This is a genomic window from Mycobacterium sp. NGS34 (genome assembly GCF_059812845.1).
Map to the genome: position 1 here is coordinate 1 of NZ_JCALDM010000017.1, position 115,343 is coordinate 115,343.

Below are 115,343 nucleotides of genomic sequence, written 5' to 3' on the forward strand. Positions count from 1 at the left end.
GCCCTGCGGCGGCAGCGAATGCGTTGGCCGTGGGCTGGCCGCAGCGGTGCTCCTGCTGAGTGTTTGATCTGCGACGACCCGGCGATAGGAAGCTTCGGGTGGCGGCGTGATATCGATGTCGGCATCAGCAAGGATAGTCAAATCGAGGCGCCAGTCTCTGTCCGATCTGCGCCGCCATTCGGCGTACGCCTCGCGGACATGGTCCTCGGCGTGTTGCCGCGACCAGCCATTCACTGCGATCAGTTGATTCAACGCGTGGTCACGGTGCCCGTTGATCTCGGCCAGTCCGAAGTGCGTGGCCTCATGGCACGGCGTGCATAGGCAGATCAGTCGGACCAACCGTTGGACCTGCGTAGTTGAGTCGTAATGCCACCGCTCGTGGGCTTCCAGCCACACCTCGGCAGCGAAATCTCGTCCCGTACCGCAGATTTCGCACTCCTGATTGGCGCGGCGATAGATCATTCTACGGAGGCGATCCCAGTCGCGTTTATCGACACAGCTGCGGACGTTGGTGAACCAGCATGAGTCGGGAACCAAATCGACAAACAGGTCTGTCCCGCCGAATGATCGATCCTCGCCAGGCAGGCATTCAGGCAGGGGAGGCCGCCCCGCCCAGCGCTGTAGTGATGTCATGCCGCGCCGTGGGGCATACCATGCTCGCTGCGCAGGGTCCCACCACGCGCCCTCGGCTTTGGCGGCCTCTTTTTCCTCGTATGGAACCTCCAGCCAGAGCCGATCAGGACGGATGTTCACGATCAGGCCTCGCTACCGTTGCCTGCCGCCGCACGCTGCAGGTGCGCGCGACTGTGTCGAAGTGTCGGTGCGCGCTGTGCGGCCCGTTTGATTTCGGCATTCCTTCCTCCTAGCGACAGCGAGCGAGTGGAGGGACTCAAGATCAATGCTGTTATCCAAGCACGCTTTTTGCAAGAGGACTGGGTGGAGAAAACCCTCAACGGTGCGCTTGCTGCGGGTTATGAGATTCGCCCTGTTCAGCGATAGTCCGACACAGGTATCCGCCACAACACAGGGGAGAACAAATGATCGCCACCTCTATCGGATGAATGCCAGAGCGGCCACCGGGGCCGACACAATAGCCGACCTCGGTGGCCCTGTCATGGTGGACTCGCCGTGAGTAGAAGCGTCGAGTCGCGTCGGCCACCCAATTGCCTTGCAGCAGCGATCATTCCCATCGCACCAGATCGATCGCCATGATCGACCGAAGGTTTGTCGGGCTCGAGCAGTACCGGGCCGCCTATCAACGTGTGCGAACCCGCCCGCCCGGGACGCCGGCCTGAGTGACGGCGGCGGTGCGCCGGCTGCGTCAGGCATCATGTCTGTTTCTGGGCACCCGGGTGGCGGGGCCGACACGCTGATGACAGAGCCGTTGCGAGTGAGTGATCTTTAGTGGTCACGCGACTCGCACCCCATCTCGGGGTTGTTCCCCGGCCGGATGGCCGGTTCCCTTCCGCGCTTCATCACCACCAGCCGGGCGAGGCCCGGTCTTATGGTCGGCTCCACGCTTGACGGCGGCCCTAACTGGGCCGACGACGCTAACGGGTTCCTCGTAGCGTGCGAGGTTTACAGCGGCGTTTTCGTCGCGCTGATGCGTTGCCGAACACGCTTCGCATTGCCAGTGCTCAGCCCAACCGATGTTCTGGACATGCCGACACACGTGGCAGGTTTTCGACGACGGGAACCACCGGTCGGCCACTATCAGTTGTGACCCGTACCAGCCCGTCTTGTAGGAGAGGTGTCGCCGTGGTGCGCCCAGCGCGGCATCCGAAAGCCCACGTCGCCGGGCACGAGCCCCCGGCACTCCCTTCTGCCGCAGCATGCCCGCCGCATCCAACCCTTCGACAACGATGCAGCCGTGGGTTTTGGCCAAACGTGTTGTCAGGACATGCAAATGATGCGAACGGACATCGTTGACCCGGCGATGCAGCCGGGACATCTCGGTGGTGCGCTCACGGTAGCGTCGTGAGCCTTTCCTGCAGCGCGAGCGGGCACGGGACACGTGCCGCAACTCCTTGAGCGCTGCGTCCAGCGGGCGCGGGTTGTCAACCCGTTCGATGACGGTGCCGTCCGTAGTCGCGACCGTGGCCAGGCGCCGGACCCCGACATCGACACCGACCCGCGAATCGGGCCGTGCCACGCCAGGCCGCAGGGGCCGCTGCACAAGGACGCGCACGCTCGCATCGAACCGGGTGCCATTGCGGCGCACCGAGATCGCCAAAACCCGCGCCCGCCCCTTGCTGATGAGCCGCTCAATCCGGCGGGTGTTCTCCTGCGTACGCACACAGCCGATCACCGGCAGCGTGAGATGCCGTCGATCTGGTTCGACCCGCATCGCGCCCGTGGTGAAACACACCCGGTCAGCGTCGCGGCCCTTGCGTTTGAAGCGAGGGAACCCGACCCATTTCCCTGCACGAGTGCCCGCACGGGAGGTTTGCCAATTCCAGTAGGCCTCGACCGCCCCGGCGATGCCGTCGGCATAGGCCTCCTTCGAGCACTCAGGCCACCACACTTCACCGCTCTCAGCGTTGACGCACACGGTGTCCTTGACGGTGTTCCACCGTTTGCGCAGCACGCGCAGCGATGGCTTCGCCGTCTCGACGCCGGTCGCATGCCAGGCTTCGATGTCGGCTTTCAAGGCCGCGACGGTCCAGTTGTATGCCTTACGCCGGGCACCGAAATGTCTTGCCAACGCGTGGGCCTGCTCGGCGGTCGGATCCAACGTGAACCGGAACGCTTGCACACACCAGCCGTCGGGGATCTCGAAACGCGGCATCTCAGGCCGCCTCCACGTCATCGGACGCCGCGGCCGCCAGTGCACGCTTGGCCCGGTTCTGCGCAGCTCGTTTGCCATAGAGCCGGGCGCACATCGATGTCAAGATCTCGGTCATATCCCGCACCAGGTCGTCATCGACCTCGGCCGAATCGACCACCACCAGCTCACGGCCCTGGGCGGCAAGAGCGGCTTCGACGTACTCAGAGCCGAACCGGCAGAAGCGGTCTCGGTGTTCCACCACGATCCGACTCACCGTCGGGTCACGCAGCAGCGCAAGGAACTTGCGGCGATGCCCGTTGAGTGCCGAACCGACCTCAACAACGACCTTGTCGACAGGAATCAGTTCAGCCGTGGCCCACGCAGTCACCCGCGCTACCTGCCGATCCAGATCTGCCTTCTGATCCGCCGAGGAAACCCGCGCGTACACCGCCGTCCTTGGCCGTGCCCCCGCAGCGCTGGAAGGCGCGTCGACAAGAATCAGCCGGCCCACTTTCCGGGCGGGCACCGGCAACACTCCGGCGCGGAACCAGCGATACGCAGACACCCGCGCAACACCGTTGCGCTCAGCCCACGCCGCCAGATTCATGCATCTGTTCCTACAGCACACCACCGACAACTACCGACCACTCGACCCGCAACAGTTGGCAACCCCTCTGGAGGTCGTCGACGTGTGCCGCGGTCGCGACGTCGACGCCCAATTTCACGATCAAACGACGTTCAGATTCACGATCGAAGTCACTCAGAGGTTGGCGAGATTCAGATTGAGACGGCTGATGCCGATCTCGTCGTCTCCGTTGAGTTTGATGCCGAGGTCGTTGGCGCCGGTGTTGGCCCAGCCGAGCTCCAGGCTGCCGATGTTGGACAGTCCCAGGTTGTAGCTGCCGGTGTTGTCCACGCCCAGGTTGAGGCTGCCGGCGTTGTTGAGTCCGAAGTTGGCGGTGCCGTTGTTGTGGAAGCCAATATTGAAGTCGCCGGCGTTGCCGCTGCCGATATTGAAGACGCCGCTTTGGTTGGGCCCGAAGTTCAGGATGCCGGTGTCGTTGCTGCCGAAGTTGAAGAACCCGAAGTCGTTGTTGCCCGCGTTGAACAGCCCAATCCCGCCGGTCCCGGGATCGAGGAATCCCAGCCCGAAGTCGTTGAGAAGCTGGTGTTCGGCGCCTGAAACCACGCCGACGACCGCGTGTTGCACGCCACCGACGAACCCGTGAACGATCCCGCCGACGCCGCGGACAAGGACGCCGCCGATATCGCCGAGGGCGCCTTGCACGTCGCCTTGGATCGTGCCGGCGATGCTTGGGTTGCCCGAAGGTCCAGTGCCTCCGCCAGGGCCGGGCAGGCCCAGCAGGCCCGCCGCGCCACCGACGCCACCGGGCCCTCCGGCTCCCGGGCTACCGGCGAGTGACCCGGCAGCTCCACCGGTCCCTCCGGTGCCCCCGGCGCCGCCGTTGCCGACCAGCAGGCCGCCGGCGCCGCCAGTGCCTCCTGGGCCGCCGTTGGTGCCGTTGCCGATTATCGATGCGGCTGCAGCCCCGGGGGCACCGCTACCGCCGTTGCCGCCGTTGCCGAGTAAACCTGCTGAGCCTCCGTTGCCACCTGCGCCGTTGTAGCCGTTGCCGCCGTTGCCAATGAGGAGTCCTCCTGGCTGCCCGTTGGGGCTAGCGGGCGTGCCGTTGGCGCCGTTGCCGATCAGAGGCCGTCCCAACAGCACCTCGGTGGGGGTGTTGATGACGTTCTCGATCGGCTGCAGCGCAGGAGTGTTAATGAGATTTTCGGCTGTTTGTAGCGCGGCTGCCGGCGCGGTGTTGACGAGGTTCTCGATGGTCTGTAACGGCGAGACGTTCGCGGCTTCGACAGCGCCGTAGGCTGAGCCGCCGCCGGTGAGGGTTTGGACGAACTGGTGGTGAAACGCCGCCGCCTGGTCGGTGAGGGCCTGAAATTCGTTACCGACGTCGTTGAACAGTCCCGCGATGGCCGTTGACACCTCATCGCCGCCGGCCGCCAACACCGCTGTTGTGGGGCCGGCCGCCGCAGTCCTCGCGTCACCGATGGTCGAGCCGATCGTGGCGATATCGGCCGCGGCCGAAGACAGCTCGTCGGGGACTACGCTTACAAACGACATTTGAATTCCCTTTCATGCCAAAGCAACTAGCGTGATCAGCTCCGCGCCGCGGTGGTCGGTGATACCCCGGAATGTCCCGGGCAGGCGGGAGTCGGCGCAGGATCGCCCTAACGAATACTCTACGTTATAACGACGCGTTAATTCGAGCGGGATTAACAATTTGGGAAGTGTTCAGCCAATGTCGTCTCATGGTCCAAGCAGCCCAGCGCGCGGCGCGATGAGCAGGCGTGTTCTACGCGGCTTTAACCCCACCGAGTTCGTCGCTTTGCGTCTGCGCCGCGGGCTGACCGTGTCTGAGGTGGCGCGATTAGCCGACGTGGCGCACTCGACGGTTCACGCGTGGGAGGCAGGGACACGGACTCCGCAGGTCGATTTTCTGGTGCGGGTGATGGCACTACTGGACGCCCCGATCGCCGACGTCGTGACGATTGAGCCTGAGGAGCGTTACCCCGGAGACTGGCGTGTGATCCGCGGGCTGACCCAGCCTCAGTTGGCGGCGTTGGCCGGCATTGCCACCAATACGCTGCGCGGGATCGAACGAGGCGACCAGGGCCTCACTGACACCAACGCAGCCACTTTGGCGCAGGTCCTGGATATCTCCGTCGAGCAGTACCGGGCCGCCTATCAACGTGCGCGCACCCGCCCGCCCGGGACGCCGGCCTAATCGACGGCGGCGTTGCGCCGGTTGCGTCAGGCATCATGTCTGTTTCTGGGCACCCGGGTGGCGGTGGGGCCCCCCGGTGCTGGCCTTGTCTGGTTGAGGCGAAAGTGTCAGTCCTATCGGCGATCATCGATGACATGGACGACATCGACGACGTGGATGCCCAAGATCCCGAGGGTCCGCACGACCCACCGACTATCGAGGAACTCACAACCCAACTCGAGGATCTCAAGGCGGCATTAGCGAAGGCGAAACGCTCGCTGGTCTGGGAGGCGGTCGCGTGTAGCGCAGTGATCGCGACCGTAGTGGCCCTGATCGTCGGCGCGGCCTGGACATTGTGGCCCGACCAAGGCCCAACCACGGCCGACGATAATCTCGATCAGTTATTGCGCCCCGGTCCGCACTGTTACAACAGCTCGGCGGAGATGGCCGCTGCACGGCAGCGCGCGCTGACTGCGATTGACCGCATCCGCTGGGAGAGGGACTTCACTCAACGCTTTGAGAGCGAGCACCATCAGCCGGCTCAAGAACCCGTCAGCATGATTCCTCCGAACGTCCCCGTCGAGCCGCCGCCCCCGCCACTGCCGATGATCCTCGGCCCCAAGGACCCGGGGGTGCCTGCATCCAGCGATCCGCACCTGTCGATCCGCGACGACCTGTGCTTCGGGATTCCGCGCCCAGTGGTGTGACCAGCGCATTCGACCCGGGCGGCTGGCTGCCCATCAGGCGGGCAGCGTGGCTCCGCTCGGAGGTGCTGGGTCAGCTGGATCCGGGACGATATCGGTCCTTGGCAGCCAAATGCCGGTTCCGGGCAGATATTCCTCGTACCCGTACGGGCCGAGTGCTCCGGGGGGTTTGAACTGCGCATGCGCAAAGTCGCTCGCCGGCACCCACGCGCCGCTGCCTTTGCCCAGTTCGATATAGGGAACCATGTTTCCGTGGCTGTCGGCGACCGCGGCCGGGCCTAATGCCCCTGGCTCCAGGATCTTCAAACCGGGCAACTCATCTTCGCGCACGAAATTGCCTGAGCCGGGGCCAAGTTCGACCCAGCCAGGCCCGTATCCCGGCTGCGCGGGTCCCATTCCATTGGGTCCGCGGATGATCGGGAAGTGCAGCTTATCGCCAGGCTTCCAGTCGACGGCCTTGACGTCGGACGAGTCAGTCGCCGCCCCGCCAGCGATCGGCGGCGCAAGTTTCATCGACTCGGCCAACGACGACAGACCGCCGCTGCTGACCGCAGAGTGGTAGGTGGTCGCCGCCGACGTCGCCTGGGTCTGCTTGTAGGCCAGCTCCTGTGACTTCTGCTGTACCTCAGCGGCATTGGCGCCCCTACTGGACGAAAACCGCTCCAACGCGCCCTGCAGCTCCTGGCGGGCCTGCGCAAACTCCTGCGGGCTCGGTGTGCTGTGCTTAGCGGTCTCGAAACTGGTGGCCACGCTGCGCGCCTGGCTGGCCAGCATCTCGGCGTGATCACCCATTTGGGATAACCATTCACCGTGCAGGCGGGTATTTGCCCCGGCGCGCTGCTTACCGTCATGCCAGCTTACGTCGATCGCGTGGCCGGCCTGTGTGGTCGTGTCAGCCCCCTGGCGAAGTTCAGACGCCGCCTGCTGCCAATGGTTGGCGAACACGTGCAAGCTCGACGATCCTGGCCCCCCGTACAACGCTTGGGCGTGGGCTTCCCCAGGCAGCGGCGCCAGCGCGGCCGGCATTGGCGGAATCGCCGGCACGTCCGGTGAGGGAATATCCGGCAGTGGTATGAGCCCTGTGGCCATGCCCGGATCTGCCCCGTTGGCGATGCCCGCGGCGTTGAGGTCATCCTGAGCGGTCAGAAACGTGGCCGTTCGACACTGCCAACGCGCCGACTTCCCGTACCGCTGAGCCATGGGACAGCAGCGCTGCCAAGGCGGTCGATGCGGCGTTGAGTTGGCTCACCGCGGATAGCGACGTCATGTCTGCACCCGGAGGTTCGGCGGCTGCCGGCGCGTGGGCCTGCGCCGTCCCCGACAACTGGCCAGCTGCAGCGCTCAGCCCCTCGGCGTCGACATGAATGGGCATCGGTTACCCCCTTTCGGAGCTCTGTGGCTCGCGTCTGGCTCGCCATAGACCACGTTCATGCTAGTTGCGATGGTCGCCGGTGCCGGCCGCCTGTTGTGTTATGAGACCTGTGCGAGTGGTTCTTCGCGCAGAACTTGCGCGCTCGCGTCGACAATCTTGCCGACTGTGTGGTGGTGTATGTCCAGGCGGCGCCCGATGTCTCGGTTCGGTAGATTCATCTCGTAGCTCATCTTCAGAACCGACGAAACCTGATCGGCATCAACGTCTTTGAGTGTGATGAGCTGCATAACCTTGTCGGTGAGGTCGTCGTATTGCAACGACGATCCCGAAGGGATGCGGTCGCGGGCCGGCGCAGGGGCCGCGGCAAGCGTCGAGCTGTGTTGTCCTTGCAGGGCGCTGTGCGCGGTGTTCGGCGCGGGCGCCGACGGACCCGGATTCGCCGCCGCCCGCGGCTCTTGGGCTTTCTGCTCGGTCTTGATGCGGCGCACCCGCAACAGGATCGTCAGTCCGTGGATCGACACCACCACGGCGACCGGCGCGACAGCCCCGACCACCGCCCGCAGCGTCCAGGGCAGCTCTTGTCGGGGCGGCAAGATTGCGTGCAAATCATTGCCGACGATGCTGACCAGTAAGCCGCCCAGCAAGACGGCCCAAAAGAAGCGTCGTTCACGGCGATCGTGCATGCACACCACCACACCTAATGTGGCCAGCAGTGTGGCTCCATCAACGGTGCATGGCCATAGCCAGGCTTGCCCCGCGGGCACGTGGCCCCGGGTGGCCACGTCGGCGAGAGCGGTGAAACTCAGCCTGAAGCTGGCCGCCCCGACGAAGATGGCCATCATCACAGCGGCGACGCGGATGAGCAGCACTGCCCAGGGGTGCACTCGGATGCTGTCTGCCATGGCCGATGATGTCCTTTCCCGAATCCGTACAAAATGGGGTACAAGATTTAGCTGCGGTGCCCGGCTGGGTTGGCTAGCGGCGGGTGAGAGTGCCCGCCGCGGTCCCCTTCGTCAGTTGGCCTGGTGTCTGCTGCCGTCATCGCTGCGCATACACCTCAACGCCGCCTGGCTGCGCGGAAGGGCGGTCGCGGCCCGCGGCGCGGCGGCGCGTAAAAAGCGGCGACCGTTGAGGGATGAGCAGCGCGAGACCTGCTGCGATGCTGTCGCTAGCGCCTGCGAGCTCGCGGAGGTACTCTCCTAGCCCGGGGATGTCGTCGGGCACCAACGCCGCTAGTGCGACCGCCAGCGCCTGCAGCTCGTAGCGCGGCATCTGCTGCAGTTCGCGCCAGACGGCGACCGGCGAGGATTCGCCGTGCACGTCACCGACGACCGCCATCGCCCGCTCAAACACACTCTCGCACTGCTTGATCCGGTAACCGCGGCTACAGAACGCGACAGGCAGCCCCTCAACGTCGAGCAGATACCTGATTTCTGCCGCGACCGCCGACTTCACCCCGTCGAGCAGCAGCGCCGCCCGCACGACGGCCTGATCAGTCCACAAGTCATCTCCGGATCGATTCGCCGCCACCCAGCCGTCCTCGATGAATTCGTCGCGGTGCCAGCGCAGGATGGTCACCAGCGAACCTGTGCTGATGCCGAAAAATGCTGCCACATCGGCGATTGTTGGGGCTTTGGCCAAACGTTCGGCCTGTCCGACACGAAGCTCGTCGAGCACATCAACCCTGCTGGCAAGCTTGTCGCGCCGCTGGCGCGCGCGACGCCGAGCTTGTTGCCGGGCCTCTCTCCGCAACGCCTCGCGGTCCTCGGCCTCACGGTCTTCCCGATCGCGGATGTCGACGTCGGAGTCAAAAAGCGCAGTCATTGGCAATCTCCTTTTGTTGTTGACGGTTTTTCGGCCGCGCGATCCTGTCTTAGGACATTGGTGACGGCAGATCCGGCATGTCCTCGTCGGTACGCCAGTTCCACACCGGCAGCCCGGCGAGCGACGCATCGCCATCGGCTTCACACCCGGCAGGACGGTCGATGAAAGCGGCTATCGCCGGCGTGGTGTCGGTGAAAACCAGCGAGGCCAGCGCGGTGGCGCTGCCGTTATACGACAACACTTTCCGAAACGAGCGTTCCTCGTCGATCGCGGTCATCAGCAGGGTGCGGTCGGCGTCGCCGCTGAACGGTAGCCAGTTTCGGTCGGTTGTCATCAGCGACAGTTGTTCGACGTTGGCGTATCCGGCCGCCGACACCGAGAAGGTGCAGATCGCTACCAGCCGCACGTCACCAGCGGCGGCCATCTGCCACAGCTCGAGTTCGGTGGCGAACCGCTTGGTGAGCCTTCGGTGCAAGTCTTGATCGAGGAACCAGGGGTGCCCAGGCTGATGGCGGACTTGCATTTTGAATCCATGACTGGCCGGCTCGATTGCCTTGATCTCGCCCACCCCGATCAGTAATTTGGTGGGCTTTCCCGGCTGACGTCGCGCCGGTGCCCATGCCTTAATCCGGTGCTGCTCGATTTCGGTTTTGCGGTCGGCCGAAAACGGTTCGGGCACAAATAAAGACATGGACAGGGGGTTCTTGCGGACAAGTTTACCGTCCACGGCTGCGCGCAGACGCTGGTAGACGACCCCCCACGGGCGATGTCCAGCGAAACCCGCATGCCAAGTAGTCAGTTCCGCCTCATCCCACAGGTAGTGCAGCACAGCACGCAGCGACAGCTTGTTGCCATCAGCTTCAACGCTGTGTGACGAGGAATCGGAAGGTTCAGGCGCAGCCCGATTTCCGGCCTTCGACAGTGAAAACCCCAGCCGCAGAGCCGTTGTGCCATCGGCAGGGTTGTCGACGATAGACCGCTCAGCCACGGCTCCGTAACCCGACAGCTCGCCCGGCGGCAGCCAGGAGCGACACCGATGATCATGCGCGGCCGCCGTGCCGGGCATCCGTTTGACGATAAGGTCGTGTCCGGCCGCGGCGATATACATCTGCACCCCCGGCGGCTGGCACAAGCACAGCGGCCGCAGCCGCGCAGCTTTCGCTCGACTCAGCAGCTGCTGGGCCGCCGGGGCGTGCACATCGTCAACAACGCTGCCGGCGACGTCGAACGTGCTCGGTATCGTCATGGCCATCGCTCCTGTTCCCTTAACCGATGCGTCAAGCCGGTTCCTCGAAGCCGAGAGCTGCCTGTCTGAGGCGGCTTTTCAGCGTGAGGTCCAGGTAGTCGCAGTTGAGATCGATGCCGATGTAGCGGCGGCCGGTGCGTTGCGCCGCCAGTCCCGTGGTGCCGCTGCCATTGAACGGGTCCAGCACTGTGCCGCCCGGTTTGCAACCGGCCAGGATGCACCGTTGCGCCAACGCGGGCGGAAAGACCGCGAAATGCGCGCCCGGGTAGGGCTGTGTGGGCAGCGTCCACACATCGCCGGGATTGCGTCCACCCAGATGTTGGCTGCTGTGGCGCTCACCGCCTGCATCCATGTGTGGCTGCGGGGCGTGCAGACCGTGCCATGTCCGACCGGGGCGGTGCTGCGGCCGCCGGCCAGCGATCGCGTCGAAGTCCCGGTCCCACGTCAGCGCGCTTTTGCGGGTCGTGGTTGCCGGCTCCCGGATCGGGTCGAGGTCGAACCAATACTTCGGACGTTTAGCGAACAAGAACACGGTCTCGTAGCGGCCAGATAGCCTGTCGCGCACTGATTCTGGCATCGCGTTGGGCTTGTGCCAAACGATCGCGTTGCGAAGCAGCCAGCCATCGTCTTGCAGCGCGAACGCAACCCGCCAGGGAATACCGAATAGATTCTTCGCGGGCGGTCCACCGATCTTGACCGAGCCGGTGCGCCTCGACTTTGGTAAGGCCTGCGCACCACGGTATTGGGTGTGTAGATCAGCGTGTTTGGGATCGTGGCCCTGGTTTCCCCACGATCCGGCATAGCTGTCCCCGAGGTTGAGCCACAGCGTGCCATCGTCGGCCAGCACCCGGCGCAGCTCGCAGAACACCAGTCGCAGATGCGCTACGTATGCGAGCACATTGGGCTCCAGACCCAGGCAGCACTGCATCGCAGGAACGGTCACCTCAGGCACGCCGCTCATAGGCGTAAAGGTCGCCTCGGGCCAGTCCGTCGGCGCAACGCCGTAGTCGCGTAGTGCGTAGTATGGCGGGCTCGTGACGATGCAGTTGGCCGCGCCGGTCTCCATCTGGGCGGCGATATCCAGCGCCGTACCGTGGTGCAGCGTCACCTGGTCGTCGTGGTAATACGCAGACATCGTCGTCACCAGCTCGGCCTTGTGCTGCAACGAGTCTGCGCAGATCGCGCGGTGAGTAGGCTACGCCGAACCAGTACCGACCAAGGCGTGGGCCGGATACCGACGAAGCCGCGGCCCCAGGTGCGGTCGGCAAGGCGATGCGGGTGTGCGAACACCCAGTGATAGACAGCGACGTCGTCGCGGCCTCGTGGCTGGCCCCATGGGCGGCAGCATCCGCGTGCGCGGTGGACGTCCACCAGCGCGGCGGCCCCCAGCCAGCCTTGCTGATTGGTATGCCAACGCGCGTCCAGTCCGACCCGTTGGGCGGCGGTGATGCCCGCGTTGTCGATACGGGTGCCGCCGTAGATCAGCACCGGGCCCCTGTAGTCGGTGGACCACGTCCTGTTCTCAATCGTTTTGCCGCTCAGCGTTTCTGGAACGAGAAGAAGCGACGCCCACGGGCGGCGCAAAGTCAGGCCCATGGCGCATCCTTGAGCCGCATACGGGTTTCGCGGAGGGTTGGCCAGGTCAAGCAGCACGTCTCGATGGCATCCGGGGTCGCCCAGCGCGCACGTGCAGGCCAGGTCTCGGCCGCCGATCGCGCTGATCTGGGCGAGCTTGTGCGGTTGGCCGGCCAGGGTGACCGCGTACTTGATCATCGCGCCGACGCGCTGGTCCTCACTCATGGCCGGTGTGTGGAACGGGTTGGCGAATAGGGTTCCGGCGCTGACCGATACCGCCCCGCGCGGCGGTGGCGCGCCTGCGCGCTGCATGCGGGGCTGAGGGGCGAGATCGGCGACGGTGTGCGCCCAGGGCGCGGGGTGCGCCTGGGTGTCGGTCATCGTCATGGTGGTCCTCCCTGTCGGTGGCATCGCGAGATCGTGTGTCGTTAGGGGCTGGGCGTGATGCGCCGCGGCGGCTGCTCACCGGGCACTGGTGGCGTCGAATCGCTAGGTTTTTGCGCCCGCTCGCTGCCGCCGTTCCCCTGTGCAGGGGCTTGCCGTGTGGGCGGCGTTACCGCAGCCGACCCCGAGCGCCCAGGGGCATGTCCGTTCGAGGTGTCGCGGTGGTGGCGCCTCGCGCCGGCGGCGTGGTGCGCCAGCGACGCCGCGGCCGCCGCAGGCAGCGCGACCTCTGGCGCGGCCACCTCGGCGGCGGTGCGTGCCGCCGCAGCCCGGCCTGCGCCACTAGCCGCCGGTGCTGGCGTCTTGGGGACGGGCGCGGGTGACGATGGTTTGCTTGGCTGCCCGCCGCCGCTTCCCGGGCCGCCACCGCCCGGGCGTGATGGGGTCGGCCCGGGTGCGCTGCCTGCGTGCGGACCGCCGCCGGTGCGTCCGGGCCCGGTGGTCGGTGGATGTCCCTTGCGGCCCGGGGGTTTGAGCCCGGGTCCACCGTGTTCGCCTTGGCCTTGTCCTTGGGCTTGGTTGGTCCGCCGCTTCCTGAGGTCTTTGAGGCGGCTGCCAGCCCTATGAATCGCCCGCGCACCCGAGTCGATGTCATAGGCCGTGCGGGCCGTCCCGCGCGCCAGGCGATAGCCGCCTCGCAGTACCCGCACCGGGCCCGGGATGCCGTGGTCGCCGAAGGCGCGTAGGAGAGCAAAGCGGAAGGCCAGCGCACCGACGACGGCCAGCAGCATCATTACCAGAACTTTGGCCAGCGGCGCCGTCATGCCGATCGTTCCGGGCAGTGTGCCGCGTGTGACCCCGGCCAGGATCAACACCAAGATCCCCAGCCCGACGGTCGCGGCCATCATCTCGGCGCCGTGTAGCAGCACCCGGACGGCTGCTTTCTTCGCGAATTGCCGTGCAGGGCCGGGGAATGCGGCCGCTGCGGCAGCCGGCACCACGATGAACACATTCCAGAAGGCTTTGAACCCGACCCGAAACGCTTCCACGCCCATGTAGTCCAGAGCGAACAGAATCACCAGCACACAGCAGTTACCGATGAAAAACAGCCCCGCGGTGCTGGCATCCAGATGCAGAGCGTGGTTATAGGCTTGCGGAGCGCACGCCCTGATGGCCTGCGCCGCATCGGTGCCGCGCAGCAGTGCACCAGTGTAGACGGAGCTGCAGCCGGGGATGTCGTCGATCAGTTGCCCGAAATTGACCAGCTCCACCAGGTCTCGAACCAAAACGTCGACCATCCACGACGTCAGCGTGTCTAACTGCGCGTTCGTGCCGCCGCCCGTGATCGGCCCATTGTGGTAAACACCTTGCGCCAGGGAAAATCCGAGCGAGCGGCCCATCCCCAAAATGCCGTGGTCGCTGACAAGGTCGCCGGCGGGGTCGCGAAGAAACACCCAAAACAGCACCAGAGCGACAACGCCGCCCAGGATTATGCCGACGCCCGAGCCGAAACCTGTTGTCAAGCAGACAATTCCCCCGACAACGACGGACACCAAGATGCCGCCCTCCAGCAGGTGCATCCGCTGGATCATCGCCTTCATGGTCGCCACAAGCGGCTCTGCGATCGCGCCCAGCCATGCCAGCCACAACACGCCGAGCGCGAACTTGATTAACCAGATCCCGATCGCGCACACACCGATCAGAAACGCCGTCTCCCACGCCAATAGGAAATGCAGTTGGGCATAGGTGATGGAGGTATCCAGCGACGACATGATCGCCGGCCCCCACGACTGCGGGCTGACCCCGAATTCTGGGCCGTTGGCGCCAACCATCTCCATCAACGGCGGCAGCGACACGAAATGCTGGCCGATCGGCACGCCGTCACTGTCATGTAGCCCGGTGAATGACCACGCCGCACCCAACGTATCGGCGGTGGCCACCGGCGCAGTCGCGACCGCCGTTAGCGACGCACCCCAAATCGTCTGCAGGATGAACCACAAGCGCCGTGTCCGGGGCCGCGTATAAAGCCAGCAGGCAACAAGTTCTCTCATGCCGCCCACTGCCCCTGTGCGTCCATGTCGCGGGTGTCGAACGCGGCCCTGAGTTCTGGCTGCACCCGCTGCAGCAGGTTCACCAGCCCGACTCGGCCCAAGTCGTCGAACAGGTAGGCCAATCCACGGCCGGGCTGGATTTGGGTCTGCAGAACCTCGGGGTATTCGTCGGGGTCGATGCCGAGGCGCTTGAACGACGCTTTGGCGTAGTCGCGTTCAGTGGGCTTGAACGGCGTGATGACCCGCATCGGCAAGTTCTGGATCCCGATACCGTCAAAATGCTCGACGTACTGGGAAATAGCCAGCAGCCCGTAACGCTCTTTGCGGCCCTGCAGCCCCATCCGCTCGGCGTCTTTGCGGCCAACCGGCGAGGCGAAATACTCGCGGGCTTCCTCGGTGACCAGAAAGCCGAACGCCCCAGGGCGTCGGTTTGCGCCGGTGTAGGACAGCCGGGTCAGCGAGGCGATCATGCCGTAGATCGCCAAACCCGCACGGGCACGCGGAGATTGCCGCTTGTACAGGTGCAGCTCGTCAGTCTCAGAGGTGGTCGGCAACTCTTGGCCCGCCATATGCCAAATCACTGCGTCTCGCTCGCCGATCGGCGGCGCCGGTAGTGACTCGTCGAACATCGCCCGTAGATAGTCTTTTTCGGAGAAATAGATCAAGCTGTCTGCGAGTTCCTCATACTCGGCGTACGCCTTTCGATCAAGGTCCTTGAAGTAGCGCACCAGGCCGCCGAGACTGTGAGCCACGCCGTCATCGCGTCGCAGCAGGCGACCCAACTGGCGCGCAGGCGGGGACACCGCGTCCATTCCCATCATCGGCAGCAGGTGATCCAGGGTGTGCTCGACGGCCTGTTCTCGTGGAAAGATTTTCAGGCCATCCAGCGACCATCGACTGGTGTAGGGACTGATCACTAAGACGCGGTCACCGTGATGCGCCAGGGCGCGAATCCACTCCCCGCTGGGATCAATGATCGAGGCTTGGTGACCGCGCTTCAACAGCGCATCCGTTACACCTTTGCACGACTCGGACTTTCCGCCTCCCGGGGCACCCAGCCACAGCATGCCCGGCGCGCCGCGGCGGTCTTTGAAGCCCTCGAAGTCCAGCAGCACCGGCCGCCGCCGGCGCGTCGCCAGGTTTTCAGCGAACAAGATACCGGTGTCGTGTCCCAGCGGTGAAGACGCCAGCGGGGCGTAGCGTGCCCACTGCTCGGTGGTGGTGGGCTGCTTGAATTGGCTACGCGGGGCATTGGTTTCACTGCCGGGCTGCCCGATTTGCCACAACGCCGACTGCGCACCGCACCGTGCCGACAACACGGTGCCTAACTCTTCAGCGAAGTGCGTTTTGAGTTGTTGCACAGCGTCGGTGAGGGCCGCGCCGGTCGAGGCCCCCACCGCCAGCACCGTTGTGGAATGCACGCCGCGTTCGAGCTGGCTTGCGCTCAGCGCTTCCTCGTACTCCTCGCCGCAGGCATAGCGTCGCACCAGATCGGCGTCACGCGCTCCCGATGTCTGAAACGACTGATCATCGAGGTTGCGTTGCGCGCGTTCCACCGCGGCCAGCTCCCGCTCCCGGGGCACCGCTGCGACGTGCTGATACCAGTCGACGTCGGCGTCGATGTCGACGTCGTAGGCCGATTGCAGGATCTCTGCGCCCGGGAAACTCAGCCCGCCCCTGGGTAACTCAGCGACCGCCAACATCGTTTGATAGCTCGCACCGGCCGGTCCTCGCAGCACCAGCAGCGGGGCGAACGACGGCCACCAGCGCCGCCACCACCAGCGATGCTGTTTGCGGGTCTGCTGGTCACCCTCGTCGAACTCGACGGGCATCATCGACGCGAAATCATCAGGACCCAGGCGCCGAGGTCCTCCCCGTCCGTGCGGAAAAGGCCGGTTTCGTGCGCCGAGGGTCCAGTGCCGTTCGTAGAGCCACAAAATCTGCTGGGGCGTGGCCGGTGTCGGCGCGAATTGCGCCGGGATTTTCCCTTGGACCTGGGCCGCGAGGTCACGAAGCGCCTCAAGGCTATCGGGGGCATCCTGGTCGCGGCCAATGATGGTCGAGGTCAACTTGGCCAGACCACCGGCCGCGGTGCGTCCCTGCAGCCCAGCATCGAGGGGAACACGCACGCCGAACACCGGCTCGTAGAACGGATTCTCGTTGACGTAGTCTGCCCACTGGCGAACTTCGCGCAGCCACCGCGGTTGGTCTTCACGGCCGGCCAGCATCCGCTGCAGCAACCGATTCGGGTCGACTTTGGGTGACATTCCCCAGAACACGGCCCCGGAAGGAAGTTGACGCACCAGCGGGCGGTGTTCGGCTGCCTTGACCCTTCTTAAGTCGAAAGGCTGCATGCCGCTCGCCTGTTCAGCCAGAATGAAGTCCGCGTAGACACCGCCTTTGGTGAAGACCAGATTGTCGATGACGGCCTTGGGAGGTGACTTCCACGGGTCACCCTTGCCCGCGATGTCGGCACGCGACTGCGTGCCGATGAAGCAGTTCAACAGCCACAGCAGCCGGTATCGTGGTGTTGGCCTGCTGATGGGGATTTGGCGGGCCAGGTAGGTGAGCCCTGCGGTGACCAGCACCCCATACATGCAGATCCATCGCGCATATCCGGCATCGAACCACTGGTACATCGCCCAGCCAGTGGTGCCGGCGCCGATGATGGCCGCCGCGCCATCCCAGGCACCCCACGGACCGAGCCAAATCCTGGTGTGATTATCCAGGTAGCCCAAGCGAATCGGGAAATTGAGCACGTCGGCGAACGACTTCGCCGTCAGTTGCTCCCGCTGTTCTGCCATGTCATAGACCCCCTGCAAGTGCTGCTGTGCAGCCTCGCTGCTTTACCCGCCGTATCCGCCGGACATGATGCCGTTGCCGTGCTTGTTGACGGTCTCGTGGAACGACACGGTCAACCCGACCGCTCCCAGCGCCAGCGCACCCAGCGCGATGGCGCCGATCAGCTTGCCGGCGGCGTGCGCGAATCCCTTGTGGATACCGAAGATCGCGCCGCCAATCCCGGAGATGATCAACGCGATGGCGCCCGGGAAGCGAAAGTCGTTAAAGAATGAGGGGACGGCGGTCAACAGGTCGCCGGCGGCAAGTGTGGTGGCAATCATGGTTGTGCGCTCCGTTCGTTAGTGATGTTGTTGGGGTGGTTAATTCGATGGCCGAGGTGTGGTGGGCACGACCGGGACCAGTTCATCGTCAGTGGATAAGACCGGTGCGCGGTTGATGCCCGCCACCGACCAATGCCCACCGACGCCCCGCAGCGTCAAGGGATAGCTCATCGCCACGTTGGCGTATTGCGAGGTTTGTGCGGTCACCTGTGCCAGCACCTGGACGGTTTGGCCGTCGGCGGGCTGCGCGGCCACCGGAGCGGTCGCCGTTACCGCCGTCACGATGGGCAGCGGGTTGCCATTCTCGTCCCTGCGGGCCAAATAAGGTGCACCAAGACCTGTGAGCATGGAATCCGTTGTCACATAGCGGGCGACGTCGCCAGTCCCGGTCAAGTAGGCGGACAGAAAACCGGAGGTCACCTGAAATGCCGGATCAACCGGCGCCAGCGTGGTGGGGTAGGCCTGCTTGAGATCAGCGCCAGGTCCGGGGCCTTGCACCTGGAACGGTAGGCCCGTTGCACGCGCACCGAACCGCGACCACAACACCGGCACCCGGTAGAGCGCTCGCGTCGGCGTCGCCGACTCATAGGGCCGTTCGTTGACACCGACGACCACCGAAAACACCTCAGCGGCATCGCCTTTGCCCGCGCTCCCCTCGAATGTGACCGCCACAACCGTCGGGGCTCCGATCACCACCGCCGGCGTCGACGGTAGATGCAGATCGGAGACGTTCAGTGACGCGAACTGAGTCAACGCACCCGCCGTCGCACTGGTCGCGGTCAACCACGTGGTCACGTAGTCTTCGGCCAGCGCGGACACCACAGCGGACTTGTTCACCACCACCCGGGCCGGCGCCACCACATCGGTTGGCTCACCAAACATGAACTGCCACAACGTGTGCAGCCCACTCAATGCCGCCAGCACGATCAGCGCGACGGTTGCGACCCGACGCGTGGTCAACGACGTCGACGACACCCGTCCCTGCCACGTCCTGTTCAGCTTCATCGCTGCCCCGCCGCATACTCAGCGACTGCATCGCGCATCACGACCGCGACACTGCCGCGCTGGCGCCGCTCCATGGCCGAGGCGCTCTTGACCCACTCGTACAACGTGGAATCCACCGCAGCGACAGCCTCGACGGCCGCCCGCCAGCCCCCGTCGTGATCGTCGCCGCCCAGTTGGCGCACCGTGTGCTCAAGCCACGCCAACGGCCGAGGCTGCTGCGAGGCGGCGTAGACCAGCGCCGTCAAAGGCCGCTGGGCCACCTCGCGCCACAGCATGTCGTGATCGACACTGCGGGGCACGCCCACTAAGCGGGGGACATCGCACGTCCTGGCGGCCAGGATGCTGTCCGCGAAGTCGAACGCTTCGCCGGTGGAGGTGACCGGAAGGACCGCCGCAACCCGTTGGGCCCGCTGTGGCCGGGCCGTCAGCACCGCGCGCGCCCACAGCGCGATTGCCGCGGCCGCGATCACCAGCACGGCGACCATTACGCCCCACGACATCGAGGCCGTCACAAGCTGAGCCGTACGCAAAAACGTATCTCCGAACATGGTTAAACCGCCTCGTGCCCAATAATTTTCAACGAACTAATCGCGAACGTCGCGTCTACCGGGTCGGAGCCGTCGCCACTGCCGCGGGCCGACCCCTCCAGCGGCGCCGTCGACGTCGGCGGCGGGGTTCCGGGGTCACCGAACAGGCCCGGCAAAACACCAGGTGCTGGGGATCGCGGAGTCGTCGCCGGGTCTGCCGGCGGGCGTGAGGTATAACGGATCAGCATCCGAATACGCGAGGCCAGAACTCGTTTGATCGGCTGCACCGCGTCACCGTGAACGTTCTGAGTGTTCTGCGTGACGATGGGAATGCTCGGGTCGTCGGGAAACGAATACTGAACGATCGTCACGACGCGGTGCTGCGACCATTGCGACACCCCGCTCGCGTCGAGGCCGGTCCAGCCCGGGGTCAGGGAGATCGCGGTGATCACGTAGGTGCGGCCCAGGTCGATCGAGATCACCTGCCCGTCACCGCCGCCGCGGACGCACACAAACGCGTTGTGCGGATCCATGCCCGACATCGTCTGCGCCGGAGTCGATCCCTCCGCGCAGCTACCCTGCGCATCTGCGGTGTAGGGAAGTGATCGATCCACCCCTGGCCCAGCCGACGCCGGCGCCGTCGGAGATGGCCTGGCCGCGGCGACCGCTTGCGGTTCGCTCAGCGACCCCACTGGTGGGGGCCCCGGCTGGGAATCGTGGGAGTAGAACATGATCGCCCCGACCAAAGCGGCGACGACGCCGCCCGCAACCAGACTGCCGAACCCCCACAGGATCTTGTGGTCGAAGCGCCCGGGGACGGCGACCTTGTCATCAGGGCCAGCCGGGGCTGCGTCAGCGACCGGCTCGGCAGCGACGTCGTCCTCAGACATCAACGCGGCGACATCCACCTCGCCGATGTCGTCGTCGCCGATGGGCACCTGGTCCTGGCCATAGCTGTTCAGGGCCTGGCCCCACTGCTCATCGGTGATCACGTCCTCGGTGCTCATCGCAGCACCCCGTGGGTGGTGATACGCGCGCAGATGTTCGATGGTCGGCGGCGCTGTACCAGCCGGTACTGGTCAAGGCCGCCGTGGTCCAGCACCGGCTGTGCAGCGACCGGCCCGACCCACAGCCCCGGCCAGCACGCGGCTGCCGGCGGCACCATGTGAACAGCTGGCGGCGCCATATAGGTGTTCCCGTGTTGCTTACTCTCTTGAAGGAGCGCGCCCGGCGCGCCCGCCGGGCTACCACGCCTTCCCGGTGCGGTCCGGGGACCCGCGCAATGAGCGATTACCGCGACTAAACCGCATATGAACAGCATATATAGGATGAATAGCCCCGCTGGGACCATGGTCGTCACCCCTTCCTCAACTGCCTAGAGACAATGCGGTCAACAACAGTTACTCTCACCTCTATGGGTGTTGATCATGGCACAGGAAAGCACAAACAACAACAGGTGAACACAGATGCGTCACATAACGCCTGATCGGTACGACGAACTGCGCCGCGAATGGATCGCCGAGCACGCCGGCATCTGGAACATGCAGAAGCGTCGCGCAGAGCTGCTCAACCGCCAGATCCGCAAGCGGATCCGCATGTCCGCCGCAGCGCGCCCAAATCCATACGACGACAATGTGATTCATCCGCATTGGGCGCGAAACGGGACGACGGTGGACATCATCATGGAGCGCATCGTCGTCGGGCTCTGCGCGCTGCTTGCCCCCGTCGGCTGGCTCGCCGGGCGGCTGCTCTACGAGTACCTCGTGCAGTTCATTCCAGGCCGGTTACGGGCCTACCCGATCCCGGCACTGTTCGCGGCCGCCGCCGGGATCGGTACCTTGACCGCACTGCTCTACAGCCCCGATGACAGCCTGATCGGCACCATCGCCCCGCCCTACGTGCTGGCCCAAATCCCGGCCACCTTCGCCGCGGCCGGCATCTACGGAATCCTCAACGGCTGGTTAGCCATTGACGGCTCGGCAAGCTGGTGGCCCCTCACCCCGGCGCCGCTGCCGGTCGACCTGACCATCCCCATGGGCCCTGACGACTTGACCGCGCCGCCGGTGTTCGACACCGACGACCCGCACCCGCCGGTCGACATGACCCCGCTGACACAGATCACACAGTCGCTGCAGTCACTGCACCTGGTCCGCGCCACCGCAGCGGTCTGCGCGATCGGGACCGCTTGGATGATCGGCGCCGTCGGCGTCGGGATCAAAGACGCCGTCGAACACACCGTGTCCTCACCCGCCTGGTCCTCACCATCGCAACTGCGCTAAGCGCGCTACCACGCCCATCCGGGTAAGGCTTCCAAGCGTGCGGACTGGCGGGCGCCGAGCTTGCGCCGCCGCGAAGGTTGGCGCATTTCGTGGACCCACAGCCCCAGAGCGATCCCGTCAGGGGTGCAGTAGTCCTTCGGTGGTGTGGTGTGCCCATGTTGTGCCGCATACGCCACCAGTGCAGCGAAGCTGGTCTCCCACGTCGATTTCTGGCGGTATTCCCATGACCAGCCCGGTAACTCCTCCAGTTGCCGGCGTTGCTCAACGCTGAGCCGGTTACGCCGGGCTGGCCTGCGCACACTGACCACGGATTGATTCAGCTTGACCAGTTCGGGACGTGTCGGGTCCCGCGGCGGGTAGGCGTGGTCGTGCTCGGCGGCGAAGGCGCGCAGCGCGGTGATGAAGTCCTCCCACTGCGCCTCGCTAGCGTTCCACGTCCATCCCGGCAACGCCTCGAGCTGCTTGCGCCGCGCCTCGGTCAACTTGCCCCGCCGGCGCCGCTGATCAGATACCCAACGTCCCAGTTGAAACCCGGAGTCGGTCGTGTAGGACTGCGGAGGTCGGGCACGACCCGTGCGCGCCGCGTAGTCGCGCAGGGCGGCGAAGTTGTCGTCCCAGCCGGTGTCGAGCGGATTCCACGTCCAGCCAGGCAGCGCCGCGAGGCGCCGCGCTCGCATGGCATCAAGATCGCCCCTGTGGTACAGCGACCGCTGCCTTTGCATCCAGTTCGCTAAGGCGGTACGCGGCCGAACACGAAGCTCGCCGGTGCGATCGATGTGTTCGGCGAGCTCATTGAACGCGTCTTCCCATCGGGTATCTGTGCGCGTCCACGTCCAGCCCGGAAGAGTTTCAAACCGTGCGCGGCGCTTCATCGACAACGGATCTTTGCGCAGAGTCCGGCGCTGATTGCTGATCCACGCCGCCAACCGCAACCCCTCAGCGCTGCGATAGCTGAACGGCGGGAAGGGATGCCCGTGTTTGGCGGCGAACTGTTGCAGCGCAGCGAAATTCTGTTCCCAACGGGCCTCGGTGAGGTTCCACGACCAACCCGGCAGCGCTTCGAGTCGTTCGATCCGTTCGGCCAGCAGCCGACCGCGCGCATACAGGCCACGCTGATGCTGAATCCACGTTCCCAGCGCGCTGCCGGTTTCGCTGCGATCTTTCCTCGCTATGTTGCAGTGCCCGTGCTGGTTGGCGAATCGCTTTAGGCTGGAATAGTTTTCCTCCCACTGGCGCGTCAAGGCATCGACAGTGTGGATGCTAAACGCCTGGAAAAACTGCTTGATCATTCGTCGTGAAAGCGTGGTAGGCACATGGATATCGAGAATGTCGCTTTTGACGTTCTCCTGCTCGCCAAGATCGGGGTCGGCCAGCTGTTCGCGGACCGCAGCCAGGTCTCGACTCAAACTGGGGTCATGGCTTTGCAGCGCCTTGAGGACCTGGCGTGTGCGGCGAAATTCGCTGACATCGATCACCGTTTCCGCGTCCTGGCTATCATCGACGGTCACCGCCAGCACGATCAGTGCAGGCCGATCGTGGTGAGGGTTCTTGCGGATAGCGCGCCCGACCGCCTGGGCCACGTCAACCTCCGACGCTCTGGGTTCGGCGAAGAAAACCGCATCCAGGGCGGGAATGTTGATCCCTTCGGTCAGACACCGCGCGTTGGTGACGATATTCCACTGATCGGCGCCCGGTACCGCCAGTGTTAGCGTGGCCGCAAGTCGATCGCGCAGCGTGGTGGTGCCGTCGATGTGCCTGATCGCCGCCGCTCGCCCGTCGGGGTTCAAACCTTGCGCGGTCAGTAGCGTGTGAACGCGCCCGAAGGTGGTCGCAAACTCTGCGCTGGCCGCGATCGTGTTGTGAAACGCCAGCACACTGGACAATTGGTAGTCCGCCGCGGCCTGGGTCAAAGCGATCGCAGCCGCCACATGATCGGCGCGCGCCACGCTGTCGTCGCCGGCGGCCAGGCTAACGAGCCGCAAGTCTTTGAGCGCGGCCGCGACCGCACTGTCCGACACGGCAATCACCGCGACCTTGAACGGCGACAGGATGCCCTGCTCGATCGCGTCGCGCGCCGGCAGGGTGAACACCTGCGGGCCGTAAAGGTCGGCATCGTCCATTGACGCCACCGTGCGCCGTCGCGGCTTGCCGGCCCGCGTGCGTGGTCCGCTGTGGACCTTCGGGGTTGCCGTGTAGAACAGGCGATGCTGCGACGGGATCTTCCGCGAATCCAGCGCCGCGGCAAAGGGTTTCCCCTGCAGGCCCGCGGTCCGATGCGCCTCATCGAACACCGCAACCGACCACGGCTCCATACCGTGCTCGGTGTGGGCAGCGGCGATCACCGCCAACGACTGGTAGGTGCAGAACGCGACACCCACACCCGTTAGCCCGGCCCGCCACGCAGCCACCCGTTGTGGTGATGTCGTGCTCGCGATAGACAGTTCGTCGCTGTGGATGTCTTCGGTGTCCCGCAGGTGCGCTGAACACACACCCAGCGCGGCGAAGTCAAACCGGGCTTGCTGTTGCCAAGTCCGATAGGTTTGTTCGAGCAACCCCAGCGTCGGGAACGTCACCAGCACTGCGCCGGGCCGGCCATCGAGCAGCTTGGCCACGGCGTGCACGGCCATCAACGTCTTGCCGGTGCCGCAGGCCGCCACGATCAGCGCCCGTTCCTGGCGTGCGTCCACGACATCAACCGCGGCCCGCTGATAACGGCGCAGACGTAGGCGCCGCGGACGGCGTCCACCCTGGTCAGGCATCACCCAACCACCGGCTCACCGCCGCGCCGGCGGCCGTAATGTCCCGCACTGAGCTCCACGATGCACATCTGAGCATTCTGCTCTCCGCACCGTCACGGGCCACCAGTCGGCGCCGATCCTGCGGCGAAATCCGCGTCGAACTGCGCCCGCACCGCAGCGACCACGTTCGGCGCGCCGGCCGCATCGACTTGCAGCGACAGCTCTCGGTTCTCAGTAAGGCTCATCGTCGACAGGTTGTGGCTGCCGATCAGCACCGAAAACCCATCGGTGACAAGGGCTTTCTCATGCACGTACAACCCGCCCGGCTTTGTCGCAAAAGTATGCACGACGCAGCCCGCGTGTTCGACGTCGCCGACCGCCGCCGTGGCTGCGGCATCAGCGTTGAGGACGATCCGGCACGCGACACCACGCCGCGCGGCCTGGCTAACCGCCGCCGCGACCGCCCGATCATGGAGTTCCCCGGGATGTCGGCGTGTTGGGGCGGTGTTTTCTGGTCGGATAGGTAACTTCACGGTGCAGTGACCGAGCCGAGCGATATGCCCCGTGAGTGGTTGTTGGCGTGGGCACGCACTGACAGTAGACCGCCGGAGATGTTCCATCCGCTGGCCGACGAATATGCGGACATAGACCAGCTGGAAATCGCTCATGACATTCCATTGGGCACGCCAGTATTGGTGGATCCTGACGGTGGTTGTGATATTCGGCTATGCAAGTTCTTTTTATCTCCGCATTTTGCTCGGCTGCGGTTTTCGACCAAGCATTCTTACGCGCTGGATCTGCGGTTGTGGATCGAGTATCTGGATTCGCGGGGCAGGGATTGGTCACAGGCCACGCCGGATGATGTGAGTACTTTTTGGCTGTGGCGATCGCGCCGCGACCTGAATGCACGTGCTGTGAGCGGGTCCAAGGCAAATCGTGAACTCGCTGCGATATCGCTTCTTTACCGGTGGGCCTCGCATGAGAGCCGGGGTCATGTTGAGTTCAACCCGGTCGAACGTGAGTCACTTCGGTTTGACGGCGGCCGTGGTGCCCAGGCGCGATATGTGCGCTCTAAGAACGTTGTTCGAGAGCGCGTGAAGTGGGTAACCCCTCGCACTTTCCGGTTGTGGCGCGACATCGGTATCGAGGGCTACACCATCGAGGGGCTGCGTGATGAGGCTTTTCGCGGGCGCACTGCATTGCGTAACAGGGCCATGGTTGAGTCGCTGTACGGGTCGGGACTGCGCATCACGGAGGCCAGTTCCCTGCTGCTTCCCGAACTGCCGGCGCGGGGAATGCCGGGAGCATTCAATGAAGCACACCTGTCCGCAGCGATCGCCAAGGGCGGGAAAGCCCGTATGTGGTATCTGCTGGACGACGCATCACTCCTCGTCGATAGCTACGTTGCGACCAGTCGGCGTGCCGCAGTCGAACGCGCGCGCCGGCAAGGCCGCTACGACAAGCTTCTCGCGATCGAAGTCTCGGAGATGAGACTCACCACCCACGCGATCAAGTACAAGTTCAACGGTCAGTGGCATGACCACCACAACATTGACATCGAGCGACGCACAAAGATGTTCGTAGACAATGGGGATGGCCCAGAGCCGCTGTGGCTGTGGCTCAACGAAGCCGGGATACCAATGACGAAGGATTCCTGGACTGACGTGCTGGCCGCTGCGAACGAACGCGTTGAGAAGGTGCTAGCCCAGGCGCGTCGAACCGGCCGCATCGACCGAAATACCAGGGCGCCCAGACTAAGTCCGCATAGTCTTCGTCATTCGTTCGCATTGTTCATGCTCGTCGCGTTGCATCGATCGATCGACGAACGTCACGGTACCGATCAGGTGAGTCACTATGACGAGGAACGATACCGCGCGGCGTGGGATATGGTGCGCGACCTCCTTGGCCACGCGAGTATCACGACGACGCAGGAAACGTACCTGGCGCCGCTCAATGGGGTGCGTTTGCGGGCGCTGATCGAAGGGCCCGACCTTCAGCGGGCGCTGCGCGGGTTGTCGCAGATCGACCCAAGGGTGGCCGACGTTGAGATCGTGCCATGACACGTACGCCTCGTCGCGAACTGTTGCCGCCGCCGGCCTTCACGGGACCCCCAGCAACGGCAGTCGGTGGCTTGTCGTTCACTGCTGTCAACGAGGACGGTATGGAATCGGTCTATATCACGCTGGAAATGCAGCCTGGTGCAACGCAACTCAGGTCCGAGCTGATTTCGGCGTTAGCAGACTTGAATGGCCCGCGCGGGCGCTGGCGGTCAGTCGAGACCGTGGCACAAGGCCGCACAACGATCAGACGGTTCCTGCGGTGGCTCGATCACGCCGGACACTGCCCACAGTCGGTCGCGGACCTCGATGTTGCGATCTGGAACGCATGGGTGCTGCACAACGGGGGCGAGGTCACCGCGACCGGCGTGAACGCCATCCGGTTTCTTCGCGCAATCCTGGGTTGTGCACCCGGACGGTCGCCGGCTCTTGTTGAGGCAATGGCACGCAGAGGTTGGACCGCTCCACCGCCCGTCCAGGAGTCATATAGCGAGGACGACCATCGACGGATTCGCCGGCAGGCCCGCAAAGTCATGCATGGCGCTGCACGACGAATCTCGGCTAACTACGCGTTGCTTGGGCAGCGCCGGGCAGGGATGACACTGAGTCCCGGTGAGCAGGCCAAGGCCGATGCGCTGATCGAAGTGTTGGAGACCGGCGAGGCCAGCACGACGAGGGTGTACAAAGCCGTGGGCGCGTATAGCCGTGAGCACCGGTCACCGAGCCGACGGCTACTTCACCAGACACTGTTTCTCGCACCGCACGAGGGGTGGGCGGCGGCGGTGTTGCTGGCAGCCGAAGCCGGGTGGAACCGCTCTGTGATTGACCGACTTGTTGTGCCGGATAACAGTATCGGGGCAGGCGAGGACGTGGGCGTGTACAGCGTGATGCTGAATAAGCCACGTCGCGGTTACCGCCAGCACTCGACGACGACGGTACTTGCGAATAGTGATGTGGGCCGGGCCCTGACATGGATCATCAACGCCACTGAACCCGCCCGTGCTGCCCTGGCACATTGCGGACATCCCACCGATCGACTACTGATCACCGACAGGTGGATGCGCTACTCACCGCAATCGCGTTTCCGCATGGGCATCCCCATCTTGGCCGAAGCCCCCGAATCGTGGCCAACAGACTTGTATCCGGTGTCGTTGCAGAAGCTGCGGCGTACATGCCAGGCACTGCTCGACCGGACACCAGCACAGAACTCCAGACGAACGCATGAGGACGTCTACCTGCGTAACGACAAAGCAACCCAAGACCGGGCCCGCGAGGTAGTCGAAACGGGGCTGCACGACGCGCTCTCTCAGGCCGAAACCATCGTGAAAATACAGGTTTTGGCTGAGGACCAAGTTAGTGACGAAGTCCGTTCCGGAAAGGCCGATACCGTTATTGCGGCCTGCCGCGACTATGAGCACAACCCCACCACGGGTACGACCTGTGTCGAGTCGTTCCTGGCGTGCCTGGGTTGTTCTAATGCCATCGCCACCCCACGCCACCTCACACGCCTCGTCGTGATGCACGACGCTCTCGAGGAACTCAGCAGCGCAATCGACACTGACGAATGGTGTGAGCGTTGGGACACACACTTTGTGCGCCTGTGCACTCTGCTGGAGCGGCACACGACCGCGGCCGAGCGCAGTGTCGCGCGATCTGCAGCGACCGACGCTGATCGGCTCATCACAACCAGGCTGCTATCGGGAGGCTATTCCGCCATATGACAACATCCCAACCTCGCGCGCACCCTGCCGCGTGGACTGTGCTTCCCAACGACCCATCCATCAACCCCGACCGCGTCCATGATCCGGATTGTGCAGTGTCGCAGTACGGAGATGACCGATGGGATCTCTCCGCGCTCGGAGCCCCGGTAAGCGTCAGGACGCCCCGGATCTCCTGGAATCGTTTTCCCGAGCAGTTCAGAGAATCTTTTCGCCGAGCTGTGTGGCTGGCCATCAACACGCCGACGCCGGTCGTACTGCTGGAGAAGCCAGGCGCGAATTCCGTCGAGTGGGCCAGCAGGACCAGTGTCCTCAAATACGTCCACTTTTGGGTGTGGTTCGCAAAATGGCTGCAGGAAAACGGAATTGACCGGCTGAGTGAAGTGACCAGAGCCGACCTTGAGAGGTTTGCCAGATGTGTTCAGGACGCCGACTTCACCCGGTCCACGAAAGCAGGGCTGCTGCGTGCGGTGACGCGGCTGTGGGCATACGCAACAAGTCTGCCTCCCGCCGACGCTCTGGTCATACCACCGTGGGAAGACGAACCGATCAGCGACTTCCTGCCGGTGAGTGCACGTGCCCCCGAAAACGCCACACCGATCATTCATCCCTCAACCATGGCGCCCCTGCTGTTGTGGGCGCAGCGGATGTTGGAGCTGGCGGTCGACATCGAAGCAGCAGCGCGGCGGTGGCAATCACTCATCGCAGCGGTGCCCAGGTCTCATTCCCGAGAAAGTCGTTCTGCCGCAGCAAACCTCGTCAACGGCTGGGTCAACAAAGGAATCACTAACCTGCCGGCGGCAATCAACAATCCCCGCCTGATCGACACCAAGTACCTCGCCGCCGTACACGGAGGCATACATCCCGCGCAACTGGGTGTGGCTGTGCGGGACAGCGGCGTCGTGTTCACCCGCAATCACGACACCCCGACACCGATCGACAGTCCAATCACTGCCATGATCGACGGAAAGCCTTGGTGCGACGCGATCAACAAGAACGACTTGTCGGCGTTACGGCGCGCGGTCCTTGGGGCAGCGCTCGTAACGGTCGGGTATCTGACCGGCATGCGCCCACATGAAGTGTTGGCGCTGCGACCCGGCTGCTGTTCTCGTGAACGTGTCAGCGCGACAACGATCCGTTACACGATCAATGGCCGCACGTACAAACGGGTACGCAAGGACGGTCGTGCCGATCCCGAGGGCGCTGAACGCTCGTGGACAACGATCGCACCCGTTGCCCGGGCCGTGGAAACAATCGAGCGCTTCTTCCCCGACAGCACCGTCCTTTTCCCTTCTGGATACGACGAAATACTGCCGGTCTCGACCGACAGGGCAGCAGAACTCATCAGAGTCCTTATCGACACCGCAAATTCGATCTGCGCACGACTGAACTTGCCGAAAGAGCAGTGGATACCAGTAGATCCAGCGGGCCAGGTGACACTGACGCGCTTTCGCCGGACCCTGGCCTGGCACATCCGGCGGCTACCGCATGGCCCTGTCGCACTGGCTATCCAGTACGGACATTTGAGCGTTGCGCAAGGAGAGGGCTACGCCGGCCTCACGGCCGCAGGATTCGCGGCCCTTCTGGATCGCGAAGAAGTCACCGCGCTGATTGAGAACATCGAGCAGGCCCGCCGTGACCTGACCGATGGGGCACAGGTATCCGGACCGGCCGCAAAACGACTCATCGAACTCGTTTCTCGAGGAGTCAGTTTCGAAGGCACATACCTCAGAGCCGCCGAAGTCCGCAGGATCAAGGTGGACGGCCGGTTGAAGTTCTACGACAATCCGCAAAGCTATCTTGCCTGCATGTTCGACCCAAACAAGGCGCTTTGCGGATCTAACCGGGCCCTCGGAGCCGCGCGCGAGCCGAAACTGGACAAGTGCCAGCCGAACTGCCCAAACATCGCCCGCACCGATCGACACATCGCCGGACTGGCGATCGAAGTCAGTCGTCTATTCAACGAGGCCGACAGCCCTCTGACCCCAACCCCGCTTGCACTCAGGCTCCGTACTCGCGCCGACACGCTCGGGACGGTCATCGAAAACCACCATGCCACCGCGATCAGACCGACAATGCCCAGCGATTCATCCTCGGAGGCGACGACATGATCGACACGGAGCCACACGAAACCGAGGACAAAGACAATGTGATAAAGCTGCTCGCAGCCATGGTCAAAGTGCTGTCGGGCCGGCCGATCCTCGCTACACCCGGCGACCTCACCATCACCGCAGTAGCCGTCGAAGCCCAGCTCAAACGACACCACCTGACACACAAGCACACTGACCTCAAAGACCTCTTCTACCAACTGCGTGACCACCACGCCAACCCGATGACCCAGCAGGCCGCAGCCGCCACCGCCGAAATAAAACAGCTGAAAAAGAAGCTCGCCGAAGCACACGACGACACCCGCAAGTGGAAAACCACCGCGCACACCTTCGCGCGAGCAATCAACGTCCTCACACTGGAGAACCACCGCCTCACGGAGCAGCCCACCAACGTGCGACCACTGCAGTCAGCTCGCTAACGACGCCGACGACGGACTGCGGACGGGCCATGTCGCATTATTGGCCCCCGTGGTGACCCTGAGAGCCGCACAGGCGTGGGCAACGGAACGGCATCTGTGGCGTCGCTGCCGTTAGCCCGGCAAGCGTTCCTTGAGGCGCCAAAACGCGGTCGCGCCCAAAAGATTTCGGTCACTTGGTCAGGTCCCGGGGCTTTTCCATTCGCGCTATCTCGTCGTTCCAGACCGATTGTCCGCCGGCATCAGCCACGCGGTAGATCTGGATCATTGACGAGATCCCCACTGCCGTTATCTGGGGTTGGATTGAGGTGTTTAGAACTGTTTCCTCTTAAGGGTTTTGCTTGCATCTGAGCTGATCGGGAACATCGAGATTTAGCGGTGTTCCCGATTATGGAAGCGCCGCGATGGTGATCTTGTGTCGCCAGTTAGGAGTCCCCAACGGCCAGCAGCAGTTTTGCCAATTCGGTTGTGCTGGTTGGCTAGCATTCGCAGTTCTCTCCGCGCCAGGATTGGATGCCTTCCCAGACTGCGGCCGAAGCGACACCCAGGCCGATGACTGGGTCCAGCCACCAGCCGCGGGGCCAGCTGGCGGTGATCGCCAGGCCGGCCAGCACGGCGGCAGCCTGCGTGGCGCAGAGGTAGTTCTGGGTTCCCTCGCCTGCGGTGGCCGCTGAATCCAGCTGGATGGCGAGTCTGTGTTTGGCGCGGCCGAGGATGGGCATGGCCAGCAGCGCGACGGCGGTAACCACGATACCTACCACGGAGGTTTCTGCCCGGTGCCCGCCGTGAAGGTGGTGGAGGGATTCGGCGGCAATGTAGGGGGCTAGGAGCCAAAACGATACGGCAACACCGCGTTGGGCGTGCCGCTCGGCGGTCTCGGAGAGGGTGCGCGCGCCAGTGAACCGCCAGATCACAATGGCACTGGCCAGGCCTTCGAGAGTGCTGCCCAGCGCCCATCCGGTCAGGGCTATCGAACCGACGGTCAACCCCTGCCAGAGCCCGAGGCCACCTTCGGTGAGCATCCAGGCCAAGCTGATCCAGGACAGCCACCGCGCCGACCGGGCCGCACGGCGCCACTGCGCGTGACGGACGGGCGATCCCGTCGGGGCGGCCCGGCCAGCATCGCAGCACGGGTGGCCGTCGATCATGGCAGGGGCTGTGAGGACGCCGGGGTCGGCGCCGGTCATCGGGTCGTCTCCAACGCGGCGCTGTCAACGCCATAGGTCGGGCATAGCGCCACGGCTTGACCGGTGGCCTCCAACACTGTTTCAGCCGACATGAGAACTTCGATCAGCGCGGGCTGAGTTAGTCGGAACAGCGAGGAGCGTCCCACCGGTTCGGAGGCTACCAGGCCGCAGTCGCGAAGGCAGGCAAGGTGTTTGGACACAGTGGACTGCGCCAACCCGACCGCCTCGACAAGGTCGACCACGCGCGCCGGGCCAGACCCCAGCTGGCGCACGATGGCCAACCGCGTCGGATCACCCAGCGAACGAAACAACGCCGCGGCCGACGCCAGCCCTACCCGCACCGCTTCACCGGAGGTATCAATCATCGCCATACAACGATGTTATCGCCACCTGTCCCTATTGGTAAACGAGGAGCAACCGCGGTGGCTCGACACCTGGGCCCAGAGAGGTGGGCGACCCTGGAACGGTTCCACGCTCGGCACCACCGCGCAGTCCGACCAAGGATGAACGTCCTTAGCGCCGTGATGATTTGGGCTGCGAAGGTTTGTCTAATTGCCGAAGCGGGCGATCGGCATGACGTAAGCGGGAGATTGTGGTGAGCAGTTCGATAGTCCCAGTGTGGAGCGGCCAAGGGCGAGCCACACCGGCTGTGACTATGGTCGTCCGCGGGGTCCCATCATGCCACCAGGTCCCATCATTCCGCCCATCATGGGTTGCATCATTGCGGGCATGCCGTCGCGTACGAAACCGCTGACTTCACGGGCATGGTTGCGGATGGCGTCGGTCAGGGCGGGATCCTCAGAGGTTTCCTCGGCGATGACGCCGGTGGGTGTGAGCGTCAATTGGCGGCGGTAGCCGCGGGCGTTGCGGAATAGCGTTGGCAGGCTTTGGCTCATGCACATGACCTCAGAACCCTGGTCGAGGTGGGAGTACATGCTGGAGACGTGTGCGTGCAGTTGCGCGGTGAGATCGGCAGCGGTTGATTGGGTGGTGGTGCGTACGCCGCCGGGAATGTCCTCGACCGTGCGCGTGATTTCGTTGTGTCGGTTGAACATCTCCATGTAGAGGCTCATGTCGGCCGGACTCGCGCCCATCATTCCGCCGTCGATGAGGCGGATGCGCAGGCCGGGTGAACCATGGATTCCGCGCAGCGCGTATCCGATACCCATGGCTGCGCTCGCGCCGAGCGCAGCAAGGACTGTCCGCCGGGTGAACCTAGCCATGTGGTCGCCTCCTGCGCAGCTCTGTGAGGTCTCTGCGATCAATGGGCTTGGTGCTCAGAACTTCCCGGGCAGCTACATCAATCGGCGGTAAAAGTCGTCGTCGCTTCCGCTTTCCACAATGCGAGTTGAGACCGTGACGTCGGGCCGGTGGCGGGTGGCGCGCGTCGGGGCCGGTGGATCGTGTGGCTGCCTGGCGGCCATGCGGACCGCCAGGACTATGGCGGCAACGAGGGCGCCCCATAACGCCACCATCACCGGGATGTTGACGAGCACGCTGCACCAGCCCCAGCCATGTCCGCCGTACCGCGTCATCATCGCAGTGCCTCCCATCGTTGGCGGCCGGTTGTTGTGTGAGGTATCGGTGTGCACCGTCGCGACACCGATGGCTGGTCCGGCGGAATGTGCAGGACTGAAATTGTCTCTGCTGCCGTTAAATTCGTGGCCGGTGTCATCGCTGTCTCCCGTTCGTGATCGCTACTGGGCGGTCAAAATCACCGAATCAACGCCAGTTCGGGCGCGCGGTGTGGGACCTGTACTCGTTGCTGTTGGGTGGCGCGGCCGAAGCGGCGCAGCCGCAGCGAGTTGGTCACCACGCTGACCGACGAGAACCCCATCGCCGCACCCGCGATGACGGGGTTGAGCAAGCCGAATGCGGCCAGGGGGATCGCGGCGGTGTTGTAACCGAAGGCCCAGCCAAGGTTCTGATAGATGGTGCGCAGGGTCTGCCGGGACAGCTCGATGGCCTGCACGACACCGTCGAGTCGCCCGGACATCAGGGTGATGTCGGAAGCCTCGATGGCCACGTCGGTACCGGTGCCGATCGCGATGCCCAAATCGGCCTGCACCAGCGCGGGCGCGTCGTTGACGCCATCGCCCACCATGGCGACCACCCGACCCTCGTCCTGCAGGGCCCGAATCGCGGTGACCTTGTCCTCGGGTAGCACCTCGGCGAGCACTCTCTCGATACCGACCTGCGCGGCGATCGCGGCCGCCGTGCGCGCGTTGTCGCCGGTGATCATGGCGACGTGTAGCCCCATGGCGTGCAGGTGGCCGACCACGTCGGCGGCGTCGTCTTTGACCGTGTCGGCCACCGCGAGCACACCCACCACCTGGCCGTCGCGGCCGACGAACACCGCGGTGCGGCCCTGTTCTTCGAGCTCTGCGGCCGCCGCCCCAAGGTGCTCGGGCAGCTCCAGATCGTTTTCGACGATGAGTTTGCGCCGCCCGACCAACACGGTGTGGCCGTCGATATCGGCCCGCACGCCGTGCCCGGCCAGGTTGGCAAACGCGGTGGCGGCCGGGATCTTCAGCCCGTGCTCGCGCGCACCGGCCACAATCGCCGCACCGATGGGGTGTTCGGAGCCCGATTCGACCGCGGCGGCCCACCGCAGCACCAGATTAGGCTGGCGGCGCTTGCCGGCAATGACATCGGTGAGCCGCATCTGGGCGCGGGTGAGGGTGCCGGTCTTATCGAACACCACGGTGTCGATCTTCTTGGAGGCTTCCAGCACCTCACCGCCTTTGACCAGGATCCCCATATCGGCACCACGGCCGGTGCCGACGGTGATCGCGGTGGGGGTGGCCAGGCCCAGCGCGCACGGGCAGGCAATGATCAGCACCGCCACCGCCGCGGTCATGCCGGCAATCGGGTTGGCCGCCAGCAGTGTCCAGCCGGCAAACGTCGCGGCGGCAACCCCGACGACGGCCGGCACGAACACCGCCGAGACCCGGTCGGCCAACCGCTGGACCGGGGCCTTGCCGCCCTGTGCTTGCTCGACCAGACGCACGATCTGGGCGAGCGCGGTGTCGGCGCCGACGGCAGTGGCCCGCACGGTCAGCACTCCGTCGGTGTTGACGGTGGCCCCGGCGACATGGTCACCCACTGTCTTTTCGACCGGAACGGATTCGCCGGTCAGCATCGACTCGTCGATGGCGGCGCGCCCGTCGGTGACCTGACCGTCGACCGGGATCTTCTCTCCCGGTCGCACCCGCACCAGGTCTCCGACGCCCACCTGATCCACCGGAACGAGCAGCTCCTGGCCGTCGACGAGCAGGCAGGCTTCCTTGGCGCCCATCTCGAGCAGCTTGCTGATCGCCTCGGACGCCCTGCCCGTGGCCCTAGCCTCGAAATAACGGCCCAGCACCACGAACGCGATGATCAACGCCGCGGTGTCGAAAAACAGTGGCCCACCGGCGAACAACTCATAGGTGGAGTAGCCGAACGCGGTCAGCGTGCCCAGCGCGATCAGCGTGTCCATGTTCGCGGACCCTGCCCGCGCCTGCTGTACCGCCCCCTTGAGGAACGGCCACCCGGCCACGAACTGCACCGGGACCGCCGCGGCAAACGCCACCCACCCCGCCCACGGATAAGCGCCGAACAACATTGGCGCAGCCATCGCCAGCAGCCCGAGCGGCATTGCCAGCCACAGCCGCCGCAGCCACGTCCGGCGCTGACGCTGGTTGTCCTCGCGCGGCGACACCCGACCGCAGCTGGCCGGCCCCGACCCGCAGCCGCCGCCACTGTCGACCTCCGGCGCGCGGGCTTGCACGCCACGGCGCAGGCCAAACACCGCCAGCCCGATCCCACTGGCAATCCTGCGCACCACACCAATCTCGCGGATGTCAGCCGAGTGCGGGGCACGCGCAGGCACCAACTCCGCCGGGACGTGCTGGGCCTCGGCGATCGCCGCCACAACGGGGGCGGTATCGCAGCTTTCGGGTGAATACCAGACCACCACCGAAGCCGTACGCGGATAGGCACACACCGCGCGCACACCGGCCACCGTGGCAACCGTCTCCTCGATCGCCACAGCCCGCACCGCATCGACACGAAACCCTGTGACGTGCACCCGCATTCGGCCGCACGCGTCGGAGACGACTTTCAGCGTGAGATCGCCGTCGGCGAGCGTGTCAGTGGTCATGGTCGTTGCCCGAGTCCACCACCGCCACCGGTGTGACGTCGTCCCCGAGGCGTTCTTTGGCCTCGGCGATCACGTCGGCCGCGGTCAGTCGAGCCCGCTCGGCGCTTTCGCCGGCCTTGCGCTCGGCCTCGCGGCCAACGCGGATCCCCCATGCGGTCACGGTGACGGTGGCCCCGCGCAGCGGAATTTTGGCCACGCCTTTGCGCAGCACCTCATAGGCGGCAACCCCGACCGCGCCGGTGACCACGGTGGGCACCGCCTTAGCCATCAATCCATGTAACGCCAACATCTTCCACGCTCCCTTGTCATCTCATCGCCGCGCCGCATCGCGGCGTGTCGTACTACTGGCCGACACGAAAATATGGTCGCCGTTACTTCGGGCTCCCTGCCGTTGCCGGTTCTTGCCCGTTAGGTTCGCCGACCGCAGCACCACCGAGCTGGGCCTGCGGGCCGGTCAGCGCCGGGGTGAACTTGACGGCATCAACCAGCTCGTCGATGGCGGCCTGCCCACGGCCATCGAGCACCGCCGAGGAAAAACACGTCTCCAAGTGGTTGTGCAACATCACCCGGTTGGCCCGCTCCAGCGAGGACTGCACCGCGGAGATCTGCTTCATCACATCCACGCAATACGCGTCGGATTCCAGCATCCGGATGATCCCGTCGAGATGGCCCCGCGCCGTCTTGAGCCGATTCAGCGCCGCATGCTTTTTCGCCGTCAATTCCTCACCCATCGCTGCCTCACCACTCCCGTTGAGAACCGGACTTCGACCCAGTGTAGCCCACCCCACCCCGGGTGGGTAGTGCTCAGGCAGTTATCGTATCGTGGGCATCAAACGAAGGGAGTCGCGTAAGTGGACACCAGGCAAGGACGCGGGCGATTGTGGGCCGATATCTGGTTGCCGGCAGTGCTGCTGGGTGTGGCAGGCCTGGGCTGGTGGTGGTCAGTGGTCAGCGCCGCGAGCATGCGCGGCGACGCGATGCCGATGGACACCGGGTCCACGATGTCGTTGGCCGCGTTCCTCGTTGCGTGGGTCGCCATGATGGCGGCGATGATGCTTCCCGCGGCCCTACCCATGGTCGGCCGGTACGCCCGCGCCGCGGCGGACAACGCCGCAGCAGCGATCGTCTTCGTGGCCGGCTACCTGGCCGTGTGGACCGCGGTGGGCCTCCCGGCCTTTGTGGCCTCGACTCACCTCAACCCGGTGCTCCACAGTTGTCCGTGGGTCGGCCGGGTGGCCGGCGCGGTGGCAGTGGTTGCGGGGCTCCATCAGCTCACGCCGTTCAAGGCGACGTGTCTGCGCCACTGCCGCCGGTCCATGTCGTTGACTGCCAGCCCAGGCGACCACCTCAACAGTCCCGCCCGGGCGTTGCTTGCCGGAGGCCGCTACGGCATCTACTGCCTGGGTTCTTGTTGGATGCTGATGGTAGTCCTGATCGCTTTTGGGACAATGCAATTGGCGTGGATGCTGGCGCTCTCGGTTGTCATTTGGCTGGAAAAAGTCGCGCCGTTCGGCGATCAGCTCAGGCGCCTGACAGCGGCGGTACTCGCCGTCCTCGGCGTCGTGCTACTGGTGCACCCGACGTTTGTCACCCACCTCATCTCCTAAGGCGGCGCGGCCTTGGTCAAGTACTTTGATTTCGGCTTTGAATGGGCCGATCCCGGTGGCGTCTACCCACCCACAGCCGAATAGCCCAGGAAATTAACGGCTTTCGCGGCGTCCTATACGCCGCCGGTGTTCACTGTCTTGTCGCGGGCATGGCTGAGTTCGACGGTGGCGTCCGCATTGAGGTCGCTTTCCAAAATCCAGCAGACCGTGGAATGGTCGTGTTCGGTGGGCGCGGCGTGCGACGCGTGATCGAGAAGGGCCTGCAAGTGGCCTTCGAGAGCGACGAGTTCGGCGACCTGCGCGCGGACTTGGTCGAGACGGGTGTTGAGGACCTGTCGGACGTGCCCGCACGGCACCTCGCCGCGATCATGGATCGCCAGGATTTGGCGCACCTTGTGCAAGGTCAGCCCGGCCGCTTGGCCCCGACGGATGAACCGCAGCCGATCGACGATCTCGGGCCCATAGTCGCGATACCCCGACGCGGTCCGTGCTGGTGGCGGTAGCAGCCCCGAGTCCTCGTAGAAGCGGATGGTTTTGGCGCTGGTGTGGGCGAGCTTCGCCAACTCGCCGATCTGCATAGCACCCTCCTTGACATTCCAGCCTACTGGAAGGATAACACTGAGTGGGTGTCAGCTTGTGGCGCAGGGCGCGATCATCAAAATTGGCGGTGAGCGCGGTGAGCACAGCGGTCGTTTCGGTCGCCGGAATCTCCTGCGAGATCCCACGACCGCCATCGAAGGCGCGCTCGGCCCCCTCGACGGCGTCACACGGATGCTGGAGTGCCAGCCGACTGCGATCGGTCATTACGATCCTGGTCACAGTGGGGGTGCTCCTCGGCGTCCCCGGTTGTTGGCTGGTGAGATCCCAACCCTCTGCATCGAACCCAGCGCACCCCTCACTCACCTCCCTGAGCCGTGAGTTCACCGCCGACGCTGGCCCCGCGGCCGGTGACTGCGCCATGTCACCGGCATGCCCCCCGTCGTTGGCGATGGCGGTGCTCCCACCGTCGGCCACGGTTCTTGTTGCGCTCGGGATCGCCGTGGTGCTGACCGCCATCGGCGGTTCAGTTGCCCACCGTGTGGCACCGGCGAGGCGAGGCCCCCACCGTGGCGTCGTACCCCATACCGGTCAAGACATTTTGACCCGGTTCTGTCTCGCCCGTCGCTGATCGGACAGCGCTAGGCCGTTGCGCCTTACCCGCCGCGGCCAGTGACCAATGACCTTGTCAACGGCGGGCTTTAACGCGAGAACCCGCTGTCGACGCGACGATCAACCTGCGCTCGTGGTGGCGTGTCTCGTCCTCCGATGAGCTTTCGGTCAAGAACTCGTGCAATCACCACGACCGCCCGGTAGGCCCCAAGCCACCAGAGACGCTTTGCCCCGCGTGAGGGGCCCTACGGCCCCTGCCCGGTATCGGGCTCGGCGCACGACAGCGGGAGCAATCGGACAACACGATAGTGAAAGAAGAATCTGATGAAAACTAAAGCTAGGCAGGTGATCGCGTCGCTCGGTGGCGCGGGTGCGGTTATTTTTGCGGTCGAATTTGGTAGTAGCAGCGGTCAGTTGCCAAGCAGCACAACGACAACGATTTCATTCGGCGTGACGACAGCGCCCACACCGTCGGTCCCTCTCGGCGGTGGCGGCCGGGCCAGTCCCCGCAGCTGCATCCTCCGCCTGAACTGTGGCCCGATAACACCCAAACATCCCAAACAACCCGGACTGCCCATACCCCAAACACCCTCGCCTCCGCGGGCACCCGACCTTTGGGACAGTTCAGTACGACCATCGAGATAGTGCAGCGGGCAGGACGCTTGGCCGCTTAGGCGGTGGGCCGCGTTACAGCAGGGCGCCGAACATCAGGGCGGTACCGGCAGCCGTGCAGCACTGATACACCGGTGCCAAATGCGCGGGGCGCAAGATGGATGGCGCGGGGTCTGTACGGCGCCAGGCGAGGTAATGACATGCCCAGTACAGGGCCACGACGGCGAAGCTGAGGGTCGCGACCCAGTTCACCGCGGTGATCCACTCGCCACCAGATCCTCTCGGCAAGAACGCGCGTGGGGTCGTCATGGCCATTTCGGACATATCCATCGCCGGTGCCCCTGACGGTGCATGATCGAAGGAATGAACAACCTGGCCGTCCAAGTCACCGTTCATCACCGCGAACATCCACGCCATTGCTGCCGCCATCACGGCGTAGTAGCCATTAATGAATTGCTCTCCAGTCGCAGTCGACGTTCCGGCGGCTGCACGGGCGAACCACAGGCCCGCCAATACGAAGAAAGTCATGGTGGCAACGGTCGGTAGGTTCATTCCGATTCCCCACACCATCACGATCATCGCGACCGACATCGCAAGGTGCAGCAGATGATTGACAGCGTTAGTCCACCGGCGGCCTTGGGCCACAAGGATATACAGATAGATCGCGATGCTGGCGCCAAAGAGCACGGTGACAACCCACCGCAGCGTCAGATCACTCATCGGACCAGCTGACATCGCGACAACGTCGAGCGCCACGCGCCCACCAGCACATGCCCTGTGTGTGCAGGCCTGGCGTACCGGGGCGCGGTGAGCCTGTGCCGGGTGAACGACAGTGAGTTCGTCACATCTGTGCCTTTCGGATTATCGGGCGGATCTGCCTGGTGGGACTGACCACGCCAACTGTCCACCGGCAGGGGCGGTTTCGTTGGTGCCGCGGTGAGTGGCTTGTCGCGATCACGCACGGCCAGTAAATGCCCCCGCGACGCTGGACGTCTCGGGGGCATGTCGGGCTCGGCTGGAAGGTCCGTCTGACCTGGCAGGGCAGCTTAGCGGTGAGGAGTATCAATCAGATCAGCCCAGGCGCCGACAAAACTGTCGAAGCCTGGGCTGACGGAGATCAGTCGTTGCAGGTGCACTCAGGGTGACCGCAGTTGCAGCCGGCAGCTTGGGTGCAAGCGGAGTCGCCGCACGTGCAGCCGGTGGATTTGCAACAGCAGGTGTTATTTTCATTCATACCCGGGACGGTACCCCGGTAGGGTACATCAGTCAAGCGCTAGGTGCGTGCCGGTACGGGCTGGGGCTTGCGTCGCCGGCCTATCGCATTGATCAGGAACGCACGAGTCGTGCGATAGCCGCGGAGGCTTCCGCCAGCTTCACGTCAGCCTCGTTGCCTCCCTGGGTAAGTGCTTGGCTTACGCAATGGTCAAGGTGGTCATCGAGCAGGTTTAACGCCACCGACCGCAACGCACTGCTGGCCGCGCTGATTTGGGTAAGGATGTCGATGCAGTACTTGTCGTCGTCGATCATCTTGGCGATGCCGCGAACTTGGCCCTCGATTCGGCGCATTCGCTTGGCATAGGTGTCCTTGTGGCCTACATATCCGCGTTTCATTTCCATTTTGGCTCCCAGCACATCGTCGGCGTTACCGCTTGGTGACGAGCAAGGTCGGCCACCACTGACATCTTCTCAACCAGAGTACCCAGCGGGGGTACCTAATTCCATTTCGAGGTAGTGCTTCGTGCGTCGATTGGAGTCGCGGTCCCTACAAACTTATTAGGGGTTAACTGGGCCAACCTGTACCTCCAGCTGCAACGGCGGCACGCGTACCGCATCGGGCGCCGCACGAGGAAGAGCAGCACTCGGGGCGCTGGCAGGCCGATCAATTCATATACTACTCTAGGGGGGTATGGTATACTGCGGTATGGACACATTGGCGCGTGTAGCTTTGGTAGTCATGCTGGGGACTGCGGGCCTGGGGGTGGTCGATTTGGCTACCCCCACTCCCGCGTACGCCCAAATCGCCGCACAAGGGCATGGGGGCGGATGTGTGATGTGCCGCATACATCACAGATAGTCCCTCTGGATAGAGCTGAACCCGACCACGTCAGCCTTGTGCTGCGTGCGCGCGGCCGCGGGGAAAGGTGCAGGCCTCCCTCGGGGACTGACTGAGTCACTACGGACGCGCCGTTCACGACAACGTAGTAATGCCAACTGTTTTCACGGGCATCAACGCCGGCCATATGCGACTACTGAGGCCGGACCGGATTCCCTGCAGTATCTGCTGAGCATCAAAATTATGCCGACCGGCGAGCGGCTGATCGCAGGAACAACTGAGGCCGCCGAATGGGTTGTCGGGCTCGGCACCAACCGGGGCGGCCACGCCAAGTGCGATGCCGATATACACCAGGAGAGCCGTGAAAAGACGGAAGCGCCGGCTCATTGCGGGAATTGCGTTCACAAGCAACCGTCTGCTGAATACGCAAACCGCGCAGCCGCACTTGCTCTCGGAAGCATTGCCGCGGAACGCCTCACCGCAGTTGCAGACGATGGACGCGCACCGGCGAGATGACGAACCAACATGCAAATACACTACCCCTGTAGGGTATTATCGTCAACGTCGCGGGACGAGCAACTACCACCGCTGGTGGCAGTGCTGCGCCAGGTCAAGGCGGTGGAGGAAAGTGCCATAACGGGAAGGCGGTCGTGTTCCGACAAGTGGTCGGTGTTCGGTGCGGTCTGTTTGTCCGCCACCGCGGTGCTCTTCGCCCCTCCGGCACCGGCGGATCAAACTGATGATGCGTTCATAGCGACCCTTGAAAAACATGGAATCGTCATTACTGACGCCACCGCGTTAACCGCGATGGGCCGAGCCGCGTGCGCTGGACTGGATAAAGGTCAAACGCCGACCGTCGTGGCGCTGTCCGTAGTAAAGGGCACAGACCTGTCGCCACATGAAGCCGGCTATTTCATCGCCGCCTCGATCAATTCCTATTGCCCACAGCACAAGAACCTATTGCCGCGCCACAGCGATCATCCCGACAATTAGGTGTCATAGCCGAAGAGAGATGACCCGAGCATGGTCGCGGACTCCTCGCTCCTGTCACTGCGTCGCGAAGCCACCGCGTGATGGCCGTCGCAACACCCTAGAACCCCCCAAGGAACTTGAACTCCTCAGTGGTGATCTCAACAGAGCGGCGCGCACCGCTGATAGTGCGCACGAACACCGCCCGCGCCGCCGGTGACCACACCAGGCCAGCAGCGTCGACCGCTCGCGACAACTGCCCCGCGGCGTAGTCTGCGTCAAGGGTCTCGGCAATTGCGGCTACCTGTGTAGGCACGGTGGTGACGACAGCCGCATCCCGAGCGGTCGCGTAATAGTGCGCATCGAGATTGCCGGTGCTGACCACCGCGGTCTTGTCGTCGATCACCAAAGCCTTCTCGTGCACGATGGTTCCCTCCGGAGCCCAGGCCACGTTGACTCCACCCGCCCGCAGCGCGTCGTAGGCGGCCTGATTGGCGCGCTGGCCGTGGAAAGCGCGGTCGAGTACTACGGTCGTGGCCACACCCCGCTGTCGATGAGCGTCGACCAACGCCTGCTCGATAGCCGGATCCGCCAGCAGATACATCGTCATCCGCACGGACTTCGCGGCCCGCTCGATCAGTGCTCTAATCGGGGCGTAGCTGGCTTGGGGCTCTTGGAGCAGGCTGTACTGGCCGTCGGAGGGCATCGTGTGTGCGGCCCTGGCCGGTAGCCCGCCGCACCCTGTGAGTGTGGTGGCCGCCGCCAGGAACACCGCTGCCACACCCAGCCGTGTTGGACCGCGCCACCGTTCGGGCGACACGGCCCTCACCGCCCGATCATCCGGGCAAGCCACCGCAGTCCCTGCGCCCCGCCGCCTTCCGATGGCGTCGGCACGCGCGGGTTCAGTGACGTCTTGGCGGCGCGAGCCCGTAGCGCGGCGCACGCTTGGTCGTAATACGCTTTGAAACGGGTCCAATCGGGAATTTCCACGCAGGAACCAAGGCCGCCGCGAATCAGTAGGCGGGCATGCTCACCGTCGGGAGGAAGCAGTTCCTGCCACTTCAGCGACGGGCCGAAATCAGTGTTAAGCCCTTTATGCCCGTCGGCCTGGCCGTAGCTTTCGGTGCGCCGAAATGTCAGACCGGACCAGTCTTCGGTCCGATTCATCAGCAGTTCCTCGTGCGCGCCATACATGATGATGTTGGCGGGGAAGATTTCTCGGAGCTCCTGGGCATACGTCGGCCCATAGACGGTGTCATTCTGGCACGAGGCTTGTACCACGGCCAGCAGATTGATGCCCAGGCCACGGCCCTCCCCCACGATGCGCCGCAGGCTCGGAAGCGGTGCGGTGTTCGGTAGCTCGTCGATCGCCAGCAATAACCGATGCATCTGCTCTCGCTGCGACGTTTTCTCCCGCCACCGCCGCACCAACGAGTCGATCAGGGTAACCGCGGCGCCGGCCACAGTGCCATCGGCGGGCGCCAGCACGAACAGTGTGGCGTTGGGCTGGTCGAGAAACGACGGATCGAACACTTTCGTCAGATCTGTTGTGCCGGCATCCATCAGCGCCGTGCGCAGCCACGGGGTAATCGCTTTACGCATAGTGATCGCGACCGAGTCCCGCTGCCGCGGCTCCATTCCCAGGATGCGGGTCATGCCGATCGCCAGCACTTCGTAGCGGCTGCAGATCGCCGCTGCCTGCAGCCAACCAGGCTGGCTGGCGCCCTCCGGTGTGGTGTCGAGGTTGTCGACGGCCCTTAGAACCCATTCCATCCCTCGACGGTTACCCTGCGGAGAGGCCGCATACAGAAACGCCGCCAGCGGGCCCGCTGCCTGCGACTCCCACACACCCCCGTCGGAGACCTGGTCAGCCCCAGAACCCATACCCACCGTTGCCATCTGCATGATGGTCTCGGCGATCGTTAACGCCTGTAACGGCGTGTCTATTGTCGTGGTCGGGTCATAGGCCATCGCCTCGACACCGTGCGGGTAGACCGGCCGCACGATCGGCCGGAAATCGATCAACGCCTTCGGCCCGAATCGGCGCTCCATCGTGTTCTGCATGACGTCGTCCTTGGACGACACCTGGACAACCGGCCCACCCCATAGTGTGCTCGCTGGCGCCAGCAGCCGACGCGACTTGCCCGACTCGGTCGGGGCGCTGATCAAGCAATGAGCCGCTGTCCGTGGCACATAAAGCATTTCGCGGCCTTTGACGAACCGCCGCATAAAACCGCAATACGGTGTCTGCGGGCGTACGTACGGTTCTGTAGTGGTCATCGGTGGTGTTCCTCCTGTGTTAATTCGCCGTTGCGGGCAATACGGCGATTTGAAACCTGCTCGCAGGCAAACGCATTCACCTCTGCCAGATCCGTGCAGCGCCCAGCCGGTTCGCTACCGTCTGCGCCAGCAGTTACGCCGGGACGCGCCGGCCAGGTCATGACGCGGTTTCCCACCTGCGCCACATAGTCGAAGCTCGCTAACAGTCCCAGGCAGGTCGCGGCTTCTCCGGCCAGTAGGCAGGCTAAAAAAGCCATTTTTCCACCAGTTTTCGACTGTGTTGAGCGCCCAACAGACCCGCTCATCGGCAACCCGTCTGCTCGCCGCGCCGGCGATAGGTTTCTGTCAGTTCCCAGTGCGCCAGGCGGCCCGGCTGGTTGTGCACTCTGCGCACCACCCCGCGTCGTTGCAAAGTGAGCAAGGCCCGGTAAACCTCCTCGGCGACCACCGCTCGGCGCCCAAGTCGGCCACGGTGTTCGGTAACGGCGATGCGGGCCGCGGTGGTCGTAACAGGCCCCGCGGACCTCGCTAGGGCGTCAACTAACTGCGCGCGCAACTCCTCAGCGATGCTCATGCTTCGAGGGCCTCCACACCCCACGCCCAGGTGTACTCATCCGCGCACCCACAGCTACCCAGCACACCGATCGACATCAACGCCGCCAGCCTGGCCACCACCCACGACCGAGCCCATCGCCACGACCGCGGCGATCTCGTCGGCGACCGCACGTGGTGCCTCGTGCAGCAGCATGTGCCCGGCATTGCCTAGCCGACGATGCCGGGCACCGGTTATACCGGCCGCCATCAGCACCGCATGCGCCGGCGGGGTCACTACATCGACATCCCCGCTGATGACCGTGGTCAGCGCACCAATGTTGCCCAGATTGGCGCGCTGGTCGTAGCCGCGCAGACCGCGCAGAAATCCCGCCGCGGTACTCAGCGACGTCGATGCCAGTGCGGCGCTGCACATCGCGCATAGCACCGCACGCTCGACGCGCGGCCACCCCCGGCAAAGGCCGACCAGTTCGCACAGCGGACGTGCCGCGCTGCGAGCCGCGCCTTCGGCAGCTGCAGCGGGGGTATGGGCAACCAAGGCTGCCAACATATCGGGCGCCGGAGTCCTCAGTAGTCGGCCCAGCCCATGGCGTCCGAGCTCGCCTGCCGCGGTGGCTACCAGGATCAAGCCGTGGGGGCGCACGGCCTGGCGATGCGCAGGCCAGGCGCTAAAGGTCAACGCGGCCATACCCCCAAGGGAATGACCGGCGACCGTCAACTCACCGCGGACCCGCATCGCGGTCAGCACGTCGCTGAGATCATCGGCCAGCTGCTCGGTGTGATAAGTACGGATCGGTGCTTGAGCCGAATTGCCGTGACCGCGATGGTCGTAGCGGATGATTCTCGTGGTCTGCCCCAACCGATCCTGTAACGGTTCGACGACACGATCCCAGCTCTGCGAGCCCTGGCACAGTCCGTGCAACAGCAGCACTGTGCGATCGGCATCCATCGGGCCGCTGTCATAGACCGCGAGCGCAACTCCGTCCCGTGTCAAGATGGTGCGCTGCACCACTCGCGCCGCACCGGCGGCGGCAGGCCACACGGAGCACACGGTCATGACTGCAGCTCCGCTGCAAGGTCCAGCGCGTCGTTCACGCCGCCACCCGCCAACAGAACCTGTTCACGTCGCTGCTTCATAGACGCGGGCCGTAATACGGCAGCCCCATCACATGACCCGGCACCCTGGCCCGATGCGGTACACCCGAGCAACGATTGAAAGGGCTGTAGCGCATCTTGTTTGGGCAGGCTATCCGTCCAATTTTGCGTTGAGCCCCGCTGGCGCGGGGCGCGGACGCAGAGCGTGCTCATCACCCCATCTTGACAGAGCAAAGCAGGAAAGACAAGTAGTAAACATGCTACTGTGCACGTATTGTTTCATCAGGAGGTGGAAATGAGCACCGAGCCCACGGCCCGCGAATCCCTCGACGAGGCACGAGACGACATCACCTTCGCGCGGCAAGCCGCCCTCAGCGGCGACGACGCCCGACGCGCCCAGTACGCCATGGCTGCGATCGACAGCGCAGCCACCACGCTGCTCGACCCCGCAGCGACCCCACCCGAGGTGGTCGCCGCACGGTTCTTCCTCCACGAAGGACTCGCCTTAGACGGCCGCGCAGGTGCCTGCGGCGCCGATAGCATCCACACCGAGGACGAAGCATCCGCCCTTGACGCCGACGCACAGGCCTGGCTGCAGAACTACCTTTCGACGCAACGCGACCGCCCTGCAGTTGCCCTGTACGACAACAGCATCGGGCTTTAGCTTCTACCGCCCTCGACGTTCAGGGAATCTCACCGATGACTACCGCTACCGCGCGTTGCCACGCTAACGGATGCGCCACCGACGTGCCCGATTCGACGTTTATGTGTGAGATCCACTGGCCCATGGTTCCGTCATCGCTTCGCGGCGCCCTCACCGCGCCTGACAGAGAGCAGTCCCCCACCTACGCGACAATCGCTCAAGCCGCCATAGACGCGGTCGCGCACACAGAGGCCCGCCGCACCCCCCGTGCCCCGCGCCCTCCCCGAAAGCCCGTGCAACTCACCTTGTTCGACGTACGGCCATAGACACGGCGACAGCGAACGCAGACCCCAACCGCCACCGCGCCAACCAACTTATCGACCCGAAGGCAACAATGGAAAAGAGCAGAAGCGCTGCATCAGATGCCAACTCGCTGATGACGCCCGGCACATGGCTGGCTGAGGTGACTCGCGAGCGCACCCTCAACATAGTCAAGCGGCTCAATCTTGTCCGCGCCGGCATGGCGCACGTCCGTAACCGGATACTCATCGGCAACGATGCCGCCGGCGCTGAGCCCACGCCCGGCCGACCACGTGTCGATACCGTATCCGAGACAGCGAGACTGGCACTCGATGACTTGATCTTGCTGCGCGACATCATGTCCACCACAATCCACGCCGTCGCGGCTGCTGCAATTGATTCTGGCGCAGACCGCGACACGGTACTCAACTGGGCACACTACGACGCCGACGACCGCGCGCTCATAGAGGGTGTCGCCGCCTTATTGGAGCAAGGTCACGAAACGCCCAATGACCTGCCGACAGATCGGAATTGAGCGATGGCAGTGTACGTCGACGACTTGCGGATGCCGGCCAGGGTGGGGCGCATCGCTGCCCGGTGGTCGCACCTGATGGCTGACAGCGACGAGGAGCTGCACCGCTTCGCCGCGTCAATCGGGCTTCGGCGAAGCTGGGCGCAATACCCAGGGACCTGGAAGTCGCACTATGACGTGACCGACTCCAAACGCGCCCAGGCCATCGCGGCTGGGGCGGTCCAGATCGGCTACGGGAGCCCTGAGTCGCTGGCATTGATACGCCGCAAGCGGGCTGTTTAGCAAGCTTTCTCGAGCTGTCGGCGGACGGAACCGATCACCGAGTCAGACACCGGCGAGAACGCATGGAACGCCACCAGGTCATTGTCGAGGATCGCGAACATCCCGGCACCCGGAGCGTTGATGAAGTCGGCGGCATCATCGGAGCCAAGAAGGTACCGAGCTTGCTGCGCAGTGGTTTTGAACACGATTGTGTAGGTACTCTGCCCCTCCAGAACCATCTTCGCAGGATCTGCCATTTCGATGTTCTGAACAGCCCCGAGGATGTGGACGCCCAGAGACCGCCCCATGCGGAGGACCTCGGAAAGGGCTCGAGCGGTCCCCCGGTCGCGCAGGAGCGCGGAGCACTCATCGATCACGACTACCACGTGGGGCATTGGTGGTAGCTCGGCCTCCGGTCTGCTGGCGCGGTCCCTGTGGTAGGCGCCGATGTTTGGTGTGGCGGCGTCATGCAGCATCATCGCGCGCTGCGTAATAAGCTCGGTCAGCACGTGCTCGGTGCGCCCGATATCCAGTTCGTCGGCGGTGGTCGATGCGAAGGTGACGTGCGGGTAGCTTGAGAATTCTGCGAGCCCTGAGCCATTTTGACTGCTCACCAAGACCAGCTGGAGAACTTCGGGTGAATGCCGAACGCAGAGCGACAGCACCAGCGATTGCAAAGCCACGGTCTTACCGCCGCCGGTCGTTCCGACCAGCAGTCCGTGCGGCCCATGCCCCCCAGCGGCGGCCTCGTTCAGGTCGAGCCACACCAGCTGCCCGTTAGGTGTCAGGCCCAGGGGTACTGGTCGCAGTGCGTGTGGGGCCCACAGGTCGCCGACGTCGAGGTTGCTGGCGTCTTTGATACCGAAGGCATACCAGAGCCCGCCGGCATCCGGCTCGGCTCGTGCGCTGTCGACCTCGCGCCGTGCACGGGTGTAAGAACTACCATTGGCTTTCTGGTGGCGCCGGGCCTTGTTCTTCCAAGACTTCTCGGTCATCGCGAAGATCACATCCCATCCAAAGGTGTTGTTGCGGCAGCCCACATCTGCGGCGCAACATTCTCTGAAAGGGTTTGTGCGCGGAACCCCGAGGGTCTTGTCCCGATCTGTTGAGTGACGGATCGATGTGGGCGGTCAGTCGCTTGTCGGGAATCAGGCCGCCGCGACAGCGGCACAATGTACATGATAGCGGCTCTCGGCGCCGCCTGCTAGACCACGTCTATTGAGTGCAACCCTGGCCGAAACTACCGGGTCTGCAACCGCTTCCGGAACCGTGGCGGGGTGGCGTCCTGTAGCCCGTTCCACACATCGTCGCGGGTCAGGAGCAGAAGGTCGTTGGCGGGTATCGATTCACCGAACGTGTGGTCGCTCAGGTCGAAGTCGTCAAGGCCGTGGCCATCCATTACCCGCAGATCGCGTGCCGCTTGCGCCTTTTCGATGATGTTGCGCACATACCTGCCATTGTTGAGGTCATCGATGGTGCGGACGGTGTCTCCGTCCGGTGACTGCGCCACCTCGTTGTAGAACCGCGTGAACGGTTCGAGGAGCACGCTTTCAAACGCACCAGGCTCAACGATGTTGCTGCTGCGCTTGACAATTGCGTGGGCGATCTCGATGAGCTTGTCCGGTGGGTAGGACTCGAATGCGATCGTCGTGGCGAACCGGCCTTGCAAGCCACCGTTGGACTCGATGACCTTCCGGCACGCGGCCGGGTAGCCGGCGGCGATGAAGACGGCCTTGTCCCTGTTGTTTTCCATCCACGGGACGATGGCTCCGATGATGCCTTGTCCGATCGGGTCGCCGCCGGCGTACCCGCCGTGCAGCAGTTCACCGAATTCGTCGAAAAACACTGTCGCGCCGATAGCTTGGGCGAGGAACTCGCGGGTTTGGGTTTCGACGCTTCCGACGTACTGGCCGGCCAGGATTTCCTTGCTGGTTTCGAAAACGTCCCGTTTGGGTAGAATCCCCAGCCCGCAAAAAGTTTTCGCTACCACTCGGGCCACTTCTGTCTTCCCGACGCCAGGCGGCCCGATCATCAGTAGATGATTGGTTACCGCCGGGGTGGGAAACCCTTTGCGGGAACGCAGTATTCGCGCCGCCGTGGACGCCTTGAGCGAGCGGACCTGCTGCTTGACTTCGTCGAGGCCGATCATCGCTTTCAGGGTCTGCTCGGCCTCGGCCAAGTCTTTGCGGGCGTCGTCGGTGTGCTGATCGTCTTGGCGTTGCTCCGGGGTGCGCCCGGTAGCCGGGTCCCACGGGTCCTCGCGGGTGTCGATGGTGGCGTGGTCGACGACCCGTATCCCAAATGTTGTGTCGGCCAACGCTATTCGGGCCAGCTCGAAGTCGGGCCAGCGCATCGCTACGTCCCCCAAGACTTGGCGTGCGGTGTCGTCCTGGCCTTGGGCGCGTGCGATGAGCGCCTTGAGGAATAGCGCATCACGGGCGATGGGGTCAGGTCCGTAGGGTGAGTCGCTGGCGGTCTCCACAGCGTTTGAGGCGCGCTCCCACATCCCCAGGTGTGCCGCGGCTTTGGCTTCCAGCAGTGCGCTGGCCTGGCTGAGCATGGTGTCGGCGAACCAGGCTTCCCGGCCGGCCACGGCGGCTAGGACATCGGGCCAGCGTTCGGTCATCTGCATCAGCACTGCGCGGGTGAATTGGACTTTGGGGTCAGTCCCCAGCGCGGCCAGGCGGGTGTGGGCTTCCGCGAATTTCTGGTCAGCCAGCAGCGCGGCGATATAGGCCAGCTCTGCGGTGGTGGAATCTTGGATGCGCCACCGCAGGTATTCGACATCGAAAGTGACGTCGAGGTCGGTCAGGGTCGTTCCTGAGCCTGCGATCCGCAGGTCTGAGCCGAGCCGATCCCGCGCCGCGGCCAGCCGAGCCACCGTACCGGCCGAGCGGTCCCCGGCGGCCATGCGTCCTAGCCAGGCATCAGCCATACCGGGGTCGTCATCGGTGGCCAGCTTGAACACTTCCAGCGCGCGCCGAGGGTTGGTGCGCAGCGTTTTCATGCCGGCGCGCAGGGCTTCGGTGCTACGCGAACTCATCTCGGGTTAGCTCCTGTGGCGTAGGTGGGCGAGGGTGTGGGCTTCGTTGCGCGGGCGCATGATTCCAAGATTCACCGGCCGTGGCCGGGCCGGGGTCTCAACGGTGATCCGGTTGGGACCGATTTGACGGATACGGATGTCGACGTCCTCGGGCAGCGGTTCGCCGGCGGGCATCACCGTGACCAGGGCGTGGCCTCGTTCACCGCTTTCCCGCAGCACTTGCTGTGGTTCAGGACCGTCGGCCACGATCAGCGTGGCGGTCTTGGAGCGCTCTTGTCTGCGCGCCATGTTGATGCGAATTTCATCGCAGATTGGTTGCCACTGTGCTGGTCTGACCGTGTGGATCTCGGCGGTCGCCCCCGCCGAAGTGGCGCGCAGCACCAGTGCCTCGACGACATCGAGGTCCGCGGCGATACCGATCCGCAGGAATTTAAGCGGGTCGGTCCACGACAGCAGGAACGGAACCCCGGACAGCTCAGCCATGCCGTGCAAAAACCCGGTGGGGCCGACCTGGACCGCCAACGGGGCGCGCCCCAGCGGGCGCGCCGACAACGCCAGACTGACCGAGCGGTCCCCCAGCGGCAGTGTGGCAGTCAACGCTTCGAAGGCCTGCCCGGGAACGCTCTGCAGCGTCGACACCGGTGGGTGGGTCAGCGGTGCGCTGGTGTGCACCCGCACCAAGGCACCGGCCATCAGCTCTCCGGTCTCGTCGTCACGCGTAATGCGAACCAACACAACGGCTTTACTGGCCCGGATGGTCCACACGTCGTTGAGCATGCGGGTATTGAGATCGGTCCCTGACACCCGGTAGGGCGTGACGTAGTCGTCGCCGACGCGCAGGTCGGTCCACCGCTCCTGATAGGCGTCGAGCTCGTAGCCGCCCAACAGCGCGCTCGTTGCGGCCGTGATCTGCTCGGTGCTGCAGGCCACAGCACGGCACCCGGCGCGCACTGTGGCCTGCCGAATCCGCTCGGTGGCCGCAGCGATCGCCTCACCGACACTGCTGCGATACAGCATCGCGTCTAGGCATGCGGTGGGCCGCAGCCGCAGCACCAGCCAAGTCCGGCGCACCCCGACAGCGGACCGATCGGCGGCCATTTCCTCATAGCGAGGGGTGAACCGGCCATCAGCGGCCGTGCGGGTGCCGTCGCTGAGCACGTCGACCGAGTGCAGTTCGAGCCCGCCGAACTGCTCAAGCAACTCACCGCACACCTTCAGCGGAACAGTGTCGATCGATTCGGCACCTTCTGACACCAGGACGGTCGTGGCGTATGGGCGGCCGTGCAGCGCGATCATGGTGATCGCGAATTGACCGTCCCAGGCCAGCCCGCATGGCCCCACCCCAGGCAGTTCTGCCTCACAAAGAGCGGGCGGGGTCGCGCGGGCACGCCGCCGCTTGGCACTGGCACCCGCCCGCCGGAGCCGCCATAGGCGACCCAACCAGCTCAACGTGGTCGCTGACCGATAGGTCACCCCCACCGACAGGATCACCACGACCGCGACCAGCGCCAGCGCCCACCACGGCGCCAGCCCAGCCAGCGGAACCGCCACCGCCACTGCGGCCACCTCGGCGATGATCGCCCGACGCAGCGGCCACCGCAGCTGCCATCGCGCTAACCGATCCCCCGGCGTGCCCGGCTCCTCGGCGACCGCAGTGGCCGGATCACTCAACGCCACCCGGTGCGTCATGATCGCCGCTCGCGGGTGATGCGGGAAATGAAGAACAGTGCGCCCAACAGCGCTACCGCGATACCCGTGCCGGCCAGCGCCACGATCATGGGGCGGTGATCCGGTGGTGGTGGAGGCGGCGGCGGGTGCAGCGGCCGGGATAGATATTCCGTGGGCACGGCCGGGCCCAGCGGCACGTCATCGTTGAGCGCGGCAAGCCCATCAATGGCGCCGTAACCCATCCGGTTGTCGACCACCGAGCCATCCACCGGTGAGGCCGCCGGCGAGTGCGCGGTCGCCTCGATCCGGTGAATCACCTGGGCCGCAGTAAGTTTCGGATACTTCGCACGGATCAGCGCCGCCACACCCGAAACGTATGGGGCTGCAAACGACGTCCCGTTGATGGCGCGCAGCTGCCCGGCGGTCGCATCGAACGTGGCGTTGATGACCCCGCCTTTGTCGTCGAGGCCCTCGATGAACACCCCGGGTGCGGCCACACCGATCCACGGCCCAGACAAAGAGATTTCGCGGTGCTGTTCATCGACAGCGGGTTGACCAGTGCCGTCGCTGGCGCTGACCGACAACACGTACTGGGAAAACCATGCCGGGGTCGAGATGGTGACCACACCGCCCCAGTTGCGGGGGTCCTTTGCGTTGGTGGCGTCGATGTCGGGATTTTGCGCGCACCCTGCATTGGCGAGGTTGCCGCCTGCGGCCACGATGACGACATCCTTGTCCACCGCTGCGTACCTGACCGCTGCGCCCAGCGTGGTCTGGTCAACCGGCTTGAGAACCGGGATGCAGCTCACGATAGAAATGTTCATCACTTTGGCGCCGGTGTTGGCGCCCAACACAATCGCTTTGGCCAACGAGGCAACCGTGCCGGCCCGGCGATCGGTTTCGACGTCGGCCGATGTCGGATTGGCCGGCACCCACGCCTCAGAGGACTGCCTGATCGAAATAATGTCTGCATCGGGTACGACACCGACCAGCCCATCGGTCTGCGACGGCTGAGCCCCCAACACGGATGCAATAACTGTTCCGTGAGAGTCGCAGTCCTGCAACCCATTTGCCGACTCGACCACGTAATCGCCACCCGGGTGGATGTGCGGCAACCGCGGCGAGACGTTGACCCCGGTGTCCACCATGACGATGCTCTGACCCGCCCCGCGGCCCGCTGAGCGCCACAGCGCCGGAATATCCATGAACGCTTGCGATGCGCTCGGTGCGCCCAGGTCGGTATTGGGCAGCAGCCCCGATGGGATGCATTGATGCTCTTGGCGCAGCGGCTCTCCTGGACCCAGCGGCAAGGGGTTGGGGACAGCCCCCGGATCGATCACCGGCTGTGAGATCGCCCCGGCCGTGCCCGCACCCAATGGGGTCAGCATCACCAAAACGCTGACGCTGATCGCCGAGAGCCCTCGAACCGTCCATCGGCGCGTCACTGCAGTGCCGCCCGCGCCAGGACGTACACATTGAGCAGCCACAGCGCCACCGGGAACACCGCAACCTGCAGCGCGTATTCGGTCCACTCCACGATTTTGCGGAACGGCGCAGAGAACACGCGTCGGGGAACGACCGCGGCGATCACCAACGCCGCCAGTCCCAAAGCCACGATCAGGCCCGCCACGATCAGGCTAATTGACCGATCATGGCTCGACAGAGCGTATTTGAGGCCCAGCGCTGCACTCATGGCCAGTGCGGTGCCCACCACGGTCACTGCGGCCGCTCGGTCAGTCAGCGCGCGCCCGCCCAGCACCAGAATCGCGGCGATGCCCAGCACGAATGCGGTGGCCAACACCCAGCGACCATGGCCGGGAGTCACCGCCCCGGCCGCGCCCAGGATGAAAAACGGCGACACCGCAGCAACGAGGGCCTGCAAGTAGCCGTTGGCCGCGGCCGCGGCCCGCCGCAGCTCATCGACGCTGGGCGTGCCTTCGGTTTCTGCGGCCACCAACGCTTCGGCGGCGATGTCTTCGGCGTCGTCGAAGACCAGCTTGCCGGTGATGGTGGGGAAACTGGGCATCGGTACCCGCGCCAGCAACCCCGACAGTGGCTCGACCTTCTTCAACAGCACCAGCGCGACGACCATGGTCGCCACCCACAGATAGGGCATGGCGACGCCCAGGGCGTGAACGAGCGCGATCAGTCCGGTGCCGATACTGACCGCGGTCAGCCAGGCCAGCGCCACTGCCGGCGCCGGGCCCAGCGCCCACAGCGCTACTGCCACCGCGGCAGTCAACGACGCCGCCAGGACCACATGCCACGGGCCGACCTGCCCGGGAACGGCGGTGTAGCCGGCGACGCCGACGGCCATTAGCGCCCCGGCCCACAGTCCGCTGGCAATGACCGTCATGTGCTGGCGCCACCACGCGGCCACACCGCCGAACAGCAGCACCACCGCCATCGCACCGCAGGTGATCGGCGTGATCAGCGGCCAGTTGATCCCGGCGAGGTGGTCGAGGTGCCACACCCACATCAACAGCCCCGCCATCAATGCTGCCGCGGCCGCGGCGGTCACAGCGGCCACCGTCACAGCTGTCTGCTCGGTGACCGCCTTGAAGCGTTGCGCATTCAGATGCGCGATCGCTGACGACGCGTTCTCCACCACTTCGGTGAACGACACCTCGGCGTCGTCGACCTCCAACATCAACAGAGCACCGTCGGTGATGCCTTGCTCGCGTAACGATTGGCCACGGTTCAACGCCGCCCCACCGACCCGCTTGAGCACCAGCATGCCCGGTCGGATAAGACCGTCATCGTCGGGGCCCCGCGGTTCCTCCCCTGCCTTGCTGACATGGGTGAGAACTTGGGTGATCACGGTGGCCACGACTTCGGTGGCCGGCAGCACCAGGTCGGTTTGGCGGCCCTCGAACAGGACCGCGACCTTCACTTGCTCCCGGAGCCGAACATGTGCCGCTGAGCGTGTTCCAGTGTGTTCCGATACCGTGCTCACTGCCGCTGACCCCACGGCCCGGCGTTCAGGCCGGCGTCGGGCCACTGGCCCCCCTCATGGCCGCCGAGGCGCCCCCACGGCTGGCGCTGGGTCGGAGGGTCATGCGGTGCACCACCCGCTGGCCTTGGACTACGGTCGTTGGCGCGGGCGAACCCATCGGCCAGCGAGGCCGCCGCCTCGATGTAGCGCAGCCAGGTCTCAGGCTGCAGCCGGGTGTATTCGATGGCCACAGCGTCGCTGAGGTGCGGATCGAAACCCACATCGTGCACCGATCGCACCGTGCGCTCAAAGTCTGCGTGCAATTGCTTGACCTCTGCGCTGGCATTGATCTTGTTGATGTTGCTGACCACCACCACGGCCTCGTGCACCAGATGCGGGTAGCCCCTGTCCATCAGCCAATTCAACGTGTCAGCCGCCGCTAGAGCGCCGTCGAGGCGCGTCGTCGACGGCACCACGATCGCGTCCACGGGAATGTCCTCCAGCAGTGCGCGGGCGATGTCGTCATCGAGTTCGTTCCCGCAGTCCACGATGGCGATCGGGTAATAGCGCTGCAGAATCGCCCAGGACTTCCGCAGGTCCATTCCGGTCATGCGTTGGCGGCCCAGGTCGCTGCCCAACACCTCGAGGCCTGACGTCGAATCTTTCCCGAGGAATTCGCGGTAATCAGAGTAGCTGCGCAAGTTTTGATCAGCGTTGAGTCCGCGCCACGACATGGTCGATGGCTCGTCCACCCGCCGACTCAGGTTCCCGCGCGCCGGGTTGGCGTCGATCGCGACGATCTTCTCATCCCGGTACTTGGCCAGTGCGGCACCGATCAGGGCGGCGGTGGTGGTCTTGTTCACCCCGCCTTTGGACTGCATCACCGCGATCACGTACGTGCCGCGCAGGTTGACTTTCAGCCGCCGACGAAGATCGTTCCAATGCGTCTCGCTGGCCGACAATCCCAGGTTAATCCGGGTGACCTTGTACAGGCCGTGGCGCCAGCCCGTTTCGGGCACCGGCTTATACGGTGCCGACACTTGGCTCTCGTGGATTTGCGCGCGCATCGGCCCCACCGAGGCGTAAGGGTCGTCCTCGAGCCGGTGTGAGCCATGACGCCCGGGCGCGCCTGCAGGCGGCCATCCGCCGTAGCTGGGTGGACCCGACGGTTCCGGCGGCCGAGCCGGCGGCCGCGACATCGCTTGGGGCGGACCGCCGTAGAGGCCATCAGGACCAGGTGCGTCGGGGTACTGCGGTCGCGGCGGCCCAGATGGTGTGCGCCCGGGCGGCGGCGCAGTCCCCGCGACCCGCTCGTCACTGTCGAACCCGGGTGGGCTTTGCGCCGGCATAGCCTCGCCCTGCGCAGCATCCTGTAGGCGCCGCGCGGCGGCGAGCTTGCGCCGTATGTCGTCGCGGTCGACGATTTGGGTGTGGCCGTCAGGGTCCAGCGCAGCTGGGGCGGGCTCGGAGGCCGGCGTGCTCGCAGCGGGCGCTTCACCGGCCGGTTCGCCGCTCGACTCCTCCGGCTCCTCGTCGCCGACCCGCTGCCCGTAGAAGTCCTGGCGGTCATTGCTGTTGGTCACTGGCTCTCCCAAGCGTCGTGTCAAGGACTCGCCCCTGACACCCCCATCTCAATAACACCCAAAATAACACATCCGCATCAAAAAAAGCAGCCCGTAAACAGATCGATTGCTTTATTTGTAGCGGGAGTGGTTTTCCCATGTCGTGCCCACCGTCGCGACCAGCGCACGCAGCGCAGCACCGCCCGCATCAGAGGTCCCCGGCACGATCTGAGTCCACCATGTCCCGTCCTCCCCCAGGATCGGACCCGTCACGATGCGGCCCTCGACGGTGTCGGTCACTGCCGCCGACGCCACCGCCACATGATCACCCCGCCTGTCGTGCACCATCAGCGCGAAAGCAACTTCCATCAGTGGCTGATCGGCAGCCAACGTCACAATGCGGCGCTGCTCGGCGGTCAGGTTCAGCGACGACAGCGCCGATGCCGGCGTATGGTCGCCGGCCACAATGCGGGCAAACCCGTCGACCAGGTCAGCGGTAGGCACCGTGATCGGCGACAGCGACGCCGGTTCCACCGGCCCACGCCCACGGTCGCACAGCACCATGATCCGCTCGAACAGCACACGTAACGACGGAACAGCCCCCACCTCTTCGATGGTGATGTTGTCGGCGCTGCCCGCACCGCCACGCGAGATCGCCGCATGTCTAGCGTCACGTCGCGCGATCACCATCCGCATGAACTCCACACCGGGCCGCTTCACATCGACGGTCAACGCAATGTCTGGCGCCGACAGGGTCTCTAACCAGCGGGCCACTGTCGGGTGCACCGTCTCGTCATCCATGATCGCGCCCGCCTCCTGCAGGATCGCGATCCCCGGATGCCCCGTCGGGCGGCCGCTGGCCGACACATAGGGCCGCAGCAGCAGCGCCGAGGGCAACTGTTCAATCCCACACAGGGCCTGCATCAGCCACACACCCTCACAGGTCGTGTCGATCGCGGTGATCGGACGTGGACCCGGGGTTTTCGGCGGCGGGCGCTTAAGAAACGACGGTGGTCGCGTCATGATGAGCCTTCTGGGAATCGGGCGCTCCTCACGCAGCGGCCCGGCGTTGAGCCGAAGTGCCCCACAAGGGGGCGTATCCAGCTCGTCGCCGGGCCGCAACGTGACTTTCGGCCAGTCGGCCCGCTTAGACCCCGTACTGGCCGGCGGACTGACCGTCGGCGTGGGTCATGCCCTCGTTGGCCTGCTGCAGCACCATCCCGGCGCGCTGGATCGTCTCCTGGCTCTGCGCGTACTTCTGGTTGAGCGTTGCAATGACGTGCTGGAACGCCTCGGAGCCTTGGCCGCCGAAGTTCTCGGCGTTGGCCTGCACCGTTGCCAAAGACCGCTGATGATTCTGCTCGGTCTGGCTCGCGGCCTGCCCGATCTGGGCGGAGGCGTCCGCGATCGCCGCGGTCGCGTAGTGAATTACTGACATAGCAATGTCCTTTCAGAGGATGTGACTGGTCTGGTCTGCGGCGCCGTCGCCTAGATCAGGTTGGCGACGCCGCTGATCAGCGAAGCGCCGTCCGAGTCGGCCGTGGACAGGATGTGAGCATTGTTGCTCATCTTCTGCGAGTGATCAGCAAACGCGGTGGAGAACTGCTGGCCCTGATGGATCAGCTGCTCGCCCACGACTTGCATCGCCTGGCCTGCGCTGCCCCGCATCGCCGGGGCCAGAGCCTCCAGCGTGCTGCCAAGGGAGTGCATGATCGCTGCCTGCTGGTCGGAGATCTCCTGCAAGCTACCGGCGTCGCGGCCGATACCTTCCAGATCACCGTGAATGGGTGTGCCGCTCATGGGCATGTCCTTTCGAGTAAGTGTGTACGTTTGGTTGTCGGTAGATCACGTATGCGGGAGTCCCGCCTAAGCGTGAGCGCCGCTGTCAGGTCGTGCGTGTGTCAACCCCCTCCCCCGGTCGGAAGACCGCACCCCCACTACCGGTAATCACCGGAACCGCCGTCGGAGCCCGATACAGCGCTGCCAACGACGTCAACGGTGTCTTGCGTTTGGACTGCTCCTTGCCGTGTTCGCCGCCGGCATGGCCCATCGGACCCATCATGGCTCCGCTGCTGCCCATACCCGCGCTGCTCACCGGAGCCCCCGATGCCGCGCGGGCCTCGTTGACCCGCGACAGCGTGCCCTCGGGATTGTCCGCCGACGCGTTCACCGTCGGCGCGGCGGCAAAACCCGCTGGCCCCCGTAACGCCCCCATGGCGCCCACACCGCCGCCCCCGCCGCTGCTGACCAGGTTGGCCGCCACCGGCCCTCCTGCCGCCGGGGTGGCAGAAAGCCAGTCAGCGGCCGAGGCCGCCGACATCGCCTCCGACGACGGGTTCAGGCTGCTGCCCAAGCCCCCGCCGCTGAGCATCGACATGAACGGCTGGAACGCCTGCTGCGGCAGCGACGTCAACTGCCCACCGCTGCCCAGTTGTCCAGCCAGCCCCCCGACCTGCGACAGCGGCCCCATGAACATGCTCATCGCGTCCGAACCACCGCCACTAAGCAGATCCTGGGCCGATTTCTCCTGCGGAGGTGACATCGACGGCGTCGCACCGCCGGGGGTACCGGCCGGCGGCGGTTCGGGCATCGGCGGGATCGCCTGGACCGGCGCCGAGGACGCGGCGTATTCGTACTTGTTCGACGCCGCCGTTACCCACATCCGGCCGTAGTTGGCCCGGTTCACAGTGATAGCCGGGGTCAACATGCCCAAAAAGTTGTTGGCTTGCAGCACCCCGTGCTCAACCTGGTTTTCGCCGATCTCGACCGGTGTCGGCGTGGCCGCCTTGAGCGCCTCAAACGCCATCGCCACCTGCTGGATGGCGCTGCCCGATGCCGACATGTGGGCGGCGGCGGCCGCCTGCCACAGCATCAGCGGAACCTTGGCTAGCACCGCCAGCTCGCCCGTGGGGTCAGGCCACGACATCGCCAACGCGGCGTTAATCGCCTCCTGCCCACCGAGATTGGCGATCAGCCCAGAGGCCACCATGATCAGGTTCTCGGCAGCCGCCATAAACGATTCACCGCCAGGACCCAGCCAAAAGCCCGCACTGTTGATCTCTGGTGGATCTGCCGCCCACGCTCCTGGAGCTGTCATTGCCTGACCCTTAAACCCCCGCGAACACCCGGCTTAGACGATGTCGGCGATAGCCGCGTAATTGACCGCGTCGGCCAACGTGGTCAGGGCCGCCGAGGTGCCTACTGCCAATCCGTGCTCGGCGTGAAACGCCGCGCCCGCCTCGATCACCGTCGAAGCCTCCGTGGCCACCTGCATCACCTTGGCGGCATTGGCGGCGCTGATCTCCTCTAGACCCGGAGGCACCACCGCCGACGACGCAGCAGCCTGCCCGCCATGCGCGGCGACCTCGCCGGCCAGCGCAGCCGCGCTGCCCGACGCGCCGACAACCGCCTCGGGCTCCATGAAGATGAAATCACCCATTTCCGTTAACTCCTCACCCTGTGGATCGAACCGCTGGAACTGCCCGCCGCTAGTCTATACACAGCGAAGCAGATAATGGAACACGTAAACGTCTCCTTGTTCACCGATCATGCAGTTTTGTGTCCTCCCCAATTATCCCTGCTCGACACCGCTGCCGCTGACAGACAATGTCGCGGCCCGCAAGTCAGGTGGTTGCGCAATCTGAATGAGCTGGCCGCCGCCTTTACGCAGATACAGTTCTGCGCGTCCAGGGATGCGGCTGGCTGGCCGGACTTTGTCGATGATGACGTTCTTTGGGTCCCCGTCGAGGACTACCACTGACGCCCCGCCCCGGGTCATCGCCGCAATCAATTTGTTGGCCCCGCCGCGGGCATACCAGTCATCGGATGCTGACGCGGCAATGATGTGCAGGTCCAGATTGCGAGCCGTCTCCGCGGCGGGCACCAACGGCTGCAGCAGGGTTGTTGTTGCCCCCGCCGGGCTCAGCAGCGTCAGGTCATCAACGATGATGAACCATTTGGGCCGCTGCGGTTTCCAGTCACGCAGCTCCTCGGGTTCGAGATTGTCTGGCGGACGGCGCCCCTCGAGGCGCTGCGCGATCTGCTCGGCGGCCTGGTGGATTTTCTGGTGCTCGGTTACCCACACCGTGCGGTACTCCTTGCTTAGCGCATCGCCGATCGAAAACTCCGGGTCGAACATGATGACCTGAGCTTCTTGCGGGGTGTAGGTCTCCATGATCGCCGCGCATACTGTCCGCAAAAACACTGTGCGCCCCGATTTGCTGGTGCCCGCGCAGTACGCATGCGGATTGAGGTCCAAATCCAGCCACGCCGTGGACATTTCGCGTTCCCCGATCCCGATGCGCAGGCCGTGGCGCGGCGCAGTCGCCGGCAGCGGGTCAAGATCGGCGAACGCGATGTCGGCAGGCAACTGCTGCAGCTGCGGAGCACGACCGAACCCGCGCGCCAGCCACTTGTGCGCCACCAGCTCGGCGGTGGCATTAGTGGCCGCGACCTCGGTGTCCATCTCAGCAAACTGAGCCACATACGGCACCGCCACCAGCATTTCGTTGCCGGATTTCACCAAGCCGCGACCCTTTTGATGATCGGGCACGTTTTTGGCCGCCGCCCGGTCCATCCTGGAGTCTGAATACTCAGCCAGGCGTAGCTCCACCTTGGCTGCGAGCTTAGCTTCGGCCTTGAGCTCCATCCAGGTGTCAGCACCCAAGATCACGTGCACCCCAAAGTTCAACGCCCCCTGCGTCAACGCGTGGATGCGATCGTGCAGGTCCAGCATCTCAGTCTTGATCGCGGTCATGTTGTCCACGACCAGGAACACATCGCCATGCCCGTCCTCGGGCACCGGGCGCTTGTTGGGACCGAACTTGTTGGCCCGAAAGCTCAACAGATCCAACCCGCTATGCCCATCTCGTGCGCCCGGATCAACCCAGCGCGCCCAATCGCGCTGGCGGTTACGCAAAATCCGCTCCACCTCCGATACCACCCGCTGGATCTTTTCCTCATCACCAGCACCGGCGATGCCGCACACGTGCGGCAGGGCGGCCACGCTCTGCATTTTCAAACCGCCACAATCGATTCCGTAAAACTGAACACGCTCGGGGGAATTGGCCATCGCTAACGACATGATCAAGGTGCGCAGCGCGGTGGACTTCCCGGTCTGCGGTGCACCGGCGACACCGCCGTGGCTATCGGCTAGCCGCTGGGCAACCACGTCTTGTGAATGCGCGTACGGATCGTCCTCACGGCCGTAGGCGGCGACTAAGCCCGAGTCCTCGCTGAACTCATCCCAAGGTCGGTTCCAAAATTCGCTGACGACAACGTCGATCGTCAGCGCCGACGTCTCGTCCAAAGCGGGTAGCCACATCCGATGGCCACGTGGCAACGTCGTGGCCGCAGCCGCCATCCGCTGCACCATCAGCTCGGCCACCGTGGGCGCGTCGTCCTCGGGGGTGTCGTCGATCAGCTCGTCCTCGAGCTCGATGTCGTGGCCAATGGTGTCCGGAAGGGCTGCCACCGCGCTGGTGAACCGTGCCACCGGTAGATAATGCCCCTCAGCCCGATCCCGTTCGGCGGCATTCATTTTCGGAGGAATGTACTGTCCGCCGGTATAAAAACTGCGGTAGCGGGTGTGCTCACCGTCGATCACCAAAAACGCCGACCCTTGCGGGGCGTTCTTGAGTTCTTCCCACGCCCGCGTCGAGCCGATCGCCGCGCGAGACTCGCCTGCGTCCTTGAGCTTCAAGCCGATCGCGTACGTCTGCTGGGCAATCATTCCGGACATCTTGCCCTGCTCGGCGCGCTGGCTGGCGTTGATGATGTGAATCCACAACGAGCGTCCTACCAGGCCCACCTGGTCCATCACCTTGGCCATTTCCGGGGCGAATTCCAGCATCTGGGAGAACTCGTCGAGAACCAGCAGCAGTGCGCCAATCGGCTCCAGATCAGTACGCCCGGCCTTGCGTGCCCGCTCATAATCACGCACATCCTTAAAACCCGTGGCGTGCAACACTTCCTGGCGTCGGTTCACCTCCCCACGCAACACCAGCTTGAACCGCTCCAGCTTGTGGCGGGAATTCTCCAAGTTCGACACGATGCCAACGCAATGCGGCAAATGCTCCAGCACGCCGAGCCCGGCCTGACCCTTGAAGTCGCCCAACAGAATCCGCAACTGTTCCGGGGAATGCGTCGCGGCCAACGCCAGGACCCACGACTTGAGGTGCTCAGACTTACCCGAACCGGTGATTCCTGTCATCGAGCCATGCGGGCCAGCGCCGTTCTCGGCAGCCTCCTTGATGTCCAGATACACCAATTGGCCGTTGGGTGTCTTCCCGATGGGCGCCCGCAGCCGATCAGTAGGGGCAAGATCATTCCACCGCGGTACCGGATTCCAACTCCGCAAATCGTAGATCCCCATCGTATCGGTGAAGTCCTGGCCGGCGCGCGCCTCCGCAGCGGCCTTAGCCAGCACCGATTCAGCCTCATCGGTCGGAGTGAACGCCGACAGCGCCCGAGCCAACGCCTCAGCCTCATAAATCGGCATAACGTCGGGGACCGCGGCAAACAGCAGACCCGCCGGCATTGATTTCGTCACCGCAACCATCGCTACACCTCCTGGCCAGCTGCTTTGAGCAGATTAATCGTGTTGTCCTCATCGGCGGCAACAAAAAATGCGTTCTTCGGGTTAGCAAGCACGCTGAGGTCGTTACCGGTCGCCTCGATCACCGACACACCCATGCGCCCCTCTTCGCTCAGGATCGGCGTGCAATCCGCACCAGGAAGGTCCACCACCACCAGCAACCAACTGTCCGGTTTCACCCCGCCTTCCTGGCGAGCCTGAAACGGTCCCCGCCCCGACAGCGACGACCCGAAATGCTCCATAAACGCCGCCACGTCAGCAAAGATCAGCCGCACCGGCCCGCACGCGTCGACCAGCTCCTCGTCACCGGTATGCGGTAACCATTTCGCCCAGTCCCACGCCGCCGGGTCATCGCTAATGATCGCGACCTTAACGTCGTCAGGGCCATGGAACACGCACACCTGACACACCAGCGCACGTAACAGCCCCTGCACCGTCGGCCGCACATCGGGGTCGCCGAAAAACGCCCACCCCATCTGGTCGAACAGGTGCAACGGCCGGGGAATGTCGTGGATCACGTTCTGCGCGACCAGCAGATCACGCGCAGCCACCGTGGTCACGGTCTCCCGAAACTCCGGTGGCGGGACTTTGGTGGGCGGTTGAAGTTTCGTCTTCAACCGCGTCACACCCAAGCCAAACCGGGCGTGCCCGAAGTTGCGGGCATCCGGGGTGCGCTCCCACATCCTGCCCGTGCCCACCAGCGTGGCCAGCGACCCATTCGTCGGGTCGGGATGATGGTAGGAAATCTCGGCGGCCTGCGCGCGGCCGGCGGCATGAATCTTGACCCGCTGCTCATCGAGCGCCCGCAAAAAGTCCGCGCGGTCCTGGTTGATGGCGCTGCCGTGATCCTTTTTCCCGTTGCTGCCCATACGATTTCGCAGCATCATCATCATCGACATCAGCATGACCGGGAAAATGAAGAAGGAGCCTCCCGAGAGCTGACGCGCACCCGACAGATACAGGCTCACCATCAACGCCACGGCCATGCTCACGAAGATCAGCACCCACACCCACGTCGGCGGCTTGGCCGGCGCCGGGCGCGTGATCTCGGCCGGATTGGGCACTTCCACGGCATCCTCAGGCACAAACGGCGAGCCCACTTCCTTGCGGATGAACCCCACTTGACTCATTGGCCCGCTCCCTTGACTTGTTGCAGCGCGGCGACTTTGGGATCGGGCACCAGGCTGTCATGCTGGGCCATCGCCGCCGACTTCGACAGCACCGGCCCAGCAGGCAGCCACTTAATGACTGCCCACGGCGCAGGAGTGGGCGCAGTGCCCTTGAACCCCAACGCCTCCCGACTTTGATCATCACCATTAGACCCGACGGTGGGCACACCAAAACGTGTGCCGTTGTTGCCGATGAACCACAGGCTCTCCCCGCGCACCGAATCCGGTTGCACACCAGTGACCTGAACGTAGTTCGCTGACGAGGGACTGACATACACCTCGTCAGCGGTGTTGACGCCGGCGCTGATGAACGGCACCACACGACGCTCATCACCCACCGGAATCGGTAGCCGCCGCCCCGATATCGTGCTGACCTGAGCCTGCGGTTCGCCGTTGGTTTTACGCCACATCACGCATGTGACCGGCTCGGCCGCCTTGTCGAGCAGCTTGACCATCGCCGAGGGATACACCGACAAGTCGAACCCGACCGCCTGCGGCATCGCGGTCAGCGCCGCTGATTTCGCCGACATCACCTGCGCGCCCGGTACAACCCCGGCATTGATGATCATCGTGGCCACCGTCTGCGGGATGCGCTGCACCCCGGCTGGCAATGCGACGAAAAACTGAGGATCGCCGGTCACATCAGAGACCCGCATCACACTGCCCGACACCACCGGCAGCCCTGGGCTGCTGTAACTGACCGGACCGCCCGCCTCCGGGATTGCTGGCACCCGCAGCGCCGCCGTGGGCGTCAGCGCCTCATACAGCGCCCGCGACATCGCCGACGGGTGCAGATCCCCCACCGGCAAGCCCAGCGCCAACGTGACCGGCTTATCGGCCAGATCGATCTCTGAGCGGTGCCCGTCAGTCACCAAAAACGTCGCCCCGCCGTACGTCATCAGCGCCGCCTCCGGTGAGGTGATCGTGTGCGCCCAGTCGCCCAGCGTCGCCAATCCGTCAATCACGGTCACCTTCGGAATCACCTGCGATCCCTGCGATCCCAGCTTGTCGCACAGCGCCCACCCGGTATCGCCGGGAGTCCGTACCGACAGATCGTCCGGTGCCCCCAAAATCCCGACAGTCGGACCCACCGGGGATTTGAGGATTTCACTCATCGGCACCAACGGCGCGTCGGCGGCCTGGCCGGTGATCAGCCGCGCCGACGCCTTGTTCAGCACCGGATGCATCACCCCACCCACCTCGACATACAAACCGCCACCGCCGCGGGCCTCTACGATCTTGGACTTACCGACCTGCCCGATCGGTTTAATCCACGCCAAGATCGCGCAGATCCCCACGATCCCCACAGCCAGCACGAAACCCACCAGCAGCGAGGCCGCGGCGTTCTTCGACGGATCGTGCACTAAGCGCACGTTGCGGCGCCCGATCGCCACCGACACCCGATGTCGAAGAAACCGCCACGCCGAAACCTGTTCTAGTGACGCATAATTCAAACCGCCGCGCGCCATCTCCCAAACCCCTTCACTACTTGTTAACCAGCTCGTCTGATCTCGAAGCGCCCAGAGGGCCAATGACCAATCCGCACGCTCGAACCCCGATCAGGTGCCTCGATTGTCTGGTGATCATTCATCACCAACTGCACATGCTGGTAGGCCCCATTACCCCAGTTGCACAGCAAAATGTCGCCGGGCTTGGCTTGCCCCGGCGGAACCCGCACACCCCAGTTCGCCATATCGTAGGTCGTGCGCGGTAGCTCAATGCCGCCCTGCCAGTAGGCATACCGCACCAACCCTGAGCAATCGAACCCGATCTTGCCCGCATCGACCCCGATCCCGGGCCCTGGCCCGCGCACCGTACCGGCACCCCACTCATACGGAACCCCCAGCTGCGACAACGCGGCCTTCACGATCCGGTCGCCGCGCTCCCCACCGCCGAAGCTGCCGGTGATGCCGCTGTCGCCAAAGCCCAACCCCTGCGCTGTGCTGCTGCCAGGCGACAGCCCCGCGCCGCCCCCGCCTAGTAGGCTGCCCAGGCTGCTCAGCGGAGCCAGCATGGCCCCACCCAGGGGCATGCCGCCACCCATCGGCAATGACGGCATTTGCGGCATCATCGGCATCATCGGGGCCGGCCCGCCCTGCGGGTGGCCGATCCCCTGGTATCCCGCCGCGGTGACGTTCGCCGAGGCGGCATGCGTGGCCGCATCTCCGCTTCCCTGATCCAGCGTCGACTTCGTATCTTCAAGATGACGTTTGATCGCCGCCACCAACGCCTGCTGGCCCGCCGGGGTGTTGACCGCGACCCCGCTGGCCTGCACATCGGCGATCGCCGCAGCGATCACCGCGTCCATCCGGCCGCGCGAAGCGCTCGACGACGCGACCGCCGCCGCCAACCCCGAATGCCCGACCGCGTCGTGATCAGCCAGCGCCCCAACATGATTCGTCACCCGCGACGAATCACCAGAGAACCCGTCAGCGGCCGCACCCGAGCCATCCCCAGTGCCATCCGGCGACGGACCCAGCCCCGGCGGCGGCGCCAACGCAACCCCGCCACCGGTGCCGAAACTCTCCCGAGCCATGCCCATCGCCGCACCCGCAGCCCGCACAAACCCGTCAAGACTCACCGCCACACCTCCATCAGTAGCCGCCGGGGGCGTGCTGCGGATTGAACTGCCCAACCGCCGACAGATTCGACCCGTCGCGCGCCACGTGATAGCGCCGCATCAGGTAATTCATCCCGGCGGCCAGGTTGGCGATCGGATCGTAGATAGCGCGCGAGGTCCCCGGCTGGTGATTAGCCGCAAACGTCGCCGGAATCGTCTGCATACCGCCGCGCGACGCCCCCGCCGGCGCACCATCGACCATCCTGGCCCCGCGGGCATTGGAGTCACTCAGATTGACCGCGTCTGGACGAAACCCTGACTCACGGCCGATGCCCGTCATCAACCCGCGCGTCCAGTTCGCCCGCGCAACCGGGTCCGTAATACCCATCAGGTCAAAGGTTTTCCCGAGATATTGGCGGTAGGCATCCGGGCCACCGGGAAAGCCTTCCTTCTTCAGATTCACCTCATCAGTCGAAATGGCCGCCGCGGGTGTCGCGTTCGCCTCTGCTGTCGTGCTGGCGCCGGTCGCACCGGCCAGCCTCGCGGATTGAGGGGAGAACCCCTGCCCGCCCCCGCCTAGTAGGCTGCCCAGGCTGCTCAGCGGAGCCAGCATGGCCCCACCCAGGGGCATGCCGCCACCCATCGGCAATGACGGCATTTGCGGCATCATCGGCATCATCGGGGCCGGCCCGCCCTGCGGGTGGCCGATCCCCTGGTATCCCGCCGCGGTGACGTTCGCCGAGGCGGCATGCGTGGCCGCATCTCCGCTTCCCTGATCCAGCGTCGACTTCGTATCTTCAAGATGACGTTTGATCGCCGCCACCAACGCCTGCTGGCCCGCCGGGGTGTTGACCGCGACCCCGCTGGCCTGCACATCGGCGATCGCCGCAGCGATCACCGCGTCCATCCGGCCGCGCGAAGCGCTCGACGACGCGACCGCCGCCGCCAACCCCGAATGCCCGACCGCGTCGTGATCAGCCAGCGCCCCAACATGATTCGTCACCCGCGACGAATCACCAGAGAACCCGTCAGCGGCCGCACCCGAGCCATCCCCAGTGCCATCCGGCGACGGACCCAGCCCCGGCGGCGGCGCCAACGCAACCCCGCCACCGGTGCCGAAACTCTCCCGAGCCATGCCCATCGCCGCACCCGCAGCCCGCACAAACCCGTCAAGAGTGGACATCGCGCCCGCCGATCAGTTAGGACGGCTGCGCCGGCGGTGCAGGCGGTGCGGCAGGCGCAGAGCCCTTGGGAGACAATGCGCTTGGGTCCATCCACCCCAAGAAGTCCGGGCCCGATCCCACGCTCGACAGCGGCTGCGGCTGCCCCGACACCAACACCTTCCCGTTGCCCAAGGCCATCACCAGATGGTCCTGCCAGATACCCACATCGCCCGCCTTGAGTTTCGTCGGGGGAATCGGATCGGTGACAGGAGTCCCCGGCGGTGGCACCGTCACCCCCGCCTGATGCCACGCATCGGCCACCGTCGCGCCGCCCAGCGCCGCTTTCGCCGCCGAAGCGCCCTGCGAAGTGCGCGCCTCGCTGGTCTCACCATCGGGCAGCGACACGCTCGTCGTCGCCGGAACCTGCCCACCACCGGGATCGCCAGCGTGACCGGCATGATTGCCCGCCAGCTCCGTGCCCGGCCCGCTGCCATCGCCCGCTGAACCGCCCGCTGACGCCGGGCTCGTCCCCGTGCCGTCGTGGTCGGTCTTTCCAGAACCCGGACCCGTCGAGCCGTCGTCGTCGTGGAACTTCGGTCCTGACCCACCCTGTTTCGAGGAGTCCCCATCGAGCTTGCCGTCGTCGTCGTGGAAGCCGGCGCCACGATCACCACCCAGACCACCCAATGCGCCCAAGGGGTCACCGCCGCCCAGGCCAGGCATTCCGCCCAATGACGGAATCGACGGCATCCCCATCCCGGCGGGCATCATGCCCGCACCCGGCATCAGGGGCTGCCCAGGTGGGGGCGTACCCGGCGCAGCGCCCGGCGCCGCCGCCGGGGTGGTGCCCTGATCACCTGCACCACCACCACCGCCGCCGCTACCCTCGCCGCCGTCACCATGCGCGGACGCGGGTTCGGTGCCGGCCTTGCCGGAGTCATCACCGCCGATACCGGCATACTTTTCGGTCAACTCGCGGGTGTGACGCGCCTTATCCTCGGCATCGGCGATCTGCTGATCAATCACCTTCTTGGCCGCGGTCAGCTTCTCCTTCAAAAAGTCGCGCAACTCCTGCTGTCCGGCAGGAGTGTTCAACCGCGGCCCCAACTCGGTGATCTTCTCGTCAACATCCTTGCCGATATTGTCCAACTGCTTCTGCCCAGCAGCGCCCGCAGCATGAATCGCGTCAATCGTCGCAGCGGCACTCTTATCCAACTCGTGCAACTGAGCGATCACCTCAGCCACCCGACCAGCGTCAGCATTGGCTTGATCCGTGGCCGCACCCGAACCAGGAACAGGACCCGCCGGCGGCGGCGGCAACTGACCCTGCGGCGGCGTATTCGGCGGACCGTGCGGGTCAGGCGGCGGCGGGCTCGGCGCCGGACCAGGCGCCGGCGCCTGCGGTGCATGCCCATGGCCGAACATTCCCCCCACCACCGGGGCCAACGGCCCCAAGATCGGGGTCAGCACAGCAGTCCCCAACACCCGCTCGATCGTTGAACCGATCGAATCCCAGCCATCATTCGACATTGCGGTGCCGTCCCTTCCTAGAAATTCAACTTGCGTTCAGCGCGGGCAACCTCTGCGGGGTCTGGATAGTGCCCGTCGACGTTGCGTTGATTGGACAGGTAGCGGTCGTGCGCCACATCGGCCACAGCAACGACCCTCTCCCCGAACGTGTAGGAATCCCACCGCCGCACCGCGTCCGAAAGCAGCCGAACCCCCACGACACATCCGGTGTCACCCACCTCAACCGCGAGGCTCCTCTTCGCTGACACCGCCGATGCCACAACGCGAACATCAGGGACCACCGTCTCGTCCTCAGCAAGGTCGTCCACCACTACCCCTTCCTGGACGCACCATCAACCCCTACATCAAAGCAGTCTACACATACATAAGCAATCGTGAACAGAAATAACGCAATGATCCGTCCGGAAACCTCCGGCGTCCCCCCGCTCTCACCGGCATCGGCCTCTAGACGTTCGCCGTCCAGTACGCCGGCAGCCACTGCCTGCTCACCTGATACAGCGGATCATCGAGCATCCACCAATGCTCATGCCGCGAAAACCCAATCACGTCCGGCCACAAGGCAACTCGCCGCCGAGACCGCTCCACCCAGCCGCCATCGCCAGCACCCAGCGACACCAACCCCGCCTCGTAGCTTTCGGTGAGCAAATCTGCGTCGCGCTGACATTCCGCACGCCGCTTCACCCATGCCGTTCCAATACCCAGCCGCGTGCGCACACTGCGCTCGTCGTCGCCGTCGGGAACTTCAGGAATCTCGCTGCAGGCCTCCGCGACGCAGCCCAACGCTGCTAAATACCACGCATCCAACGCGGCGCGCGCAGATCCCACCACTCCCGGTTCCCACACCGCCGCCGGCCAGGTCATCACCACATCCAAAAGCGTGAAATAGCTGTTCACCCGCCAATCCAAGCCCGCCGGCCCACGATCCAATTCCTTTAACGCCGCCAACGGGTCGTCCGGGTCGTACACCGGGCGGTATGGATCGACCGGCTCTGGCGGCAACGACGCTTGGTGCTGCTCCACCGCCGCCAACGCCCCCGACAGCCGCTCCTCACGCCAGTCAGCTGACAGTTCGCCCCGGCGCGCCTCGGCCAAGACATCCGCCATGCAATCGCGCACCCGGCGCCGACGATCACGCGCCGCCTGCTCGGCCGGGTCACGCCAAGCAGGGGTCACGAGCGCGGCCCACCACCGCGGCGCAGCTGCTCCTCGATAGCACTAATCGTCGCAGTCACCACCGCCCCGAACCCGGCCTGCACCCCGCAATAGGCGATCTCGGCCAGCGGCGCAGCACTGTTCTTCCACCACTGCACCAGCTCGACAATCCGGCCACCTTGGAAATAACGCCGATACCACAGATTCATCGACTCGCTCAGCTCCGAGCCATCGTGATCAAGAGCCGCGTGAGACTCCGGCCAAAGCCACGCCTCACCATCGCGCGTCGCGACCTTCGCGTTATACGCGGACCAGGTCGCCTCATCGGCAGTTCCCGCCGACACCGCCTGCAAGACGTTCACCTCGTCTTCAAACGCCAACGGCTCGCCGGTTGCATCCGGCGCCTGCGCGGCCCGAATCGCCGTCGCCGTCAACTGCGCAGCCGCCCGCACCGCCACATCCCCATTCGACGCGATCGACGAAACACGCTGGGCCAGAACAGGATCAAGAGCTGTCAAACGATGCTGATGCGCCCCATCCAGCACCGGCGCCACGCTGAGCAACCCCAACGCCTGGCGATGCTGCAGCCCCAAGAACTCGCCCACACCCGCCGGCTCCACAGGCCACAACTCCGTGGTGACCATCGCCGAAATCGACGCCCCCGCAACCCGTTTGCTCAACCGCTCAAAATGATCAACAAGAATCTTCGACGGCTTCTGGCACCCCATCCACCGCTGCGCCCACCCAAACGGCAACGCCGGATCAACCACCGCCAACCGCGCCGTCGACGGAAGGAAAACCGTTGCGGGCAAGTAACTTCCGCCGCCAACACTGTTGGCCACCACAACTTGGGAGCCCACCGGGGTCTTCACCACCCCGACTGCCCACGCGATCGGTGACGGCCAAAACTCGCAGCCGCGCACCAACCCGCCCAGCACCCGCTGAGCCAACAACATGTCCGCACTCACCTCAGACGCCGACGCAGCCATACCGCCCATCGCGCTACCCGACCCTGCCCCGCCCGCCAACACCGGCCCAGACGGCAACCCACTACCGCCAGCAGGCGCCGCGCCGCCACCAGACGAAGCCTGACCACCAGCCGCCGGAGTCGTCGTCGTCGCAGCACCGGCCGGCGGCGCACCACCCGCACCCGGCGCACTGTACGGAGCCAACGGCCCACCACCACCCATCGCCGCCGGCGGCATCATCGGCGCACCACCCACCGGACCCACGCCAGACCCGCCGCCCTGAACCGGGCCGCCCCCACCGCCATCCGGCACCCCATGCGGCGCGATCGGCACACCCGCCGGCCCACTACCGGCCGTAGAACCCATCAACGGCTGCTGCGCTATCGGCTGCTGCGCCACCGGAGGAGGCGCCGTCGCGCCCATCCCCGACGCCAGACCGGACTGAAAACTGGACCCAGCATTCGCCAGCGGCGACGCCGCGGACTGCGCAGCAGGCGCCGACGACAACGAAGAAGCCGGCGACGTCGGCATACCCGACCCCAGACCCGACCCCATCGAGCCAGGATTCAAACCCGAGCCCAGACCCGAAAGCGCCGAACCACCGCCACCAGCACCACCGCCGCCACCAGAGGCGGCCCGACCGATCGAACCGCCGAGCGCCTGTGGCACCTGACTGATCGGATTCGGCAAAAGACCCGGGGTGCCCTGACCGTTTGTGAGGGGGTTCGTCGTTCCAGGGGGTCCACCGCCGTTTGAGCCGGGTGCGTTCTGGCTGTTGGTGACCGGGTTCGTCGTTCCAGGGGGCCCACCGGCGTTTGAGCCGGGTGCGCCCTGATTGTTGGTGAGGGGGTTCGTCGTTCCAGGGGGCCCGCCGTCCGGTGTCTGCGCATCCGGGGTCGCCCCTGGTGTCTGCGCATCCGGCCCGTCCGTAATCGCCCCAGCCTTTTGCGGCTCCTTCTTATCCTCTTTTTTATCCTCTTTTTTCGGCGGCGGATCGAGTGGGATTGTGAATTTCGCTGCGCGGATGGCGCTTGTTGCTTTTTGGGTGGATTCGTTAGTGGATTCCTCGGCGTGCCCGTTATATCGGGTCCAGACCTCCATTGCCGCGATGGGATCGCGGTTGCGCATAGCCTTGTTGAATTCCTCCTCGCCAGCCTCAGCCAGGCTGTCGATACGCCCCTGCAGCCCCTTGACCTGCATCAACGCTTGGGAGGCAGCCGTAGCCGCCGCTTCGTGCATATCCTGATGCTTGCTCCATAGCCTGATGTTCGCATCGTGAGCCTGCAGTAGGGCATCGCCAGACTCGCCCTGGTCCGATAGTGCTGCCTCAAACCGCCGCCGATAATGACTCATCGACGTGCCGACAGCGTCACTGATTTGACTGGCCATGCCCGTGTGGAATTCCTGTATCTCTTCCATACTTTGACCGAGTTGCTCAGCGGGCCGCCACGCCTGCTTCAACGCGCGTCCGAACGGCCCGTCCCCAAGGTCGGTGACCGCACCCTTAGCCGCCGACGCGGCGTTCGTTAGTGCGCTGACGCCCTGGGTATACAACTGATGACCGATGTGGGCACCGGCTCCAACCGCGGCTGACACTCCCTCACTCACCCCCCTAGCCGCAGCGTCCATCGACTAGCTCCCGTAGCCCTTGCACAAGTCCCACACTTTCTGGGACGCCGCGGTTGCCTCTTCCGGGGACCATGCGACCGGCGGCTGAATCGCACCAGCGGCCGGCTCATGGCTAAAGTAGGCGATCTGATCTTGCTGGAACCGCATCGCGTTCGTTACAGCAGCGCGAATGGCGGGGTCGGCCGCCAGATCCTCGCGTAAGGCCTCCGATACGTAGAGATAGCTGGGCATGGTGTCACGACCGTTGTTTTGTGGCACAGGGCGGGCCCTGTCGGCTGCAACGTACCGGGTGCAGAGATCGACGGTGGCGGCGTGGACCTGTTCAGCGGTCGGCGCCGACGCTGCCGCCGGCGGCGAGGACTGTGCAGCGGAGCCGCCGGCCATGTGGTTGCCGACGAGGCCGCCAATCCCACCGGCAGTCAGCGCGATCGCGGCCGCGCCGACGATCGCCGCTGCGATCAGACCACCCTTGCCCTTGCGTGGCTGCGGCGGCGGGTAGGCCTGCGGCAGCGGGGGTAGCGGCGGCGGCATGTAGCTGCCCGGCGCGGACGGCCGCGTCGCCACGTGGGCCGGGTAGGTGTATTGGTCGGTCATGGTCTAGACCTCGATCCCGGTGATTTGTTCAACATTCGTGGCCTCAGTCGCGCTGAGATTCGCTTCGGTTCCGCCGTTGGCGGCGGCCAGCTCGCCGACCTGAGTTGCGCGGTTGGCGGTCAATGCTTCGTGAACGGCCGGCCAGTCGGCCGCAACGGCGCTCACAGCCATTGACATCGGGTCGGTGCCCGGTGTGCAGATTGGGTGGATGCTGGGCTGGATCGGCGCCGCGGCCAACCACCCGCCCGTAGCCGATGCCAGCTCCTCGGCCTCTAAACGAATTACCCTCTCACTCACGGATTTTCCTCCATCCAGCCCAAAAGCCTCTCCATGTACCCACAAACCACGGCCATGCCTTGCGTGTTCGACATCCTCGCTGCCCACAGCGCTTGCCCGCACCATTCGCGCGCTCGATCAATGTGTGCCAGGTAGGGTGCCGGAAGCATTGCGATGGTGCTGTCCAACGCACCCGGGTGCGGCGGCGGATCCTTTGGAGGCTCAACTATTTCGAATGAAACCGGTTGCCGTTCCAATAACGCCGACTCGTCGGAATGCTTCGCGTATCCGGTTGCGGACGCCTTGTCCGCGCGCTTCCACCGGGCGGATTGCAGCCGAATGTGGTCGCTGAGCCATTGCGCATAAGCCGCGGCGGCAATGAGCTCTCGACGGTTGCCAGGGGCCGACGCCGCGATCGCCAACCACGCTGCGTCGAGTTTGGTTCCGGCGCGGGCTCGCCGCGCCCGGTCCATGTAGACGTCAAGATCGGTCGTTAAACGCAGTAATTCCTCCCGGACCCCGACAAGCAGGTCCGCGGCAAAACGCGCATGAACCAGGCTCACATGCACGGCATCCGTGGTTTCCATCCTTGCCTCTTTCTGCTTCCTGTAAAAATGGTAGCTGTCTGCTGCGACACTGCGCCCGGGTATTTTCCAGGCCGTAAATACTGGTTAGCCCGCGCCGCGTAGTGCCGCCGCGAATTCGGCGGCCACCGGATGCTGGGCGAATTCCTCGGGTACGTGCGCAAACTCTTCACGGAACTCAGCAGCCATGGCCTGGATTCCTGCATGCGTGCGCGCGGCGTTGCGGGCGATCGCGTCGTTCATCGCCTCCTCGAGCTCACCGACAGTCAGCTCCTCTTGGAGGCCAGGGCGAATGTCGCAGCCGATCAGCCGACCCCGCCCATCGTGTGTCAACACGATGTCGTCGTCGGGATCACCGGTCGCGGTGAACGCATTCACCTTGTCTTCCCAGCGGTAGATCGCATCGAGAAGTTTATCGATCATCGCCGATGACATTTCTGCCCGTGTAGCCATCTTCCATCTCCCTTTGAGTGTCCGAAATCCGCTGCGATACAGCGACCTTCGCTCAACCAGCCCCTACTTCTTGTCCTTTTCGGCGCGGCGGCGCGGTTCACGACGAACCTCACCGAACACCGCTTCGGTATTGGCCACCGGGCGCATGACAACCCGTCGGCGTTCCTCGGACTTACGCTCGGCGTCGTTCTTGCCGCCCATCCCGCCCATCATCGGCGGCATCATGCCGAACCCGCCGCCCGATGCAGACCCGGTGGGCGGCGCCGACCCAGTGGCGGGCCCGCCGACGCCCACACTTGAGCCCGTGGGCGGGCCAACGGCCGGGCTCGAGCTTGTCATCGGCGCACCACCACCGCCGCCGGCCCCGCCGTCCCCGACGCCGGACGCGGGACTGGTTCCGCCGCTACCGAAGTCCCCGGCTCCCGGGCCATCAGGCGACGAGTTGTCCGGTCCCCCGCCGCTTTCGGGCATCTCAGGGGAGCCCATGTGGGGCATTGAGCCAATCCCGGGAAGCGACGACAGACTCGACAGCGCCGATAGCGGCGAGCCGCCGCCCAGCCCGTGAGTGACCTGGCCGACGGCGCCGGTTCCCGCGCCCATGATCATTCCGGCGACGTTGGCCACCGTGTTCGCGGTATTCGGATCGGCCGCCGCGGCGGCGGCCGGCGGTGTTGCCAGCCCAGGTGTCGGCTGCGGTGCAGCGGTACCGGAGTCGGCCAGATCGGGATTATCGGGATCGCCCGGGCCGTGACCGTGATGGTCATGCCCGACGGCACGTCCATCGTGCTTGCTGGCCTGTTCTGTATGGGCAGGCGGTTGAAGCTGCTCAACTGAGGCCCCAGGATTCTGCACGATCGGCGGCGCAGGGGTAGGCGGCTGAGCCGCACCGGTGAGCGTGGGTGGCGCGGCCGTGGCGAAGGTCTGGAACGCGGCCATCGCCGTGGCTCGTTTTTTGGTCAGCTCGCCCGACAGGGTGGCGACTTGCGCAGCGTTAGACCCGCCGGTGGCGTTGTAGTGGGCGATCGCCACCTTCAAGCGTTGGTTCAGATCGGTGAACTCCTGCGGGTGCGGGGTGCTCTGAATCAACGTGTCGGTGTGCTCGGCTGCTGCGTCGGCGGCGCCGGCCAGCGCAAGGACCTGTGGGTGAAGACTGGACTCCAGCCAGTCCGCGTGGTCGGTGATATTGCTGGCCGCCTGTTGGTGGCCGTCGCGCCAATTCTGGGCAACCGAGGTCCCGGCGTTGCGAACGTTGGCGGCCGTGTGGAGCACCGTCGCGCCAAGTGCCTCACGAACGTGGTTGGCGAAGTTCCGCAGAGCCCCCGGGCCGGGGCCGGAATGCACCAGCGCCGCGATCTGCTCGGCTGGCATGGGCGCCGGCGGGGTCATCGTCGGCGGAACAGGAAGGGTCGGCAACGCGACGTCGGGAACTGCACCTGGCGCTGCGGGGCTTGGGGCACCCGGTGTTGCCGCGCCGTCGAGGATGCCGCTGATCGCCGCCGCGTTCTCGGTGTCGGTGCTCGACAGGGTCGTCGCGGTGCCGTTAAGCGCTAGCCCGCCGGCTGCCCGTAGCTGTCCTGCATGGTCATTGAGCAGGTGCAGTGACTGCGCCCAGGTGGTCAACGAGGCCGCCAGATGGGTGGACACCGTGTCGGCCGCGGCAGCCTGGGCCACCGGTGCCATCCCTGCTGGGGCCGCGGAGCCCTGCAGAGCGGAGGCATCGGCGCGCAGGCCGTCGGGGTCGACCGTCAGGTCCATACGCTGAGGCTACGCGTCTAGAACGGCGTTGATATGCGTCTTGTTTTCGTCGTCGGTGGCTTCGAAGACGGTGATGGTGTTGCTCAGGTGATCCGCCAAGCCGCGCGCGTTAGCAGCCACCCGCTGATAGGCGGCCTCGCGCGCCGCCATCTCGGCTTGCTTGGCCTGCACGTAAGGCGTGTAGGTGTCCCCCACCGCGGCGCGCAGTTCCTCAAGCGTCATGTGGTGATGCCGGCCGTGCGCCTCGACCTGGTCGCCGTAGTCACGCCAAGCCGCGACCGACTGCGCTGCAGCGTCGGTGTCAAGGGAGATCGAGTCCGTCATGTTTCACCGCTTCCTTCGGCACAGGCCCGCGACACGAAGCCTGCATCACTTGCGTTTACCCACTGCCTAGTCTGTAGCATCACCTACCATGTGCGCAAGAGCCGGACGATCCGCATTTCGCGTCGCCGGAGCCCCGCGGCCAGCTTCGCCGCCTGTATTCACTAGCCAAATCACCGTTCCCGCGTGTCGGCGCGGTTCATCCGCCGATGCGCGTGTAAAACTCACCAACAACACAGGCACCAGGAGGAACCCCGACCCCAGCCAACTGAATACGACCGCCCGCTAAACGCAGAAAAGCCCCGCCGAAGCGGGGCCCATCTGCCGAATCGAAGCACCACCTTCGATCCGGGCTCCCTACAACAGGAGCCAAGCCTTCCAAGGGGCTGGCTCCAGGATAGAGGACACCCATTGTGAGCCGCAAGAAGGATCACGCCGCCACACTGCCCTTCCCCCCGCGCCCGGCGCCGGGGCGCGAATCCGTGCCAATGCCGGTGCACCACAACGCTCCTCGCACCCCATCACCCCATCCCTCAGCCATGCATGCCGCCGCGCACCCAACTACCGGGTGCGCCCACCCTGATCCGCGCTACCCGCAAATGGAGGCGATGCACCTGACCATTTGAGCGCCGCGGCCCCGAATCATGCAGCGGCTCAACTGAATACCGACATCAGGCGCTAACTACCCCCCGAACGTTCAAAGCCCCCCGGAGGCAACCGGAGGGCTTTGGGCAGGCGGTAGACCGCCCATCCCCGAAGGGACTTGCTTTGACAGGCAGTTCTTACGGTAGCGCATGCCTGCGTCCAGCACCAGAGCCGGCGCAGCGTGTCAAACCATCGCCCGACCGTCGACCGGCCGGGCCCGCGCGCGAACACCGGCCGTTTGCTACGCGGCCCCGAACGTATCGCGGCTGTAGCGCCGTTCACCGCCGCCGCGGTGTCGTGCGCACCACCCCGGTAGCCGAGGTGCTCGATATCCGCCGGGGTCGTCGCCTGCTCGGCGCTGCTCCCCCGCCGCCGAGCCTGTTCGTCAACCTCGAGCTCGCCGACGACGCCTACGTCGGCGTGCCGTGCTGGTCCGGCGGCGGCGCCTACTGGGCGCACGTGACCGTCGCGGCGGCCTACGACCTGCGCTACGCCGACATCCGGCCGCAGATGACCTCTGGCGGCATCGCCAAACGAACCCTGGTCGTCATCGCGGCCGCGTTCGCCCGGACCGCAGACGCTGACACCGGCCGCAACGCCCGCCCCACCAACGAGCAGCTCGCCGACGCTACGGGATTCACTGAACGCACCGTCCAGCGGGCCCGTGAATGTCTACGCCTTCTCGGGGTGGCCACCGAGGTGCTGCGCGGCCGCCAACGCACCTACATCGAACGTATGGCCTCCTGGCGCATGGGCGATCGCCACCGCGGTTGGGCTTCCGTGTGGGCGCTGCACGACGACGCCCAGGTCAACCGGGTTATCCACAGCGTGTCACCCCACCTGGAACGGTCCCCAGTAACCACTCACACCTCACCTTCAGAAGGACTGGTTGCTACCCGCGGGCGCCACAAGGGCGCCCGGCACGGCGTCGCTACGCGCCGCCCAGCTCCAGACCCAGAAGGTCGGCGCCTGGCAACTGCCTGGCGGGCCGATCCGCACGCCCCACCGTGGGCCCGACGCTTCACCCCGACCAGCTGGGCCGCCATGCTCGCCGCCCCGGCGGCCGCTGGCTGGACCCCGCGTGATCTCAATCAGCTCATCACCGACTGGCTCGGCGTGGGCCGGCGCATCCCCGACTCCCCCGCCCGCCCGATCGGGCTACTCGGCGCGATCCTGGCCTGGCACGGCCCCGAGAACCTTACCGAGCGGCCAGCCGCCCTCGACGAGGCACGCGAAGCCCAAGCCCGCGCCGCCCAACGAATCCGCATCGCAGAGAATGCCGCATCGCACCGCGCACATCTAGCCGGCCGAGCCGCAGCACAGGCCGCAAAGTCTGGCCGCGGCCGTGCTGAAGCATTCGCCGCCCTATCGGCCGCGCGCGGCCGCAGCGCTGAGCGCCGAACCGAGCAAGCAGCCGCCGAACAAACACGACTCGAAGCGCTGATCGAACGCGCCCGCCGCGACGGCTCTCCTGCCCCCGACGCAACTCGAGACGACCTGTGGCGCTAAGCGCTATATGTCGGCCCAGAGACCTGGCCTGGCACCCAACTCCGGATGCCCAGACCTACGACGCTAGAGCGCTGGTTGTCTGCCGAGCGTGAGCGCGGGCCTGCTTGAGAATCTTGTCGACGTAAGGCGCAATGAGATCCGACATGTCAATGTCGAGGCTTTGCGCATAGTTCTTGATGAGCTGGTGATCAGCCTCGGTCAGGCGCTTACCAAAGTATTTCTGTGCTTGACGCCGCTCACGGCGACGCCAGTCGGACTTTGCGCCGTTCGCTGAGCCCTCGCCGGCGCCACCATCGCTCGATGGTTTCCGAATATCTTCCGAAAAGCCCACCATCTCCGAACCTCTCTGAAATACCAGCTCAGACGTGCCCTACTGCTGATCGCAAGCCTACCGCAGCACACTTGCTTTCTCGAAGATTTCGGTTACCCGTGTCTCCCAGGCTGCGCTTCGTGCCTTCTATTCCGAAATCAGCAGGCGATTCTGCGATATGATTTCGGCAATCGAAGGCTGCAATCGCCACATCAGCAGGTACCGTTAGACGATGCACTCGCCGGTCGGCGCCCCGTGGCCAGGTGGCGAGCACGGCGAAGTCCTCAGCCCCTCCGGACAACGCTCATATCTCGCCGCCACCGCAGCCGCGCTAGCCGGACGCAGCCCCCGATGGGCATCAGAGCTGGCCAGTACCGGCGCCGTGGACGCCGAGCAAGGCCACGTCACCGGCCGCCAAGGCCGCCCAGCATGGTTCCTGTTCGCCGACAGCTTCGAGCGCTACCTTCACGCACGCGGAAAATGGCCACCCACCACGGCAGCGACCGACTGGGAGCATCTGCTCCAGCTTCAAGGCGCAGACCTCGAAGCCGCGCGACAGGCCAACGCCACACTGCAAGCCGAAAATGCCCAACTCAAGGCCGCCCTCGCCCAGCGCGATGAGAACATCGCCCAACTTGCCGAAATCGTGGCTCAACTAGCCAAAACACCACGTTAGCCGAGGTGCCACGAGAGGTTACGATGCGGCAGAGTTGACCGTTTTCTCTGCCCGGGCCGGACCACGGCGCCGCTTGAAATACAGGGTCAGCGCCTCATCGACAAGCGCGCTGCGTGACGGCGCTCCCCACTCTTTAACCAGCTGCTCATCGATAGTCTTCGCATCAGCCGGGTTCAGACCGGTCAGCGCGATCTTGGCCGGCGGGGCAATGTGACGGCGACGCTTGCGCACCACGGGTTGGCGGGTGAACAAGCTGCCCGGCGCTTTTTCGGCGTTCTCTGCCGGTTTCCAGTGGCGGGCGAGTTCTTCATGGACGGCGTCGATGGCATCGAGCACGATCTGACCATAAGTGCGGGCCTTGGCCGGGTTCTTCTTCTTTTCCGCCAGGTTCAAGCTGCGCAGCTTCGCCAGATTGTCTGCCGAAATCTCCGCGGTCGGGTTACCTTCACCGTCGGAGTCGCCAGCTTTCGCGGTCCGGCTGCCTGCCGCCCCCACTCCCCCGCCCGGCGGGCTCGTCTCAGCCTGGACTTCGTTCGCTCGCGTTTCGACCGGCGCCGCAGGCGGGGCGGGTGTACCGACCGGATCAGGCTGCCCCGCCCGGTTGCCGACCCCAACCCTTGGTAGGAATTCGTCCAGGTCGTCATCAAGGGCGGATTCGTCAAAGACACTCTTCTTGGCCATGGGGGCGCTCCTTACTCCTGTGCTCCCGCCGCTGCTGCGGCTGCTCGCTCTTTGGACGCGCGCATCAGGACTTCCCGGGTCAGCTCCTGGTAGTCCTGGGCTACCGCCCCCGGGTCTTTTGACCACAGTCGGTCGGTGGCGTCCCTTCTGCCCCGGTTCCGCAGCGCGGTCATCAGGGTCGCTTTCTGCTCTTCGCTGGGGTTAGCGAGCTCCTGGGCGGTCAGGTGCCGCTCTCGCATGTCGATAGCCAACGCCGGCGCGCTGCGGATTGTGGCTTGGAACGGTTCCACCTCAGATCCGAGCATTTCCTTGACCTGGTTGAACACGTGCGGGAGCCGCACCGAGGCGTTGGGGTTCACGTCGAAGAGTACGACGCCGATCAGCGAGATCGGGGATCCGTACCGCTTGGCGCGGCGGTAGGTAGCCGCGAGTTGACGCACCCCATTGAGGGACGCCCCATCTTCTTTGGTCGGCACGACCAGATAGCGGCAAGCCTGCAGAAGGGCGATGAGCAGTACTTTGTCGCCGTGTCCGGAGTCGACCAGGATGATGTCGTACCCTTCGCGTTCGCATAGCTCGGTGAGCGCAGCGTCGAGATTCTCGGCCAAGTCGACCGGTTCGGTTGATGCGGCGATGGCCGTGGATACCTGGCCGATCGCCGGGCCGCCCATCAGAATGTCGAGGTTTGGGCGGATATTGCGGTACGGCTCAAGTGCGACTCCCCCGCCCGGTCCGTATTGCAGGGCGATGGCGAGGTTCTTGCCTTTATCCCACAGTTCTTCGGGGACACCAAGATCGTCGATCGTCAGGTTTCCCTGCTGGTCAGCGTCCACGACCAGCACTTTTCTACCCTTACGGGCGATGGCCACCCCTATGCCGGCCACTATTGACGACTTACCGCTGCCGCCCTTCTGCGTGGCGACGACCACCTTCTCCGCGAGCACTGTCATACCCGCGATAGTAGCTCGGCACCCGGTTGGCTGTCTACCCTACACAACCGATGGTGATCCGTTTGTTACCTCCCATCGGGTTTTATATCTGTATCCGTGTACCCAGATAGGTCACTAATCGTCTCGTAGCCCGCTTACCCGTTGGTTTATCCAGCGCGTTATCGACCCCTAGTTCTGTTGGCTTCTCTACCGGTCTACTGTTTCGCAGTCCTAGCCGCATAACACCGCGGCCTGGTACACGCTCCTTGATGGGCGTCACAAACCGTTGGCCGATTGGGATGGCCGATTGTATACCACTACGACATCCCATACCTCTGATTTCTGGTGATACATCGGCACTCAGACGTCGTACCTCTTTCCGGCCACACACCAAACTCGTGATCCGTGCTTTCCTTGGTGTGACGACTAGTTGCTGTAGCCGTTTCGAATCACCGCGCAACATCCGTATCTGACTACGGCTAGCTATACGCTTAGGATTACGGCTGACCACAGGGTATCCCTCTCCTAAGTGCAGCCGGTTCGTAATACACCACTCGGCGCGTTGTGGACCACCGCTGGTTAGCCCCATCATCATGGGACTGCTTACTCGACTGAAACGCCGTTTCTGCATCCCTACTCGGATACGCATCGGGCAGGGGAGATGCCCCCGTGTCCCACGACCGATCCGGTTGCGTGTGACGACGGAAATGCACAAACGGCTCAGCAGCGTTATCCCTGCAGATCAGTGCCATTTCCTCCGTGCCTTGCACTCATCGAACATAAAGCCGACCCGAACTACGATGCCGTAGCGACACGGATGCCCGCAACACTCGGGCTCGCATTCGTTGCGCATGCCCGGCACGCTCGTGGCTGGCGCGCTCAGGAGGGGGATCACCATCAACCGCTCGTCCTCGCCTCCTTCCCATGCTGCACACAGTACGTAGTGGGCCATGTGTGGTCGGCCTCGCGCGGTCCCCGGGGCGCTCGGCGTCGCCGGCGTCGCCCTTCGCGCACATCCCGGGCAGCACCGCAGGGCGCACGTCGACAGGCTCGAAGTGGGGGAGTGGAGGCACTTTCGACGTCAACTCCGCGGCCCACCATTACGGTGCGAATGCACAGCGACAACGAACCTCTTAGCGCTTATGTTTCGCTGTCTGCGGCGCCGAAAAGTCGCCCACAATGCTCGGAGGATATAGGCGATCCTGCGCACCACACGGGAACTGGAACCAGGAGAAAGGCAGACCCGCATTGAGGCCGCATGGTTTCGAATTCCCTAGACGAGCCACGTCGGCAGCCGGGCGGTTCCAGTGGACCTCCACCCACAGCTGATCCCGGACAGCAGGCGCGGAATATTGCACGCCGCTCAAGAGACGTTCCGCGCTCGCAGACTGCACTGGCCAGGCCAAAGATGTACCGGCCGACACGAACTACGCCGAGTCCCGGCGAATCAGATCAGCACTCTCTACTTACTAGGGACCCGCAGGACCCCAGCCGGACAACCTCAGCATCCGCCGCTATGTCCTGGCGGGCGCGAAACGACAGCCAGACACCGCGGTGGGGGAGAGGAGGATAGACAACGCTCGACGACCACTGACCTGCAGAAATAGTCGGAGGTCACGCAGCGCGATAACCCGCCACACCCACAATCACCCCTGAATTCCCTCCTGTGCCGCGTAGGCCCTTCTCGGCACCGGAACCCTTCGCCCGGCCGCGTTAGCCCTCTTGCGAGATCGTCAGCGCATTTAACGAGGTGACAGCGCCGCCAGCGACGAGCCCCGCAGCGGCCCAGGAGTCAATTCCAGATCCCGAGTTCTGGGAGGAGCCTTCCGACAGCGTCGATGATGCCCTCGGCATCGATCAGGGCCTTTTCGGTGTCCTCGACCGGAAGGTCGAGATCGGCCGGGTTGCGCGGATATTCGAGCTGATCGCCCACCATGTGCGGCGCTACGCGACCGACAGAGAACACGAAAACCGGATCTACGTCCAGAGTTGGCCGATATCCGGCGGACTGGGGATCGTCGTGGAGAAGGACGGCGTCGAGATCAGCCTTGCCTTCGACTGGTCTTCCGACGCCACAACTTGACTTCATCCTCTTTTTCGACGTCAAACAGTAAGTCGTCCGCAGCGCCGAGACGGAGTCATCCCGTTAACTAGGGGGTCGCCGCCGCCGGCGCGGTCGCACCCTGCTGGGGGGCCGGCGTCTGGGAGGCTGCCGGCTGGGGGGTGGACACTGGCTGTTGGTCGGGTCCTGGTGCAAGCGGGGTGCCGAGGCTTCCCGGGGCTGGCGGTTGCGGGGCACCCGGAGCCTGGGGTAGCGGCGCGGCTGGCGCAGGAGTCTGAGGTGCACCAGGAACGGGAGCTTGGGGCGGCGGCGCCGCAGGCGTTGCCGCTGCCGGCGTCTGCGGCCCGCTTGGCACGGCGCCCGGCAGGGGAGTGCCCTGGGCCAGACCGGTGGCAGGAGTACCGACGCTGCCAGGGTTTGCGGCTGGCACCGCCGTCGGGGTCGGGGGAGCACCCGTGCCTGATGTCGGCGAGCCGTTCCCGGCGCTACCCCCGCGGCCCGTTCCGCCAGCCGCTGCGCCCGTGCCCGGCGGGGGTTGTACCCACACGGCCAGGTCGGGGCCGCCGGCGTTATAGACCACGCTGTCGGGCGTGTCACCGGTGACGTCGAAGTACAGTTTGCCGCTGGCCTGTTGCCCCTGGGCCAGCCCTGCGGGGTTGACGCCCTGGGCGGTCGCGACCTCGAACAGCTCGCGGTAGGTCTGTCCGCTGCGGGCGCGGGCGTTGAAGTTCGACACGATGGGCGTGGTGGAGCCGTGGGTGGCCTCGCCGGTGGCAGTGGCTTCCCACAGCGCGCCGTTGAGGTGATACGGGATGGCGTCGCTGCTGGGTTTGAGGTTGGCGACCGTCCAGGTGCCCTCACCGATCTGGGTTGAACTTCCCAGGGTGTGCAGATTGGTGGTGTTGGCGGCGGCCACTGCGGTGCCGGGGTCGGCATGAGCCAGACCGGCGCTCAGCGCGCCTCCGGTGGCGGCGATCGCGGTAAGGATGGTGGTAGTGCGGATGATTGGCACGTCTGAACCCCGGCTTCCCCGTTGCCGGCTTATGTGAACCGGTCTGTCATCGTTGTATCAGTCGTTTCGCCGCTTCACAACTGTGCCGGTCGCCGAGGTTAGTGCCGCCTCGTATTGGAGCTGATATGTCGCGTAGCCCCTGTAGAATTGACGACATGACCGCGCCCGATGACGGGTTCACTCAAATCCTGGACGCTTTGCCTCCGGGGCAGCGGCGGCGCGTCAGCAACGCGGTAGCCAGCAGCATGATAGAAGGGGATATCCCTGACATAGCGTCGGTTGCTTTGCTCGCCGACCTGGCGACCGGGAAAATCACGGGCGAGCAGTACCGCGCCGCCATCCTGGCCGATACCCGGGCGACGGTAACCAACCGCTAACCTCGCCCGTGCACTGGGACGACTATTTCTGGCCTGGCACCAAAGTTCTCGCCAACAAACTCGACATCCACGACGCCGCGGAATTAACCCGCGTCGAGCACAGCCTGGCCCGCGGCCGCGCCATCGAATTGGGAAACGGCGCCGTGGACATACCAGCGACGTTCGACAGCGACCACATCCGCCGGCTGCACCACTGGCTGTTCCAAGACGTCTACAGTTGGGCCGGCCAATTCCGGGACGTCGAGATGTCCAAGTGGAGCCGCTTCGCCGCCCCCGATGAAATCGAAGCCTGGATGCAGCGCGGGCGAGAGATCGTCGTCGGCGTGGACTGGGCACACATTGATGACGATGAGTTCGCCGAGAGGGCAGCCCAGGTCTATTCGTGCTGGAACTTCGCGCATCCGTTCCGTGACGGCAACGGCAGGGCCACCCGCGAGTTGATGACAGCTCTGGCTGAGAAGTCCGGCCGCGGCCTTGACTTTGGCGCGATTTCACGGGAGGCGTTCGTTCAGCGCGCGGCGTTCTCCTGCCCTGCTCGGGACGAGAGCGAACCCCAGTATCACTGGATGGTGCCCGTCTTCGCGCAAATCGCGCGCCCGGCCGGTGACGTCAGCATCACCACAGAGCTTCGCGGGATCATCCGCCGCTCGGAAGGCTACGATCTTGGCCTATAGCGTCGCAGGCGCGCGGCCGGAGCACGGACGGATGCGCCCGCATATCGCACAACGCCTAGCCATCCACTATTTTGCTTATGTGTCGTAAACACTTCCGTGTTGCGCTTGTGCCGCGATTGTTCTAGAAGTGCCATACTGAAACCGATACTATTTTTGCACACCAGGGGCACCCGCCGAGGGTCTCTTATCGCAGGAGGGCGATCATCAGCGCTGCGCCGTTAGACGAAGACGCCGCCGTCGAGCAGGCGCGCTCGCTACTCCGCCAGGGCTATCACGTCAAAAAGGTGGTCGCCCAGACCGGGCTATCCCAAAATCACGTCGAGATGCTCGCGAGCAGCACTCTTGCCCCCGATGTGAAGCGCCTGGCGAAATACATGAATGCGCGGCTGGGCGAGTTGGGGATGAGTCAGCTCGAGGCCAGCAAATTAGGCCTGGTATCGCGCTCGACACTGAACCTGCTCGGCAAAGACGACAGGGTCCCGGGCAGCGCCACCTTGTCCAAACTTGATGAACTGTTGTCCTGGGAGCCAGGGTCAGCGCATGCGACCATGCACGGGTCGGAACCCACACCGCGCGAGAACACCATTAGCCGCCCACCCGGCCCGATCGTGGATCGCGACGCCGAGGACGACTACGACAACCTGCGCATGTGGATCGAAAAGCGGCTGCTCGAGCTGCAGATGAGTAAGAGCCGGCTGGCCGCGGTGGGCGGGCCCGGCCGCACCACGCTGGCCACCATGGGCAAGCGCGGCTACAGCCCCAACGCCGAAACCTTGGAAAGAATCGACACCCACCTCATGTGGGCTCCCGGCTCAGCGTTTGCCGCACTCAAAGGCGGCAAACCCGTCAACCTGCACATCGACGTCAAACCGCACCCCGCTCTGGTCCCGGTCCACTCGATCATCGATCGGCTCAAGGTGCTGCGAACCCGCGCCGAACGCCAACAGCAAAGCCTTGACCAGCAGCTTCGAGACATTGACCAGGCGCTTTCGCAGGCATACCTGGTCGTCGAGGACTTAGCACCCCACCAGCGCAGCAGCAACTCGTTACCATGACGGTGACGACGCCCCCACGGGGCACGCAGGTAACCACGGCCGGGCGATCCCGCCCGCCGCGGTCGCCGGGCACGGGCACGACCGCACAGGCGGATGCCGCACATCAGGAGAAACACTCATGACGAGCGGCATCGGGAGAACACTATGGCGCGCAGGACCGACGACCAGCAGCCGGATCTGTTCAGCTTCGAAGGGACTGACGACGCCAGTGACCGAATGGATGCAGCAAGCGGTACACGACGTGTACCGCAATTGGCTGGATCTTCCCCCGGACTGGACACCGCAACAGAAGCGCCGGCACCTCAACGACCTGACGGCCCGATTGGACCGGATGGCAGCCCAGATGGCCGACGACCTGGCAGCCTCAGCGATCCAGCAATGGACTCAACGCCACGGCGCGCACCCGGACTACCTGACGACCGTGCGACTGCGCGAGACGGCGCTGCAGAACGCGCGGGAAACGGTCGTACGGCAGGAGCTCTACGACCAGATCGAGGAACCGCCCGAGCAGACGGTCGCGTTCAACCCGCCGCTTCCGCAGCCGGTACCAGCCAGCCAGGTGCCGTGGAACCTGCGCTGGAACGACGCCCGCTATCGCAGCGAACCGGGGGAGCAGATCGAGGCCCTGGCCGAGATGGTGTGGCCGGATCCGCAGTTCTCGGACCTGTTCCGCATCAAAGCGGCCTACCTGTTGATCGCCCGCCTCGAGGACCAGCTTCCGCTACCGGACGGCCCCCAGCATCCACTGGCAGCCGAACTGGCACCACTGGTGTACGAGGATCTTCGCCTCGACGGCTATCCCGTGAAGTAACCGCACCTGAGCCACAACTGTCGCTGTTCGAGGACTTCGACCAGCCCACAGACCCACGCAGCATCGACCCCGGCGGCACGCCACTACCGCCACCCCGCCGCCTCGACGACACTGCCGACCTCGCGCAGCCCGGCGACGGTGACCTGTACGCCCTAGACTCGACCCCGGCCGAACCCCACACCAGCGGCGCCGAGATCGCCGCCGACCCCGCCGCGGAGTTGGACTTCACGCAGCGCACACTGCCCGTCCCCGTCCCCGAGCACTCCCAGAGGCAGACCTTGGCGCCGCCGGCTGCCACCAGTCCGGCAACGCAGCCCGCCCGCGGGGTCAATACCGAGGAACCCAGCACCGCGGCGACGTCCAGCGCTGATGAGATCGCCCCGCCATCGGCGGTCGAGCTCACTTCACAGCGATTTCGCCTGGGCACCGACATCCGGGTGCCGTCAGGGACCAAAGCCCGCATCCAGGCGAACCTCGCGGCGATCGACGTGCTCGAACGGCTGCGCGCCGACGGCGGCAGGCCGGCCACCGCCACCGAACGCGATGTGCTGGCCAGCTGGTCAGGATGGGGAGCCTGCGCCGAGCTGTTCGATCGGCGCAGCGACCAATACGTCACCGAGCGCGACCAGCTCCGCAGCGTGCTGGGAGCCGACGCCTACCGGGCCGCCGAAGCCAGCATCCTCAACGCCCACTACACCGACCCGATCATCGCCGCGGCCATGTGGGACGCCCTCCGACACGCCGGGCTGCGCGACGGCCGTGTCCTCGAACCAGGCTGCGGCTCAGGCACCTTCATCGGCCTAGCACCCCCAGACACGGTCCTGGTCGGCGTCGACAACGACACCGTCACCGCCTCCCTCGCCGCCGCGCTCTACCCGCACGCCCAAATCCGCGCCGAAGGCTTCGAAACCACCCGAGTGCCCGCCGACTCGTTCGTCGCCACGATCGGCAACGTGCCGTTCGGCAACTTCTCACTCATCGACCCCGCCCACAACCCGGCCCGGTTCAGCATCCACAACCACTTCATCAACAAAGCGATCAGCTTGACCGCCCCCGGCGGCTACGTCACGGTCCTGACCAGCCGCTACACCATGGACAGCGTCGACACTCGAGCCCGGCGGGCCATGGCCGCCAAAGCCGACCTGATCGGCGCCGTGCGGCTGCCGTCCACGGCGTTCAAACGAGTCGCCGGCACCGAGGTCGTCACCGACATCTTGGTGTTGCGCCGCAAAGACAGCGACCGCGCCGACGACACCGACGTCACCGCCTGGATCGACACTGAAACCCTCGACATCGACGACATCGACCACCTCGTCGATGAGACGGTTTTCGGCCGCGACGACGTCGGCGACGCGCTGAACATCAACGAATACTTCCTCAACCACCCCGACAACGTTGTCGGCGCCTTCGCCCTCGGCCAAGGCATCCACGGCTCACCGACCCTCAAAGTCATGGGGGAGGACCACCAGAGCCGAGAAGCCCTCGCCGAGGCCATCGGCGGCCGCCTCCGCGACATCGTCGAGAACGCTTTGGAGCGCGGCCACGGCTTGACCGCCACCGCTGACTCCCTGATCGATGTCGACACCACGGTGTTCGACCCTGGCCTGTTCACCGACGCCGAACGCGCCGAACAACCCCTTTTGGATGCCCTGCGCTATCACCGGCCCACCGACAGCATCCAACGCTGGACCGGGCATAGCTGGCAAGAGCAGCGCACCCCCAAAAGCCGTCTGCGCGAAACCCGTTCGCTGATCGAGCTGCGCGACGCCGCCACGGCTGTCATCGCCTCTCAACGCGACGGCCAACCCCTACCCGAGCGTGAGCAGCTACGCGCGCACCTCAACACCCTCTATGACAGCTACGTCAGCAAATACGGGCCGATCAACCGCTTCAAATGGATCTACCCCCAACCGCCGACCCAAGACTCGCACGACCGCAAAGTTGCTCGCGCCGAAGAACAATGGCGCAAAGCACAAGGCATCGACGGCGTGCCCTACCGGGGCCCGGTGCCCGAGCACCTTCAGCAGGAATGGTCGGACAAGGCGTGGGAGCCCGGCCACCCCTACAAGCGCCGCCCGCACCTCGACGGCGGCATGAAAAACGATCCTGGCTGGGCCAATGTCGCGGCGCTGGAGATTTTCAACGAACAGACCGGCGAAGCCCTCAAAGCGCCCATCTTCTCTGTCGATGTACTGTCGGCCCGCACGATTCCCGACACCGCCGCCACCATCGACGACGCGCTGGCCATCAGTATCGACCAGCGTCAGCGCATCGACGTCGACTACATCGCCGGCCTCCTGGGAGCAGAACCTGACGCGGTGCGCGAACAGCTCCACGGCCTGGCCTACCCATCCCTGGATGACCCCGACGAGCTTGTTCCCGCGGTCAGCGCCCTATCGGGCAACGTCCGCATCAAACTGGCCGCCGCCCGGGCCGCCGCCGAAAACAATCCCGCTTACGCCGACTACGTTTCGGCCCTGCAGGCGGTCCTGCCCGCCGACAAAGAAGCCTCCCAAATCCGGGTCCGCCCCGGCGCCCCATGGATCGACGCCAAGTACGTCGCCCAGTTCGCTAACGAGACATTCGGCGCCGACACCGTCGTCGCCGACCACATCAGTGGCACCTGGTCAGTGGACTGCGCGCGCCACCAACGCGCCTCAGTGGCCATGACCGAAACATGGGGCACCGAATACAAAGACGCGATCGAGCTGCTCGACGCGCTGTGTAACTCCAAGCCGATCACTGTGAACCGGCCCGCCGAAGTCGTTGCCGAAACCGGCGGCCCCACAATCAATTTCGAAGCGACCTTCGCCGCGCAAGCCAAGGCCGCCAAGATCACCGATGCCTTCCAGGAATGGGTATTCGACGACGACCGCCGACGCCAGGAGCTGGTCGCCGAATTCAACGCCCGGTTCAACAGCCTTGTCGCGCCCAAACATCGCGGCGACCACCTCAGCCTGCCCGGCCTATCACAGAAGTTCGAGCCCCACCCCTACCAGCGCGACGCTGTCGCCCGCATCGTCGCCGAGCCCACCGTGCTGCTCGACCACGTAGTCGGTTCCGGCAAGACCGGATCCATGCTCATGGGCGCCATGGAGCTCAAACGGCTCGGGTTATGCTCCCAGCCCTGGATCGTGGTCCCCAACCACATCATCGAGCAAGTCGGCAGAGAAGCCGCGCAATGGTATCCGGCCGCCCGAATCCTGCTTGGCACACCAGGAACCGACCCCGAAGGACGCCGCCGCTTCGTCGCCCAATCCGCCGCCACCGACTGGGACATGGTCATCGTTCCCCAAAGCCTGTTCACCGCGATCGGCGTCAGCGCCGACACCCAGGCCGATTACGTCCAACGCCAACTCGACGAACTCGACAACCACCAAGAGCGCGCCGTCACCTCGATGAGCAAAAAGCGAGTCGAACAGCAAAAGAAACGCCTCGACGCGCGCCTCAAAGACATGACCAAACAGGACAGAAAAGACACCGGCCTGACATTTGAACAATCCGGTGCGGACTACATTTTCGTCGACGAAGCCCACATGTACAAAAACAAAGGACGCCTCAGCAACATCGAAGAACTGTCCTGCCCTGCCCCCGCTCAACGTGCCGAAGACCTCGCCATGAAACTCGAAGTCCTGCGAGCACGCCGCCACGACGAAGGCCGCGCCGCGGGTCTGCGACCCGACCAAGTCGTCGAGCGGGTCGCCACCTTCGCCACCGGCACACCAGTGGCCAACTCCCTGGGCGAGCTGTGGGTCATGCAGAACTATCTGCGTCCCGACCTGCTCGCCGCCGCCGGTGTCGCTGACATCAACGATTGGGGAGCCAACTTCACCGCCCCTGTGAGCGGTGTGGAAGTCAACGCCACCGGCACCAGCCTGCGCACCGTCACCCGGGTAGGGAAATTCTGCAATCTTCCTGAACTGCTGGCACTCTCGTCGATCTTCACCGACGTGGTCACCCGCGACGAAGTCCCCATCGAGCTTCCCCGCCTGTCTGGCGGCCGGCGCCGCGTCGTCAGCATCACCCCCAGCCAAGAGGTCAAAGACTTCATCACCGACCTGGGCTGGCGTCTCGATCACCTCGACCCCCGCCGCCCCGACAAAGACAACCAACTCAAGATCGCCAACGACGGCCGCAACGTCTCACTGGACCCGCGCCTGGCGGGCCTTGAAGCCCCGGCAACCTCTCGGGCATCCGCAGTCGCCGACGACATCATGGATATCCACCGCGCCAGCGCCGACAACGTCTACCACGACCCGGAAACCGGCCGTGCCATGCCGATCCGCGGCGCCTTCCAACTCGCGTTCTGCGACCGCGGCACCCCGTCTAAAGACCCACGCCAATTCACCCTCTACGGCGCGATCCGTGACGAACTCATCGCCCGCGGCATGCCCGCCGACGCGATCGCGTTCATCCACGACTTCGTCAAACCGGCCGACAAACTCAACCTGTTCCACCGCTGCCGCACCGGGGAGGTCTCCGTCCTGATCGGGTCCACCGAAAAAATGGGCACCGGCATGAATGTTCAAACCCGAATGCGCGCCCTACACCATGTCGATGTTCCATGGCGTCCCGCCGATCTCGAGCAGCGCGAAGGCCGCATCATGCGCCAGGGAAACCAAAACAGCGACATCGACATCGTCAGTTACGTCACCGAAGGCGCCTACGACACCGTCATGTGGCAAAAAGTCGAATTCAAAGCCCGCTTCATCGAACAGGTAAAACGCGAAAACGTGGACGTCGATGAGATCGAAGACCTTGGGGGAGGAGACATCTCCGGCGCCGCCGCCGAAACCAAGGCCATCGCTACCGGCGACCCCCGCTACATCAGACAAGTCGAACTCGACGACGACGTCAGACGGCTGGCAGCCCTGGAATCGGCCCACCGCGACGCCGCCGCCCGCCGCCGCCACGAGCGCCAGTCCACCGAGCGTGAACTTGACGCCACCACAAAAGAACTCGACACCCTCGCACCAGTCCTCGATCAGATCGCCGCGACCGGCGAGCGGCCCGCACACATCACCGTGGGCGACCGCGGGTACGCAGAACGCAAAGACGCCGCCGCCCCATTCGCCGCCGCCTGCCGCGACGCCTATCTCGCCCTTAAAAACAAATCCAGCTTCGACACCAAACCCCTCGACGCCACCATCAACGGCATCACCATCACCGCGCGGCGAAGCCACCTCAAAGGCGAGCTGCACCTGACCCTCGACGTACCGTCAACCACCGTCGCCATCGAAGACGCCGAACTGTTCGCCACAGCACCCACCGTCGGCGGCGACGCCCACATCGCCAAAGCCAGAGGACTGCTCCAGCGCGTCGAGAACGCCTACAAAGACATCCCGCACCACAACACCCGCCTGCAGCGACACGCAGACACCCTCACCCGCGAGCTGGACGACTACGACAACACCAGCCTCGGCGACTTCGAGCACGCCGCCGAACTCGCCGATAAACGCCTAGAACTGAGCACCTTGACCGCCCAGCTACGCATGGAAGCCCAAAGCGAAGCGGCCCAAGCCGCATCCGCAGCCGCCCGCGAACGCATGCTCGAGGCCGGACGCCAACCAGGCTGGACCCTCGAACTCAACCCAACCCCCGCGCTCATCGCCGAGTCAGGGCTACCCGACGCCACCAGCTACCGCGCCGCCCAACGCATCATCGAACAACACCGCGCCGCCGAATACCGCAACGAGCACATCGCCAAAGACCAAGAACAGCAGCAGCAGCAACACCGTGACAACACCGACGACGGCGAGCTCGGGCTGTAGGGCCGGCCCGGCCAGGCGCTACAACACGAAATGGCCGGTATCGACCCGCTCTACGCCACGGCGCGATTCACCACGCGCGTCCTCATCGACGTTCTCGCGCATCCACCGGGCCAGGCGCGCAGGCTGCGCGCCGGCGACCAGCAACACCGCTTCAACGATCCACGGCTCCACCATCACCCACCTTTCCAGTATTCGGGCATGTGCCACCCTACGAGCAGCAGCCGACAACCTTCAGAGAGCCAGATGGGTTGCGGCGGAAGCGGATTCACCGCGACAAGGCTGGCGGTTTAACCGCGACGTCGCACCAATCCCGCTGAACGACACCACAGTTCGACGGCCGGGAACCGCCCGGCCGTTTCACACGCCATCCTCACTCAGCTCACATGCAGCCGCCCCCGAAGCCGGGCACAAAGCGCCAATAACGGCAATGCGTAAACGCAGGATAGACACCACCAGGTACACTGGGCTTGTGACAGGTGTAAGTTGCGTCTCGCGCCGGTGGCCGGCCAACTTACACTACGCGGGTAATGATCCGAACGAGGTTGGAAGTCAGACGATGACGGCAAGCAGCCCCGAACGCTTCGGCAGGCAGCAGACCACGCGGCCGGCTGGCTGGCTGGTGCAGCCCTGCGCGCTTGCCCGTGAACACCACGTCCTCTACGCCGGGTGTTCACGTCGCTGCTTTGCGCACGTGCGTCGATTTTCGCCGAAGCTGTCAGATCACGGTGTTAGCGTTAAGGCGGCGTCACGGGCGGCAGGGTTAAGACCCCCAACCCGCAGGAGCACGTGGCCATCTCCCGCTTCGTGCGCCCCGCCCGTGACGCCAGCCCCGAACTGTTGTCGTAGCGCAGTGCTATGTTGCTGCCACCAGTACCAGCAGCATTCACAGGGGCGGTGATCACAGTGCAGGCGCAACTCGTCGCGGCCGATCCGTGGTGGGATTACGCGCGCGGCTGGGCCACGGCACTACGCAGCGGTGTCGCGCCAGCGTCGGTCGCGGTCTACGGCCCCATTCTCGACGACGATGAACAAGCGCGGCTGTGCACCACCGCCACGTCCAGCCGCCTGGCCGCCGGCGACGGCACCTACGAGCGGTCCTCCACGTTCGTCTTCGGCAGCGCTGGGCTCACGCTGGGGATGCTCGCCGCGCAGAGCGTTATCAACGGCCGACGCAAAAGGCGGGCTCGCCGCGACGAGGTCGCTCAATGGCGCTATCAGCAGCAGTCCACCATCGTCGTCACCGACGAGCGGCTGATGTGCAGCGGACCAGACGGCACGCTAATTGATTTCTGGTTCGGCTACGTCACGGAGTTCTACCCAGATCTACTGGGCTGCACCGTGACGTTCGCTTTCGGTGATCGTTGCCTGCCCCTACGTGTGGCTGGGCCGTCGGCGGTGGCCATTGCGTTATGGTCCGCGCACGCGCTGTACGGGCCAGCGTGGACCAACGACGTCCGTCTGCAGCCGCTCTTGGCGGGCAGCCAACCGCGGCTGGCTCTACCGGTGGGCCGTCACGACGAGTGGGTCGCCCACCACGCGTAGAGCGCGTTGAGCGCGTTGGGATCCGGCACGTCGGAGGCAACGACCGCTAATAGGTGTTCGGAATCTACGGTCCAGGCCATCAGCGGCCGGTCATCGCGGAACCCGCAAAACACGGTGCCCTTGGGGACGCTCGGGTCAGACACGCGCCGCCAAGGGCCTGGTGACTGAATATTGCCAGGGCACACCACGGTGTTGGCGGTCGAAATGACCTGGGCGAATGCGGCCTGCAGCGATGCAGTGTCGCGGGCCAACGTGTATATCGCCGCAACCGGACCGCCCGGATCCACGTTGGGTCCGCACGACATGACCGCCGCCGCCGGCCCGGGCGGCGCCGGCGTGCACGCACCGGGCGGGTACCCTGCGGCGGGCACGACACGCCGCAGCTGCTCGATCGGCGCCGCGGTCGGCGCCGCGGCGCTGCTACTCGACGCCGTGCTGCTCGTCGAGCTCCGCGATGCCCCCGAGTTGGAAGCCGAATTGTGGCTAGGTAGAACCAACCACACCAGCAGCGCGACCGCGGCCGCCGCTGCGCCGATCCCACCCGCGGCGATCCAGCGTCTCGGCGCCGCCACATAACGTCGTGACCGCGACGTCCTGACGACCGGCGACACCGAAACCCGCGGCGGGGGAGGAGGACCGGCGGCCATGTCGGTGGGCGCCGGTGTGCGAGCCTGCCACGGGACACGCATCGCGCGCGCAGCAGCGGCCGCAAGTTCGCCCGCCGTGCTATAGCGCTGCTCGGGCTGTTTGGCCAGGGCCTGCGCGATGACGTCATCGAGGTTTGCTGTCGCCCACGACACAAAGGCAGAAGGCCGCGGCGGCGGCTGCTCGAGATGCGCGTTGGCGATCGACACCACGCTGTCATGCCCAGCGAACGGATATTGGCCGGTGAGAAGCCGAAACAGGCTGCAGCCCAACGAATAAATGTCGGCCTGGCGCCCGATCGTCGTGCTGCCCGTGATGACTTCGGGGGCGGTATAGGCGAAACTGGCCACCATCGAACCCCCGCCGCTCGCGTCGGCGGCCTCATTGAGGCTCAGGGCGGCGCCGAAGTCCCCCAGGACCACCCTGTCTCGCGCCCCGGTCTGTTTGCCGAGCAGAAAGTTGGCGGGCTTGATGTCCTGGTGAATCACGCCCTGGCCGTGGGCGTAGTCAAGCGCCCCGGCCACTTCGGTGATGATGTGCAACGCCCGCGACGGCGTGACGGTGTCCTCACGCAGCGCGTTCTCGGCGTCAGTGCCGGCGATGTACTCCATGGCGATCCACGGGCGGTCGTCGTCCGTGTCGCCGCGACTAAACACCGTCACGATGTTCGGGTGGTCCAGCGCCGCGGTCGTCACAGCCTCTCTGCGGAAGGCGTCGCGGGCGGCAGCGCTGTCGGCAAGGTCGACGGAGAGCACTTTGAGGGCTTCGCGTCGTAACAAGGTCAGGCTTTCAGCCAGGTACACCACACCCATCCCGCCCCGGCCCAGGATACGTTCGATGCGATACCCGGCGACCTCGTTGGGCAACGGCGCCACGGGTTCTGGGGTGATCACGACGGATCAGCCTCCAACGGCCGGTTGACAAGGCTATAGAGCGGGTTGAGGGCGGCCGCGGACTTGGTCTCGGCGGCCGCGCTGGTGATGTAACGCTGTGAGGTGGCCATCGACTCGTGACCAAGTAGCTGCATCAGCGCGTAAACACTAATGTTGGCATTGGCCAGCTCGGTAGCGAACGTGTGCCGTAGTGCATGCAATAGGGCGCCGCGTACGCGTTGGGCGTCTGGACCGGCAAGCTTGAAAGCGCGTAAAACCCGGTACTGCAGCACGCCTCGGGTGATGCGCTCGTTGTCGCGACCGACAAACAACGCTGCCTGAGCCGGCCACCGGCTGTGCTGCGCCCCTGCGGTGCGCTGGCGCACTGTGTTGGGGAATCGTGCTGCGCGGCTGTCCAGATACGCGTTGATCACCTCAACGAGGGCAGGCTCGATCGGTACGGCGCGTTCTTTGTTGCCCTTACCGCGCACGTGCAAAACGCCGCCGCGATTGCCGGCCAGCACACGCAGATCGCCCACATTCGCGCCGCGCAGCTCATGTGCGCGCAGGCCGGCCAGTAGCCCGGTGAACACAATCGCACGATCGCGCTCGGGCCAGTCGGTGGTCCGGGTGTCCGCGCCTGGCGCGTCGATCGCGCCCAGCAACGCTTGCGCTGCCGCCGGCGGCAGAGATTTCGGCAACGTCTTGGCTGGCTTGGGTTTTCCGACAAGTTCCATAGGATTGGCGGGGATCTGCTCGGCGCCGAAAAGATAGCCGCACAGCGTGTTCCACGTCGACCAGCAGCGCCGCACAGACGCAGCCTCGTGGCCGTGCGCGAAGTCCGCGAACGCCTCTCGCATCGCGGCCGTCGTGATAGCGGTCGGCGTCAGCGCCGAAATATGTTGTGGTTCACAGACAAGTCGGCTGGCGATCGCGTCAAAGTCGTGGCGGTATGCCTGCAAGGTGTGTGGTGACGGCTTACGTGTGGCCCTGTCAGTCAAAAACTCCCGAAACCACGCCGGTCGGTGCGCATCAGAGTCGCTGCTGCTCGTATCCGTCATCTGCACCACCTGCAGCCGGCGCGCCCCCTGTCGTACGCCAGCCCTCGACGTTGAGTCCTCATGCGCTTCAATCTCCTTGTGTCGCTACGCTTCCTGGACCGGCCTATGCTCGGCGCAGGTCGCCGTCACGGCCGGCCAGGGCCGTGATCGCACCGCCATAGCGGCCGCGGACGTCGGAGCCGTTGACAGTGACTTCAGAACTCGATCGTTTGCTCGGCTGAACTTGATGGCGACTCGTCTCTCGTTGCGAACGAACGCATCCCACGGCGATGCCTCGCCAAGGTCGCCATCGCGCTCGTAACCGTTGTCAGCGGCCACGTTGCGCACATGATCACGGGCCGTTGCGCTCATGACTCCTCGACTACGGGCCGCAGCTCCTCGATGTATTCCCAATACAACTGGGCCGGATCAGCGCTGTCAGACCACCGCACTTTCACCATGCCGGCGTCGGGCGGCGTCGCCGTCAGCACGTTAGGTGTCCACGCTGCGTTGACACTGTCCACCACCGTTCCGCAGTCGTCACGCTCAGGGTGCATCAGTACATGATGAGCACCTGCGTTGCGATGAATCATGTTGCCGCTCCTCTAGACGCTGGTCGCTGTTGCAGGCTGTCGACGCCGGCGAAGTCGGCCAGGATCGCTGGCCGGCTGGTGATGCGTGGTGATGACACCTAGACGCCCTCCTCGCCCATCCGAGCCATTGTCTCCCGTAGTAGCGACCCTGCCGCGCCTTTTCACGGCCAGGCCACGCCCCGCCATACAAGAATACGCGCATGCCTTTATGCGCGCCAGCATGTTTGCGCGCATAAAGGATTGGGCTTAGAATCAGGTTCGTGCCCGCACCGGATGACGACATTGATCGCGTGAACTGGTCCATCCGGCTTGTCGGGGACGAGGTCACCCAATGGGACGAACTCCTCTACCGGCTGCGACGCGAAACCCGCAGACGCACATTGACCAAGGCCGACATCATGCGCGCCTTGGTCGAGCTGGCTGCCAATGACGAGGCGACCCGCCAGGCGCTCATCGACGCCCTGTAAGTAGCACCTGTCGCTCGATACGAGTGGCCTCGGCGACCTCTTGTGCGAAGTCTTGCGCCGCGCCAGGAGATATCCCCAGCATTTTTCCGAGCGCCGTCGCCCGGTCTGTCACGGCGTCGTCGTCGCCAATCGCGAAGATCTTGACCGTGCGACCGCCGTCTTGGGGGGGACGGACGGACAGACAGACAACAGAAACAGACAGAGACCCGCCAGGAATCGCCGTCGAATTCCTTTGTCGTGTTACCCGATACCACCACCGGCCGCCGATCCGGCGCTACCTTGCGTGCCCGAGACCGCGGGGCGCCCCCACCATCCGCGTCGGCCGCCCAGGGCACGCCTCCACAGCTCAGGATGCGTCAGTTCCGCGACCGTCAACCCGGTCGCTTCAGATAGCGCACCGGGGTAAACCCGCTCGTACGCACTGTTCACCTGCGTGGCCACCGACGGCGCCGCCAGCATCCATTCTCCGACGACTGACCCGACGTACCACCAGTTATCGTCCGACACTGCGGCCTGTACAAGTCCGCGGTCGAGCAACCCTGCCCATACTGCCGATACCTCCCGATCCGCCGGACGCACCGCCACCGGCAGCCCCGCCGGCTTGACCAATGCAAGCAAGCACGGAAGGCCGAACAACCCTGCAGCGTGCGCCCGGTGCGTTCCAGTGCCCACCTCATAGATCGGGCCGGCCGGCCCCTCCACCCGAAACGCGACGACTGGATCAACCTCAGGTGACATCTGCTCGACCCACTGGCCAAGCTCCGATGTGCCCAGGGCTGCGGCGATGTCGACCACGCTGGATCGCGGGGGAGTGCGGTCGATGTCGTTCCAGGCCCGCGCCGACGTCGCGACAACCTTTTCAGGCGAAACCCAGTCAACCCATGCGGCGAAGCCGCGCATCGCGCGCCGCTCCGCGACGATCACACCGGCGGTATGCGTATCGAACACCCGCGGTGACGGGACCAACGGTGCAACCTCATTCAGCACGGCGGCCCTGGCCTTGGCCAGCTGGACCAGCGCTTTCCGATCAGTTGGCAGGCTCTCTGCGGCAAGCCTCAGTTGTGACAGCGCCGATTTGTCCCCGCGCTTGCGCTCGAAGTCGTCCTCGAAGCAGTGGCGCGCCAGTGACCACACCTCCGGGTCGTATCCGATGTCGCCGAAAGCGTCGCTGGCCTCATAGACGACGCGCGATGTGGTCAAAGCCCCTGCACGCCTGGCAAATTCAGCCAACGCCGCAACGTCGCCTGCGACCCCCTTCGCGCAGATCGCGGCTGTGCTGAAGCGAAAGTAGCCACTGTCATGCCATTCGATGCCGGTCACCTCGTTCGACCCCTTTAGCTGTCCCACGACAAACCGCGCAGGCTGCGGCAACATCGCGTTCGGTCGGGTGAGGTTCGCGATACTCGCGAATGCCGTCCGTTCGGACGACGACCGGCGCGAACCGCAGCGTTCCGTCGCCAACTTCCAAGTCCGGGCGACGCTCGAACACCCTCGTGCGGCCGTCGCCCCAGTCCTCACGACGGGCATCGACGACATAGCGGCGAGGCGCAAGCGGGTTGCCATGCCGATCACGGCCACAGGGGACCGCGGTGATGGTCGTCGTGACTGAAGTGTTCGCCATCAGATTCTCCTCGGTGGGGTCGGCATCGCGTCTATTCTGTCTCGCGGGTACGACACCTATTCGGGATTGCGGGGGGCGTCCTGGTCGCGGGAAAGTGCGGCTTCGGCGCGTTCAAGCGGCGTGCCAGGCAAGGCGCTAGGAGTGGGTGTGGTCATGATGGCGTCGGCGATCGCCACGTCGATGGCGCCGGTTACCTCCCCGATTACAGGGGTGCCGCCGCCGTGCAAGGCGTCGAGCGCGGCGTCGAGGTCGACCGTAACCGAAACGGGGACAGGCAGATTGAGGTCGGCCAGGTGCTCGGTGACGGCGGCGACCAGCGCCTGGCCGTAGTCGGCGAGCTCGGCCCGCTGTTGAGCTTGGAGGCGGTCCCTGAGTGCCTGTACAGCGGCCAGCGCGTCGTCGATCGCCTGTTCTTCCGGGGTTGGGGGAGTGGGGTTTTCAGCTTCGGCCCGTATGGCGGCGTGAAACTCCGCGACCTGCACGGGATCGTTGACCCAGTCCAACCCTCCCGGCTTGATCGGCACTGACGGCGAAATCTCTTCCTCGCGGCGCGAGAGTTCCTGTTCGGCATCGTCGTAGGCAGCCATGTGCTCCAGGTCGCCTACGTCATAGAGGATTTGTTCGGGTTTGAGGATGATGTCGACGGGCTCGGTGCGGTAGCGCCATAGGTCCCACTCGTCCTGGCCGACAGCAGCGTTCAAGACGTCGCGAACGACGGCGGCTTCCCAGGACCCAGGGCGGCCGGCCAAGACGTTGTCGATGCCGCCGGCGTTGGCGGTTGCCCCGGCCAAGGCTTCGGTGACGAACGCGGCCCAGTCGATCCGATCCGGCGGCGCATCCGGGTCGGGCTCCCACCCGCCGGTGGCGGTCCGCCGGACACGCTGATTCGTGAGGCGGGTCGCCTCTGTGAGGATCGCGACGGCCTCGGCGAACACATCCGCATACGCACGCGGCTCCAATGCGAGCGGGGGAGTGAGGTAACCGGTGTCGTACAACGCCGCGTCGAGCACTGTGCGGTAGGGACAACCGAGCTGAGTGGCGGCCGACCGCAGGTTGGCCTGCGTTGGCAGCGTGCGCAATTCGCCGTTGCGCCATTGGACCAGCGTCTGACGGGTGATACCGATCCGGTCGGCCAAGCCGGTGTCGCTGGCGCTGTGTACACGTTTGTAGTCCTCGATCAGCTGGCCCAGGCGGCTGGCAGGTCTCGTTGCCATGAGTCCCAGTGTGAGGCAGCATCCACACCAGCGTCAAGTTATAGCTTACAATTATGGAATGGTACGGTAGTCATTTACGCAAGGCGATGGCTTACATATCGTTACTCCAGCCCGCAGACTGCCGCCGGGCGGGCCACGTGCGAACCGACGCCGAATGTGTCGTCCGCAGTGCGTATCGTCGTCTGAACGGCCACGGTCGGGAAGGGGATATGTGTGGGGCGTGTGATCGCTGGCCGCTACGCCGAAATCGAGAACACCCGCCGCGTGGGCGGCCAAGGTGAGCTGTTCCAAGCTGCCGACCTTCACCAGAGCGGACGCCTGGTGGCGGTCAAGATCGTGCCGGCGACATCCGACGACATTTACCGCATCTATTTCGAGCGCGAAACAGGCGCGCTGCGCAAGCTCAGCCACCCTCATATCGCTGCCCTGCTCGACAGCGGCACCGACACCGATTCCGGATTCTACTACGTGGTGCTCGACTGGGTCGAGGAGACCATCAAAGACTGGCTGGCCGCGTTCGCTGAGCCGCCGGGCTGGGACGACATCGCCGATGTGATCGCGCTTCCGCTGGCCTCCGCGCTGGCGCACTCACACTCGATGTCGGTTCTACACCGAGACATCAAGCCCGCCAACGTGTTATGGAACGGCACGCAACCGCTGCTGGCCGACTTCGCACTGTCCAAGATCAAAGACCAGATCGCCGGCGCCAAAGACGCCACGGTGGCCGGGATGACCACGCCGCCGTGGGCGCCGCCCGACGCCGCCTCACGCGGGTCCACCCGCTTCGACGTCTACGGACTGGCGGCAACGCTGCTGCAGTGCGTGACCGGCCACGAACTGCGGGACTACCCCGATATCGGGCGCGCCCTGGACAACGCCAACGTCCCCCCAGAAGTGGGTCAGCTGCTAAGCGATGCCCTCCACACCGACCTCAACCGACGACCGGCCGACGGGCAGGTCTTCCACCTCGCTCTACAGACCATCCAAACGAAGCGAAGCGCACGCTGGCACCGCAGAAAAGAAATCCCGTTCGAACTGTCGGCCACAGCGCGCCGAGCCCTCGAAGAAGGCGGCGACGGCCGACCCGCTGAAGCGGTGATCGCGGCGCGCATGGGGACAGCAACCTATGCAATTCCCCGGCTGAAGAACAGCGACGACGGCGGCGCCGAACTCACCGCCGAAGAATTCCGCCTGGTCGGTGACCAGATCTCGTTGACGCTGGTGTTCAAGAACTCCCAGCGGCTGCTCTGTATCTGGGCTGAAACGAAAGACTTCGAACAGCTTGAGATTCTGCGGCGCAACGAGAGCGCCGTCACCCTCGACGGCCGCGATTACACCTGGACCGCGTCACGCCCGGCCAACCCGCACCAGGCCGCGCTGGCCACCCACGAACTGCACACAATGCTGCAAAAAGCCGTTCAGGATGCCGGCGATCAGGTCAGCGACCGGTTCAAACAGCTGCGGCTCAACAACTGGTCGAAGTTGATCGACGCCAAGCAGCAACTGGAAAAGCGGCTCGAGGAGCCAATCCAGTACAAGCGGATAGCACGCTCGGGCCCCGAATTCGAACTCGAAGCAACAACGCCGCAGACCGGCGCCGTCCTCGACCAAGAACGCATCGCGCGACCCGTCAGTGAACCGACCAGCCGCGGCGTGGCCGCCACCATCGTCGACGTCGACGGCCAAACTCTCACCGTGCGCGTCCACCGTCCCGGCGGCGACATCCCAACCGATGGGCTGCTAGTCCGCGACCGCACACCATCCAATGCCGCCATTAGCCGGCAGAAAAGCGCCCTGGCAGCGCTGCGGGAGGGCAGCGCGGCACGGCCACACCTGCGCGACCTCGTCCTAGATCCGACGCTGGCCGCACACCCGCAGCCGGTCGCGTTCCAGCCGAGGACACCGGATCTCGACGACGACAAGAAAGCCGCCGTCGCCGCCGCGCTCGGCTCAAGCGACCTGTTTCTGGTCGAGGGCCCACCCGGCACCGGCAAAACGTCGTTCATCTGCGAACTGATCGGCCAATACCTGGCCGCACGCCCCGCCGACAAAGTGCTCCTGGTCAGCCAGATGCACGTGGCGATCGACAACGCCATCACCCGGCTGCACCGCTCCGGGGTCACCTCAGTCGTGCGGTTGTCCAGCCGCGACGACAACGTCGACCCCGACGCAGCACACATGCTGCTGTCCAACAAAGTGTCCGCATGGACAGCACAGGTCGCCCACCGTGCCCGCGCGGGCATGTCGACCCTTGCCCAGCGCGAAGGCGTTGAAGTCGAACATCTTTCACTTGCGCTGACCGCCGAGGAGGCCGCATCGACACTGCGGCGTAAAGCCGAGGCCGCCGAAGCCCTCGGCCAACTCGGCGACGACGACCGCCTCGACAACGACGAGCTACCCGAAGACCGCGCCGAATTACTGGCCGACTACGGACGCGCTAGCGATCGCGCCGACGACACCGTCGCCGCAGTCCGTTCCGCGGCAACCGAATTGGGCATCCCCCTGGGCGACACCGTCGATGAACCCCAACTGCACGCCTTGGTGGCTGATCTGCTCGGGGGACGTAGCACCGACCGTCGTCTGCGCGAACTCATGCGCGCCCAAGGTGATTGGCTGGCCAGCCTCAACGACCCGGACAGCGCTGAGCCGATGTTTCTACCCACCCAAAGTGTCGTCGCGGGAACCTGCATGGGCTTCCTCGCCAACAGCCACATCCAGGACATGCAATTCGACCTGTGCATCATCGACGAGGCGTCGCGCGCGACCGCACCCGAGCTGCTGGTCCCGATGACCCGCTCCAAGAGATGGGTCATGGTGGGCGACACCAAGCAGCTGCCCCCGATGGTCGAAGAGGTGTTCGAACACAAAGACCTGGTCGAGACGTTCGACCTCGACCAAGCGTTCTTGTCAGCGTCGCTGTTCGACATCTTGATCGGAGAAGCTCCGGCCGCCTGCAAAACCAGCCTGGTCACCCAGCACCGAATGGCTGTCCCCATCGGCGAACTCATCTCCAACACCTTCTACGACGGCGCCCTCATTCATGACCCGGTCCACGTCGTGGATCAGGCGACCGTCAACCCAGCCGATCGCCTCGTGTGGTTTTCCACCAGCAGGCGCGGCAACCGCCACGAAGAAGATCGGCACGCCAGCTCGAGCTCGTCGAACAAACTCGAAGCTGACCACGTCGCGAAACTGGTCCAACAGATCGACACCGACATCAGCGGCGGCTCCTATCTGCGCCTCGATGGCCAGCCCCTGGAAGTGCTGATCCTCACCGGCTATCGGGCCCAGTGCACCGAAATTGAACGCGGATTGCGCCGCCTGACCCTGACCAACATCGAGCCCACCGCCAAAACGGTCGACGCCGTCCAGGGACGCGAGGCAGACGTCGTCATCTTCTCAGTAACCCGCAGCAACCCGGCCGGCGAACTGGGCTTCCTCGCCGAACGATTTAAAGGCCGCCTCAACGTGGCGCTATCCAGGGCCCGCGAAATGCTATGGATAGTAGGCGATTCCGACTTCTGTGCCAGCAAGGAAGGCCCACTCAAGAAGGTGCTGCACCACATCACCGCCGCCAACACCTCAAGGGTGGAATACCTGTGAGCCGCGACATCCTCGCCGACGCCGCGCGCCGCTGGGCCCACGCCCTGCCCGGCCACGTCCTGCTAGCAGCAGAACCGTCGGCAATCCCGGTGTCCGCCGTGACCGTTGACGTACTCGCCGAACAGGTTGAAGAGATCGAAGCCGCGCTGAAGTACGCGCTGCGGGCCATCCTGCACGGCATCGACACTGTCGACGACCTCCAGCTGTTCCTCGGCCTGGATGAAGGGGACACCAAAAGCGTCGTAGCCGGCATGCTTCACGCGGAGTTCATCGACTATCGCCAACCACCCGAAGGCGGCGACCGTCGACTGTCTCTGCAAGCCCTGGGCCAAGAAGCGGCCCGCAACGCCACCATACGGCGCCCTAAACCGGCGACCATTCCGGTGATCTACGACCGGCTCACCAACCGGGTCACCGAATGGCGAAAACCGTCGCTACGGCGCTCAGCGCAAGCCAAATCCGACGCCGGCCGAATTCTCATGCCGCCGGCGACCAGCATGCCGATCCAACTGGAGGATCTCAGCATCACCGCGGTCTCAACGGCGCTGCGAGCTAACAGCGACGCGTTCCGGATCCTGGGCGTCAGCGGGCTCACCGAGAACCGCAACTACTACTACGACGCGATCCTGTTGGTGTACAAGGACATTGACTCCAACACGCTGCGGCTAGGTGTCGAAGTCGACGGAGTGTGGAGCGAAGAACACACCGCCGCCCTCGAAGCGATTGGCGCAGTGCAGCGCCTTGGCCTGACTGCCGCCCCCGTCGAGGAACCCCACGAACCCGTCGGCCACCCCGGCAAACGGCTGACCCGAGACGAAGTCATCGCCCTGCAGACATCGATGGTCGACCAAGACCAGTCTGACCCGGAAGCGCTCAGCCGCAGCGCTATTCGCTGGCTCGGCGTCTACGAACACCCCAAACGGCTCGATGACGCGCTGACCAATTCCCAACGGAGGCTGCTAATCATCAGCCCGTGGATCACCCAGTCCGTCGTTGACGCACAATGGGTCAGCCGCGTAGAAAAGCTGGCCCGCACCGTCGACGTCACAATCTTCTGGGGATTCGGTGACAACCGGAAAACCGACACCACCGCCATCGACGCGCTACACACCGCCGCGCAACGCTCACAACGCCTGGCAATCGTCAAAGTCGACGACACACACGCCAAGGTCCTCGTAGGCGACGACTTCTACATCAAAACGAGCTTTAACTGGCTATCGTTTCGCGGCGACCCATCACGCAAGTACCGCCAAGAAGAAGGCGACCTCGTCCAAGACCAGGTACTCGCCGACGGCGCCTACGCGAAATACATGACCGACAACCTGGCACATGCCCTCGAAGTCGTCGGCACTCTCCCAGCCCAGTACCGCACGGGGGTACGGCCCGGCGCCACAACCCGCGCCGCCAGAGTCCCGCCGGCGCACCACGCCGCCAGACCAGCAACGACCACGGCACCGGCGAAGGCCTCGCCGGACCGCACCCCCGGTAAACGGTCCTCGGTAACCAGCTCACGCACGAAAGCCGCGCTACGCAAACTCGCTGTGGGACAAACCCTGTCGGGCCCTATCAAAAACATCACCGACTTCGGCGCGTTCGTCGACCTCGGCGATTTCGACGGGCTCATCCACAAGACACGGCTCGGCAAACGGCGCGTCGAACATCCCTCAGAAGTAGTCACTATCGGACAAACCGTCTCGGTCATGGTCGTCGAGGTCGACATCGACCGGGGCCGAGTCTCACTCGCGCTGAATACCCTCTAACGTCCATGTGGCGCGCTGCTTACACTGGCACGCGCTGGCTAGAATTAGTGTGGCCCATTCGATCACTTTGGGGCACAGTCAGATAAGGGCAAATCGTCGTCGGTTCGCACAACTCCCTCAGCGTTAACCCAAAGGCATCCTTGACGCCCGGCCACGAGGCTTCTGAGGCGATACCGGAACACAGCGCCGCCTTCCCGTCACGCCGCCGCCGCCCCTATGTCAGGCGTAGCCATTCGATGGCTTGTCCAGAGATCTGCGCGATCAAGTCAAAGTCTTTGTCAACAGCGAGGACTGTGAGCGCTCCGATATCGGCGGCGGCGGCCACCAGGAGGTCAGGGATCGACGGTGCGCGATGCTGACCGCGATCGGCGAGCAGCAGCTGCAACGCGACGGCGCGATCTTCTGCGGCCGGCGTTAAATACTCCACCGGCATTAGCGACAGTGGCGGGGAGACGACCTCGTGACGCGCTTGCGCCGCGGTGCGAAAGGAATACCCAATCTCCAGGCGGGTGACGGTGCTCATTCGCACGAGACCGCGTTCTATCCGGTCGATCCAGAGTTCGGCATCGGGCGAGCCTGATATGCGGGTGTAGGCCGACTTGTCGATGAGCCACGTGGTCACCGCCACGCGCCCTCCATTACCTCTGGGTCGTCGAGGTCCGCCGCTGCGGCCGCCGCGCGACGCATGTCCTCGATCGTGAGCTTGCCTTGAGGTTGCCCCTGTGAGCGCTCCGTCTCGAACCGTCGCCGCAGATACTCCTGCCTCGACAATCCGCGCGCCGCCGCGGACGCATCGATGTGCGCCACCGCGGCGTCCGATAGTCCCCTGATCAACACATCAGCCATACCGACCAACCTCCTGATATCGATGATATCATCATGTCAGACGGTAGCACCGGCGAGATTCGACGCGGCAAGTCGGCCAACGATGCTGAGTGACCGCCAGCCGATTGTCCGGCAAACAAGGCGAGCCAAGGAGAACAAGTGCCTCGACTTACCTCGGATCGCGAGGAAACGAGAAGCCATGAACGACACCCAGATCGACGGCGTGGCAGCCTACGCCTCCGCAATTGGTACCGGGAACACAACGACCCCAAGAGGTTCCGATGGCCCACCGCTTCGTAATCCGTCGCCTCGGCGCCCTGCCTTGGCCCCACGGACTTGGCAAGAACGCCGGCGACACGCACCCGTACAAGAAGCTCGATACCCAGCTGAAAAACTACCTCGGCGATGGCCGCTATGATCCCGCAGCCCACCAGCGGGCCTACCAGAGCGCAGATCCCGAATACCGCCGCATCGTCCTGGACGCGCTGACCCAGATGCCGTGGAGCATCGACCTACTCGACGACGTAGACGCGGCAACAACTCTGGCGCGCTCATCGCCCCTGTTCAATCAACCACTACCAGACGACCAGTCCCAGTGGTCCGATTGGGCGAGGCCCTACTGCACCGCCAAGGGCCTCACTAGCACCTGGCTCGGGTGCCCTGCCGACATCGGACCCACGTGTCTCGCCGACGGCCGCCACCGGATCACCTATCTGCGATTCCATCGACCGCCCGAGTACGAGATCCTCGTGCGCGTTTTGGGGACTGCTCGGTAGCGACAACCACACAAGCGCTGATTCATCAGATGCAATATGCAGTGGTTCCTCATGCATAACAGCAGTTATCCATGATGAACCACCGCATATTTCATCAGATGAATCACGGTCCTAACTGACCTGGCCCATATGGCCCACGCCGGCGGGGCCGAGAAGCCCTAATGGGTGGTGGTTTTCGGACGCGGCAACCCGCGTGAGAGGCTGTAGGTGCAATTCGGTCCGCCGACACGCCGACGCGAAGTCTCAGAAACGTGACGCTGGTAATCCCATCGCCATGATGACCACCGTCGTCGCCTGCACCGACAGCGCGGGACTGCCCGGCAACTGCGGCAACCTACCTGCCGCTCGTTGCGGTCGGTGTCTGGGCGCCGGATTTTGCTCCCGTGCGGGGCGCCGTTGTTTCCCCCGCCGAATTCGATGTGGGCTTGGCCTGCCCGTCGGGTGCTGATGTTTGTTCGGGTTCGGCTGTGGGCCGCTTGCCGAGGTGGCGGGCCACCACGGTTTCACCTACGCCGATCGCCACTGCCACCGGCCAGTTGATCAGGTTGACTGCCGCCAAGACGCCGAGGCCCCCGTAGAAGGCGAGTTGCTCGCGTGGCGGTATCGGCACGCGGCCGACCACGGGAACGCGCGTCCACAACTTTGTACTCCGCTCAACCAGTTTGGAACTCTTGGTGTTGGGTGCCGGGGTCGATTGTGCCTCCGCGGACATGTGAATCTCCTCTCGTGGAGTGTATGAACCCCGATCCTTGGCGGCCGCTCACTGTGGGCATAGAGAAGTAGGTCAGTGATCGGTTGGACCAAAGTCCACCTTTCGGGCAGGGGACTCACCCTCGGTGGGTACAGCGCTTACACGGTGACCACTTGGGCGCGTATACGGGCCGGCCCCGCCGCGCGGCTGGATCTCACGTGATGTCAATCAGCTGATCCGCGATTGGAACAGCGTCGGGCACCAAACGCCCGTCGCGGCGCCCAAACCGTGCACCATGGCTGGGCTATCGTGGCGTGCTGGGTGTGCTGCCCTCAGACGCCGCCGGTGGTGCTGGATCCGGCGGCGCTGGTATTGGACCGCTGTCGACGATTCGTTTTGGTTGAGCGCGGACGGACCCTGGCCGACGGATCTAAAATATGGATTCCTTGGTGCTGCCGTTCAGGCTGGTCGGGATGAGGTTGCCAATGGATAACCGCTGTCGGAGGCGATGTCGGTCGCGGCGTGGTCGTTCCCGCAGGTCGATCATGTCGGCGAGGGCGGCAATTGTGTGCGCGTGGGCGGCGCTGTTGGTCGCGGGGTGCACAACCGTCGTCGACGGGCGGGGTGTGTCGATCCTCAATGACCCATTCCGGGTAGCGGGTCTGCAAGCGGTCGACGGTCCCAGCGGGCCGCGCCCGAACGGCCCCAAGCCGACCGGCACGGTGGACAACACCGACGGCGGTGTCATCGACACGCTGGCGTTGTTGTCGGTCAACGACATCGAGCAGTACTGGAAGCAGGCCTATGGCCAACCCCTGAAAGGCAGCTTCACCCCGGTCGAAGAGCTGGTTTCCTACGACTCCAACAGTCAGGACAGTCCGGCAGTGTGCAGCAACGCGACCTATCAGAACGTCAACGCCTTTTTCACCTCGAAGTGCGACCTCATTGCCTGGGATCGTGGAGTGTTCATGCCGGTCGGGAAAGACATTTTCGGCGACATGTTCATAACGGAGGTGTTAGCCCACGAGTACGGGCACGCCCTGCAGCAGATGGCGAAACTGGTCACCAGAAAAGACCCCACCATCGTCCGCGAGCAGCAAGCCGATTGTTTCGCTGGGGCCTATCTGTGGTGGGTTGCCGCAGGTAAGTCCCCGCGCTTCACGCTGAGCACCGGTGACGGGCTCGACCACGTGCTCGCCGGGATGATCACCACCCGCGACCCGGTGATGGACTCAGATACCGAAAACGATGACGAACACGGGTCGGCGTTAGATCGGGTTAGCGCCTTCCAGATGGGCTTCATCACCGGCACCCCGGCATGCGCGGCAATCACTATGAACGAAATCCTGCAACGCCGCGGTGACCTGCCGACGACCTTGCGGGTCGGTCCCAACGGGGTCGCGCAGACCGGTGAGGTCGCGATCAACCAAGACACCTTGTCGACGCTGATGGAGCTGATGGGAAAGATCTTCGTCCTCCCGCAGCCGCCAACGTTGTCCTACAACCCGGCAGATTGCTCCGGTGCGAAAGCCAGCCCACCGGCGTCCTACTGTCCGGACACGAACACCATCACTGTCGACCTGCCGGCCTTGCAGAGGATCGGACAGGTCGCCAACGAGAAGGAACACAGCCTGCCGCAAGGTGACGACACCGCCTTGTCGATCGTGATGTCCAGATACGTGCTGGCGGTGCAGCGCGAACGCGGCCTGCCACTGCACAGCGAGTGGGCGGCCCTGCGGACCGCGTGCCTGACCGGAGTTGCCCACCGCAAGATGGCCGAACCCATCGACCTGCCATCCCACCACCACCTCGTGCTCACCGCCGGTGACCTCGACAAAGCCGTCTCGGGGCTGCTCACCAACCACCTGGTCGCCAGCGACGTTGACGGTGTCACCGTGCCGGCCGGTTTCACTCGGATAGCGGCGTTCCGCGTCGGCGTGGGCGGCGATGAGGGTGTGTGCTACAAGCGGTTTCGCGGATAGCGACACCCTGAATCTGATCTCAGGCGATCTCAGCGGTCCTGGGCATTAGCTGGTCGCCCTGCGCAAGCTCGGCCTGCCAGTCGTGATGATTACGGGGGACACCGCCCGCGCCGCGGCGGCGATCGCCCGCTGAGTCGGCGTCGCCCGTGTGCCGGCCGAAGTCCTACCCGAGCACAAGGCCGGCGAGATCCGTTGGCTGCAAGCCGAACACCGGCAGGCGGGCATGGTTAGCGACGGCATCAACGACGCGCCCCGCGCCGACTCAGGCCAACGTGGGGTTGGCCATCGACACCGACACGTCGCCCTTCGAGGCGGCGCATGGCTGGTTGGCCCCAGGGTCAGCGCCCTCCACCAAAATCTGGTAGTTGGTGTCAAGGAGTCGGTCGCGACAACCGCCGCCGCCTGAGCGGCCCAGCATCCTGCCAGCAGCCGTATCCGACTCCCTCAACGGCGACGCTGCGTGGTCGGGGTCTAACAGTTCATATGGGGAATGCAACCGCCGGGAGCGCTGGGTACATTCCCTGTGGTGGAAGGCCCACCGGGGGCGGGAGTTCCGGGAGCGGTTGACATCGAGGGTGCTGGCGTCACGCTGGACGAAGGGGTAGTGGACGGCGTTGTGGTCGTGCCTGTCGATTTAGGGCCGCCGCATCCGACCGCTAAAACAAGTACAGCTGCACCACCAAACAGCGCGATCGCCGTCCTGGTTTCAGATTTCATCAAGCCTCTCCATTCTCCTTCGTGTTGTCCGCCCTGTCCCCATAGTCGGCACGCCGAGCCATACCGGGTAGGGGCTTAGGTCCCTGCATGCGGGACCAACAGGTACAGCCTGAGCCGGTCTTCGCGATCACGCAACAGCTCGATGATCCCGGCCCGGATCAGACATCGAATGCGGACTCTGGATCGTTGGGCGCGCCGATGATCAAGATCTTCACTCCGCATGTCGCGAGCCAGGGTTTCAATCACCGGCGCACCGACCGCTTGCGGGCAACGCCGCCGGGTGTTGAACCGGTCGCTGATATCGCCGCCAGTCCGGTGGTGCCGAGAGACAAATTCGTCGCAAATCAACCGTGGGCCGCCCGAAATACGTTGATGGCAAATGGTTTCTGCTCTCCGCGCACCGCCAGGCTTGGGCATCATGGTGCGGTTCGCGGTTCGCGGCTCGCCGATCACGAACCGCGCTCATCATCTAGGGTCCGAATCAGGTCCGTACGACTGTGTTTACGCCTATTTCTTCTTAGGTTATTAGTCCGCATTTCGCCCATTCGGGAAACAACGAGATTCGGCAGTGTTCCCGGTTGCGAGGAGCACGCCGACCCGCGATCGTGTTTCATCGTTGTCCCATTGAGTCGGCGTCAACCAGTCGTCGAACACACAGAATCTTCCGTGAGCATGCGATGCCGTGCAGCTCGATTGACGCATGCCCGACATCGTGGTGCTCCTGGCCGCGGAGGTCGCTGATGCCCTGACCGCTACCGGGGAGCCTCACAGAGTGTGACCGTGCCATACGCTGACACCGAGCCTCCCGAGGACGGTGACGGGACCCCGTTAACGGGTCCAGCAGATCTGTACCGTGGTGGATGTCGACGATTGTCAAGGGAGGGCAGTTGAATTCGCGCACCGTGGTTGCGAGTCCGTCAACTGGACTTCTTGCGGATCATCGTCAGCACCGAACGGCGAGACTGACGTCGGCTGTTGGACTCCTTCAATAGGACACGGCGGTCGCCGTGGAAATGGGTGTACCCGGCGGTTAGCGAGCACACTAGGGTGGCGAGGGCTAACATCTGGGATCCATTGGCAACCAAGCTAATACACCCGCCGACGAAGGCGCCCACGACGAAGCTTATGTACAGCAGAAAATATCCCAGCCACGCGGCCGCTGAGCCGCCGCTGATGTGACGTTCGATGCCTTGGCCCATCTTCACCAGCGTCCCGGTCACGTAGCTAAGCGGGGTTGACACCTCGCCGTCCTTGACAAAGGACGTATTGAGGGCGCCGATTCCGAACGCGACGAACGGGATTGGTACGAACGAGAGGTCACCAGCCGCCGACCACCCATGTGTGGCGATGCAAACGATGGTGGCGGCGCCCCCAAAGACAAGGCGGTCAGAACCGTCGGGCCATGGGGATGCGCCACCCACAGATGGCGCCGACACAATGACGCAACGACCACACCAGCGACAAAGGCCGCCAACAGCAGCGTCGCGGTCATGGCGAGCCAGGGTTGATCGCGAAAGTACCCCAGCGCCGCACGTTCGGTGTTACCGGTCATAAAGGTCACGAAGTATCCCGCGGAGTGAGTGAACGCCACGGCACCAACCAACCCGGCCAGCGCGGCCAGCACCCATGACAACCTTGTCTCGCTGTCGAACCTCTCGCGCATACGGCTAATCCTAAAAGCACACAGGGCGGTTCACTCGCAATGCCAGTGACTCTGTGCGGCTTTGTGGCCCATCTGCACATTGCAGTGGACGCGTTCGTCTCGGGCAGGCCGCGCGGGGATGGCGTCGGTGGCGTAGGTGTTCCTCTACTGACTCAAGTCTTGCCGAGCCCCGAAGGCGGCTCCCCGCGTCGCCAAGTGCGACGACCATCAAGATCAGGTCGGACCCGGCTCAGATGTGAGGGATCGCGGCTGCACGAAATTTCGCGCTGGCTTGTATCGGATCACGGCGAACATCGCCCGCGATGCCAATACACTGGCGTCGGAGGTTGTTGTGGCCGATTGGTCGGGTGGGTGCTTTGAGGACCCGAACGCGGTCAGCGGATCTGGCCGGGACGATCCGGACGCGTCTAGCAGCGCGGGGCCAGGTCAGGACGGTCCGACTGAGGGCGTGCCAGGCCGGTGGGGCCTGGGTGTTTCGTCGTCACCGCGGGCCGGACAACCGCCGCCGCCACCCCGGCAACCGGCGCGGGCTCCGCAGGCGGGCGATGCGTCTGCACCGGGGTGGCCCTCGACCCCTGGCGGCCGCAAGGACCGCAAACGGTGGGTTGTCTTGGTGGCGGCCGCCGGCGCAATGCTGGTAGCGGTGGCCGTCGTTGTGGTGAGCACGCTGGCCGACAGGGACGGCGGCCGGGCCGGCGGGTCGGCCGGCGATGTGGTCAAGAACTACCTAGCGGCGTTAGCCCGTGGGGATGCCCAGACCGCTTTGTCCTATGGGATTGACCCGCCCGCCAGCACAGAGTTCC

At 64.9% G+C, this 115,343-nt stretch carries 101 protein-coding genes and 1 pseudogene (1 of these 102 running past the window's edge); 28 read left to right on the forward strand and 74 right to left on the reverse strand.

Annotated features, from left to right (window positions below; translation table 11 throughout):
- The 4 genes from AC5Y7V_RS27290 to AC5Y7V_RS27305 form a co-directional block, all read right to left on the reverse strand.
- A partial coding sequence (locus AC5Y7V_RS27290; RefSeq protein WP_499883170.1) for a DUF5710 domain-containing protein occupies positions 1-753 on the reverse strand: 753 nt, incomplete at its 3' end.
- A 655-nt stretch (positions 754-1,408) separates the two neighbouring features.
- Positions 1,409-2,788 carry an IS607 family element RNA-guided endonuclease TnpB gene (gene tnpB / locus AC5Y7V_RS27295; RefSeq protein ID WP_499883171.1) on the reverse strand — a complete coding sequence of 460 codons (1,380 nt, stop codon included), beginning with the start codon at positions 2,786-2,788 and terminating at the stop codon, positions 1,409-1,411.
- A 1-nt stretch (position 2,789) separates the two neighbouring features.
- Positions 2,790-3,374: an IS607 family transposase gene (locus AC5Y7V_RS27300; RefSeq protein ID WP_499883172.1), complete on the reverse strand. Its 585-nt coding sequence runs from the start codon at positions 3,372-3,374 to the stop codon at positions 2,790-2,792.
- Between the two features lie 153 nt (positions 3,375-3,527).
- Positions 3,528-4,907 (reverse strand): PE domain-containing protein, encoded by a 1,380-nt coding sequence (locus AC5Y7V_RS27305; protein WP_499883173.1) that lies wholly within the window; start codon positions 4,905-4,907, stop codon positions 3,528-3,530.
- Between the two features lie 217 nt (positions 4,908-5,124).
- Between AC5Y7V_RS27305 and AC5Y7V_RS27310 the strand changes: the two genes are divergently transcribed.
- On the forward strand, positions 5,125-5,571 hold the full coding sequence (locus AC5Y7V_RS27310; protein ID WP_499883174.1) for a helix-turn-helix transcriptional regulator: 447 nt from the start codon (positions 5,125-5,127) through the stop codon (positions 5,569-5,571).
- A 134-nt stretch (positions 5,572-5,705) separates the two neighbouring features.
- Positions 5,706-6,257: a hypothetical protein gene (locus AC5Y7V_RS27315; protein WP_499883175.1), complete on the forward strand. Its 552-nt coding sequence runs from the start codon at positions 5,706-5,708 to the stop codon at positions 6,255-6,257.
- Positions 6,258-6,290: 33 nt separating this feature from the next.
- On the opposite strand, the gene AC5Y7V_RS27320 is transcribed toward AC5Y7V_RS27315, so the two are convergent.
- The 12 genes from AC5Y7V_RS27320 to AC5Y7V_RS27375 form a co-directional block, all read right to left on the reverse strand.
- Positions 6,291-7,454, reverse strand: coding sequence for a PPE domain-containing protein (locus AC5Y7V_RS27320; RefSeq protein WP_499883176.1), 1,164 nt, complete (start codon positions 7,452-7,454; stop codon positions 6,291-6,293).
- A gap of 270 nt (positions 7,455-7,724) precedes the next feature.
- On the reverse strand, positions 7,725-8,495 hold the full coding sequence (locus AC5Y7V_RS27325; RefSeq protein ID WP_499883177.1) for a DUF2637 domain-containing protein: 771 nt from the start codon (positions 8,493-8,495) through the stop codon (positions 7,725-7,727).
- Between the two features lie 169 nt (positions 8,496-8,664).
- Complete coding sequence (locus AC5Y7V_RS27330) at positions 8,665-9,450, reverse strand: hypothetical protein (protein ID WP_499883179.1); 786 nt, start codon at positions 9,448-9,450, stop codon at positions 8,665-8,667.
- A gap of 49 nt (positions 9,451-9,499) precedes the next feature.
- Entirely contained in the window at positions 9,500-10,696 is a 1,197-nt protein-coding gene (locus tag AC5Y7V_RS27335; RefSeq protein ID WP_255254593.1) for a DUF1173 family protein, read from the reverse strand.
- 31 nt (positions 10,697-10,727) lie between these two features.
- Positions 10,728-11,831 carry a DNA-methyltransferase gene (locus AC5Y7V_RS27340; RefSeq protein WP_499883248.1) on the reverse strand — a complete coding sequence of 368 codons (1,104 nt, stop codon included), beginning with the start codon at positions 11,829-11,831 and terminating at the stop codon, positions 10,728-10,730.
- Between the two features lie 5 nt (positions 11,832-11,836).
- Positions 11,837-12,658, reverse strand: a complete 822-nt coding sequence (locus AC5Y7V_RS27345) for a DUF4326 domain-containing protein (RefSeq protein WP_499883180.1) — start codon at positions 12,656-12,658, stop codon at positions 11,837-11,839.
- A 41-nt stretch (positions 12,659-12,699) separates the two neighbouring features.
- Complete coding sequence (locus AC5Y7V_RS27350) at positions 12,700-14,427, reverse strand: hypothetical protein (RefSeq protein WP_499883181.1); 1,728 nt, start codon at positions 14,425-14,427, stop codon at positions 12,700-12,702.
- Between the two features lie 275 nt (positions 14,428-14,702).
- Positions 14,703-17,510 carry an ATP-binding protein gene (locus tag AC5Y7V_RS27355; RefSeq protein WP_499883182.1) on the reverse strand — a complete coding sequence of 936 codons (2,808 nt, stop codon included), beginning with the start codon at positions 17,508-17,510 and terminating at the stop codon, positions 14,703-14,705.
- A gap of 42 nt (positions 17,511-17,552) precedes the next feature.
- Positions 17,553-17,828, reverse strand: coding sequence for a hypothetical protein (locus AC5Y7V_RS27360; RefSeq protein WP_085165299.1), 276 nt, complete (start codon positions 17,826-17,828; stop codon positions 17,553-17,555).
- A gap of 39 nt (positions 17,829-17,867) precedes the next feature.
- Positions 17,868-18,803 carry a conjugal transfer protein gene (locus AC5Y7V_RS27365; RefSeq protein WP_499883183.1) on the reverse strand — a complete coding sequence of 312 codons (936 nt, stop codon included), beginning with the start codon at positions 18,801-18,803 and terminating at the stop codon, positions 17,868-17,870.
- A 26-nt stretch (positions 18,804-18,829) separates the two neighbouring features.
- Positions 18,830-19,345, reverse strand: coding sequence for a hypothetical protein (locus tag AC5Y7V_RS27370; RefSeq protein WP_499883184.1), 516 nt, complete (start codon positions 19,343-19,345; stop codon positions 18,830-18,832).
- Between the two features lie 38 nt (positions 19,346-19,383).
- A complete protein-coding gene (locus AC5Y7V_RS27375) occupies positions 19,384-20,367 on the reverse strand; it encodes a hypothetical protein (RefSeq protein WP_085165294.1) in 984 nt (327 codons plus the stop codon).
- 459 nt (positions 20,368-20,826) lie between these two features.
- On the opposite strand from AC5Y7V_RS27375, the gene AC5Y7V_RS27380 reads away from it, so the two are divergent.
- Positions 20,827-21,639: a hypothetical protein gene (locus AC5Y7V_RS27380; protein ID WP_499883185.1), complete on the forward strand. Its 813-nt coding sequence runs from the start codon at positions 20,827-20,829 to the stop codon at positions 21,637-21,639.
- Positions 21,640-21,644: 5 nt separating this feature from the next.
- On the opposite strand, the gene AC5Y7V_RS27385 is transcribed toward AC5Y7V_RS27380, so the two are convergent.
- Positions 21,645-24,398 carry a helicase associated domain-containing protein gene (locus AC5Y7V_RS27385; protein ID WP_499883186.1) on the reverse strand — a complete coding sequence of 918 codons (2,754 nt, stop codon included), beginning with the start codon at positions 24,396-24,398 and terminating at the stop codon, positions 21,645-21,647.
- Positions 24,399-24,490: 92 nt separating this feature from the next.
- On the reverse strand, positions 24,491-24,910 hold the full coding sequence (locus AC5Y7V_RS27390) for a phospholipase D-like domain-containing protein (protein WP_499883187.1): 420 nt from the start codon (positions 24,908-24,910) through the stop codon (positions 24,491-24,493).
- Between the two features lie 78 nt (positions 24,911-24,988).
- Here AC5Y7V_RS27390 and AC5Y7V_RS27395 point away from each other — a divergent pair, with 78 nt between their 5' ends.
- From AC5Y7V_RS27395 to AC5Y7V_RS27410, 4 genes are all read left to right on the forward strand, one after another.
- The gene (locus tag AC5Y7V_RS27395; RefSeq protein WP_499883188.1) at positions 24,989-26,437 is read left to right on the forward strand and encodes a tyrosine-type recombinase/integrase; all 1,449 of its coding nucleotides are present in this window, start codon (positions 24,989-24,991) and stop codon (positions 26,435-26,437) included.
- Between the two features lie 101 nt (positions 26,438-26,538).
- On the forward strand, positions 26,539-28,155 hold the full coding sequence (locus AC5Y7V_RS27400) for a hypothetical protein (RefSeq protein ID WP_499883189.1): 1,617 nt from the start codon (positions 26,539-26,541) through the stop codon (positions 28,153-28,155).
- Positions 28,156-28,373: 218 nt separating this feature from the next.
- Positions 28,374-30,263 (forward strand): hypothetical protein, encoded by a 1,890-nt coding sequence (locus tag AC5Y7V_RS27405; protein ID WP_499883190.1) that lies wholly within the window; start codon positions 28,374-28,376, stop codon positions 30,261-30,263.
- Positions 30,260-30,679 (forward strand): hypothetical protein, encoded by a 420-nt coding sequence (locus AC5Y7V_RS27410; protein ID WP_499883191.1) that lies wholly within the window; start codon positions 30,260-30,262, stop codon positions 30,677-30,679. The genes AC5Y7V_RS27405 and AC5Y7V_RS27410 overlap by 4 nt, the downstream gene beginning before the upstream one ends.
- Before the next feature lie 476 nt (positions 30,680-31,155).
- Here AC5Y7V_RS27410 and AC5Y7V_RS27415 read toward each other — a convergent pair whose 3' ends face one another.
- The 7 genes from AC5Y7V_RS27415 to csoR form a co-directional block, all read right to left on the reverse strand.
- Positions 31,156-31,824, reverse strand: a complete 669-nt coding sequence (locus tag AC5Y7V_RS27415) for a cation diffusion facilitator family transporter (protein ID WP_499883249.1) — start codon at positions 31,822-31,824, stop codon at positions 31,156-31,158.
- A 35-nt stretch (positions 31,825-31,859) separates the two neighbouring features.
- Entirely contained in the window at positions 31,860-32,234 is a 375-nt protein-coding gene (locus AC5Y7V_RS27420; protein ID WP_499883192.1) for an ArsR/SmtB family transcription factor, read from the reverse strand.
- 282 nt (positions 32,235-32,516) lie between these two features.
- Positions 32,517-33,086: a hypothetical protein gene (locus AC5Y7V_RS27425; RefSeq protein ID WP_499883193.1), complete on the reverse strand. Its 570-nt coding sequence runs from the start codon at positions 33,084-33,086 to the stop codon at positions 32,517-32,519.
- Between the two features lie 72 nt (positions 33,087-33,158).
- A complete protein-coding gene (locus AC5Y7V_RS27430; protein ID WP_499883194.1) occupies positions 33,159-33,398 on the reverse strand; it encodes a hypothetical protein in 240 nt (79 codons plus the stop codon).
- 179 nt (positions 33,399-33,577) lie between these two features.
- Positions 33,578-35,941: a copper-translocating P-type ATPase gene (locus tag AC5Y7V_RS27435; protein ID WP_499883250.1), complete on the reverse strand. Its 2,364-nt coding sequence runs from the start codon at positions 35,939-35,941 to the stop codon at positions 33,578-33,580.
- 55 nt (positions 35,942-35,996) lie between these two features.
- On the reverse strand, positions 35,997-36,293 hold the full coding sequence (locus AC5Y7V_RS27440) for a DUF1490 family protein (RefSeq protein ID WP_499883251.1): 297 nt from the start codon (positions 36,291-36,293) through the stop codon (positions 35,997-35,999).
- 85 nt (positions 36,294-36,378) lie between these two features.
- Positions 36,379-36,738 (reverse strand): copper-sensing transcriptional repressor CsoR, encoded by a 360-nt coding sequence (gene csoR, locus AC5Y7V_RS27445; RefSeq protein WP_499883195.1) that lies wholly within the window; start codon positions 36,736-36,738, stop codon positions 36,379-36,381.
- 120 nt (positions 36,739-36,858) lie between these two features.
- On the opposite strand from csoR, the gene AC5Y7V_RS27450 reads away from it, so the two are divergent.
- The gene (locus AC5Y7V_RS27450; RefSeq protein WP_499883196.1) at positions 36,859-37,614 is read left to right on the forward strand and encodes a copper chaperone; all 756 of its coding nucleotides are present in this window, start codon (positions 36,859-36,861) and stop codon (positions 37,612-37,614) included.
- Positions 37,615-37,727: 113 nt separating this feature from the next.
- On the opposite strand, the gene AC5Y7V_RS27455 is transcribed toward AC5Y7V_RS27450, so the two are convergent.
- Positions 37,728-38,192: a heavy metal-responsive transcriptional regulator gene (locus tag AC5Y7V_RS27455; protein WP_499883197.1), complete on the reverse strand. Its 465-nt coding sequence runs from the start codon at positions 38,190-38,192 to the stop codon at positions 37,728-37,730.
- A gap of 98 nt (positions 38,193-38,290) precedes the next feature.
- On the opposite strand from AC5Y7V_RS27455, the gene lpqS reads away from it, so the two are divergent.
- Positions 38,291-38,782 carry a putative copper homeostasis (lipo)protein LpqS gene (gene lpqS / locus AC5Y7V_RS27460; RefSeq protein WP_499883198.1) on the forward strand — a complete coding sequence of 164 codons (492 nt, stop codon included), beginning with the start codon at positions 38,291-38,293 and terminating at the stop codon, positions 38,780-38,782.
- Positions 38,783-39,450: 668 nt separating this feature from the next.
- Here lpqS and AC5Y7V_RS27465 read toward each other — a convergent pair.
- Both AC5Y7V_RS27465 and ricR read right to left on the reverse strand, forming a co-directional pair.
- Positions 39,451-40,095: a DUF5134 domain-containing protein gene (locus AC5Y7V_RS27465; RefSeq protein ID WP_499883199.1), complete on the reverse strand. Its 645-nt coding sequence runs from the start codon at positions 40,093-40,095 to the stop codon at positions 39,451-39,453.
- A gap of 606 nt (positions 40,096-40,701) precedes the next feature.
- Positions 40,702-40,992, reverse strand: coding sequence for a copper-sensing transcriptional repressor RicR (gene ricR / locus AC5Y7V_RS27470; protein WP_499883200.1), 291 nt, complete (start codon positions 40,990-40,992; stop codon positions 40,702-40,704).
- 1,027 nt (positions 40,993-42,019) lie between these two features.
- Between ricR and AC5Y7V_RS27475 the strand changes: the two genes are divergently transcribed.
- A complete protein-coding gene (locus AC5Y7V_RS27475; protein WP_499883201.1) occupies positions 42,020-42,421 on the forward strand; it encodes a DUF732 domain-containing protein in 402 nt (133 codons plus the stop codon).
- Between the two features lie 97 nt (positions 42,422-42,518).
- Here AC5Y7V_RS27475 and AC5Y7V_RS27480 read toward each other — a convergent pair whose 3' ends face one another.
- The 4 genes from AC5Y7V_RS27480 to AC5Y7V_RS27495 all read right to left on the reverse strand — a co-directional run bounded on the left by AC5Y7V_RS27480 (position 42,519) and on the right by AC5Y7V_RS27495 (position 46,286).
- A complete protein-coding gene (locus AC5Y7V_RS27480; RefSeq protein ID WP_499883202.1) occupies positions 42,519-43,226 on the reverse strand; it encodes a phospholipase D-like domain-containing protein in 708 nt (235 codons plus the stop codon).
- Positions 43,223-44,677 carry a type IV secretory system conjugative DNA transfer family protein gene (locus AC5Y7V_RS27485; protein ID WP_499883203.1) on the reverse strand — a complete coding sequence of 485 codons (1,455 nt, stop codon included), beginning with the start codon at positions 44,675-44,677 and terminating at the stop codon, positions 43,223-43,225. The genes AC5Y7V_RS27480 and AC5Y7V_RS27485 overlap by 4 nt, the downstream gene beginning before the upstream one ends.
- The gene (locus tag AC5Y7V_RS27490) at positions 44,674-44,934 is read right to left on the reverse strand and encodes a hypothetical protein (RefSeq protein ID WP_499883204.1); all 261 of its coding nucleotides are present in this window, start codon (positions 44,932-44,934) and stop codon (positions 44,674-44,676) included. Before AC5Y7V_RS27490 ends, AC5Y7V_RS27485 begins: the two co-directional genes overlap by 4 nt.
- A 371-nt stretch (positions 44,935-45,305) precedes the next feature.
- Entirely contained in the window at positions 45,306-46,286 is a 981-nt protein-coding gene (locus tag AC5Y7V_RS27495) for an alpha/beta fold hydrolase (RefSeq protein ID WP_499883205.1), read from the reverse strand.
- A 333-nt stretch (positions 46,287-46,619) separates the two neighbouring features.
- Here AC5Y7V_RS27495 and AC5Y7V_RS27500 point away from each other — a divergent pair, with 333 nt between their 5' ends.
- The 3 genes from AC5Y7V_RS27500 (at position 46,620) to AC5Y7V_RS27510 (ending at position 48,081) form a co-directional block, all read left to right on the forward strand.
- Positions 46,620-46,988 (forward strand): hypothetical protein, encoded by a 369-nt coding sequence (locus AC5Y7V_RS27500; RefSeq protein ID WP_499883206.1) that lies wholly within the window; start codon positions 46,620-46,622, stop codon positions 46,986-46,988.
- 373 nt (positions 46,989-47,361) lie between these two features.
- Positions 47,362-47,802, forward strand: a complete 441-nt coding sequence (locus tag AC5Y7V_RS27505; RefSeq protein WP_499883207.1) for a hypothetical protein — start codon at positions 47,362-47,364, stop codon at positions 47,800-47,802.
- Positions 47,803-47,805: 3 nt separating this feature from the next.
- Positions 47,806-48,081: a DUF4031 domain-containing protein gene (locus AC5Y7V_RS27510; RefSeq protein ID WP_499883208.1), complete on the forward strand. Its 276-nt coding sequence runs from the start codon at positions 47,806-47,808 to the stop codon at positions 48,079-48,081.
- Here AC5Y7V_RS27510 and AC5Y7V_RS27515 read toward each other — a convergent pair.
- The 26 genes from AC5Y7V_RS27515 to AC5Y7V_RS27640 form a co-directional block, all read right to left on the reverse strand.
- A complete protein-coding gene (locus AC5Y7V_RS27515) occupies positions 48,078-49,067 on the reverse strand; it encodes an FtsK/SpoIIIE domain-containing protein (protein WP_499883209.1) in 990 nt (329 codons plus the stop codon). The two genes, AC5Y7V_RS27510 and AC5Y7V_RS27515, sit on opposite strands and share 4 nt — an antisense overlap.
- 233 nt (positions 49,068-49,300) lie before the next feature.
- Complete coding sequence (locus tag AC5Y7V_RS27520) at positions 49,301-51,103, reverse strand: AAA family ATPase (protein ID WP_499883211.1); 1,803 nt, start codon at positions 51,101-51,103, stop codon at positions 49,301-49,303.
- A gap of 6 nt (positions 51,104-51,109) precedes the next feature.
- Positions 51,110-52,792, reverse strand: a complete 1,683-nt coding sequence (gene eccE, locus AC5Y7V_RS27525) for a type VII secretion protein EccE (RefSeq protein WP_499883212.1) — start codon at positions 52,790-52,792, stop codon at positions 51,110-51,112.
- On the reverse strand, positions 52,789-54,159 hold the full coding sequence (gene mycP, locus AC5Y7V_RS27530; protein WP_499883252.1) for a type VII secretion-associated serine protease mycosin: 1,371 nt from the start codon (positions 54,157-54,159) through the stop codon (positions 52,789-52,791). The genes eccE and mycP overlap by 4 nt, the downstream gene beginning before the upstream one ends.
- A 53-nt stretch (positions 54,160-54,212) precedes the next feature.
- Positions 54,213-55,664 carry a type VII secretion integral membrane protein EccD gene (gene eccD / locus AC5Y7V_RS27535; protein ID WP_499883213.1) on the reverse strand — a complete coding sequence of 484 codons (1,452 nt, stop codon included), beginning with the start codon at positions 55,662-55,664 and terminating at the stop codon, positions 54,213-54,215.
- A gap of 59 nt (positions 55,665-55,723) precedes the next feature.
- Positions 55,724-56,773, reverse strand: a complete 1,050-nt coding sequence (locus AC5Y7V_RS27540; RefSeq protein WP_499883253.1) for a MinD/ParA family ATP-binding protein — start codon at positions 56,771-56,773, stop codon at positions 55,724-55,726.
- 627 nt (positions 56,774-57,400) lie between these two features.
- The gene (locus AC5Y7V_RS27545; RefSeq protein WP_085165265.1) at positions 57,401-58,291 is read right to left on the reverse strand and encodes an ESX secretion-associated protein EspG; all 891 of its coding nucleotides are present in this window, start codon (positions 58,289-58,291) and stop codon (positions 57,401-57,403) included.
- Positions 58,292-58,415: 124 nt separating this feature from the next.
- Positions 58,416-58,706, reverse strand: a complete 291-nt coding sequence (locus AC5Y7V_RS27550) for a WXG100 family type VII secretion target (protein ID WP_085165262.1) — start codon at positions 58,704-58,706, stop codon at positions 58,416-58,418.
- Between the two features lie 50 nt (positions 58,707-58,756).
- A complete protein-coding gene (locus AC5Y7V_RS27555) occupies positions 58,757-59,068 on the reverse strand; it encodes a hypothetical protein (protein ID WP_141224779.1) in 312 nt (103 codons plus the stop codon).
- 85 nt (positions 59,069-59,153) lie between these two features.
- Positions 59,154-60,365 carry a PPE domain-containing protein gene (locus AC5Y7V_RS27560; protein ID WP_499883214.1) on the reverse strand — a complete coding sequence of 404 codons (1,212 nt, stop codon included), beginning with the start codon at positions 60,363-60,365 and terminating at the stop codon, positions 59,154-59,156.
- A 33-nt stretch (positions 60,366-60,398) separates the two neighbouring features.
- Positions 60,399-60,707, reverse strand: coding sequence for a PE domain-containing protein (locus tag AC5Y7V_RS27565; RefSeq protein ID WP_085165257.1), 309 nt, complete (start codon positions 60,705-60,707; stop codon positions 60,399-60,401).
- 132 nt (positions 60,708-60,839) lie between these two features.
- Entirely contained in the window at positions 60,840-63,827 is a 2,988-nt protein-coding gene (gene eccCb, locus AC5Y7V_RS27570; protein ID WP_499883215.1) for a type VII secretion protein EccCb, read from the reverse strand.
- Positions 63,828-63,829: 2 nt separating this feature from the next.
- Positions 63,830-64,993, reverse strand: coding sequence for a cell division protein FtsK (locus AC5Y7V_RS27575; RefSeq protein ID WP_499883216.1), 1,164 nt, complete (start codon positions 64,991-64,993; stop codon positions 63,830-63,832).
- Positions 64,990-66,501 (reverse strand): type VII secretion protein EccB, encoded by a 1,512-nt coding sequence (gene eccB / locus AC5Y7V_RS27580; RefSeq protein WP_499883217.1) that lies wholly within the window; start codon positions 66,499-66,501, stop codon positions 64,990-64,992. The genes AC5Y7V_RS27575 and eccB overlap by 4 nt, the downstream gene beginning before the upstream one ends.
- Before the next feature lie 23 nt (positions 66,502-66,524).
- The gene (locus tag AC5Y7V_RS27585; protein WP_499883218.1) at positions 66,525-67,382 is read right to left on the reverse strand and encodes a C40 family peptidase; all 858 of its coding nucleotides are present in this window, start codon (positions 67,380-67,382) and stop codon (positions 66,525-66,527) included.
- 244 nt (positions 67,383-67,626) lie between these two features.
- On the reverse strand, positions 67,627-68,499 hold the full coding sequence (locus AC5Y7V_RS27590) for a transglycosylase SLT domain-containing protein (protein ID WP_499883219.1): 873 nt from the start codon (positions 68,497-68,499) through the stop codon (positions 67,627-67,629).
- 292 nt (positions 68,500-68,791) lie between these two features.
- Positions 68,792-70,000: a DUF4226 domain-containing protein gene (locus AC5Y7V_RS27595; protein ID WP_499883220.1), complete on the reverse strand. Its 1,209-nt coding sequence runs from the start codon at positions 69,998-70,000 to the stop codon at positions 68,792-68,794.
- A 302-nt stretch (positions 70,001-70,302) separates the two neighbouring features.
- Entirely contained in the window at positions 70,303-70,593 is a 291-nt protein-coding gene (locus tag AC5Y7V_RS27600) for a hypothetical protein (protein WP_499883221.1), read from the reverse strand.
- Positions 70,594-70,729: 136 nt separating this feature from the next.
- Positions 70,730-71,389 (reverse strand): hypothetical protein, encoded by a 660-nt coding sequence (locus AC5Y7V_RS27605; protein WP_499883222.1) that lies wholly within the window; start codon positions 71,387-71,389, stop codon positions 70,730-70,732.
- A 65-nt stretch (positions 71,390-71,454) separates the two neighbouring features.
- Positions 71,455-73,824 (reverse strand): EspK C-terminal domain-containing protein, encoded by a 2,370-nt coding sequence (locus tag AC5Y7V_RS27610; protein ID WP_499883223.1) that lies wholly within the window; start codon positions 73,822-73,824, stop codon positions 71,455-71,457.
- 213 nt (positions 73,825-74,037) lie between these two features.
- Positions 74,038-74,628, reverse strand: coding sequence for a hypothetical protein (locus AC5Y7V_RS27615; RefSeq protein ID WP_499883224.1), 591 nt, complete (start codon positions 74,626-74,628; stop codon positions 74,038-74,040).
- 3 nt (positions 74,629-74,631) lie between these two features.
- The gene (locus AC5Y7V_RS27620; RefSeq protein WP_499883225.1) at positions 74,632-74,865 is read right to left on the reverse strand and encodes a hypothetical protein; all 234 of its coding nucleotides are present in this window, start codon (positions 74,863-74,865) and stop codon (positions 74,632-74,634) included.
- A gap of 56 nt (positions 74,866-74,921) precedes the next feature.
- Positions 74,922-75,491 carry a hypothetical protein gene (locus AC5Y7V_RS27625; protein WP_499883226.1) on the reverse strand — a complete coding sequence of 190 codons (570 nt, stop codon included), beginning with the start codon at positions 75,489-75,491 and terminating at the stop codon, positions 74,922-74,924.
- An 84-nt stretch (positions 75,492-75,575) separates the two neighbouring features.
- Positions 75,576-75,941, reverse strand: coding sequence for a hypothetical protein (locus tag AC5Y7V_RS27630; RefSeq protein WP_499883227.1), 366 nt, complete (start codon positions 75,939-75,941; stop codon positions 75,576-75,578).
- Between the two features lie 63 nt (positions 75,942-76,004).
- Complete coding sequence (locus AC5Y7V_RS27635) at positions 76,005-77,696, reverse strand: hypothetical protein (protein WP_499883228.1); 1,692 nt, start codon at positions 77,694-77,696, stop codon at positions 76,005-76,007.
- Positions 77,697-77,705: 9 nt separating this feature from the next.
- Positions 77,706-78,020, reverse strand: a complete 315-nt coding sequence (locus AC5Y7V_RS27640; protein WP_085165226.1) for a hypothetical protein — start codon at positions 78,018-78,020, stop codon at positions 77,706-77,708.
- Between the two features lie 963 nt (positions 78,021-78,983).
- Between AC5Y7V_RS27640 and AC5Y7V_RS27645 the strand changes: the two genes are divergently transcribed.
- The gene (locus AC5Y7V_RS27645; RefSeq protein ID WP_499883254.1) at positions 78,984-80,171 is read left to right on the forward strand and encodes a helix-turn-helix domain-containing protein; all 1,188 of its coding nucleotides are present in this window, start codon (positions 78,984-78,986) and stop codon (positions 80,169-80,171) included.
- A gap of 55 nt (positions 80,172-80,226) precedes the next feature.
- Here the strand turns inward: AC5Y7V_RS27645 and AC5Y7V_RS27650 are convergent, their stop codons facing one another.
- Complete coding sequence (locus AC5Y7V_RS27650) at positions 80,227-80,505, reverse strand: hypothetical protein (protein ID WP_499883229.1); 279 nt, start codon at positions 80,503-80,505, stop codon at positions 80,227-80,229.
- A 358-nt stretch (positions 80,506-80,863) separates the two neighbouring features.
- Between AC5Y7V_RS27650 and AC5Y7V_RS27655 the strand changes: the two genes are divergently transcribed.
- A complete protein-coding gene (locus tag AC5Y7V_RS27655) occupies positions 80,864-81,157 on the forward strand; it encodes a hypothetical protein (protein WP_176471043.1) in 294 nt (97 codons plus the stop codon).
- Between the two features lie 18 nt (positions 81,158-81,175).
- Here the strand turns inward: AC5Y7V_RS27655 and AC5Y7V_RS27660 are convergent, their stop codons facing one another.
- Together AC5Y7V_RS27660 and AC5Y7V_RS27665 are read right to left on the reverse strand one after the other, a co-directional pair.
- Complete coding sequence (locus AC5Y7V_RS27660) at positions 81,176-81,838, reverse strand: hypothetical protein (protein ID WP_289114643.1); 663 nt, start codon at positions 81,836-81,838, stop codon at positions 81,176-81,178.
- 11 nt (positions 81,839-81,849) lie between these two features.
- On the reverse strand, positions 81,850-82,788 hold the full coding sequence (locus tag AC5Y7V_RS27665) for a ParA family protein (protein ID WP_085165217.1): 939 nt from the start codon (positions 82,786-82,788) through the stop codon (positions 81,850-81,852).
- A 1,729-nt stretch (positions 82,789-84,517) separates the two neighbouring features.
- Here AC5Y7V_RS27665 and AC5Y7V_RS27670 point away from each other — a divergent pair.
- Positions 84,518-84,850 carry a hypothetical protein gene (locus AC5Y7V_RS27670; RefSeq protein WP_499883230.1) on the forward strand — a complete coding sequence of 111 codons (333 nt, stop codon included), beginning with the start codon at positions 84,518-84,520 and terminating at the stop codon, positions 84,848-84,850.
- A gap of 67 nt (positions 84,851-84,917) precedes the next feature.
- Here AC5Y7V_RS27670 and AC5Y7V_RS27675 read toward each other — a convergent pair whose 3' ends face one another.
- Positions 84,918-85,841, reverse strand: a complete 924-nt coding sequence (locus tag AC5Y7V_RS27675; RefSeq protein WP_499883231.1) for an MPT63 family protein — start codon at positions 85,839-85,841, stop codon at positions 84,918-84,920.
- A 155-nt stretch (positions 85,842-85,996) separates the two neighbouring features.
- On the opposite strand from AC5Y7V_RS27675, the gene AC5Y7V_RS27680 reads away from it, so the two are divergent.
- The 5 genes from AC5Y7V_RS27680 (at position 85,997) to AC5Y7V_RS27700 (ending at position 94,529) form a co-directional block, all read left to right on the forward strand.
- Positions 85,997-86,218 (forward strand): antitoxin VbhA family protein, encoded by a 222-nt coding sequence (locus AC5Y7V_RS27680; RefSeq protein WP_499883232.1) that lies wholly within the window; start codon positions 85,997-85,999, stop codon positions 86,216-86,218.
- Between the two features lie 8 nt (positions 86,219-86,226).
- Positions 86,227-86,892, forward strand: a complete 666-nt coding sequence (locus tag AC5Y7V_RS27685) for a Fic/DOC family protein (RefSeq protein ID WP_499883233.1) — start codon at positions 86,227-86,229, stop codon at positions 86,890-86,892.
- A gap of 284 nt (positions 86,893-87,176) precedes the next feature.
- Entirely contained in the window at positions 87,177-87,947 is a 771-nt protein-coding gene (locus AC5Y7V_RS27690) for a hypothetical protein (RefSeq protein ID WP_499883234.1), read from the forward strand.
- 220 nt (positions 87,948-88,167) lie between these two features.
- Positions 88,168-88,758, forward strand: a complete 591-nt coding sequence (locus tag AC5Y7V_RS27695) for a hypothetical protein (RefSeq protein WP_276038084.1) — start codon at positions 88,168-88,170, stop codon at positions 88,756-88,758.
- Between the two features lie 1,043 nt (positions 88,759-89,801).
- Positions 89,802-94,529 (forward strand): helicase-like domain-containing protein, encoded by a 4,728-nt coding sequence (locus AC5Y7V_RS27700; RefSeq protein ID WP_499883235.1) that lies wholly within the window; start codon positions 89,802-89,804, stop codon positions 94,527-94,529.
- A gap of 18 nt (positions 94,530-94,547) precedes the next feature.
- On the opposite strand, the gene AC5Y7V_RS27705 is transcribed toward AC5Y7V_RS27700, so the two are convergent.
- A complete protein-coding gene (locus tag AC5Y7V_RS27705) occupies positions 94,548-94,703 on the reverse strand; it encodes a hypothetical protein (RefSeq protein WP_167385635.1) in 156 nt (51 codons plus the stop codon).
- 729 nt (positions 94,704-95,432) lie between these two features.
- Here AC5Y7V_RS27705 and AC5Y7V_RS27710 point away from each other — a divergent pair.
- Positions 95,433-96,071 (forward strand): hypothetical protein, encoded by a 639-nt coding sequence (locus AC5Y7V_RS27710; RefSeq protein ID WP_499883236.1) that lies wholly within the window; start codon positions 95,433-95,435, stop codon positions 96,069-96,071.
- On the opposite strand, the gene AC5Y7V_RS27715 is transcribed toward AC5Y7V_RS27710, so the two are convergent.
- From AC5Y7V_RS27715 to AC5Y7V_RS27725, 3 genes are all read right to left on the reverse strand, one after another.
- Positions 96,041-97,609: a serine/threonine-protein kinase gene (locus AC5Y7V_RS27715; protein ID WP_499883237.1), complete on the reverse strand. Its 1,569-nt coding sequence runs from the start codon at positions 97,607-97,609 to the stop codon at positions 96,041-96,043. The two genes, AC5Y7V_RS27710 and AC5Y7V_RS27715, sit on opposite strands and share 31 nt — an antisense overlap.
- Positions 97,606-98,649 (reverse strand): tyrosine-type recombinase/integrase, encoded by a 1,044-nt coding sequence (locus AC5Y7V_RS27720; protein ID WP_499883238.1) that lies wholly within the window; start codon positions 98,647-98,649, stop codon positions 97,606-97,608. The genes AC5Y7V_RS27715 and AC5Y7V_RS27720 overlap by 4 nt, the downstream gene beginning before the upstream one ends.
- A 347-nt stretch (positions 98,650-98,996) precedes the next feature.
- On the reverse strand, positions 98,997-99,221 hold the full coding sequence (locus AC5Y7V_RS27725) for a hypothetical protein (RefSeq protein ID WP_499883239.1): 225 nt from the start codon (positions 99,219-99,221) through the stop codon (positions 98,997-98,999).
- A gap of 260 nt (positions 99,222-99,481) precedes the next feature.
- On the opposite strand from AC5Y7V_RS27725, the gene AC5Y7V_RS27730 reads away from it, so the two are divergent.
- Positions 99,482-99,688 carry a hypothetical protein gene (locus tag AC5Y7V_RS27730; RefSeq protein ID WP_141224767.1) on the forward strand — a complete coding sequence of 69 codons (207 nt, stop codon included), beginning with the start codon at positions 99,482-99,484 and terminating at the stop codon, positions 99,686-99,688.
- 240 nt (positions 99,689-99,928) lie between these two features.
- Here the strand turns inward: AC5Y7V_RS27730 and AC5Y7V_RS27735 are convergent, their stop codons facing one another.
- The 3 genes from AC5Y7V_RS27735 to AC5Y7V_RS27745 are packed head-to-tail and all read right to left on the reverse strand — an operon-like array spanning position 99,929 to position 102,523.
- Entirely contained in the window at positions 99,929-101,008 is a 1,080-nt protein-coding gene (locus AC5Y7V_RS27735) for a hypothetical protein (RefSeq protein ID WP_499883240.1), read from the reverse strand.
- Positions 100,986-101,309, reverse strand: a complete 324-nt coding sequence (locus tag AC5Y7V_RS27740; protein WP_499883241.1) for a hypothetical protein — start codon at positions 101,307-101,309, stop codon at positions 100,986-100,988. The genes AC5Y7V_RS27735 and AC5Y7V_RS27740 overlap by 23 nt, the downstream gene beginning before the upstream one ends.
- A 56-nt stretch (positions 101,310-101,365) precedes the next feature.
- Positions 101,366-102,523 carry a helix-turn-helix domain-containing protein gene (locus AC5Y7V_RS27745; RefSeq protein WP_499883242.1) on the reverse strand — a complete coding sequence of 386 codons (1,158 nt, stop codon included), beginning with the start codon at positions 102,521-102,523 and terminating at the stop codon, positions 101,366-101,368.
- Between the two features lie 213 nt (positions 102,524-102,736).
- On the opposite strand from AC5Y7V_RS27745, the gene AC5Y7V_RS27750 reads away from it, so the two are divergent.
- A complete protein-coding gene (locus AC5Y7V_RS27750) occupies positions 102,737-106,126 on the forward strand; it encodes a serine/threonine-protein kinase (RefSeq protein ID WP_074376084.1) in 3,390 nt (1,129 codons plus the stop codon).
- Positions 106,123-107,886 (forward strand): S1 RNA-binding domain-containing protein, encoded by a 1,764-nt coding sequence (locus AC5Y7V_RS27755; RefSeq protein WP_074376083.1) that lies wholly within the window; start codon positions 106,123-106,125, stop codon positions 107,884-107,886. Before AC5Y7V_RS27750 ends, AC5Y7V_RS27755 begins: the two co-directional genes overlap by 4 nt.
- A gap of 214 nt (positions 107,887-108,100) precedes the next feature.
- On the opposite strand, the gene AC5Y7V_RS27760 is transcribed toward AC5Y7V_RS27755, so the two are convergent.
- Entirely contained in the window at positions 108,101-108,514 is a 414-nt protein-coding gene (locus AC5Y7V_RS27760; protein WP_074376082.1) for a PIN domain-containing protein, read from the reverse strand.
- Positions 108,505-108,732, reverse strand: coding sequence for a type II toxin-antitoxin system VapB family antitoxin (gene vapB, locus AC5Y7V_RS27765; protein ID WP_074376081.1), 228 nt, complete (start codon positions 108,730-108,732; stop codon positions 108,505-108,507). Before vapB ends, AC5Y7V_RS27760 begins: the two co-directional genes overlap by 10 nt.
- Before the next feature lie 260 nt (positions 108,733-108,992).
- On the opposite strand from vapB, the gene AC5Y7V_RS27770 reads away from it, so the two are divergent.
- A complete protein-coding gene (locus AC5Y7V_RS27770) occupies positions 108,993-109,487 on the forward strand; it encodes a hypothetical protein (protein ID WP_074376080.1) in 495 nt (164 codons plus the stop codon).
- A 334-nt stretch (positions 109,488-109,821) separates the two neighbouring features.
- On the opposite strand, the gene AC5Y7V_RS27775 is transcribed toward AC5Y7V_RS27770, so the two are convergent.
- The gene (locus AC5Y7V_RS27775; protein WP_499883243.1) at positions 109,822-110,199 is read right to left on the reverse strand and encodes a hypothetical protein; all 378 of its coding nucleotides are present in this window, start codon (positions 110,197-110,199) and stop codon (positions 109,822-109,824) included.
- A 464-nt stretch (positions 110,200-110,663) separates the two neighbouring features.
- Between AC5Y7V_RS27775 and AC5Y7V_RS27780 the strand changes: the two genes are divergently transcribed.
- Complete coding sequence (locus AC5Y7V_RS27780) at positions 110,664-112,160, forward strand: neutral zinc metallopeptidase (RefSeq protein WP_499883244.1); 1,497 nt, start codon at positions 110,664-110,666, stop codon at positions 112,158-112,160.
- Between the two features lie 792 nt (positions 112,161-112,952).
- Here AC5Y7V_RS27780 and AC5Y7V_RS27785 read toward each other — a convergent pair.
- Positions 112,953-113,330, reverse strand: coding sequence for a hypothetical protein (locus AC5Y7V_RS27785; protein WP_499883245.1), 378 nt, complete (start codon positions 113,328-113,330; stop codon positions 112,953-112,955).
- Positions 113,331-113,794: 464 nt separating this feature from the next.
- Positions 113,795-114,540, reverse strand: a pseudogene (locus AC5Y7V_RS27790) (YoaK family protein).
- Between the two features lie 613 nt (positions 114,541-115,153).
- Between AC5Y7V_RS27790 and AC5Y7V_RS27795 the strand changes: the two are divergent.
- Positions 115,154-115,343: the beginning of a hypothetical protein gene (locus tag AC5Y7V_RS27795; RefSeq protein ID WP_499883246.1), read on the forward strand. It continues 752 nt past the right edge of the window; 190 of the gene's 942 nt are visible here — the first part of the coding sequence; the start codon lies at positions 115,154-115,156; its stop codon lies off the right edge, out of view.

Coding starts and splice junctions, on each gene's coding strand:
- AC5Y7V_RS27660 (WP_289114643.1), bottom strand. CDS start 81,838: ATGGCCAAGAAGAGTGTCTTTGACGAATCCGCCCTTGATGACGACCTG.
- AC5Y7V_RS27385 (WP_499883186.1), bottom strand. CDS start 24,398: ATGCCTGACCAGGGTGGACGCCGTCCGCGGCGCCTACGTCTGCGCCGT.
- AC5Y7V_RS27640 (WP_085165226.1), bottom strand. CDS start 78,020: ATGACGGACTCGATCTCCCTTGACACCGACGCTGCAGCGCAGTCGGTC.
- AC5Y7V_RS27420 (WP_499883192.1), bottom strand. CDS start 32,234: ATGGCGATGATTGATACCTCCGGTGAAGCGGTGCGGGTAGGGCTGGCG.
- AC5Y7V_RS27775 (WP_499883243.1), bottom strand. CDS start 110,199: ATGTCCGCGGAGGCACAATCGACCCCGGCACCCAACACCAAGAGTTCC.
- AC5Y7V_RS27330 (WP_499883179.1), bottom strand. CDS start 9,450: ATGACTGCGCTTTTTGACTCCGACGTCGACATCCGCGATCGGGAAGAC.
- AC5Y7V_RS27560 (WP_499883214.1), bottom strand. CDS start 60,365: ATGACAGCTCCAGGAGCGTGGGCGGCAGATCCACCAGAGATCAACAGT.
- AC5Y7V_RS27360 (WP_085165299.1), bottom strand. CDS start 17,828: ATGATTGCCACCACACTTGCCGCCGGCGACCTGTTGACCGCCGTCCCC.
- AC5Y7V_RS27590 (WP_499883219.1), bottom strand. CDS start 68,499: ATGGACGCGGTGATCGCTGCGGCGATCGCCGATGTGCAGGCCAGCGGG.
- AC5Y7V_RS27695 (WP_276038084.1), top strand. CDS start 88,168: ATGCAGCAAGCGGTACACGACGTGTACCGCAATTGGCTGGATCTTCCC.
- AC5Y7V_RS27565 (WP_085165257.1), bottom strand. CDS start 60,707: ATGGGTGATTTCATCTTCATGGAGCCCGAGGCGGTTGTCGGCGCGTCG.
- eccE (WP_499883212.1), bottom strand. CDS start 52,792: ATGACGCACCGGGTGGCGTTGAGTGATCCGGCCACTGCGGTCGCCGAG.
- AC5Y7V_RS27505 (WP_499883207.1), top strand. CDS start 47,362: ATGGAAAAGAGCAGAAGCGCTGCATCAGATGCCAACTCGCTGATGACG.
- AC5Y7V_RS27455 (WP_499883197.1), bottom strand. CDS start 38,192: ATGCAGATCGGCGAGTTGGCGAAGCTCGCCCACACCAGCGCCAAAACC.
- AC5Y7V_RS27435 (WP_499883250.1), bottom strand. CDS start 35,941: ATGCGGGTGCACGTCACAGGGTTTCGTGTCGATGCGGTGCGGGCTGTG.
- AC5Y7V_RS27315 (WP_499883175.1), top strand. CDS start 5,706: ATGGACGACATCGACGACGTGGATGCCCAAGATCCCGAGGGTCCGCAC.
- AC5Y7V_RS27430 (WP_499883194.1), bottom strand. CDS start 33,398: ATGACGCGGTACGGCGGACATGGCTGGGGCTGGTGCAGCGTGCTCGTC.
- AC5Y7V_RS27310 (WP_499883174.1), top strand. CDS start 5,125: ATGAGCAGGCGTGTTCTACGCGGCTTTAACCCCACCGAGTTCGTCGCT.
- AC5Y7V_RS27500 (WP_499883206.1), top strand. CDS start 46,620: ATGAGCACCGAGCCCACGGCCCGCGAATCCCTCGACGAGGCACGAGAC.
- AC5Y7V_RS27335 (WP_255254593.1), bottom strand. CDS start 10,696: ATGACGATACCGAGCACGTTCGACGTCGCCGGCAGCGTTGTTGACGAT.
- AC5Y7V_RS27345 (WP_499883180.1), bottom strand. CDS start 12,658: ATGACGATGACCGACACCCAGGCGCACCCCGCGCCCTGGGCGCACACC.
- AC5Y7V_RS27495 (WP_499883205.1), bottom strand. CDS start 46,286: ATGACCGTGTGCTCCGTGTGGCCTGCCGCCGCCGGTGCGGCGCGAGTG.
- AC5Y7V_RS27395 (WP_499883188.1), top strand. CDS start 24,989: ATGTTCCATCCGCTGGCCGACGAATATGCGGACATAGACCAGCTGGAA.
- AC5Y7V_RS27575 (WP_499883216.1), bottom strand. CDS start 64,993: ATGAGTCAAGTGGGGTTCATCCGCAAGGAAGTGGGCTCGCCGTTTGTG.
- csoR (WP_499883195.1), bottom strand. CDS start 36,738: ATGGGTGAGGAATTGACGGCGAAAAAGCATGCGGCGCTGAATCGGCTC.
- AC5Y7V_RS27305 (WP_499883173.1), bottom strand. CDS start 4,907: ATGTCGTTTGTAAGCGTAGTCCCCGACGAGCTGTCTTCGGCCGCGGCC.
- AC5Y7V_RS27680 (WP_499883232.1), top strand. CDS start 85,997: ATGACCGCGCCCGATGACGGGTTCACTCAAATCCTGGACGCTTTGCCT.
- AC5Y7V_RS27400 (WP_499883189.1), top strand. CDS start 26,539: ATGGAATCGGTCTATATCACGCTGGAAATGCAGCCTGGTGCAACGCAA.
- AC5Y7V_RS27635 (WP_499883228.1), bottom strand. CDS start 77,696: ATGGACCTGACGGTCGACCCCGACGGCCTGCGCGCCGATGCCTCCGCT.
- AC5Y7V_RS27610 (WP_499883223.1), bottom strand. CDS start 73,824: ATGGAAGAGATACAGGAATTCCACACGGGCATGGCCAGTCAAATCAGT.
- AC5Y7V_RS27485 (WP_499883203.1), bottom strand. CDS start 44,677: ATGACCACTACAGAACCGTACGTACGCCCGCAGACACCGTATTGCGGT.
- AC5Y7V_RS27380 (WP_499883185.1), top strand. CDS start 20,827: ATGCGTCACATAACGCCTGATCGGTACGACGAACTGCGCCGCGAATGG.
- AC5Y7V_RS27320 (WP_499883176.1), bottom strand. CDS start 7,454: ATGGCTCAGCGGTACGGGAAGTCGGCGCGTTGGCAGTGTCGAACGGCC.
- tnpB (WP_499883171.1), bottom strand. CDS start 2,788: ATGCCGCGTTTCGAGATCCCCGACGGCTGGTGTGTGCAAGCGTTCCGG.
- eccB (WP_499883217.1), bottom strand. CDS start 66,501: ATGGCGCGCGGCGGTTTGAATTATGCGTCACTAGAACAGGTTTCGGCG.
- AC5Y7V_RS27340 (WP_499883248.1), bottom strand. CDS start 11,831: ATGTCTGCGTATTACCACGACGACCAGGTGACGCTGCACCACGGTACG.
- AC5Y7V_RS27355 (WP_499883182.1), bottom strand. CDS start 17,510: ATGGCAGAACAGCGGGAGCAACTGACGGCGAAGTCGTTCGCCGACGTG.
- AC5Y7V_RS27375 (WP_085165294.1), bottom strand. CDS start 20,367: ATGAGCACCGAGGACGTGATCACCGATGAGCAGTGGGGCCAGGCCCTG.
- AC5Y7V_RS27780 (WP_499883244.1), top strand. CDS start 110,664: ATGGATAACCGCTGTCGGAGGCGATGTCGGTCGCGGCGTGGTCGTTCC.
- AC5Y7V_RS27465 (WP_499883199.1), bottom strand. CDS start 40,095: ATGAGTGATCTGACGCTGCGGTGGGTTGTCACCGTGCTCTTTGGCGCC.
- AC5Y7V_RS27540 (WP_499883253.1), bottom strand. CDS start 56,773: ATGCGCGCGCAAATCCACGAGAGCCAAGTGTCGGCACCGTATAAGCCG.
- AC5Y7V_RS27520 (WP_499883211.1), bottom strand. CDS start 51,103: ATGAGTTCGCGTAGCACCGAAGCCCTGCGCGCCGGCATGAAAACGCTG.
- AC5Y7V_RS27545 (WP_085165265.1), bottom strand. CDS start 58,291: ATGACGCGACCACCGTCGTTTCTTAAGCGCCCGCCGCCGAAAACCCCG.
- AC5Y7V_RS27410 (WP_499883191.1), top strand. CDS start 30,260: ATGATCGACACGGAGCCACACGAAACCGAGGACAAAGACAATGTGATA.
- AC5Y7V_RS27740 (WP_499883241.1), bottom strand. CDS start 101,309: ATGGCGAACACTTCAGTCACGACGACCATCACCGCGGTCCCCTGTGGC.
- vapB (WP_074376081.1), bottom strand. CDS start 108,732: ATGGCTGATGTGTTGATCAGGGGACTATCGGACGCCGCGGTGGCGCAC.
- AC5Y7V_RS27615 (WP_499883224.1), bottom strand. CDS start 74,628: ATGACCGACCAATACACCTACCCGGCCCACGTGGCGACGCGGCCGTCC.
- AC5Y7V_RS27510 (WP_499883208.1), top strand. CDS start 47,806: ATGGCAGTGTACGTCGACGACTTGCGGATGCCGGCCAGGGTGGGGCGC.
- AC5Y7V_RS27625 (WP_499883226.1), bottom strand. CDS start 75,491: ATGGAAACCACGGATGCCGTGCATGTGAGCCTGGTTCATGCGCGTTTT.
- AC5Y7V_RS27720 (WP_499883238.1), bottom strand. CDS start 98,649: ATGACGGATACGAGCAGCAGCGACTCTGATGCGCACCGACCGGCGTGG.
- AC5Y7V_RS27415 (WP_499883249.1), bottom strand. CDS start 31,824: ATGATCGACGGCCACCCGTGCTGCGATGCTGGCCGGGCCGCCCCGACG.
- AC5Y7V_RS27770 (WP_074376080.1), top strand. CDS start 108,993: ATGGCCCACCGCTTCGTAATCCGTCGCCTCGGCGCCCTGCCTTGGCCC.
- AC5Y7V_RS27350 (WP_499883181.1), bottom strand. CDS start 14,427: ATGTCGTCGCTGGATACCTCCATCACCTATGCCCAACTGCATTTCCTA.
- AC5Y7V_RS27550 (WP_085165262.1), bottom strand. CDS start 58,706: ATGTCAGTAATTCACTACGCGACCGCGGCGATCGCGGACGCCTCCGCC.
- AC5Y7V_RS27665 (WP_085165217.1), bottom strand. CDS start 82,788: ATGACAGTGCTCGCGGAGAAGGTGGTCGTCGCCACGCAGAAGGGCGGC.
- ricR (WP_499883200.1), bottom strand. CDS start 40,992: ATGGAAATGAAACGCGGATATGTAGGCCACAAGGACACCTATGCCAAG.
- eccCb (WP_499883215.1), bottom strand. CDS start 63,827: ATGGTTGCGGTGACGAAATCAATGCCGGCGGGTCTGCTGTTTGCCGCG.
- AC5Y7V_RS27555 (WP_141224779.1), bottom strand. CDS start 59,068: ATGAGCGGCACACCCATTCACGGTGATCTGGAAGGTATCGGCCGCGAC.
- AC5Y7V_RS27745 (WP_499883242.1), bottom strand. CDS start 102,523: ATGGCAACGAGACCTGCCAGCCGCCTGGGCCAGCTGATCGAGGACTAC.
- AC5Y7V_RS27300 (WP_499883172.1), bottom strand. CDS start 3,374: ATGAATCTGGCGGCGTGGGCTGAGCGCAACGGTGTTGCGCGGGTGTCT.
- AC5Y7V_RS27490 (WP_499883204.1), bottom strand. CDS start 44,934: ATGGCTTTTTTAGCCTGCCTACTGGCCGGAGAAGCCGCGACCTGCCTG.
- AC5Y7V_RS27605 (WP_499883222.1), bottom strand. CDS start 71,389: ATGGCGGATGTCTTGGCCGAGGCGCGCCGGGGCGAACTGTCAGCTGAC.
- AC5Y7V_RS27425 (WP_499883193.1), bottom strand. CDS start 33,086: ATGGCTAGGTTCACCCGGCGGACAGTCCTTGCTGCGCTCGGCGCGAGC.
- AC5Y7V_RS27705 (WP_167385635.1), bottom strand. CDS start 94,703: ATGGTGGAGCCGTGGATCGTTGAAGCGGTGTTGCTGGTCGCCGGCGCG.
- AC5Y7V_RS27630 (WP_499883227.1), bottom strand. CDS start 75,941: ATGGCTACACGGGCAGAAATGTCATCGGCGATGATCGATAAACTTCTC.
- AC5Y7V_RS27725 (WP_499883239.1), bottom strand. CDS start 99,221: ATGATTCATCGCAACGCAGGTGCTCATCATGTACTGATGCACCCTGAG.
- mycP (WP_499883252.1), bottom strand. CDS start 54,159: ATGCTGACCCCATTGGGTGCGGGCACGGCCGGGGCGATCTCACAGCCG.
- AC5Y7V_RS27650 (WP_499883229.1), bottom strand. CDS start 80,505: ATGGTGGGCTTTTCGGAAGATATTCGGAAACCATCGAGCGATGGTGGC.